Origin of the sequence: Tsuneonella flava (assembly GCF_002870965.1) — a bacterium.
Lineage (GTDB): Bacteria > Pseudomonadota > Alphaproteobacteria > Sphingomonadales > Sphingomonadaceae > Tsuneonella > Tsuneonella flava.
Genome location: NZ_PHSO01000007.1, coordinates 113,037 through 227,371, shown reverse-complemented (window position 1 = coordinate 227,371; position 114,335 = coordinate 113,037). Strand labels below are relative to the sequence as shown.

General features: G+C 61.2%; 102 protein-coding genes and 2 tRNA genes (1 of these 104 only partly in view). 60 read left to right on the top strand and 44 right to left on the bottom strand.

The window, feature by feature from the left end:
- The first annotated feature begins 282 nt into the window (after positions 1-282).
- Positions 283-1,695 carry a cardiolipin synthase gene (cls, locus tag CV013_RS13265; protein ID WP_223805315.1) on the top strand — a complete coding sequence of 471 codons (1,413 nt, stop codon included), beginning with the start codon at positions 283-285 and terminating at the stop codon, positions 1,693-1,695.
- A gap of 147 nt (positions 1,696-1,842) precedes the next feature.
- A complete protein-coding gene (locus tag CV013_RS13260; RefSeq protein ID WP_223805314.1) occupies positions 1,843-2,793 on the top strand; it encodes a mechanosensitive ion channel family protein in 951 nt (316 codons plus the stop codon).
- A gap of 29 nt (positions 2,794-2,822) precedes the next feature.
- Here the strand turns inward: CV013_RS13260 and CV013_RS13255 are convergent, their stop codons facing one another.
- The 4 genes from CV013_RS13255 to CV013_RS13240 form a co-directional block, all read right to left on the bottom strand.
- Entirely contained in the window at positions 2,823-3,593 is a 771-nt protein-coding gene (locus tag CV013_RS13255; protein WP_102156168.1) for a cyclase family protein, read from the bottom strand.
- Positions 3,590-4,996 (bottom strand): peptide MFS transporter, encoded by a 1,407-nt coding sequence (locus CV013_RS13250; protein ID WP_102156167.1) that lies wholly within the window; start codon positions 4,994-4,996, stop codon positions 3,590-3,592. Before CV013_RS13250 ends, CV013_RS13255 begins: the two co-directional genes overlap by 4 nt.
- Positions 4,997-5,094: 98 nt before the next feature.
- Positions 5,095-6,204: a 3-dehydroquinate synthase gene (gene aroB, locus CV013_RS13245; protein ID WP_102156166.1), complete on the bottom strand. Its 1,110-nt coding sequence runs from the start codon at positions 6,202-6,204 to the stop codon at positions 5,095-5,097.
- A complete protein-coding gene (locus CV013_RS13240; RefSeq protein ID WP_102156165.1) occupies positions 6,195-6,764 on the bottom strand; it encodes a shikimate kinase in 570 nt (189 codons plus the stop codon). Before CV013_RS13240 ends, aroB begins: the two co-directional genes overlap by 10 nt.
- Before the next feature lie 205 nt (positions 6,765-6,969).
- On the opposite strand from CV013_RS13240, the gene CV013_RS13235 reads away from it, so the two are divergent.
- The 4 genes from CV013_RS13235 to CV013_RS13220 all read left to right on the top strand — a co-directional run bounded on the left by CV013_RS13235 (position 6,970) and on the right by CV013_RS13220 (position 12,281).
- A complete protein-coding gene (locus tag CV013_RS13235; RefSeq protein ID WP_102156164.1) occupies positions 6,970-8,862 on the top strand; it encodes a hypothetical protein in 1,893 nt (630 codons plus the stop codon).
- Positions 8,862-9,740, top strand: a complete 879-nt coding sequence (locus tag CV013_RS13230; RefSeq protein WP_102156163.1) for a tyrosine recombinase — start codon at positions 8,862-8,864, stop codon at positions 9,738-9,740. Before CV013_RS13235 ends, CV013_RS13230 begins: the two co-directional genes overlap by 1 nt.
- A 10-nt stretch (positions 9,741-9,750) precedes the next feature.
- Positions 9,751-10,698 (top strand): acetyl-CoA carboxylase carboxyltransferase subunit alpha, encoded by a 948-nt coding sequence (locus CV013_RS13225; RefSeq protein WP_102156246.1) that lies wholly within the window; start codon positions 9,751-9,753, stop codon positions 10,696-10,698.
- Between the two features lie 110 nt (positions 10,699-10,808).
- Entirely contained in the window at positions 10,809-12,281 is a 1,473-nt protein-coding gene (locus CV013_RS13220) for a M48 family metalloprotease (RefSeq protein WP_102156162.1), read from the top strand.
- 81 nt (positions 12,282-12,362) lie between these two features.
- On the opposite strand, the gene CV013_RS13215 is transcribed toward CV013_RS13220, so the two are convergent.
- Both CV013_RS13215 and CV013_RS13210 read right to left on the bottom strand, forming a co-directional pair.
- On the bottom strand, positions 12,363-12,536 hold the full coding sequence (locus CV013_RS13215) for a Flp family type IVb pilin (RefSeq protein WP_102156161.1): 174 nt from the start codon (positions 12,534-12,536) through the stop codon (positions 12,363-12,365).
- Between the two features lie 114 nt (positions 12,537-12,650).
- Complete coding sequence (locus tag CV013_RS13210; protein WP_102156160.1) at positions 12,651-12,830, bottom strand: Flp family type IVb pilin; 180 nt, start codon at positions 12,828-12,830, stop codon at positions 12,651-12,653.
- Between the two features lie 117 nt (positions 12,831-12,947).
- Between CV013_RS13210 and CV013_RS13205 the strand changes: the two genes are divergently transcribed.
- The 4 genes from CV013_RS13205 to folE all read left to right on the top strand — a co-directional run bounded on the left by CV013_RS13205 (position 12,948) and on the right by folE (position 15,786).
- A complete protein-coding gene (locus CV013_RS13205; RefSeq protein ID WP_321196984.1) occupies positions 12,948-13,328 on the top strand; it encodes a (deoxy)nucleoside triphosphate pyrophosphohydrolase in 381 nt (126 codons plus the stop codon).
- Between the two features lie 47 nt (positions 13,329-13,375).
- Positions 13,376-13,452, top strand: a tRNA-Arg gene (locus CV013_RS13200).
- A 175-nt stretch (positions 13,453-13,627) separates the two neighbouring features.
- On the top strand, positions 13,628-15,172 hold the full coding sequence (locus tag CV013_RS13195) for a phospholipase D-like domain-containing protein (RefSeq protein WP_102156158.1): 1,545 nt from the start codon (positions 13,628-13,630) through the stop codon (positions 15,170-15,172).
- A 5-nt stretch (positions 15,173-15,177) separates the two neighbouring features.
- Positions 15,178-15,786: a GTP cyclohydrolase I FolE gene (folE, locus tag CV013_RS13190; RefSeq protein ID WP_102156157.1), complete on the top strand. Its 609-nt coding sequence runs from the start codon at positions 15,178-15,180 to the stop codon at positions 15,784-15,786.
- A 128-nt stretch (positions 15,787-15,914) separates the two neighbouring features.
- On the opposite strand, the gene CV013_RS13185 is transcribed toward folE, so the two are convergent.
- The gene (locus CV013_RS13185; protein ID WP_102156156.1) at positions 15,915-16,394 is read right to left on the bottom strand and encodes a peroxiredoxin; all 480 of its coding nucleotides are present in this window, start codon (positions 16,392-16,394) and stop codon (positions 15,915-15,917) included.
- Positions 16,395-16,620: 226 nt separating this feature from the next.
- On the opposite strand from CV013_RS13185, the gene ahcY reads away from it, so the two are divergent.
- The 8 genes from ahcY (at position 16,621) to trxA (ending at position 29,332) form a co-directional block, all read left to right on the top strand.
- Positions 16,621-18,015, top strand: a complete 1,395-nt coding sequence (gene ahcY, locus CV013_RS13180; RefSeq protein ID WP_102156155.1) for an adenosylhomocysteinase — start codon at positions 16,621-16,623, stop codon at positions 18,013-18,015.
- An 88-nt stretch (positions 18,016-18,103) separates the two neighbouring features.
- Positions 18,104-20,440: a sensor histidine kinase gene (locus tag CV013_RS13175; RefSeq protein ID WP_102156154.1), complete on the top strand. Its 2,337-nt coding sequence runs from the start codon at positions 18,104-18,106 to the stop codon at positions 20,438-20,440.
- Positions 20,437-20,874, top strand: a complete 438-nt coding sequence (tsaE, locus tag CV013_RS13170; RefSeq protein WP_102156153.1) for a tRNA (adenosine(37)-N6)-threonylcarbamoyltransferase complex ATPase subunit type 1 TsaE — start codon at positions 20,437-20,439, stop codon at positions 20,872-20,874. The genes CV013_RS13175 and tsaE overlap by 4 nt, the downstream gene beginning before the upstream one ends.
- Complete coding sequence (locus CV013_RS13165) at positions 20,871-21,854, top strand: aminoglycoside phosphotransferase family protein (protein ID WP_102156152.1); 984 nt, start codon at positions 20,871-20,873, stop codon at positions 21,852-21,854. The genes tsaE and CV013_RS13165 overlap by 4 nt, the downstream gene beginning before the upstream one ends.
- Positions 21,851-22,573 carry a nucleotidyltransferase family protein gene (locus CV013_RS13160; RefSeq protein WP_223805313.1) on the top strand — a complete coding sequence of 241 codons (723 nt, stop codon included), beginning with the start codon at positions 21,851-21,853 and terminating at the stop codon, positions 22,571-22,573. Before CV013_RS13165 ends, CV013_RS13160 begins: the two co-directional genes overlap by 4 nt.
- Complete coding sequence (addB, locus tag CV013_RS13155; RefSeq protein WP_102156151.1) at positions 22,566-25,508, top strand: double-strand break repair protein AddB; 2,943 nt, start codon at positions 22,566-22,568, stop codon at positions 25,506-25,508. The genes CV013_RS13160 and addB overlap by 8 nt, the downstream gene beginning before the upstream one ends.
- Positions 25,505-28,960: a double-strand break repair helicase AddA gene (gene addA / locus CV013_RS13150; RefSeq protein ID WP_102156150.1), complete on the top strand. Its 3,456-nt coding sequence runs from the start codon at positions 25,505-25,507 to the stop codon at positions 28,958-28,960. The genes addB and addA overlap by 4 nt, the downstream gene beginning before the upstream one ends.
- A 51-nt stretch (positions 28,961-29,011) precedes the next feature.
- Complete coding sequence (gene trxA / locus CV013_RS13145) at positions 29,012-29,332, top strand: thioredoxin (protein WP_102156149.1); 321 nt, start codon at positions 29,012-29,014, stop codon at positions 29,330-29,332.
- Here trxA and CV013_RS13140 read toward each other — a convergent pair.
- Together CV013_RS13140 and argJ are read right to left on the bottom strand one after the other, a co-directional pair.
- Entirely contained in the window at positions 29,329-30,147 is an 819-nt protein-coding gene (locus CV013_RS13140) for an inositol monophosphatase family protein (protein WP_102156148.1), read from the bottom strand. The two genes, trxA and CV013_RS13140, sit on opposite strands and share 4 nt — an antisense overlap.
- Before the next feature lie 12 nt (positions 30,148-30,159).
- Positions 30,160-31,386, bottom strand: a complete 1,227-nt coding sequence (gene argJ / locus CV013_RS13135) for a bifunctional glutamate N-acetyltransferase/amino-acid acetyltransferase ArgJ (RefSeq protein WP_102156147.1) — start codon at positions 31,384-31,386, stop codon at positions 30,160-30,162.
- Positions 31,387-31,495: 109 nt separating this feature from the next.
- On the opposite strand from argJ, the gene CV013_RS13130 reads away from it, so the two are divergent.
- The 3 genes from CV013_RS13130 (at position 31,496) to CV013_RS13120 (ending at position 35,446) form a co-directional block, all read left to right on the top strand.
- Complete coding sequence (locus CV013_RS13130) at positions 31,496-31,768, top strand: hypothetical protein (protein WP_102156146.1); 273 nt, start codon at positions 31,496-31,498, stop codon at positions 31,766-31,768.
- Positions 31,769-31,877: 109 nt separating this feature from the next.
- Complete coding sequence (gene secA, locus CV013_RS13125; RefSeq protein WP_102156145.1) at positions 31,878-34,643, top strand: preprotein translocase subunit SecA; 2,766 nt, start codon at positions 31,878-31,880, stop codon at positions 34,641-34,643.
- Positions 34,644-34,705: 62 nt separating this feature from the next.
- On the top strand, positions 34,706-35,446 hold the full coding sequence (locus CV013_RS13120; RefSeq protein WP_102156144.1) for a sulfite exporter TauE/SafE family protein: 741 nt from the start codon (positions 34,706-34,708) through the stop codon (positions 35,444-35,446).
- Between the two features lie 48 nt (positions 35,447-35,494).
- Here the strand turns inward: CV013_RS13120 and CV013_RS13115 are convergent, their stop codons facing one another.
- The 3 genes from CV013_RS13115 to CV013_RS13105 all read right to left on the bottom strand — a co-directional run bounded on the left by CV013_RS13115 (position 35,495) and on the right by CV013_RS13105 (position 37,025).
- The gene (locus CV013_RS13115) at positions 35,495-35,830 is read right to left on the bottom strand and encodes a phosphoheptose isomerase family protein (RefSeq protein ID WP_123639975.1); all 336 of its coding nucleotides are present in this window, start codon (positions 35,828-35,830) and stop codon (positions 35,495-35,497) included.
- A gap of 260 nt (positions 35,831-36,090) precedes the next feature.
- Positions 36,091-36,165, bottom strand: a tRNA-Asn gene (locus CV013_RS13110).
- A gap of 71 nt (positions 36,166-36,236) precedes the next feature.
- Positions 36,237-37,025: an NAD kinase gene (locus CV013_RS13105; RefSeq protein WP_102156142.1), complete on the bottom strand. Its 789-nt coding sequence runs from the start codon at positions 37,023-37,025 to the stop codon at positions 36,237-36,239.
- Positions 37,026-37,161: 136 nt separating this feature from the next.
- Here CV013_RS13105 and CV013_RS13100 point away from each other — a divergent pair, with 136 nt between their 5' ends.
- The 5 genes from CV013_RS13100 to CV013_RS15585 all read left to right on the top strand — a co-directional run bounded on the left by CV013_RS13100 (position 37,162) and on the right by CV013_RS15585 (position 43,626).
- Positions 37,162-38,496, top strand: a complete 1,335-nt coding sequence (locus CV013_RS13100) for a GGDEF domain-containing phosphodiesterase (protein ID WP_102156244.1) — start codon at positions 37,162-37,164, stop codon at positions 38,494-38,496.
- Between the two features lie 36 nt (positions 38,497-38,532).
- Positions 38,533-40,197 (top strand): DNA repair protein RecN, encoded by a 1,665-nt coding sequence (gene recN, locus CV013_RS13095; protein WP_102156141.1) that lies wholly within the window; start codon positions 38,533-38,535, stop codon positions 40,195-40,197.
- Positions 40,198-40,256: 59 nt separating this feature from the next.
- Complete coding sequence (locus CV013_RS13090; RefSeq protein ID WP_123639974.1) at positions 40,257-41,102, top strand: alpha/beta hydrolase family protein; 846 nt, start codon at positions 40,257-40,259, stop codon at positions 41,100-41,102.
- Positions 41,103-41,114: 12 nt separating this feature from the next.
- Entirely contained in the window at positions 41,115-43,289 is a 2,175-nt protein-coding gene (gene ligA / locus CV013_RS13085; RefSeq protein ID WP_102156139.1) for an NAD-dependent DNA ligase LigA, read from the top strand.
- A gap of 91 nt (positions 43,290-43,380) precedes the next feature.
- Positions 43,381-43,626, top strand: a complete 246-nt coding sequence (locus CV013_RS15585) for a hypothetical protein (protein WP_123639973.1) — start codon at positions 43,381-43,383, stop codon at positions 43,624-43,626.
- Here the strand turns inward: CV013_RS15585 and CV013_RS13080 are convergent.
- The 4 genes from CV013_RS13080 to CV013_RS13065 are packed head-to-tail and all read right to left on the bottom strand — an operon-like array spanning position 43,565 to position 46,824.
- Positions 43,565-44,314 (bottom strand): DUF2459 domain-containing protein, encoded by a 750-nt coding sequence (locus tag CV013_RS13080; protein WP_232806602.1) that lies wholly within the window; start codon positions 44,312-44,314, stop codon positions 43,565-43,567. The genes CV013_RS15585 and CV013_RS13080 overlap by 62 nt on opposite strands.
- A complete protein-coding gene (locus CV013_RS13075; RefSeq protein WP_102156138.1) occupies positions 44,287-45,192 on the bottom strand; it encodes a 50S ribosomal protein L11 methyltransferase in 906 nt (301 codons plus the stop codon). Before CV013_RS13075 ends, CV013_RS13080 begins: the two co-directional genes overlap by 28 nt.
- Positions 45,189-46,124: a subclass B3 metallo-beta-lactamase gene (gene bla, locus CV013_RS13070; protein WP_102156137.1), complete on the bottom strand. Its 936-nt coding sequence runs from the start codon at positions 46,122-46,124 to the stop codon at positions 45,189-45,191. The genes CV013_RS13075 and bla overlap by 4 nt, the downstream gene beginning before the upstream one ends.
- Positions 46,114-46,824 (bottom strand): SDR family NAD(P)-dependent oxidoreductase, encoded by a 711-nt coding sequence (locus CV013_RS13065; protein WP_102156136.1) that lies wholly within the window; start codon positions 46,822-46,824, stop codon positions 46,114-46,116. Before CV013_RS13065 ends, bla begins: the two co-directional genes overlap by 11 nt.
- Positions 46,825-46,934: 110 nt before the next feature.
- On the opposite strand from CV013_RS13065, the gene sdhC reads away from it, so the two are divergent.
- Genes sdhC through CV013_RS13045 form a run of 4 tightly spaced genes read left to right on the top strand, consistent with a single transcriptional unit; the run spans position 46,935 to position 50,439 of the window.
- Complete coding sequence (gene sdhC / locus CV013_RS13060; RefSeq protein ID WP_102156135.1) at positions 46,935-47,315, top strand: succinate dehydrogenase, cytochrome b556 subunit; 381 nt, start codon at positions 46,935-46,937, stop codon at positions 47,313-47,315.
- Between the two features lie 10 nt (positions 47,316-47,325).
- Positions 47,326-47,712, top strand: a complete 387-nt coding sequence (gene sdhD, locus CV013_RS13055; RefSeq protein WP_102156134.1) for a succinate dehydrogenase, hydrophobic membrane anchor protein — start codon at positions 47,326-47,328, stop codon at positions 47,710-47,712.
- Positions 47,712-49,532: a succinate dehydrogenase flavoprotein subunit gene (gene sdhA / locus CV013_RS13050; RefSeq protein WP_102156133.1), complete on the top strand. Its 1,821-nt coding sequence runs from the start codon at positions 47,712-47,714 to the stop codon at positions 49,530-49,532. Before sdhD ends, sdhA begins: the two co-directional genes overlap by 1 nt.
- A gap of 16 nt (positions 49,533-49,548) precedes the next feature.
- Positions 49,549-50,439 (top strand): glycoside hydrolase, encoded by an 891-nt coding sequence (locus tag CV013_RS13045; protein WP_223805311.1) that lies wholly within the window; start codon positions 49,549-49,551, stop codon positions 50,437-50,439.
- A gap of 261 nt (positions 50,440-50,700) precedes the next feature.
- Here the strand turns inward: CV013_RS13045 and CV013_RS13040 are convergent, their stop codons facing one another.
- Entirely contained in the window at positions 50,701-51,369 is a 669-nt protein-coding gene (locus CV013_RS13040) for a peptidylprolyl isomerase (protein ID WP_102156132.1), read from the bottom strand.
- A 131-nt stretch (positions 51,370-51,500) separates the two neighbouring features.
- The gene (locus tag CV013_RS13035) at positions 51,501-52,682 is read right to left on the bottom strand and encodes an alpha-hydroxy acid oxidase (RefSeq protein ID WP_102156131.1); all 1,182 of its coding nucleotides are present in this window, start codon (positions 52,680-52,682) and stop codon (positions 51,501-51,503) included.
- Between the two features lie 121 nt (positions 52,683-52,803).
- Between CV013_RS13035 and CV013_RS13030 the strand changes: the two genes are divergently transcribed.
- Together CV013_RS13030 and CV013_RS13025 are read left to right on the top strand one after the other, a co-directional pair.
- A complete protein-coding gene (locus CV013_RS13030) occupies positions 52,804-53,193 on the top strand; it encodes a BlaI/MecI/CopY family transcriptional regulator (protein WP_102156130.1) in 390 nt (129 codons plus the stop codon).
- Positions 53,190-54,872 (top strand): M56 family metallopeptidase, encoded by a 1,683-nt coding sequence (locus CV013_RS13025; RefSeq protein WP_102156129.1) that lies wholly within the window; start codon positions 53,190-53,192, stop codon positions 54,870-54,872. The genes CV013_RS13030 and CV013_RS13025 overlap by 4 nt, the downstream gene beginning before the upstream one ends.
- Positions 54,873-55,722: 850 nt before the next feature.
- On the opposite strand, the gene ypfJ is transcribed toward CV013_RS13025, so the two are convergent.
- Entirely contained in the window at positions 55,723-56,601 is an 879-nt protein-coding gene (gene ypfJ, locus CV013_RS13020; protein WP_102156128.1) for a KPN_02809 family neutral zinc metallopeptidase, read from the bottom strand.
- 134 nt (positions 56,602-56,735) lie between these two features.
- Here ypfJ and CV013_RS13015 point away from each other — a divergent pair, with 134 nt between their 5' ends.
- Positions 56,736-57,491 carry a 3-hydroxybutyrate dehydrogenase gene (locus CV013_RS13015; RefSeq protein WP_102156127.1) on the top strand — a complete coding sequence of 252 codons (756 nt, stop codon included), beginning with the start codon at positions 56,736-56,738 and terminating at the stop codon, positions 57,489-57,491.
- Here CV013_RS13015 and CV013_RS13010 read toward each other — a convergent pair.
- On the bottom strand, positions 57,458-58,306 hold the full coding sequence (locus CV013_RS13010; RefSeq protein WP_102156126.1) for an FkbM family methyltransferase: 849 nt from the start codon (positions 58,304-58,306) through the stop codon (positions 57,458-57,460). The two genes, CV013_RS13015 and CV013_RS13010, sit on opposite strands and share 34 nt — an antisense overlap.
- A 127-nt stretch (positions 58,307-58,433) precedes the next feature.
- On the opposite strand from CV013_RS13010, the gene CV013_RS13005 reads away from it, so the two are divergent.
- From CV013_RS13005 to CV013_RS12985, 4 genes are all read left to right on the top strand, one after another.
- Complete coding sequence (locus CV013_RS13005; RefSeq protein ID WP_102156125.1) at positions 58,434-59,978, top strand: M28 family peptidase; 1,545 nt, start codon at positions 58,434-58,436, stop codon at positions 59,976-59,978.
- 538 nt (positions 59,979-60,516) lie between these two features.
- The gene (gene guaB / locus CV013_RS12995) at positions 60,517-62,016 is read left to right on the top strand and encodes an IMP dehydrogenase (RefSeq protein WP_102156123.1); all 1,500 of its coding nucleotides are present in this window, start codon (positions 60,517-60,519) and stop codon (positions 62,014-62,016) included.
- Positions 62,017-62,294: 278 nt separating this feature from the next.
- Positions 62,295-63,476 carry an RsmB/NOP family class I SAM-dependent RNA methyltransferase gene (locus tag CV013_RS12990; protein WP_102156122.1) on the top strand — a complete coding sequence of 394 codons (1,182 nt, stop codon included), beginning with the start codon at positions 62,295-62,297 and terminating at the stop codon, positions 63,474-63,476.
- An 11-nt stretch (positions 63,477-63,487) separates the two neighbouring features.
- Positions 63,488-64,042 carry a tetratricopeptide repeat protein gene (locus CV013_RS12985; RefSeq protein ID WP_223805308.1) on the top strand — a complete coding sequence of 185 codons (555 nt, stop codon included), beginning with the start codon at positions 63,488-63,490 and terminating at the stop codon, positions 64,040-64,042.
- A gap of 472 nt (positions 64,043-64,514) precedes the next feature.
- On the opposite strand, the gene CV013_RS12980 is transcribed toward CV013_RS12985, so the two are convergent.
- Positions 64,515-64,988 (bottom strand): RNA pyrophosphohydrolase, encoded by a 474-nt coding sequence (locus tag CV013_RS12980; RefSeq protein ID WP_102156121.1) that lies wholly within the window; start codon positions 64,986-64,988, stop codon positions 64,515-64,517.
- A gap of 10 nt (positions 64,989-64,998) precedes the next feature.
- The gene (locus CV013_RS12975) at positions 64,999-65,946 is read right to left on the bottom strand and encodes an alpha/beta hydrolase (RefSeq protein WP_102156120.1); all 948 of its coding nucleotides are present in this window, start codon (positions 65,944-65,946) and stop codon (positions 64,999-65,001) included.
- A gap of 173 nt (positions 65,947-66,119) precedes the next feature.
- On the opposite strand from CV013_RS12975, the gene CV013_RS12970 reads away from it, so the two are divergent.
- Complete coding sequence (locus tag CV013_RS12970; protein WP_102156240.1) at positions 66,120-68,003, top strand: 2-oxoacid:acceptor oxidoreductase subunit alpha; 1,884 nt, start codon at positions 66,120-66,122, stop codon at positions 68,001-68,003.
- On the top strand, positions 68,000-69,034 hold the full coding sequence (locus tag CV013_RS12965) for a 2-oxoacid:ferredoxin oxidoreductase subunit beta (RefSeq protein WP_102156119.1): 1,035 nt from the start codon (positions 68,000-68,002) through the stop codon (positions 69,032-69,034). The genes CV013_RS12970 and CV013_RS12965 overlap by 4 nt, the downstream gene beginning before the upstream one ends.
- A 169-nt stretch (positions 69,035-69,203) precedes the next feature.
- Here the strand turns inward: CV013_RS12965 and CV013_RS12960 are convergent, their stop codons facing one another.
- Positions 69,204-69,956, bottom strand: coding sequence for a phosphatase PAP2 family protein (locus CV013_RS12960; protein ID WP_102156118.1), 753 nt, complete (start codon positions 69,954-69,956; stop codon positions 69,204-69,206).
- Positions 69,957-69,997: 41 nt separating this feature from the next.
- On the opposite strand from CV013_RS12960, the gene CV013_RS12955 reads away from it, so the two are divergent.
- From CV013_RS12955 to CV013_RS12945, 3 genes are read left to right on the top strand one after another with little or no spacing between them, the layout of a single operon-like run.
- On the top strand, positions 69,998-71,383 hold the full coding sequence (locus CV013_RS12955; RefSeq protein WP_102156117.1) for a cryptochrome/photolyase family protein: 1,386 nt from the start codon (positions 69,998-70,000) through the stop codon (positions 71,381-71,383).
- Between the two features lie 32 nt (positions 71,384-71,415).
- A complete protein-coding gene (locus CV013_RS12950) occupies positions 71,416-72,675 on the top strand; it encodes an SAM-dependent methyltransferase (RefSeq protein ID WP_102156116.1) in 1,260 nt (419 codons plus the stop codon).
- Positions 72,675-73,853 carry a serine hydrolase domain-containing protein gene (locus CV013_RS12945; protein WP_102156115.1) on the top strand — a complete coding sequence of 393 codons (1,179 nt, stop codon included), beginning with the start codon at positions 72,675-72,677 and terminating at the stop codon, positions 73,851-73,853. Before CV013_RS12950 ends, CV013_RS12945 begins: the two co-directional genes overlap by 1 nt.
- A gap of 6 nt (positions 73,854-73,859) precedes the next feature.
- Here the strand turns inward: CV013_RS12945 and CV013_RS12940 are convergent, their stop codons facing one another.
- From CV013_RS12940 to purF, 3 genes are all read right to left on the bottom strand, one after another.
- Complete coding sequence (locus tag CV013_RS12940) at positions 73,860-74,207, bottom strand: PilZ domain-containing protein (RefSeq protein ID WP_102156114.1); 348 nt, start codon at positions 74,205-74,207, stop codon at positions 73,860-73,862.
- Positions 74,208-74,326: 119 nt separating this feature from the next.
- A complete protein-coding gene (locus tag CV013_RS12935; RefSeq protein ID WP_102156113.1) occupies positions 74,327-75,037 on the bottom strand; it encodes an SDR family NAD(P)-dependent oxidoreductase in 711 nt (236 codons plus the stop codon).
- Positions 75,037-76,509, bottom strand: a complete 1,473-nt coding sequence (gene purF, locus CV013_RS12930) for an amidophosphoribosyltransferase (RefSeq protein WP_102156112.1) — start codon at positions 76,507-76,509, stop codon at positions 75,037-75,039. The genes CV013_RS12935 and purF overlap by 1 nt, the downstream gene beginning before the upstream one ends.
- 170 nt (positions 76,510-76,679) lie before the next feature.
- On the opposite strand from purF, the gene CV013_RS12925 reads away from it, so the two are divergent.
- The 6 genes from CV013_RS12925 (at position 76,680) to CV013_RS12900 (ending at position 84,913) form a co-directional block, all read left to right on the top strand.
- Positions 76,680-77,921: a lipoprotein-releasing ABC transporter permease subunit gene (locus tag CV013_RS12925; protein ID WP_102156239.1), complete on the top strand. Its 1,242-nt coding sequence runs from the start codon at positions 76,680-76,682 to the stop codon at positions 77,919-77,921.
- Positions 77,914-78,594: an ABC transporter ATP-binding protein gene (locus tag CV013_RS12920; RefSeq protein ID WP_102156111.1), complete on the top strand. Its 681-nt coding sequence runs from the start codon at positions 77,914-77,916 to the stop codon at positions 78,592-78,594. Before CV013_RS12925 ends, CV013_RS12920 begins: the two co-directional genes overlap by 8 nt.
- A gap of 54 nt (positions 78,595-78,648) precedes the next feature.
- The gene (locus CV013_RS12915; protein WP_102156110.1) at positions 78,649-79,128 is read left to right on the top strand and encodes a glutathione peroxidase; all 480 of its coding nucleotides are present in this window, start codon (positions 78,649-78,651) and stop codon (positions 79,126-79,128) included.
- 71 nt (positions 79,129-79,199) lie between these two features.
- Positions 79,200-82,766, top strand: a complete 3,567-nt coding sequence (gene dnaE / locus CV013_RS12910; protein ID WP_102156109.1) for a DNA polymerase III subunit alpha — start codon at positions 79,200-79,202, stop codon at positions 82,764-82,766.
- Between the two features lie 105 nt (positions 82,767-82,871).
- Positions 82,872-84,482: a long-chain fatty acid--CoA ligase gene (locus CV013_RS12905; RefSeq protein ID WP_102156108.1), complete on the top strand. Its 1,611-nt coding sequence runs from the start codon at positions 82,872-82,874 to the stop codon at positions 84,480-84,482.
- A complete protein-coding gene (locus tag CV013_RS12900) occupies positions 84,482-84,913 on the top strand; it encodes a DUF1330 domain-containing protein (RefSeq protein ID WP_102156107.1) in 432 nt (143 codons plus the stop codon). Before CV013_RS12905 ends, CV013_RS12900 begins: the two co-directional genes overlap by 1 nt.
- Here the strand turns inward: CV013_RS12900 and CV013_RS12895 are convergent.
- The 5 genes from CV013_RS12895 to tyrS form a co-directional block, all read right to left on the bottom strand.
- Positions 84,910-85,602: a dienelactone hydrolase family protein gene (locus tag CV013_RS12895; RefSeq protein ID WP_102156106.1), complete on the bottom strand. Its 693-nt coding sequence runs from the start codon at positions 85,600-85,602 to the stop codon at positions 84,910-84,912. The two genes, CV013_RS12900 and CV013_RS12895, sit on opposite strands and share 4 nt — an antisense overlap.
- Positions 85,602-86,522, bottom strand: a complete 921-nt coding sequence (cysK, locus tag CV013_RS12890; RefSeq protein WP_102156105.1) for a cysteine synthase A — start codon at positions 86,520-86,522, stop codon at positions 85,602-85,604. The genes CV013_RS12895 and cysK overlap by 1 nt, the downstream gene beginning before the upstream one ends.
- A complete protein-coding gene (locus tag CV013_RS12885; protein ID WP_102156104.1) occupies positions 86,519-87,802 on the bottom strand; it encodes an MFS transporter in 1,284 nt (427 codons plus the stop codon). Before CV013_RS12885 ends, cysK begins: the two co-directional genes overlap by 4 nt.
- Before the next feature lie 120 nt (positions 87,803-87,922).
- Positions 87,923-88,261, bottom strand: coding sequence for a PilZ domain-containing protein (locus CV013_RS12880; protein WP_190276539.1), 339 nt, complete (start codon positions 88,259-88,261; stop codon positions 87,923-87,925).
- A gap of 110 nt (positions 88,262-88,371) precedes the next feature.
- Entirely contained in the window at positions 88,372-89,580 is a 1,209-nt protein-coding gene (tyrS, locus tag CV013_RS12875; RefSeq protein ID WP_102156102.1) for a tyrosine--tRNA ligase, read from the bottom strand.
- A 32-nt stretch (positions 89,581-89,612) separates the two neighbouring features.
- Between tyrS and CV013_RS12870 the strand changes: the two genes are divergently transcribed.
- Together CV013_RS12870 and CV013_RS12865 are read left to right on the top strand one after the other, a co-directional pair.
- Positions 89,613-90,155, top strand: a complete 543-nt coding sequence (locus CV013_RS12870; protein ID WP_102156101.1) for a DOMON-like domain-containing protein — start codon at positions 89,613-89,615, stop codon at positions 90,153-90,155.
- Positions 90,152-91,351 carry an exo-beta-N-acetylmuramidase NamZ family protein gene (locus tag CV013_RS12865; RefSeq protein WP_102156100.1) on the top strand — a complete coding sequence of 400 codons (1,200 nt, stop codon included), beginning with the start codon at positions 90,152-90,154 and terminating at the stop codon, positions 91,349-91,351. The genes CV013_RS12870 and CV013_RS12865 overlap by 4 nt, the downstream gene beginning before the upstream one ends.
- 16 nt (positions 91,352-91,367) lie before the next feature.
- Here CV013_RS12865 and CV013_RS12860 read toward each other — a convergent pair whose 3' ends face one another.
- The 4 genes from CV013_RS12860 to CV013_RS12845 all read right to left on the bottom strand — a co-directional run bounded on the left by CV013_RS12860 (position 91,368) and on the right by CV013_RS12845 (position 95,655).
- Positions 91,368-92,549, bottom strand: a complete 1,182-nt coding sequence (locus CV013_RS12860; protein ID WP_102156099.1) for a vWA domain-containing protein — start codon at positions 92,547-92,549, stop codon at positions 91,368-91,370.
- Between the two features lie 7 nt (positions 92,550-92,556).
- On the bottom strand, positions 92,557-93,432 hold the full coding sequence (locus tag CV013_RS12855) for a DUF817 domain-containing protein (RefSeq protein ID WP_102156098.1): 876 nt from the start codon (positions 93,430-93,432) through the stop codon (positions 92,557-92,559).
- A 1-nt stretch (position 93,433) separates the two neighbouring features.
- On the bottom strand, positions 93,434-94,291 hold the full coding sequence (locus tag CV013_RS12850) for an AAA family ATPase (RefSeq protein WP_102156097.1): 858 nt from the start codon (positions 94,289-94,291) through the stop codon (positions 93,434-93,436).
- A gap of 68 nt (positions 94,292-94,359) precedes the next feature.
- Entirely contained in the window at positions 94,360-95,655 is a 1,296-nt protein-coding gene (locus CV013_RS12845; protein ID WP_102156096.1) for a serine hydrolase, read from the bottom strand.
- 153 nt (positions 95,656-95,808) lie between these two features.
- On the opposite strand from CV013_RS12845, the gene CV013_RS12840 reads away from it, so the two are divergent.
- A complete protein-coding gene (locus CV013_RS12840) occupies positions 95,809-97,005 on the top strand; it encodes a glycosyltransferase family 87 protein (protein ID WP_102156095.1) in 1,197 nt (398 codons plus the stop codon).
- Positions 97,006-97,011: 6 nt separating this feature from the next.
- On the opposite strand, the gene parE is transcribed toward CV013_RS12840, so the two are convergent.
- Positions 97,012-98,988 carry a DNA topoisomerase IV subunit B gene (gene parE, locus CV013_RS12835; RefSeq protein ID WP_102156094.1) on the bottom strand — a complete coding sequence of 659 codons (1,977 nt, stop codon included), beginning with the start codon at positions 98,986-98,988 and terminating at the stop codon, positions 97,012-97,014.
- Positions 98,989-99,055: 67 nt separating this feature from the next.
- Positions 99,056-100,222, bottom strand: a complete 1,167-nt coding sequence (locus CV013_RS12830) for a penicillin-binding protein activator (RefSeq protein WP_102156093.1) — start codon at positions 100,220-100,222, stop codon at positions 99,056-99,058.
- A gap of 40 nt (positions 100,223-100,262) precedes the next feature.
- On the opposite strand from CV013_RS12830, the gene rsmI reads away from it, so the two are divergent.
- The 4 genes from rsmI (at position 100,263) to CV013_RS12810 (ending at position 103,111) form a co-directional block, all read left to right on the top strand.
- Positions 100,263-101,108, top strand: a complete 846-nt coding sequence (rsmI, locus tag CV013_RS12825) for a 16S rRNA (cytidine(1402)-2'-O)-methyltransferase (protein ID WP_102156092.1) — start codon at positions 100,263-100,265, stop codon at positions 101,106-101,108.
- Positions 101,105-101,455: a YraN family protein gene (locus CV013_RS12820; RefSeq protein WP_102156091.1), complete on the top strand. Its 351-nt coding sequence runs from the start codon at positions 101,105-101,107 to the stop codon at positions 101,453-101,455. The genes rsmI and CV013_RS12820 overlap by 4 nt, the downstream gene beginning before the upstream one ends.
- Positions 101,456-101,478: 23 nt before the next feature.
- Complete coding sequence (gene gshB / locus CV013_RS12815; protein ID WP_102156090.1) at positions 101,479-102,429, top strand: glutathione synthase; 951 nt, start codon at positions 101,479-101,481, stop codon at positions 102,427-102,429.
- 76 nt (positions 102,430-102,505) lie between these two features.
- Complete coding sequence (locus CV013_RS12810; protein ID WP_102156089.1) at positions 102,506-103,111, top strand: DedA family protein; 606 nt, start codon at positions 102,506-102,508, stop codon at positions 103,109-103,111.
- Positions 103,112-103,350: 239 nt separating this feature from the next.
- Here the strand turns inward: CV013_RS12810 and CV013_RS12805 are convergent, their stop codons facing one another.
- Both CV013_RS12805 and hemW read right to left on the bottom strand, forming a co-directional pair.
- On the bottom strand, positions 103,351-104,244 hold the full coding sequence (locus CV013_RS12805) for a tyrosine recombinase XerC (protein WP_102156088.1): 894 nt from the start codon (positions 104,242-104,244) through the stop codon (positions 103,351-103,353).
- Complete coding sequence (gene hemW, locus CV013_RS12800) at positions 104,241-105,392, bottom strand: radical SAM family heme chaperone HemW (RefSeq protein ID WP_102156087.1); 1,152 nt, start codon at positions 105,390-105,392, stop codon at positions 104,241-104,243. Before hemW ends, CV013_RS12805 begins: the two co-directional genes overlap by 4 nt.
- Before the next feature lie 60 nt (positions 105,393-105,452).
- Between hemW and CV013_RS12795 the strand changes: the two genes are divergently transcribed.
- Positions 105,453-105,995, top strand: coding sequence for a CAP domain-containing protein (locus CV013_RS12795; protein WP_102156086.1), 543 nt, complete (start codon positions 105,453-105,455; stop codon positions 105,993-105,995).
- A 470-nt stretch (positions 105,996-106,465) separates the two neighbouring features.
- On the opposite strand, the gene rdgB is transcribed toward CV013_RS12795, so the two are convergent.
- The gene (rdgB, locus tag CV013_RS12790) at positions 106,466-107,095 is read right to left on the bottom strand and encodes an RdgB/HAM1 family non-canonical purine NTP pyrophosphatase (RefSeq protein ID WP_102156085.1); all 630 of its coding nucleotides are present in this window, start codon (positions 107,093-107,095) and stop codon (positions 106,466-106,468) included.
- Positions 107,092-107,805, bottom strand: a complete 714-nt coding sequence (rph, locus tag CV013_RS12785) for a ribonuclease PH (RefSeq protein ID WP_102156084.1) — start codon at positions 107,803-107,805, stop codon at positions 107,092-107,094. The genes rdgB and rph overlap by 4 nt, the downstream gene beginning before the upstream one ends.
- A gap of 82 nt (positions 107,806-107,887) precedes the next feature.
- On the opposite strand from rph, the gene hrcA reads away from it, so the two are divergent.
- The 3 genes from hrcA to CV013_RS12770 are packed head-to-tail and all read left to right on the top strand — an operon-like array spanning position 107,888 to position 110,260.
- The gene (gene hrcA / locus CV013_RS12780; RefSeq protein ID WP_102156083.1) at positions 107,888-108,931 is read left to right on the top strand and encodes a heat-inducible transcriptional repressor HrcA; all 1,044 of its coding nucleotides are present in this window, start codon (positions 107,888-107,890) and stop codon (positions 108,929-108,931) included.
- Between the two features lie 19 nt (positions 108,932-108,950).
- Complete coding sequence (locus CV013_RS12775; RefSeq protein WP_102156082.1) at positions 108,951-109,544, top strand: nucleotide exchange factor GrpE; 594 nt, start codon at positions 108,951-108,953, stop codon at positions 109,542-109,544.
- Positions 109,481-110,260, top strand: a complete 780-nt coding sequence (locus CV013_RS12770) for a hypothetical protein (RefSeq protein ID WP_190276538.1) — start codon at positions 109,481-109,483, stop codon at positions 110,258-110,260. Before CV013_RS12775 ends, CV013_RS12770 begins: the two co-directional genes overlap by 64 nt.
- Before the next feature lie 8 nt (positions 110,261-110,268).
- On the opposite strand, the gene CV013_RS12765 is transcribed toward CV013_RS12770, so the two are convergent.
- The 3 genes from CV013_RS12765 to CV013_RS12755 form a co-directional block, all read right to left on the bottom strand.
- Positions 110,269-111,432, bottom strand: a complete 1,164-nt coding sequence (locus CV013_RS12765) for a PrnB family protein (protein WP_102156080.1) — start codon at positions 111,430-111,432, stop codon at positions 110,269-110,271.
- Between the two features lie 144 nt (positions 111,433-111,576).
- Positions 111,577-112,074 carry a vgr related protein gene (locus CV013_RS12760; RefSeq protein ID WP_102156079.1) on the bottom strand — a complete coding sequence of 166 codons (498 nt, stop codon included), beginning with the start codon at positions 112,072-112,074 and terminating at the stop codon, positions 111,577-111,579.
- Between the two features lies 1 nt (position 112,075).
- Positions 112,076-112,564 carry a copper chaperone PCu(A)C gene (locus CV013_RS12755; protein WP_102156078.1) on the bottom strand — a complete coding sequence of 163 codons (489 nt, stop codon included), beginning with the start codon at positions 112,562-112,564 and terminating at the stop codon, positions 112,076-112,078.
- A 169-nt stretch (positions 112,565-112,733) separates the two neighbouring features.
- Here CV013_RS12755 and dnaK point away from each other — a divergent pair, with 169 nt between their 5' ends.
- Positions 112,734-114,335: the 5' portion of a molecular chaperone DnaK gene (gene dnaK / locus CV013_RS12750; RefSeq protein WP_102156077.1), read on the top strand. It continues 324 nt past the right edge of the window; the window shows 1,602 of its 1,926 coding nt (coding positions 1-1,602); the start codon lies at positions 112,734-112,736; its stop codon lies off the right edge, out of view.

Sequence of the window (114,335 nt, the reverse complement as noted above, 5' to 3'; positions counted from 1 at the left end):
TCAGGACTCATTACTGGACGTCCTGCAGGGATTTGACCAAAATGGCCCATTGCTGCGTCAAAAAGTCTTGAAATATTGACATATTCCTGCGCCCTTTCTCCTTGCGCTGAGCCATTTTGCTTCAAACCTCAACGGTGCCAGTAATGAGTCCTGAGCCTGGGGAGATGATCCTTTCTTGTCGGCAGGCGACAAATGTCGGACCATGATCCACGCCAGGTGCGCTAGATAGCAAGAGAGTGAATCGGGCAGGGTGGCACGCAATTGATAGAGTTTAGGACAGCGATGTGGTTGATCGTGGCGGCGCTCCACCTCGCTGTGATTGTCCGTGCCATTTTGCGCGAAGGGCGCGAATCCTATGCGCGAGCGGCGTGGTTGTTGCTGCTGATTGCCGTGCCGGTCGTCGGCGTGATCTTGTATCTTCTGTTCGGTGAACCGTGGATTTCGAAAGGCTTTCGGGAGCGTTGGCGCCGCGCCTATGAAGAGCTGCTGCCATTCGCTCCTCGCTCGCCACAGGGTGCCGACACGACCGGCTTTAGCGCTAATCCGTTCCGCACGTTCGAGGCGGCATCCTGCTGGCCGATTTCGTTCGGTAATACGGCGCGTCTTCCGCGCGACTCCGATACTGCGATCGCCATGCTGGTAGAGGATATCGATGCCGCGAGGCAGTCGGTTCACCTGTCTTTCTACATCTGGCTTGGCGACAATAATGGCACGAAGGTCGCGGAGGCCGTGTGTCGCGCCGCCCGCCGAGGGGTGACTTGCCGTATTGCCGCCGACGCAATCGGATCACGTGCCTTGATCCATTCCGAGCGGTGGGCAGCTATGCGCGATGCCGACGCGCAACTTTGCAGTTCGCTTCAGGCGCCGTTGGGGCTGGGCTTTCTCGTGGGGCATCGCACCGATCTGCGTAACCACCGCAAGATCGCTGTCATTGACGGGCGCGTCACTTATTGCGGTAGCCAGAATTGCGCCGATCCGGCGTTTCTCGTCAAGCGACACTTCGCGCCCTGGGTCGACATTCTCGTCCGTTACGAAGGCCCGGTGGCACGTCAGGCGGACATCATCTTCGCCTCGGCATGGGCGGCGGAAACAGGCGAAGATCTGCGGCCAGTCATGGCTGCGGATCCCCCTCAACCCTCAGCCGATGGCTTCCCGGCAATCGCCACCGGAACCGGGCCGCTCTCCCCCGGCGGAACGATGACCGACATGTTCGTTGCCGTACTCGCGGCAGCGCGAGTCAGTGCGACGATCACGACGCCATATTTCGCGCCCGATCCGCCGCTGATCAGCGCGATCATTGCAACAGCGCGACGTGGCGTCGCGGTTCGCATCGTCTTTCCACGTCGGAACGATAACCGGATCGTCGGCGCGATCAGCCGAGCCTATTATCCGGTCCTGGCGAAAGCAGGGGTTCGTATCTTCGAGTATTGCGACGGACTGCTTCATGCAAAGACGATCCTGGTAGACGATGCGCTGGCCTTGATCGGATCTTCGAATATGGATCGCCGCAGTCTGGATCTGAATTTCGAGAACAACATATTGTTCGAGTCGGCCGAGCTTGCCGGTCAGGTGCGCGATCGTCAGAATCGCTGGCTGGGGAACGCCATAGAGATCGACCGGGACGATGCCACCAGCCGGCCGATAGCCCGTCGCTTTGTCGACAATCTGCTGACGATGATCGCTCCGCTATTCTGATCCGCAACCGGCCAGATGCCTGGTTTCGTCCGTAATGCAGGCGATCCTCGCGTGCTTGCTCCAGTTACCGATAACAGTCGACAACTTTAAGATTGAAAGGAAATGACCCTTGTTGCTGCCCCCACTGCCGGCATATCGATTTGTAACATGACTTCTCTATCGATAGCGGCGCAAAAGATCCCGACAGCGAAGGTGGCTTCGGAACCGGCGGGCTGGGTGCTGACCGATCTGACCGATTATTTCAATCCGAGCCATTTTTGGGGCGCGTTTGCGCTCGGGATGATTTTCCTGCTCTTCGGCTTGGCGCTGAGCTGGTCGCTCCGCCGGGCGCTGGTAACATTGATCGATCACGATCCGAAAGAACGGATCGATCGCATGACAGTCGGCTTCATCCAGCATCTGACGACCTTCATCATGTGGGTCATTCTCGCGCTGTTATTCTGCCATGCCGTACCTTCCTTAAACAAGCTGACCACGTCACTCCTTGCCGGGGTCAGTATCGTGTCGGTCGTGATCGGTTTTGCCGCGCAGTCGACGCTCGGCAATCTGGTTTCCGGTATCAGCCTTGTGATCTACAAGCCCTTTCGTCGCGGCGACCGGCTGCAACTGACAACTCCGACCGGGGTCGAGACAGGAATCGTGGAGGATCTGTCACTCGGCTACACCGTGCTGCGGACGTTCGATAACCGGCGCATCGTCCTTTCCAATGGTACGATTGCAAACCAGGTTATGATCAACCTGTCGTCGGTCGATCTCAGAGTCATGCTGTCGATGACAATCTCGATCGGTTATACGTCGGACATCGACAAGGCCCGCGCTATTATCCTCGAACTGGCGCAGGCGCACGGCGATGTGCAGGAAATCGTTGGATGCCCGGTGATCAATCTGGGTGCATCGAGCGTGGATCTCTCGCTTCGCGCCTGGTGCCCGGATGCGGCCACTTCCAAATCGGTCGAATACGATCTGCTCGAACAGATCAAAAATCGCTTCGATCAGGCCGGGATCGAGATACCCTATGCGTACCAGAATGTAGTGCTGAGCGGACAGTTTGCCGATAACGACGGCTGCGCTGACGGTAAGACGCAGTCTCCGCGCTAGGACATAATCCGAAGCGAAATCCGGCTAGCCTAATCCTCCACCAGCGCCACGGCGCGGATCCAGCCGGCGCTGGCGCGTTCGATTTTCACCGGGAAGCAGCTTAGCGTAAATCCGGTCGCGGGCAGGGCGGCGAGGTTGGTCAGCTTTTCGATCTGGTAATAGGGACGGATGCGGCCCGCCTTGTGGCCTTCCCAGATGATCGACGGATCGTGGCTTTCGGCCCAGCGCTTGGCGGTGTGGCTGAACGGTGCGTCCCAGCTCCACGCATCGGTGCCAACCACTTCCACGCCGCGTTCGGTCAGCCACAGGGTCGCTTCAGCACCCAGGCCAACGCCCTGATCGATGAAATTGTCCGTGCCGTACACCGCGCCCGATTGGACTAGTACGATATCGAGCGGTTGCAGGGTGTGGCCGATCCGCGCCAGCTCTGCCTCCACCTCTGCCGCCGAGATGACATGGCCGTGGGGCAGGGCGCTGAAATCCAGCTTCACACCGGGGCGGAAGAACCGGTCGAGCGGGGCCTCGTCGATGCTCGGCGCGGGGCGGGCGCCGCTGTCGGTGGTCGAATGGAAATGCCACGGCGCGTCCATATGGGTGCCGTTGTGGGTGGACAGTGTCAGCTGTTCCACCGCCCAGCCTTCGCCATCGGGCAGGTCGTCTTTCTCCAGACCGGGGAAGAACATGGCGATCTGTTGCCAGGTATCTTCGTGCGTCATGTACGTGACCTGCGGGCGCATCACCTCCGGGTCGGACACGACATCGTTGGTGATCGGGATCGACAGGTCGATAAAGCGGGTCATCGCCCGCTTTCCGCGCCCGCCGGAATATCCTGCATCTGTTTGCCGAGGAACAGCTTGAACAGCACGAAGGCCACCAGCCCAACCGCAGCGCTGGCGACATGGACCAGCCAGAATTGCGGTGTCGGCATCGTCGAATACCACCCGCCGATTGTGCCGACGACATAGTTCGAGGCGAAGAAGGCGAGGTAATAGATCCCGATCACCGTCGCATTCAGCGCGCGCGGCGCCAGCTTGGTGAACAGCGCCAGACTGACCGGCAGGATGTGCGCGAAGCCGATCGAGTTCAGCAAGTGGAACATCAGCGGCCAGAACATCGCCACTTTGCCATCGCCTGCGGTGACTGCGCCCATATAGAGGCAAAGGCCGCCGGAAATGGTGAAGACGCTGCCGATAATCATCTTGCCCAGTTCGTCTGGTTCGCGACCGGTTTTCTTCCCGACGTAGTTCCAGAACCAGGCAACCACGACCAGCATCGAGAACGATACCGCGGCATCGATGGTAATCATCCAGCTGCTGTACATCTGGATGCCCAGCAGGTTCAGCGTGAACTTGGTATCGGCCCACACCAGATAGGCGTTGAAGATTTCCTGATTGGTCAGCAGCGAAACGGCCAGCACCGGCACCAGAATCAGCAATGCGATCAGGCGCGGCCATTCGTGCGGCTGGATTTTCTCGCGCTGGGTTTTTTCCTGCCGCTGCGGCTTGTTATCGGCGGGAAGCCAGGGGCGCGCCTTCAGATAGAGCAGCAGGCCCAGTACCATCACGATGCCTGCGGTGCCGAAACCGTAGTGCCAGCCCACATCCTGCCCCAGAGTGCCCGAAATCAGCGGTGCGGCAATCACGCTTACGTTGATGAAGATATAGAATATCTGGAACGCCATCGCCCGGCGATTGTCGTTCTCGCTGTACAATTCGCCCACCTGGCTGGCGATATTGCCCTTGAACAGCCCGACCCCGACGATCAGCGCCAGCAGAGCGAACAGGAACGCCCCTTCGAACGCCATCAGGAAATGGCCGAGTGACATGATCGCCGCCCCCGCGATCAGCGCGGCGCGGCGACCCAGCCAGCGGTCAGCAATGATCCCGCCGACGATGGGGGTGAGATAGACCAGCGAAGTATAGTCACCGAAAATGCGCGATGCGAGTGGCTGACCGTTGAGGCTGTAGAAATTCTCCACTGCGCCCAGGCCGATCACGTTCACGGCATTTTGCGGCAACAGCAGATACTTGGTCATGTACAGGACCAGCAGCGTCTGCATCGAATAATACGAAAAACGTTCGCACGCCTCGACGAAGCCGAGATATCCCAGCCCCTTGGGGTGGCCGATGAAAGCGCGGTCGTCGCGGACGACTGCCTCCACCGTTTCGGGATCGACTTCGGGTGTGGCTTCGGCTGCGGTCATGGCATCCCCGGCATTACGATTGGTTTCAATCGTATCGAGTTAGCGGGCAATGATCGGTCTGTCAGGCGAAATATCGCTACGCCATGCTATGTGCCAAACTATGCGACGCGCAGTTGTTCATCCAGAAATGCAGCTACATCGTCGAGCGAGACATCGCGTTTGAGCACGGCCTTGCCCACCGCTTCCAGCAAGACGAAGGGCAGGGTGCCAGCGTCCATCTTCTTGTCATGCCGCATATGCGCGGCCAGCTTCTGCCCGTCGCAATCGAGGCCGAGCGTGGACAACGAATGCGGCAGGCCAGCAGTTTTCACCGCCTGTGCCACCAGAGCGGCATCGGCATCCGCGATCATCCCCTGTCGCGCAGAATATCGCGCGGCCAGAACCATGCCCAATGCCACGCCTTCGCCATGCAGCAGGCGATCGGAAAAGCCGGTCTCCGCCTCCAGCGCATGGCCGAAGGTATGGCCGAGATTGAGCAGCGCGCGGCGGCCACTGGTTTCGCGCTCGTCCTCCGCGACAATGCGCGCCTTGGCCGCGACACTCATCGACACGGCGTATTCGAGCGCCTGATCTTCCAGCGAAAGCACGGCAGGCCCGTTGGCGGAGAGCCAGTCGAAAAATGCGCGGTCGCCCAGCACGCCGTATTTCAGCACTTCGGCATAGCCCGCGCGCAATTCGCGCAGCGGCAGGGTGGTGAGTGTGCCGAGATCGGCCAGCACCAGCGAAGGCTGATGAAACGCTCCTACCAGATTCTTGCCTGCACGGGTGTTGATCGCCGTCTTGCCGCCGACAGAGCTGTCGACTTGCGCCAGCAGAGTGGTGGGCAATTGCACGAAGCCGCAGCCGCGTTTGAGTATCGCGCAGGCAAAGCCGGTCAGGTCGCCCACGACCCCGCCGCCAAGCGCGAAGACATGGTCGCCGCGCTCCACCTCTTTATCGAGCAGCCACTCACAGAGCTGAGCCAGCCCGTTCCAGCTTTTGGATCCTTCGCCAGAGGGGACGAGATACCAGGCGACATCGTGCCCCTGTTCCATCAGCGCGGTTTCCAGACGGCGGCCGTGCAGTTCGTGCGCGCGTTCGTCGGCCACCACGCAAACCATCTGTTTGCGGATGAAATTGCGTGCCAGCCGACCTGCGCCTTCCAACAGGTCGCGCCCGACATGGACGTCGTATTCGCGCCCGGAAAGATCGACAGGGATCACAGCCATCGGTCGATTGCCTCGATAATTGCCAGCGCAGTGTCATGGTGCGGCCCGTCGGCGCTGGCGACGCGGATCGGGGCCTGACTATAGAATGGAGCGCGTTCGTCGTGCAGCCGAGAGAGGATTTCTTTCGGGTCGCCATCTTTCAGCAGCGGTCGATTGTCCTTGCGCGCAGTCCGTTGCACCAGCGTGTCGATATCGCAATCGATCCACACCGCGATGCCATTGGCGAGAATCTGTTCACGCGTTTCGTCGTTGACGAACGCGCCGCCGCCGGTGGCGATGACACCGTGATGCTCGTCCATCAGTCGCGCCAGCACTCTGCGCTCGCCATCGCGAAAGTATGCTTCGCCGAACTGTTCGAACATTTCGGGGATGGTCATCGCGGCGGCCTGTTCTATTTCGTGATCGGTATCCACGAAATCGAGCGACAGTATAGTTGCCAGTTTGCGCCCGACAGTCGATTTGCCCACGCCCATCAGTCCGACCAGCACGATCGGGCGCATTATCCGACGAGCGATCGCTTCGATTTCGGACTTGCTCAGGCTAAGGGGTTCGGTGTCCATTGCCGCCTCGCCTATAGATGGGCTAGGGCCGGTGCAACCATCAGCAAATGGGAACAGGTAAGTCGCGCGTGGGAACTGGCGGAAAACGAATGGCACTGATCGCTGGCGCTCTGGCCGGGATTGTCGTGATTTATGCGTGGGTCGATGGCGGTGAAGAACCGTTGCGCCCGATTGTGCAATCTGTCGCTGTGCCGGGGGCCGCATCGTGAAACGTTCGCTGTTGCTTGCAGGCGGTGCCACCGCTCTGGCGCTGATTTCGGCGCTGGCTATGGCGCAGGATGCGCCCGAGTCGCTGCTGCCGCCCGGTTTCGAAGATCCCAGGCCTGCACCAACGCCTGCGCCCAGTGCTCGCCCGGCTTCGCGTCCCACCGCTACGCCGCAACCACCGTCGCGCCCGGCCAATGGTGGCAGCACCCCGTCGGCAACATCCACGCCGATCGTGCAACCCCTGACGCAAGGTTCGACAACAGCCGGGGAGGTGGCCGGGGCATTGCCGACATTCGACGGCAAGCTACCGTCGCTCGAACAACTCGAAGCGATGTCGACCGACGATCTCGATGAAGCGCTGGGTCTGAAGCCCAAGGTCGATATTCCGGCCGCTGCCCGTCGTTCTATGGCAGAAGTGGGCGTTCTTGCGCCCGCTGAAGGAGGACTGCCGACATATTCGCTGGCCAGGCAACCGGTGCAACTCGTTCGCGCGGCATTGGCAGGTACAAAGGGGCCGCTCGTTTCGCGGTGGGGTCATATCCTGCTGCGGCGTGCATTGGCCAGCCGACTGGCAGCGCCGCAAGGGATGGACCCGGCAGAATTCGCGGCGCAGCGGGCGGCGCTGCTCAACCGGATTGGCGAATTCGGTGCCGCACGAGCAGTGGTTCAGGATGTAGATACTGCAAACTGGAACCTCGACCTCACGAATGCCGCAGTCGATGCCTATATCGGCACGGCGGATCTTGTTGGCACATGCCCTGTCGTGCGCCTGAAAAGCGGCCTGCGCGAAGATCCGACCTGGCATATGTTGCAGGCGATCTGCAATTCCTATGCCGGTGAAGCGGCACGGGCGCGTACCGATCTCAATCGTCTGCGTTCCCGCGGGAAGGCGGATCGAATCGATGTTCTGCTGGCGCAGCGGTTTGCTGGCGCCGCGGGACAGCAACGCGCCGCTGTGACTATCGAATGGGACGGGGTGAATGAACTGACCCCGTGGCGTTTCGCGCTGGCAAATGCTGTGGGCGAAGCGATCCCTGAAAAGCTGATGCGGAACCCTGCACCCTATTACTTGCGGGCCACGGCGACGGCACCGATGCTAGGCCTGTCGCAACGGATCGCTGCGGCTGATCTGGCGGGGCGCGAAGGCATTTTGTCGTCGCGGGCGATGATCGATCTCTATTCGCAGCTTCATGCAGAAAGCGGGAACACCGACGATGGTCAGGTCGCTGAGGATGCAGGCACTTTACGCCAGGCCTATGTCGGGATCGACGATGCCGCCCGGATGAACGCCATCCGTACATTGTGGGGTGGCAAAACAGCGAAAGATTATTCGCGCCTCGTGCTCACTGCTTATGCAGCAGCACGTATAGAGCCCAGCACCGATCATACGGGCGATGCCGGAGAACTGATCGCATCGATGCTGTCCGCCGGGCTGGACCGCAATGCGCTGCGCTGGGCCAATGTTGTGGAAGAAGGGAGCGAGGGCTGGGCATTGCTGGCCCTTGCCGCGCCGGAGTATCGCGCCAAAGTCGGGGCCGGTGCTATCGGATCTTTCGCCAGTGATGACGGCAGCAGCGGCCAGCGCCGCGCCAAATTCCTGCTGGCCGGGCTAGCGGGGCTTGGTCGGATGGATCAGGGCGATATCGGTTCGGCAGCCAGCGATCTGGGAGTGAGCCTCACCGCTTCGACCAAATGGACCACGCTGATAGATCGCGCCGCGCAAGTCGATAACAAAGCGCTGGTCGCGCTGCTTGCCGGGGTCGGGATGCAGGGTACGGGGTGGGAACGGATGACGCCGCGCCATCTCTACCACATCGTTTCCGCATTGAACCGCGTTGGGCTGTCGGCAGAAGCACGTATGATCGCGGCGGAGGCTGTCGCGCGGGCCTGATGCAGCCGGAGATAGACGCCTTCCTCGCGATGCTCGCTGCAGAGCGGGGGGCAGCGGCCAATACCATTGCTGCGTATCGTCGCGATCTGGATCAGGCGGCGGAATCGGTGGGCGATCTTGCCACTGCGTCCGGGGAACAACTGGCAACGCTGGCGACAGTATGGAGCGGGCTGGCCCCGGCAACGGTGGCGCGCAAGGCGTCGGCATTGCGCCAGTTCTATGGCTTTCTGGTGGACGAAGGGCTGCGGGCGGACGATCCGAGCAACGCTTTGCCGCGCCCGGCAACCCGCCGTCCATTGCCCAAAATCCTCAGCCACGATCAGGTGGAAGCCCTGCTTTCGCGAGCGGAGATCGAAGCTGAGGGCGATAGCCCGGCAGGCGTGAGGATGCTTGCTTTGCTGGAGTTGCTATACGGTTCCGGCCTCCGCGCGACCGAACTGGTGTCGCTGCCGCTATCTGCTGTGCCGCGCGATGCGCCGTTCCTGACGGTGACGGGGAAGGGCGGGCAGGCGCGGATGGTGCCGGTCAGTCGCCGGGCGCAAGCGGCGCTATCGCGCTGGTTGGCGATGCGGCCGGAGGGGCGTTATCTGTTTGCGTCGCGGGGCGGCAAACATCTCACGCGTGTGCGGCTGTTCCAGTTGCTGAAAGAACTGGCCATCCGGGCAGGGGTGCCGCCGGAGAAAGTCAGTCCGCACGTGTTGCGCCATGCATTTGCGACGCATCTGCTGGAAGGCGGGGCGGACTTGCGGGTGCTGCAAACCTTGCTCGGTCATGCCGATATTGCGACCACGCAGATATACACCCACGTCGATGCAGCACGGCTGGTTGCGCTGGTCAACCAGCGGCACCCGCTTGCGCGCGCGGGCGAAGCCGGTTAGCGCGCTGGCGATGAACGCTTATCTCGATTTCGAAAAGCCTGTCGCTCAACTCGATGCGCGGATCGCCGAATTGCGCGACGCTGCCGGTAGCGACGATGTCGATATTTCCGGCGAACTCGCCCGATTGCAGCGCAAGAGCGAGGAATTGCTCGCCAGCACGTATGCCGCACTCACGCCGTGGCAGAAAACGCAGGTCGCCCGCCATCCCAAACGCCCGCATTTTCGCGATTATGTCGAATATGCATTCGACGAATTCGTGCCTTTGGGTGGCGATCGTCTTTATGGTGACGATCAGGCGATCATGGGCGGACTGGCCAGGCTGGACGGTCGGCGCGTGGTCCTGATCGGTCATGAAAAGGGGCACGATACCGAAAGTCGCATCCGCCATAATTTCGGGATGGGTAAGCCGGAGGGGTATCGCAAGGCGATTCGCCTGATGGAACTGGCGGGGCGGTTCGGGCTGCCGGTGGTCACACTGGTCGATACGTCCGGCGCCTTTCCGGGGATCGAAGCGGAAGAGCGTGGGCAGGCCGAAGCCATCGCCCGTTCGACCGAAGCGTGCCTGACGCTGCCAGTGCCGATGGTAGCGACAATCGTGGGCGAAGGCGGTTCTGGCGGCGCAGTCGCGCTGGCCAGTGCGGAACGTGTGCTGATGCTGGAACACGCGGTTTATTCGGTGATTTCGCCCGAAGGGTGTGCTTCGATCCTGTGGCGCACAGCTGAAAAGGCGCCCGACGCTGCCGAGGCAATGAAAGTGACCGCCCAGAACCTGCAAAAGTTGGGTGTGATCGATCGTATTATCAACGAACCGATTGGCGGTGCACACCGCGCCCCGGAAGAAATGGCCAAAGCACTGGGCAAGGCGATCGGGGAAGAGATCGATGCGCTGTCCGCTATTCCGACCGACGTACTTCGTCGCCAGCGGGAAGAGCGGTTTCTCGCCATCGGCGCTAACTAGGCTCCTTCGGTTTTGTCGGCGCGGGGAACATTACCGCGGTATGAGTGGTTAAGTCGCTCATAGACAATTTCACGCCGGTGGTGGGGCCTGTGCACATGAAGGGGAGCTCTATGTCATTTCGTTCTATCCGCTCGCGGACCGCAGTTGCGGCTGCGTCGCTTTCCGCATTGGCTCTGTCGGGGTGCGCCACGATGGGCGGCCCGATTCCCAGCGCTTCCACTCCGATCACCCAAACGGAAGCGCAGCAGGGGGCTGAAGCCAACAAGGAAATCATTCAGCAGTTTGGCGCGGCGATGAGCGGGCCGCAGGCGCAATATGTCGAGGGCGTAGGGCAGCGGATCGCGGTGCAATCCGGGCTGGCCACCTCGCCCAGTGCGTTCAAAGTTGCGATGCTGAACAGTTCGGTCAACAACGCTTTCGCGATCCCCGGTGGCTATGTTTATACCACCCGCCAACTCGTGACCCTGATGAACAACGAAGCCGAACTGGCGGCCGTTCTGGGGCACGAAGTCGGCCATGTCGCGGCGCGCCATTCGCAGCGACGGCAACAGGCGGCGCAGCAGAACGCGTTGCTAGGCCTGTTGGGGCAGGTTGTCGGCTCGGTCGTTGGCGGCAGCTTCGGCAACCTGATTTCGGAAGGTTCGCAATATACTCAGTTGCTCACGCTCAAGTTCTCGCGTTCGCAAGAGCTGGAGGCCGATTCGCTGGGTCAGAAATATCTGGTGAGCGCGGGTTACGATCCGCACGCGATGGCGACCTTGCTGACTTCTCTCGCGGCGCAGAATGCGCTGGATTCGCAGCTTCAGGGTCGCGGTAACGCAACGGTTCCCGAATGGGCATCGACTCACCCCGATCCGGCCAGTCGCGTTTCGGCGGCGATGCAGCGTGCCGGCACGGCAACCGGCCGTACCGAACGCGACCTGTTTCTGACGCGAGTCGACGGGCTGATGTATGGCGACGATCCGCAGCAAGGCGTGATCGAAGGCAGTAGCTTCATCCAGCCGACGATGCGCCTCAAATTCACTGCCCCAAGCGGCTTCTATATGGTGAATGGCACGCAGGCCGTTTCCATCAACGGGCAGAGCGGGCAGGCGCAGTTTACGCTGGCGCCGTATAGCGGCAATCTCGATACCTATGTGCGTCAGGCCTTTGCGGGTCTGAGCAAGCAACAGCAAATCGCTCCGCCGCAGATCCAGCGCACGACAGTAAATGGCATCCCGGCGGCCTATGGCACCGCGCGGGTGCAATCGAGCAGCGGCGCAGTCGATGTGACGGTGTTCGCTTATCAATTCGCCAACAACCGCGCCTATCACTTCGTGGCGATAACAAAAGCGGGTGGTGCGGGCGTGTTCAACTCGATGTACCAATCGGTCCGCCGTCTCAGCGCCAGCGAAGCGGGCAGCGTGATCCCGCGTCGGATCGACGTGGTTACAGCCGGATCGCGCGATACGGTACAGTCTTTGGCTGCGCGCATGGCCTACACCAATGCTCAGGAACAGCGGTTTCGGGTGCTGAACGGCCTTTCGTCATCTGACCGGATCACGCCGGGGCAGAAAGTGAAAATCGTCGTTCGCGGCAGTTGATCGTTTTTTCGATGGTTTTGAATGCGAAAAGGGCGGCGGGATTTCTCCCGCCGCCCCTTCTCTTTAGCCGGAAAAGCTAGCTTACTTGTTTGCTTCGGTCAGCTTGGTGTTCACCTTGCCGAAGGTCGTGTTCAGGTTCGAACCGATGCTGCCCATGGCAGCCATAGCGGCAACAGCGATCAGAGCGGCGATCAGGCCGTATTCGATTGCGGTGGCGCCTTCTTCGTTGCGAACGATGTTCTTGATGAACTGCATGTGTTGTCTCCTGATTTAGTCTTCGTTACCCAAACCCGCCAAATACCCAAATGAGGCGGGATATTTTCTGGCTACGATCAGAGTGTTTATAATTCTCTAATCTTAGCTAGATATTTAATCGGCATTTGATTCAGCCATCTTGTTGCCGACGTCATTCCACATCGATGTCGTGTTACTTCCAGTGGAACTAAGTGTTCCGACAATGGCAAGAAACATTAGCGATAAAATCAATCCATATTCGACAGCGGTTGCTCCCGCTTCATCCTGGGCAATCCAACGAAGGAATGTGCTCATCGCGTGGCCTCCTTGATCAAATTGCCCCGATACGATTGGCCTTGTGGACCATAGGGCGTTAAAAAAGAGTTTCCGGAGGAGGCGAGACTGGAAAAAAATCCGACATGGATCACGGTCGTGGCTGCGGCCTTGCAGGCAAACGACGGGCGCTGGCTGATGCAGCAGCGTCCTCTTGTAAAGCAGCACGGGGGACTGTGGGAGTTTCCCGGCGGTAAGGTGGAGCACGGCGAAAATCCGCGCGATGCGCTTGTCCGCGAGCTGCACGAAGAGATCGCGCTGGTTCTGCACCCGGGCGATCTGAAGCCCGTGGGATTTGCTGAAAGCGGGGGAAGCGATAACCATCCGGGGATTGTCATCCTGCTTTACAGTGCCACCCGTTGGCAAGGGGAAGCTATCGCACAGGAAGCTGCGGAGCTTGGCTGGTTCGACCGAAGTGAGATGGCAGAGTTGCCCAAACCACCACTGGATGACGCGCTTCTGCAATTTTTGGCCGGTTAAGGGCTTGCCAAGCTCGGATAGCCCCCGTATGTGGCGCCCTCCAAAGCGCGCCAGTAGCTCAGCTGGATAGAGTACCTGACTACGAATCAGGCGGCCGGAGGTTCGAATCCTTCCTGGCGCGCCAACTAAACCCCGCTCCCTCATCAGAGGGACGGGGTTTTGTTTTTTTGGCAGTTTGCTTTTCTGACGGGATCCATCAGCCTGGAGCTAATCTTCAACAAGGCTTAGCGCAGGAACCCTGTCTGAATTTGTCGGTTGATTGCAGGCGACGACGGGTCGCCGGGGCAGCTATCGGATAAATGTCAGATATGGGCGAGGCAGCGACTCATCCGGACACGATCGAGTTCAACGACGATTCGGTCGAGCCGGGCGTCTGGCGCTATGCCCAGGTCGAGCGGGCCAGTCTGATTATCGATGCGGAAGATTATTTTGCATTGATGCAACGGGCGATGCTGAATGCGAAGCATCGCATCTTTCTGGTCGGATGGGATTTCGACACTCGCATCCATCTCACACTGGGCCGCCGCTGGTTTCAAAGGCCGTTTCGTCGTCAGTATCCGCGTCGACTGGGCAGTTTCCTGATGTGGCTGGCGCGCCATCGGGAGGGGCTGGAGATCCGGGTGCTCAAATGGAGCCTCGGTATATTCCGCTTCCTCACCCGGGGATACATGCTGGTCGATATTCTGCGGATGGCCAGTTATCGTGCGATCACGTTCAAATTCGACACGCATCACCCGGTGGCCTGCTCGCATCACCAAAAGATCGCCGTGCTTGATGACAAGCTGGCGGTGTGTGGCGGGATCGACATGACGCAGGAACGCTGGGACACCCGCGAACATCGCGAACACGACCGGCGGCGAATGAAGCCCGGATGGCGCCGCTACGACCCGTGGCACGATGTCACGATGATGTTCGAAGGGGAAGCGGCCGCGGCATTGGCCGCTCTGGCGCGTGCGCGATGGGTGCGGGCGGGTGGCGAGTCCTTTTCTCCTGTCGAGATCCCGAAAGAAAGCTTGTGGCCCAAAGGTTTACCGGTGCAATTCGAGAATGTCGAAATAGGCATCGCCAGAACTCGCGCGGAGTACGATGGCTTACCTGAGGTAACCGAGATCGAAGCGCTGATGTTGTCTCAGATCGCGCGCGCCGAGCGATTTATTTACATGGAGAACCAGTATCTGACATCGCGCAAGATTGCCGATGCACTGGCCGCGCGTCTGAAAGAGGATGACCCACCCGAAATTGTGATCGTTCACCCTGAAACAGCCGAAGGATGGCTGGAACAGCAAGCGATGGATCACGCACGCAACACGATTGCCAGAGCATTGGCCGAGGTGGATCATGCCAGCAGGTTCGGCCTGTTCGTTGCTTATTCTGGCGAGACGCCGATCTATATCCACGCCAAGCTGGCGATATTCGACGATACGATCCTGCGGGTCGGCTCAGCTAACCTCAATAACCGCTCGATGGGTCTGGATTCGGAATGCGATGTATTCATCGACTGTGCCCGGCCCGGCAATGCTCATGCGTGCGATGGCATTGCCGCTTTGCGATATTCGCTGTTGGCCGAACACTGCGGGATGGAAGAAGGTGATGTGCGGCGGGTGCTCGACGAAGACCCTTCGATGCTGAGACTGATTGGCTCTCACGGAAAACGCAATGTGCGCCAGCTGCGGCGTTTTGTTCCGCCCGAAGGCGATATTGTAGCGAAAACCCTGGCTGATTCCGAACTTCTCGACCCCGAAAGGCCGGAGGAAATGTTCGAGCCGTTTGCCAAAGGTGGCCTTTTCCGCAAGGGAAGTCTGGTCGAACGCGCACTGGCGCGGGTGGAAAACAAGAGGAAGTAATAGGGATGAGTAGCATTGTCGGCCCCGACGAAGACGATCCACGGGGCAAGCCGCCCGTTCCGGCCGATGTGCAGGAGGCGATCCGCACATTGATCCGCTGGGCAGGCGACGATCCATCGCGCGAAGGACTGGTCGACACCCCTAAACGCGTGGCGCGCGCGTGGAAGGAATACTGTCAGGGATATGAAGAAAATCCGGCGGTTCACCTGTCGCGGATTTTCGAAGAAGTCGGCGGTTACGATGAAATCGTTCTGCTCAAAGACATCCCGTTCCAAAGCCATTGCGAACATCACATGGCACCGATCATCGGCAAGGCGCATATCGCCTATCTGCCGACCGATCATGTTGTCGGCATTTCGAAACTGGCCCGCGTACTTCATGGCTTTGCCCGGCGCCTGCAGGTGCAGGAACGTCTCACAGCGGAAGTGGCGCAATGTATCTGGGACAACCTCAAGCCACAGGGCGTTGCCGTGGTGATCGAGGCAACCCATGCCTGTATGACAGCGCGCGGTGTGCGGACCCCCGGCGTGACGATGGTGACATCGGAAATGCGCGGGATTTTCCGCGACGATCATCGCAGTCGCGAGGAAGTGCTGAAACTGATGGGGAATTGATAGCAAGCGCACACGATGCGACGCTATCGGCCCGGTTACCAGTAACTCCAAAACAAAAAGAGGCCGGATACCATGACAGTATCCGGCCCCGGATCGACGGTTCCGGCCGTGAAGGCCGGTCAGGCCTTTTAGAGCTGGCCGAGCATGTGTTCCGCGCTGGAAACCGAGAAATCGCCCGGCTCTTCCACATTCAGTTCGGTCACGACACCGTCTTCCACGATCATCGAGAAACGCTGGCCGCGCTTGCCGAGGCCGAAGCCCGAACCATCCATCGTCAGGCCCAGCGCATCGACGAATTCAGCATTGCCGTCTGCCAGCATGGTGATGTCGTCCGAACCGGTGGCCTTGTTCCATGCGCCCATAACGAACGCATCGTTGACAGCGGTGCCGACGATTTCGTCCACGCCCTTGGCCTTCAGCTCTTCCGCCTTTTCGACGAAGCCCGGCAAGTGTTTGGCCGAACAGGTCGGAGTGAACGCGCCCGGTACGGAGAACAGGGCTACTTTCTTGCCGGCGAAATAGTCGCTGCTCTGCACGGCTTCGGGGCCGTTTTCAGTCGCCTTGACCAGTTTCACGTCGGGCAGCTTGTCACCTTTTGCAATCGTCATATTCCGAATCCTTTCGAACCATCTGTGGGTAATCGAATGCCCGATATAGGAGGCGTAAATGGAGGGACAACGACTAGTTCGCTCTGGCGTGTCGTGTCGACGATATAAAGCTATCTTTATATTTGCCTCTGCGGTGGTGAGCGTCTAAGGCGCGCTGCATTGCGGCCTGTGGCGATCGCTGCGCCTGCCGCCCGAAATCTAACGATCACTCCCGAAGGAATCTTTTGTGAGCAACTTCAACGATTACGTCATCAAAGACATTGGCCTTGCCGATTACGGCCGCGCAGAGATCGCGATTGCCGAAACCGAAATGCCGGGCCTGATGGCGCTTCGCGCGGAATATGGCAGTCAGCAGCCGCTGAAAGGGGCGCGGATCACCGGTTCGCTGCATATGACGATCCAGACTGCCGTGCTGATCGAGACTCTGGTGGCGTTGGGGGCAGAGGTCCGCTGGGCCACTTGCAACATCTTCTCGACTCAGGATCATGCCGCAGCCGCTATTGCCGCGCAGGATATCCCCGTGTTTGCGATCAAGGGCGAAAGCCTGGCCGAATACTGGGACTATGTCGGCAAGATTTTCGACTGGGGCGATACCACGGCCAACCTGATCCTCGACGATGGTGGCGATGCGACCATGTTTGCGCTGTGGGGCGCGCGGATCGAAGCGGGCGAGGAACTGCCCGAACCGGCCAATGCCGAAGAAATCGAATTCCAGCGCGCGCTGAAGGCATTTGTTGCGGCAAAGCCGGGCTACCTCACTGAAAGCGTGAAGGCGATCAAGGGCGTATCGGAAGAAACCACTACCGGTGTTCACCGCCTCTACCACCTTGCCAAGCAGGGCAAGCTGCCGTTCCCGGCGATCAATGTGAACGACAGTGTGACCAAGTCGAAGTTCGACAACCTCTATGGCTGCCGTGAATCGCTGGTCGATGCTATCCGCCGTGCGACCGACGTGATGCTGAGCGGCAAGGTCGCCTGCGTCGCGGGTTATGGCGATGTCGGCAAGGGCAGCGCTCAGTCGCTCCGCAACGGTGGTGCGCGCGTGCTGGTGACGGAGATCGATCCGATTTGTGCGCTGCAGGCGGCGATGGAAGGGTATGAAGTCGTCACGATGGAAGATGCCGTGACCCGCGCCGATATCTTCGTCACGACCACTGGCAACGAAGATGTGATCACCGCCGAACACATGAAAGCGATGAAGCCGATGAGCATTGTCGCCAACATCGGCCACTTCGACAGCGAAATTCAGATCAGCGCACTCGACAACTACGAATGGTCCGAACTGAAGCCCGGCACCGATCTGGTGAAGTTCCCCGATGGCAAGGAAATCATCGTTCTGGCGAAGGGCCGTCTGGTGAACCTCTCCTGTGCCACCGGTCACCCCAGTTTTGTCATGAGCTGCTCGTTCACCAATCAGGTGTTGGCGCAGATGGAGCTGTGGTCGAACGCCAATGGCTACAACAACGATGTCTATGTTCTGCCCAAGCATCTGGACGAGAAGGTTGCGGCGCTGCACCTCGACAAACTGGGTGTTAAGCTGACGAAGCTGAGCAAGCAGCAGGCCGATTATATCGGTGTGCCGGTGGAAGGTCCGTTCAAGCCGGAACACTATCGTTACTGATTGCACTTTGCCCCCGGCAGTCTTCGGACTGTCGGGGTCGTATCATCAACGAGTTGCATCGCGCCCGCGTCGCGCATAGCTGGCTGTTATGGAACTCTCGCCTATCGTACTGGTGCTGATCGGTCTGTTGCTGGCCACTTGGACGGCTGCTGCGGCGTGGATGATGCTGGCTGCCAGCGCGCGCGCCCGCGGGGCGGAAACGGCGCGCAAGGCGTCGCGTCGCATGGCCCGCATGATCGACGAAGCACCGGCGATCCCGCTGGTGGTTCGCACCGATGGCCGGATCGAGGGCAGCGAAAGGCTCGCGGGCTGGTTCGGACTGGATAAATTGCCCCGGTTCCTCAGCGAACTGGTGGGCGGGCAGGGCAAGGGCCTGTCGCAGGATCAGGTTATCGCGCTGACCGAGCATGTCCGCCGCGCGCAGAAAACCGCTGCGCCGTTCCGTATGGCGTTGACCGTGCCAGGATCGCAGCGCAGCCTGGCGGTTCGCGGGGCGCTTGCTGACCCGCAAGTGTTTCCCGGAGGCGCCGCGCTGCTGTGGATCTTCGACTTTTCCGAAAGCGAAAACGAACTGGCCCGGTTGCGCGCCGATGCGGCCCGCGCGCGGGGGGACTTTGCTGCACTGGTCGGCCTGATCGAAGCGGCGCCGCTGCCGATGTGGTTCCGTGGACCGGATACCCGGCTCAAGCTGGTCAATGGCGCCTATGTGCGCGCGGTTGGCGGCGAAAGCGCGGAGGCGGTTGTGGCAGGGCAGGTGGAGCTGATCGAACCGGTCGAGGGCCTGACTGCTGCGGAAGTGGCGGCAGAGGCGGCGGAGCAACACCTGCCGGTCGAGCGCGTGGTGGCGACTACGATCGACGGGCAACGTCGGTCGATGCGGGTCAGCGATCTCCCGCTGGGCGAAGAAGGTGTCGCCGGATACGCAGTGGATATCGAAGAAACCGAAGAGCAGGCGCGTGCTTTGCGGGCGTTCCGCGATGCACAGCGCCAGATGCTCGATCAACTCGGTGTCGGGGTGGCGCAGTTCGACGCGGATCATCGCCTGGGATTCGCCAATCAGCCGTTCCGCCGCACATTTGCGATGCGACCGGGCGCGGGCGAGGGGCTTGAATTCGAACGTTTCATGCGCGAATCGCGCGAGGCGGGGCGTACCCCCGAAGTGCGCGATTTCCCGGCGTGGCGGAAAGAACGCATCGAATGGTTCGCTGCCGACGAGGCGATCGAGGAAAACTGGCCGCTGGGCGATGGCACGCATTTGCGGATTGTCGCGCAGCCAATGCCCGACGGATCGCTGGTGCTGATCGCGGAAGACCGCACCGAGCAACTCGCTCTGGCGGCGACGCGCGATACCTTGTTGCGGACGCGGACGGCGACATTCGACAGTCTGTTCGAAGCGCTTGCCGTGTTCGCGCCCGATGGGCACATGCAGTTGTGGAACCGCCGGTTCCCATCCGTTTGGGGCATCGACCCTGACGAACTGGATGGACATCCCACCGCCGAACAGCTTGTCGCGCTGATTGCGCCCAATCTCGACAATCCGAAGCAGGCACAGGGCATTGGCGAAGTCGTGCGGGGGGCGACGCTCGATCGCAAGCAGACCGGCGGCCGTGTCGCACTGGCCGACGGGCGCACTCTGGAAGTGGCCGGTGTGCCGCTGCCCGATGGCAATGGCTTGCTGACAGTGCTCGACATTACGGATTCGCAGATGGCCGAAGATGCCTTGCGTCAGCGCAACAAGGCACTGGAGGCGGCGGACGAAGTGAAAACCCGCTTCCTCGCTAATATGAGCTACGAATTCCGCACGCCGTTGACTTCTATCGGCGGGTTTGCCGAACTGCTCGAATCCGGGGCGGCGGGCGAACTGACCGATCAAGGGCGCGAATATGTCGCGGCGATTATCGAATCCGTCCAGCGTCTGACCGTACAAGTCGAAAACGTGCTCGACCTGTCGCAGAGCGAGGCGGGTCTGCTGCCGATCAGCAAGCAGCGCATCGACCTGCTGCCGTTCGTCACCAAAGTGGTGCGCGATCGGGAAGCGGCGATTGTCGATGGCGGATTGAGCCTCGATTTGCGCGGCGGTGCCAGCGCGAAGATTTCAGCGGACGAAAGGCAGCTTGGTCGTGCCATTGGCCAGTTGCTCGATAATGCCATTTCCGCGACGCCGAAGGGCGGGAAGATTCTGGTGGATCTGTCGCGCCGCAAGGATGGTGTGCGGATCGTGGTGTCGGACAACGGCCGCGGGATGACTCGTGCAGAGCTTTCACGAGCGCTGGACGGGCTGCAATCGGATGCCGATGGCAATCTTGAGCGGCGCCAGGGCCTCGGCATTCCGCTGACTCGTCAGCTGGTGGAGGCGCATGGCGGCACATTGGATATCGTGTCGCGTAGAGGCGAGGGGACAACCGCCTCGATCTTCATTCCGTGATCGTCGATCTGCCTGACCTTGCGGCAATGGATGCATTCGGGGCGCGGATCGCTGCTGCGCTTCGTCCCGGCGATGTTGTGGCACTGTCAGGCGGGCTGGGTGCGGGGAAAACCACTTTGTCGCGTAGTGTGATCGCGGCGCTGGGTCATCCGGGCGAGGTGCCGTCGCCGACCTTCACGATAATCGAAACCTACGATTCGCTTTCGCCTCCGCTGATACATGCCGATTTCTACCGCCTCGAACATCCTTCGGAAATCGATGAGATCGGGCTGGACGACTATCGCGAAGGGGCGGCACTGCTGGCCGAATGGCCCGAAAACGCTGGCGGATTTGCTCATGAGGCCGCTTGCCTGTCGATAACCCTCGAAATTGCGGGCGGAGGGCGAAGGGCGATTGTCTTGCCCGGCGACTCTTGGCTAGGGCGAGAACCATGAGCGGACTGCCCGATGGGATTCACACCTTTCTGAAACAGGCGGGATGGGGCGATGCCACTATCGCACCAATTCCTGGCGATGCGTCGTTCCGGCGATACTTTCGCATTTGCGATGGCGCGCGGCACGCGATGCTGATGCACGCACCGCCCCCGCACGAAGATCCGCAACCGTTTCTGGACGTGGCCGAATGGCTTACTGCCAATTCGATGCGGGCGCCGGGGATCATCGCATCCGATGCGCCCGCGGGTTGGGTCTTGCTCGAAGATTTCGGGGACGACCGGATGCGGGACTGGCTCGATGTTCATCCCGATGGCGAACAGCGCGCCTATGCGATAGCGGTCGACACGCTCACACAGCTCCACGCTCTCCCGCCGGGACCGTTCTCTCCATACGATATGGATGCATATCTGACGGAAACGGCGCTTTTCACCGAGTGGTATTGTCCGGCTATGGGGCTTGATGTCGATCAGGATGGCTACCTCGCTGCCTGGCGCGAAGTGTTGACCCCGATGCTGGAGCGTCAGACGCCGGGCGTGACCGTTCTGCGGGACTATCACGCAGAAAACATCATGTTACTCGATCCGGAAGGATCGGGGGAACAGGGCCTGATCGATTTTCAGGATGCTCTTGTCGGGCACCCGGCATACGATCTTGTTTCGTTACTGCAGGATGCACGCCGCGATGTCAGTCGTGAGCTTGAGGCGGCGATGCTCGATCATTATCGCCAGACGGTGTCGGCGGGCGCGCATTTCGATGCCGATTATGCGCGGCTCGGCGCACAGCGGAATGCCAAGATCGTGGGCATTTTCGCCCGCCTGTGGAAACGCGACGGCAAGCCGCGCTATCTCGCCTATGTCCCGCGTGTATGGGAAGCGATGGAGCGTGATCTCGAACATCCCGCGCTCGCCCCGGTTGCCGCATGGTTCGACAGCAATATTCCGCGCAATATCCGCGATGATTTCGGTGGGGAACTGATGTGAGCGCGCTTGCCTCCGACACAGCGATGGTCATGGCGGCGGGCCTCGGTAAACGGATGCGCCCCCTCACTGCTACACAACCCAAGCCGATGGTGCGCGTCGCGGGTAAGGCGCTGATCGATCACACGCTGGATCGACTGGCGGAGGCGGGTGTGGCCAAGGCTGTTGTCAACGTCCACTATCTTGCCGATCCGCTGGAAGCGCATATCAAGGAACGCGCTGCGCCCAAGGTGACGATATCGGACGAACGCGATCTGTTGCTGGAAACCGGCGGGGGAATGCTGAAGGCATACAGGGCCGGGCTGCTGCCCGATCCGTTTTTCTGTCTCAACGCGGATAACATCTGGCTCGACGGACCGCGCAACGCGTTTGTCGAAATGACCGAGCTGTGGAAGCCGGACGAAATGGATGCCCTGTTGCTGGTGGTGCCGCATGCGCGGGCTGCCAATTTCACCGGGCTTGGCGATTTTCACATGGATCCGTGCGGTCGGCTCAGCCGCAGGCGGGCAGGACGGATTGCTCCGTTTATCTACACGGGCATCCAGATCGTGAGCCACCGCCTGCTGCGTGACGCGCCGGAAGGGCGGTTCGGCACAATGGTTCTGTGGGAACGCGCAATCGCGGAAGGCCGCCTGTTCGGTGCGACATTTACGGGACAATGGTTTGAGGTGGGAACGCCGCAGGCCATCCGGCCGACAGAGGCGGTGCTGACGGGTGCCTGAGCGCATCCATCCGCAGGTTTATTCGATTGCCGCACACCGCGGTTTTGCCGATGCTCTCGTTGCCGGACTGATCCCGCGATACAGCGATTCGGAGCTGGGCCTTGCCCGGCTGACGTTGCTGCTCCCGTCCACTCGCGCGATCCGCACTGTGCAGGAGGCATTCGTGCGGGCGTCGGGTGGCGGGATGCTGATGCCGCGCATGGCGGTGGTGGGCGATCTCGATCTGGACGAGACGCTGGGCGTTTTGCTCGATCCGCTGGGCGCTGCCGATATTCCGCCAGCGGTGGACCCCACGCGGCGATGGTTGCGACTTGCGGAAATACTCCGCGCCGAAATGGGCGACGATGCCCCGCGCGGTTCGGCGCTGTTGCGACTGGCCAGCGAATTCGCCGCGACGATGGACCGTTTGCTGGTGGAGGACATCGGCCCGCAGGAACTGCTGGAAGAGCGGGTGATGGGCGTGGTGGGCGATCTGGCAGAGCATTGGCAGCGGGCGGTTCATCGCTTTGCGCGGGTACAGGCGATCTGGCTGGCGGAACTGGCCGCCACAGGCACGATCGACGCTGCTGCGCGGCGCAACCGTCTGTTCGATCACGCAGCGACCCAATGGCGGAACAACCCGCCCGCTACACCGATTGTCGCCGCTGGCGTGACCAGCGCGGCGCCTGCGCTGGCGCGATTGCTGCGGGTGGTATCCGAATTGCCGCTGGGGGCGGTGATCCTGCCGGACCTCGACTTGTCGATGCCGCAAGATGTGTGGGGCGAACTGGGCGCGGCGGGTGCCTGCGTCAATCCCGGCGATCCGCCGTTCAGCGAAGGCGACGCGGTGACCCATCCGCAATACCATCTCAAGCTGTTGCTTAACCGGATGGGCATAAACCGGGCGGAGGTCCAGCAGTGGCATCGCAAGGGCGTCGCCGCAGCTCCGCCAGAGCGCACCCATGCGATATCCAGCCTGTTCCTGCCGCCACAGGCGAGTAAGATCTGGGTTGACCTGTCAGCGGAGAAACGCCGCCTCTCGGGTGTGCGGGTAATGGAAACGGCCAACCCTGAGGAAGAGGCGCAGGCCATCGCCTTGCTGATCCGCGAAGCGGTTTCGGTGCCCGAACGTCGAGTGGCGCTGGTCACACCGGACAGGCCGCTGGCACGGCGCGTTGTCCAGCATCTCAGGCGCTGGAACCTCGAAGCGGACGACACCGCGGGACGGCCGCTGACGCTGACCGCCGCAGGCAGAGTGCTCCTTCAACTGGCCGATATCGCAGCTCAGCGGGCCGCTCCGGTTTCGCTGATTGCGGCTCTGGCCAACCCTCTGGTTCGATATGGCGAAGGGCGTGGCGAATGGCTTCGCCATCTGCGTGCTCTGGATGAGCAGTTGCGGGGCCCGCGCCCGACACCTGGTCTGACACCCGTTGCTGATATTGCCGATGAAGCGAAGGTTGCCGATTGGTGGGCAGAAGTCTCCCCGATCCTCGCGCCGCTATGCCAGGATGGCAGCTTGCCGCTTGCCGAATGGCTGAACCGTCTGGCCGCTGCAGGGGAAGCGCTGTGCGGCGATGCATTGTGGAGCCGCGAGGATGGGCGCGCGCTGGCGCAGTTCGTGGAAGATCTGCGGCTCCATGCGCGCGATGTCGGCACTGTGCTGGAGGCGGACGAGCTTCATGCCGCGCTCAGCGATGCGATGGAAGGCAACTCGGTCCGTCCTCCTTATGGCGGGCATCCGCGCGTGGCGATTTACGGTCTGATCGAATCCCGCATGGCGCGCGCCGATCTGGTTATCTGTGCCGGGTTGAACGAAGGCACCTGGCCCGCACGGCCCGCAACCGATCCTTTGCTGGCCCCGGCGGTGTTGCGGGCGCTTGGCGTGCCGGGGGCGGATTTCCGCATTGGGCTGGCGGCGCACGATCTGGCTGCGGCACTGGGTGCGCCCGATGTCGTGCTCAGCCGCGCGCGGCGCGATGAAGGCGGCCCGGCGATTGCCTCACGCTTCCTTCTGCGGGTGCAGGCGCTGCTGGGCGATTTGCTTGATCGCCATGTAGAAACGGAGGCGGTTCAGCTCGCGCGCGCTCTGGACGATGCGCCCTCCGCGCTGCCATATCCGCAGCCGGAGCCAAGGCCCGATGCACAGCAGCGCAAAGTGGCGCTCAGTGTCACCGGGCTCGATCGGCTGCGCGCCGACCCCTATCAATTCTATGCCGGTTCGATCCTCCGGCTGGACGAGATGGACGCGCTCGATGCCGATCCCGGTCCGGCGTGGCAGGGGGAACTCGCGCACAAGATATTGGAAGTGTGGCACAAGACCGGTCGCCCGATTGCTGACATCGCAGAAGAGCAACTGGCGCAAATGCATGCTCACCCGTTGACCCGTGCGCTGTGGCGGCCGCGTTTGCTGAAGGCTCTGGAATGGGTCGAAGGGCAAATCGCCGCCGATCCGGTCCGGATACCCACTCTGTTCGAAGAGTGGGGCAGCATGGAATGGAACGGAGTGACCATTCGGGGCCGGATCGACCGGCTCGATCGTCTGGAAGACGGCAGCTACGCAGTCGTCGATTACAAGACCGGTCGCCCGCCCAGCGGCGCACAGGTGGAGGCAGGTTATGCTCTTCAGCTTGGCACACTGGGGCTGATGGTGGAAAATGGCGGTTTCGCGAAGGCCATCGGCAAGGCCACTCGGTTTGAATACTGGTCGCTGGGGCGCAGTGACAAGAGCGAAACCGGGTTCGGATATGTGACCACGCCGATCAGAGAAGGGGCCAAGCGCAGCGGGATCGCCGCCGACGCGTTTCTGCCGAAGGCGCGCGAATATCTCGACGATGCCCTGAACCGCTGGATATTGGGGGACGAGCCATTCACCGCGCGGCTGAATCCCGATGCCCCCGGCTATGCGACATATGACCAGCTCATGCGGCTCGATGAATGGATGGGGCGCGAACAATGAGCGGGAGAGTTTTTCCGTTACAAGACAATCAGGCGCTGGCGGTGGAGCCGGAGGACAGCGTTTGGCTGTCTGCATCGGCAGGTACTGGCAAGACACAGGTTCTCTCTGCCCGTGTGCTGCGGCTGTTGCTGCGCGAAGGGGTGAAGCCTTCGGAAATTCTTTGCCTTACTTTCACCAAGGCAGGTGCCGCGGAAATGGCAGAGCGGGTCAACGCCGTGCTGGCGCAATGGGTGCGGATGAGGTCCGAAGCGCTGGCGAAAGACCTGCGGGCAATCGGAGCACCGTTCGATCCCGATACGCAGGCACGGGCGCGTACGCTGTTTGCCAGTGTGCTCGATTGTCCGGGCGGTGGCTTGCGGATCGATACGATCCATGCGTTTTCGCAATGGTTGCTGGCGGCCTTTCCCGAAGAGGCCGGGCTGGTCCCCGGCACCCGACCGATGGAAGATCGCGACCGCGATGTTCTGGCGCACGAAGTGCTGGCTGAAATGGTCGCGGATGCCGAAACGAGCGGGGATGATGCCGTCATCGCGCCGCTCGCGATGCTTTCGCTGCGGATGGGGGCGGATGGTGTACGGGAATGGCTGATGCGGTGCGCCGAATCGCGCGAGGTGTGGTTCGGGCCAGGTGGCTGGCAACCGCCGATGCGCGGGCGCGTGGCTCGTTTGCTTGGCCTTGATAGCGATGCGGATGAAAGCAGTGCTGCGGAACTGTGCGCCGACGATGCGTTCGATGTGGCAGCGCTTCGCCAGATGCTGTCCGCCAATCAGGCTTGGGGCACCGCGACTGCGGAAAAATCGATTGCGGCGATTGCCGATTTTCTCGGTTCGCATGGGATGGAGCGGCTTGCCGCGCTGGAGGCGATGCAGGCCGCGCTGTTCACGCAGAAAGGCGATCCGCGCTCGCTCAAAAGTCTGGAGAAGCAGGATGCCGGCTATGCCGATGCGGCCAGCGCGGTTGCCGCATCGATTCAGCGGGTGGTGGACCTGCGGATATTGCTTGCTCTGGCAGAGTGGTTGACCCCGGCGCTGGAAATCGGCCGTCGGTTCGCGCTGGCATGGGAAGATGCCAAGTCGCGGGAAGGGCTGATCGATTTCGACGATCAGATCCGTCGTGCCGCTGCGCTGTTGCGCGACGCGGAAATGGCGGACTGGATTCGCTATAAACTCGACCGCCGTTTCGATCACATCCTCGTCGATGAAGCGCAGGATACCAACGAAGCGCAATGGTCGATCATCCGCGCACTGACCGGCGACTTTTTCGCTGGCGAAGGGCAACACGACGGAGAGCTGCGAACGATATTCGTTGTCGGTGATTACAAGCAGGCCATTTTCCGCTTTCAGGGCACGAGCCCGGAAAATTTTGCCATCGCCCGCGATCATTACGCACAATTGATGGACGATCTGGCGGGGGTATCCCCCTCTGCCCGAAGACTGCGCGATCTCGATCTCGGGCGCAGCTATCGCACGGCGCAGCCTGTGCTGGACGTGGTCGACGCAGCGATTGCAGCCATCGGCGCGGATAAATTTGGCCTCAAATCTCCGCCAGCGCCGCATAAGGGAGACGATCTGCCGGGGCAGGCCACTTTATGGCACCCGATCAGCGCTCATGAGTCAGATGATGAGGAAGAGGACGGGCCGGAAGAATGGCTGTCCGAACCCGAGCGGGCGATGGCCAATCGCATTGCCGATCAGGTCAGACAATGGCTCGACACCGGTTATCCTTTGGCCAAGCACAGCCGCAATGCCGAGCCGGGCGACATCATGATATTGGTGCGACGGCGGCGGGAACTGGCCGGTTTGATTGTCGCTCGCCTTCATGCTGCGGGGGTTCCGGTCGCCGGGGTGGATCGGTTGCGTCTGGGCGCGCCGCTGGCGGTGAAGGACTTGCTCGCCGCATTGCGCTTCGCCGCGCAGCCGCGCGACGATTTGAGCCTTGCGAACTTGCTGGTTTCTCCGCTGATCGGGTGGAGCCAGCAGGACTTGCTCGATTATGGGTGGCGCGAAAAAGACGTGCGGCTGTGGGATCATATCCGCAAGGGTGACGATCCCCGTCAGCAGGAAACGGCCGAACGCCTGCGCGATTTGTTGAGAAGGGCGGATTTCGAACCGCCGCAGGCTCTGTTGCACTGGATGCTGGTGGGTCCGTGGCAGGGGCGGCGGGCGCTGGTTGCGCGGCTGGGGCGCGAGGCGAACGATCCGATCGACGAATTGCTCAATGCGGCGAATGCCTACGCCTCCGCTCACACCCCAAGTATAACCGGGTTCATCGACTGGTTCGATGCAGGCGAGGGCGAGCTGAAGCGAGAGGCCGATGGTGGCGGCGGGCTGGTGCGGGTGATGACCGTGCATGGCAGCAAGGGCTTGCAGGCACCCATCGTCATCCTGGCTGATGCGACCGGCAATCCCGACAGTTCGCGCGTGCGGGGGCTGGAACTGGCAGAGGAGCTGTCTGGCGATGATGGGCCTAGCATCCCTTTGCCAAATTTGCGGAAGGAAGAGAAGGCGGGCCGCATCGCTGCGGCCGAGGCCGAAGTTGCCGATGCGGAGCGCGAGGAGCACTGGCGATTGCTCTATGTCGCGATGACCCGTGCCGAAGAGGCGCTGTTTATCGGTGGGGCGCTAGGCAAGCGGGAACGCGAACCGGCGGCGGATTCGTGGTACGCCCGACTTGCGCCGTTGTTCGATGGAGACGATCTCACCGATCCGATCTGGGGGGCGCGCAGAGAGCTTGGGCACCGGGCGGAACCGATTGCCGAAGTGGCGAAACCGGATCGGGCCGCGCCGGTTGCTTTGCCAGACTGGGCGACCGCACCGATTGGCCCCGAACCACGCCCGCCGCGCCCGTTGGCACCCTCCTCTGCGGGTGGAGAGCTGGGGGCCGATCCGCCGCTGCCCGCCGAAGTGGCCCAAGTGGCTGCGCGGCGCGGGGTGCTGATCCACCGCTTGCTGGAAAGGCTGCCCGATATTGCGATCGATGATCGCAGTACGGCGGCACATAGCTGGCTTGAGAGACAGGCGCGCGACTTGACCGATGTCGAGCGGGCCGAAATCGTCGATGCCGCTCTGGCGGTGCTCCGAACACCTGAATTCGCAGAGATTTTTGGTCCGGATGCGCTGGCTGAAGTTCCTTTGGCAGCAGCGGTCGATGGGCAAGTGATCGCAGGCACGGCCGACAGGTTGTTGGTGGAGCCAGGCAGGATCACCGTCGTCGATTTCAAAACCGCCCGCCGTCCGCCTGCGTCACTGGACGGTGTGCCGGAAGCAACCCTGCGCCAGATGGCTGCCTATGCCGCCGCGCTGGAGACAATATATCCCGGCCGGGAGATTGTATGCGCGGTCCTTTATACGCAGACCCCGCAACTGATCGCCATTCCCGTTGAAATGCTTGCTTCCCGCAAGAGTGCCTTGTCGATCAAGTCGGAAAGCTTTGCCCCAACGGGCATTGAGTAAACCGACATCGCGCCTAAATTGGCAGCAACCGATCATTTCAGGAGACTTCTCATGGCCACCATCGCCGTTACCGACGCCAGCTTCCAGTCCGACGTGCTCGAATCCGACAAGCCCGTACTGGTCGATTTCTGGGCTGACTGGTGCGGCCCGTGCAAGATGATCGCCCCGGCGCTGGAAGAAATTTCCGAAGAACTGGCTGACAAAGTGACCATCGCCAAGATGGACATCATGGAAAACACCGGCATTCCCGGCCAGATTGGCGTTCAGTCGATTCCTCTGATGGTGCTTTTCAAGAACGGCAAGCCAGTGGCTCAGAAGCTTGGCGCGGCTCCCAAGGGGCAGCTCAAGGGCTGGCTGGAAGGCGAACTCTAACTGCTGCTGCCGGGCACATAGCCCGATTGGTCGAGCCGCTCTACGAACGCATCCCATAATGCGGGCGTGGCGGCTGCGATCATTCCCTTGCGCTGAGTATCAACGCGATAGGGCGAACCGTCCTGCCGGGCGCAGCGACCGCCCGCTTCGTTGAGAAACAGGCAACCTGCTGCGTGATCCCAGGGAAGGGTGCGTTCGTAGATTGCGATATCGTGTGCGCCGAGGGTGGTGAGGGGGTACTGCTCCGCCGCGCAGCCTAGAGCGGCAACCAGCGTATAATGCGGTGCGATCTCGCGTTCGAACAAAGCACGTTGTTCTGCGGTCATAAATCCGGTCATCGCCGCAAGTGTCGGCGGGGTCTGGTTGCTAGCACGTGCGGTAATTCGCTCGGCATTTATGTAGGCCCCATCTCCCCTGCGTGCGCGGCAAAGCCGGTCGCGCTGCGGGTCGTAGATCCATCCGGCGATGGCTTCACCGCCATCGGCCAGTGCGATCATAATGCCGAAATGGCCGTCTCCGCGTGCGAAATTGCCTGTGCCGTCGATCGGGTCGATAATCCAGCACGCGCTGGAGAGGTGGTCAGCAATGGTCGGGTCTGCGTGCACTGCTTCTTCCCCGACGACCTCGACGCCCGGAGCAAGGCGCGTGAGCGCCTCGGCCAGAAATTGCTCCACCTCCTTGTCGACGACGGTGACGAAATCTCCTTTCGCCTTCTCCTCAATTTCGCCTTCAGCGAGATTGCGCCAGCGTGGCATGATTGCGTTTTCTGCGGCAAAGCGCAGGAGCGATAGGATTTCGTCGTCGAGGGCGCTCATTGGAAACGAACCTTACGACCGATAGTCGGCGTTGATTGAGATGTACCCGTGGGTGAGGTCGCAGGTCCAGACAGTTGCCTGTCCATCGCCAAGTCCCAGGTCGACCTCGATGGAAATATCCTTTCCTCTCAGATGTTCGGCGACAGGCGTTTCGTCGTAATTCGCCAGTGGCAGCCCTTCTCTGGCGGCCCACACTCCACCAAAACCAATGGAGAGCTTGTCCCGATCGGCCGGCTCGCCGGCTTTGCCGACGGCCATAACAACGCGGCCCCAGTTGGCATCTTCTCCGGCAATCGCTGTCTTGACCAAGGGCGAGTTAGCGATGGCGAGACCCACCCGGCGCGCGCTCTCGTCCGAGACGGCGCCGCTTACCGATACAGCGATGAATTTCTGCGCGCCTTCCCCATCGCGCACAACCAGATGCGATAGCTTGCGGCAGACATCGTTCAGCGCGGCAGCGAACGCATCCGCGCCTGCATCGTCGAACGAACGTAACGGCGCATTGCCTGCCTTGCCGGTGGCGAAGGCAAGCACGGTGTCGCTGGTCGACGTATCGGAATCGACGGTGATGCAATTAAAGCTCGTATCGCTAGAAGCGCTTAGCAAGTCCTGCAGGAAAATGGAATCGACAGCAGCATCGGTGAAAATATAGCCGAGCATCGTCGCCATATCGGGTGCGATCATCCCGCTGCCTTTGATAATTCCGACGAGATTGACCTTCGTATCACCGATCATCGCACTGGCGACTGCACCTTTGGTGAAAGTGTCGGTCGTGCCGATCGCGTTTGCCGCATCTTCCCATGAACATTCGGGAGCGGTGAAGGCGTTGGCCACTCCTTCGCGGGCCTTGTCTTTCGGCAATGGCACACCGATGACTCCGGTGGAGGAGACAAACACGTCTTCCGGCGCACAGCCGAGGTGTTCGGCAACTTGCGTCATAATCTGCTCCACCGCTTCGCGCCCACGGTATCCGGTGAAGGCATTGGAATTGCCTGCGTTTACTACCAGTGCGCGCGCGTTCCCCGTTTTTACATTCTGCCGTCCGAGCTCGACTTCGCTTGAACAGCAGACATTGCGGGTAAACACGCCTGCCACCGATGTGCCTTCGCTCAGTTCGATGTAAGTCAGGTCGCAGCGGCCCCAGTCCTTGTACCCGGCACGGGTCACCCGTGGTGTCACGCCTGCGATTTGCGGTGCATCGGGAAAGGGCCGGGCGAGAGGGGAGCGTTCGATGTCCATGCGTGGGCGCTTAGGCTGCGATAGTGCGTTGGTAAATCCGCTTTTCAGACTAGATGCCGTCTGCGCGAGGTGGACTAATTAACTCCATAGCCCTATCTAGCGCGTCGCAATGTTGAGCCGCCTTCTTGCTGCCCTCGCGCTGGTTACCGGGCTCGCCGCTTTTGGCGCGCCTGTGGAAGCGCGCGCTCTGGCCGCTGCGAGCCAACAGATCGAAGCGAGCGCCAGCGAGGCGCAAGTGGCGCAAGCGGCCGTTTGTGCCGACTATGCGCCGCGCAGCGTCAGCGCCGATTGTGCAGCGAGCGCGCCAACACCGATTGCTGACGCGGCTCTGCGTCCGATGGCGCCGACCGTGCGGATCCGCATCGACCGCGCGCACGAATAGCACCCGGCTTTCAGTCAATTTCTCATTTTCTTCCGCCAGCTATGAACTGGGCGGAATTTCCCGTTACAGGTCCGTGTGTGGGCCAACCAGATTCCAGGATGCAACGCCCATGTTCCAGTCAATTGCCAAGGCCGTGTTTGGCTCTGCCAACGATCGTTACGTTAAATCGCTCGATAAAATTGTCGCCAAGATCAACGCTCTTGAAGAGCAGATCAAAGCGCTATCCGATGATGAGCTGAAAGCGCAAACGCAGAAGTTTCGCGATCAGTTGGCAGCGGGATCGACACTCGACGATATTCTACCCGAAGCATTTGCCACGGTGCGAGAGGCATCGGTGCGCGTTCTGGGAATGCGCCACTTCGATGTGCAGATGATCGGCGGTATCGTGCTGCATCGCGGTGAAATCGCGGAAATGCGTACCGGCGAAGGTAAGACGCTGGTCGCGACGCTGGCCACCTACCTCAATGCGATTGAGGGCAAGGGTGTCCATGTCGTCACCGTCAACGACTACCTCGCTGCACGTGACGCGGAATGGATGGGGCGGCTGCATCAGTGGCTGGGCCTGACTATCGGCGTGATCGTTCCGAACCTTAGCGAGCATGAACGGCGCGATGCCTATGCGGCAGATATCACGTACGGTACGAACAACGAATTCGGCTTCGATTACCTGCGTGACAATATGAAGCACGAGCGCGGCCAGATGGTGCAGCGCCCGTTCAACTTTGCAATTGTCGACGAAGTGGACTCGATCCTGATCGACGAGGCGCGGACCCCGCTGATTATCTCCGGCCCGACCGAGGATAAGACCGATCTGTACATCACGATCGACGGAATCGTGAAGCAGATCGATGAAAGCTTCTATGAAGCGGACGAGAAAACGAAGGGTATCACCTGGACTGAAGAGGGCATCGATAAAATTGAGCAACTGCTCTCCGATGCAGAGCTGCTGGAAACGCCCAACCTCTATGACGTCGAAAATACGCAGGTAGTCCATCATCTCGATCAGGCGCTGCGTGCTAACATTATGTACAAGCGCGATATCGATTACATCGTGAAGGACGACAAGGTCGTTATCATCGACGAATTCACCGGGCGTATGATGGATGGCCGCCGCTGGTCGAACGGGCTGCATCAGGCCGTCGAAGCCAAGGAAGGCGTCAAGATCGAGCCGGAAAACCAGACAATGGCCTCGATCACGTTCCAGAACTATTTCCGTATGTATCCCAAGCTTTCCGGCATGACCGGGACTGCTGCAACCGAAGCGGCGGAATTCTGGGACATCTACAAGATGAACGTGGTCGAGATCCCGACCAACCTGCCGGTCCAGAGGATCGACGAGGAGGACGAGTTCTACAAGAACACGCAAGACAAGTTCAAAGCCATCGCCAAGGCGATCCGTGAAAAGCACGAGATTGGCCAGCCGGTTCTGGTCGGCACAGTCTCCATCGAAAAGAGCGAACTGCTCAGCGACTTCCTCGATAAGGAAGGCGTGAAGCACTCGATCCTCAATGCGCGTTTCCACGAACGGGAAGCGCATATCGTGGCGCAGGCCGGTCGATTGGGCGCAGTAACCATCGCCACCAACATGGCAGGGCGTGGCACTGATATTCAGCTGGGCGGTAACGTCGATTTCCGTATTGAAGACGAACTGTCCGACATGCCCGAGGGGCCCGAACGCGATGCAGCGATCAAGCGGATCGAAGAAGAAGTCGCGGCGGAAAAGGCCAAAGTGAAGGAAGCGGGCGGCCTGTTCGTGCTCGCTACCGAACGTCATGAAAGCCGCCGCATCGATAACCAGTTGCGCGGTCGTTCCGGCCGTCAGGGCGACCCGGGCCTGTCACGGTTCTACCTCTGTCTGGAAGACGACCTTCTTCGTATCTTCGGGCCTGATACCCTGTTTGCCCGGATGATGAATTCGAACCTCGAAGATGGTGAAGCTATCGGCTCCAAGTGGCTCTCCAAGGCAATCGAGACCGCGCAGAAGAAGGTTGAGGCGCGTAACTACGACATTCGCAAGCAGGTCGTCGAATACGATGACGTGATGAACGATCAGCGCAAAGTGATCTACGAACAGCGCGCTGAAATCATGGATAGCGAGACGGTGAGCGATGTAGTCGTCGACATGCGGCACGACACCGTGAACACGATTGTCGGAGAAGCTTGCCCTCCCGGATCTTATCCCGAACAATGGAATGTTACCGGTTTGAAGGAACGGGTCGAAGAAGTGCTCGGCCTGACCCCGCCGATCGACGATTGGTTGCAGGAAGACCATGTCGAGCCCGAAATGCTCGAAGAGCGTCTCGTGCAGATGTCCGATGAAGTGATGGACGGCAAGATTGCCGAAATCGAACCGGATGCCTGGCAGCGACTGGAAAAACAAATCCTGCTCGAACGGCTCGACCACCACTGGAAAGAACACCTCGCGACACTCGACGCATTGCGCCAGGTGATCTTCCTTCGCGCCTATGCTCAGAAGCAGCCGATCAACGAGTACAAGCAAGAGGCATTCGCGCTGTTCGAACGCCTGCTGGATACCTTGCGCGAAGATATTACTTCGATCCTGATGCGGAGCGAATTCCGCTTCACTCCGCCGCCGATGGATACACTGCCCGATCTTCCCGATTTCCTGACCGGCCATATCGAGCCGCTGCTGGGAACGGACAATTCGAACGATGGTGACGGTTCCGCGTCGCGCGCGGCATTGTTCGGCTCGCTCGCCGGGTCGCCAATGGCAGAGGTCAGCCCCGGCGCACCGGGTGAAAACCCCTGGGCCGGGCAGGACATCAGCCGTAATGCGCCATGCCCCTGTGGTTCAGGCAACAAATACAAGCACTGCCATGGAGCAGTGGGCGGGCGTCCGACTGCCGACGCATAAGATAGCGTCGCAACTGCTGGTTGTGGCTGGCATCGGATGTAAGTGAACGATAGGGCGGGGCCATGACTGGCCTCGCCATCGCTTTTTTTGTCACCGCGCTGCTCTACGCGGCGGTCGGGTTTGGTGGCGGATCGACCTACAGCGCTCTGCTGGCGATTGCCGGATTCGACTATCGATTGCTGCCGGTGCTATCGCTTGCATGCAATATAGTGGTGGTAACCGGCAGTTCGATCCGCTTCGCCCGTGCTGGTTTGACGCCGTGGCGCGGCGCGATTGCCATAACCGCGATGGCGGCCCCGGCGGCTCTGCTCGGTGGGATGACTCCGATTGGTAAAGGGGCATTTTTGGCGATTTTGGGGGGCAGTCTGGTGCTCACCGGATTGACTCTCCTGCTCCCTCGGCCTGCGACGGCAGAGGGCGTTCCAATGCGTGGCGCCCGCTATATGCCGTTAGTAGCGGCTCCGATCGGTTATCTGGCGGGACTGGTCGGTATCGGTGGCGGGATATTCCTGGCGCCTTTGTTGCATCTGGTGCGCTGGAACGGCGCACGGGAAGTGGCTGCTACTGCAGCTTTCTTTATCCTCGTCAATTCGCTGTTTGGGCTTGTCGGGCAACTGGCAAAGAATGGTCTGGACAGTATTGGAGAAGCGACAACGGTCGGCCTGCCACTGCTGATTGCCGTTGTGCTCGGGGGGCAGATAGGGAGTTTTCTCGCTGTCCGGTTTCTGCCGCAAACGGCGATTCGCTGGATGACGGCAGCGTTGACCATTTGGGTAGGTGGGCGCCTGTTGACCGGATGGTAGCAGGCAGGCAGCCGCCCGATGCTGTATTATCGAGCGGCTGCCTTTTGATTACGACTTATGCGCACCTGAGGTGCTGCACGAAGCGAAGTGCCCTTTCGCATCGCGGCAATGCGTGCTGGCCGTTTTGGTTGCCTTCTTAGTAGTGGGCTTGGCAGCTTTGCCCTTCTTCGTCACCACCTTGGTGGCGAGCTTTGCTTTGGTCTGGCCGGATGATTCGAAGGATGGTTTGGCTGCACTTGCTGACGCTTTGGTGAGCTTGGCAACGGTCCTGCCCTTTTCCTTGGCTGTCAGAGCAACCGCCACAGGCTTGGCTATACCGGTAGTACTGGCGAAAGCGGGCGCGCCGATGACGAGGGCGAGAGAGGCAAGCGAACCGAAAATCATCGAATGAATGGGACGCATCGTTTGTGCTCCTGAGATGCATGGCATAATCGCCGTGCACGCCAGCATCTGCTCCCTCTTGCATCGCTGAAATATGAACGAATTTTCAGCTTGCGCTACAATGCACGAATTGCGCGACGATAACCAAACGCGACAGATCGTTACACAATGCGACAATCAAGATTTGGTTCGTAATTGACTGAAAAATAAAGCCTCCCTGTCGCGAGGACGGGAGGCGATGCAGCGGCTGCGATGTTAGAAAGTGGCTCCCCGAGTTGGATTCGAACCAACGACCAAGTGATTAACAGTCACCTACTCTACCGCTGAGCTATCGGGGAGCAGCCGCGTGGGCAGGGGCGAGCCTATATGGGTGCTGTTCGGCTTTGGCAACCCGTGTTTTGGGGTAATTTTAAACGACGAACTGTTCGGCCACGATCCGTTCGTCCAGAGCGTGCCCCGGATCGAACAGCAAAGAGAGCTGGTGTTCGCGGTCAATCTCCAGCCTAACCTCGGCTATGTCCCGGAATTCATGCTGGTCTGCCACTGCGGACACGGGCCGCTTATCCGGTTCTTTGATACGAAACGTAACGGTGCTGCGTTCTGGCAGAATGGCTCCGCTCCAGCGGCGCGGGCGGAACGCGCTGATCGGAGTCAGCGCCAACAATTGCGAATCGAGTGGGAGAATCGGTCCGTTCGCGGAAAGGTTGTAGGCCGTCGAGCCGGCAGGGGTGGCCAGCAGAACTCCATCGCAGACGACTTCGGACAGGCGCACTTTGCCATCGACCGAAATTTCGATCTTTGCCGTCTGTCGCGTTTCGCGCAGCAGAGACACTTCGTTGATTGCACGCGCCTGAACAGTCGAACCGTCCTGCAAGACCGCTTCCATTTTCAAAGGCGCGATACCGAACGCTCTGGCCTTGGCGATACGGTCGAGCAGCTTTGCCGGGCTGCGATAGCGATTCATCAAAAAGCCGACTGTGCCACAGTTCATTCCGTAAGCCGGGACGATCCGTCCGCTGTCGAGCATCCGATGCAGAATTTGCAGCATGAACCCATCGCCGCCGAGAACCACGACCGCATCGGCGCGGTGAAGGGGTACCCAATCGTATGCATCGCGCAGAACGACTGCAGCCTCTTGCGCGCGCGGTGTGTCAGACGCAAGCAACGCCAGACGTGAAAATTCTTGCTGGCTGGCCACTCTTGCCCCTCTCGCTTTCGTGCGTCCCAATAGAAAGCACGCGCTACAATCTGAAAATTAGGGTGCGTTGTCCCATTTGGCAACGCACAGCGAAAGCGCACGCGCCAGGCCCGACAAATCACGTTATTGTCGCGCCATGGTCGCAAGCTCCACAACAACTGCCAGTTATTCGTTCGACCGGCTCACCGGCCTGGGTAATGCAGCATTTGCCATCGATGTTCTGGAGCGGTGGCGCGATGAAGGTGCCCAAAACGACCGTGCGGCTCCGATTCATGCAACCCTGATTGGTCTGGGCCGTTTCGATACGGTCAACCTTGCGTATGGTGAAGCGGCTGGCGACGGGGCCCTCGCTGAGGTTGCACGACGCATTCGTCTGCTGGCCGAAGATGAGCTGGCGCACGGAGACTGGATCGCAGCGCGTATTGGTGGTGGTCAATTCCTGCTTGCAGCAAGAGAGGCGTGCAGTCGGGAACGCTGGCAATGGTTGTCCGAAGCGCTGACCGATGCGCTGTCGGCCCCGATTGCCCTCATCGGCGGAGTAGGCGCGGTGCGGCTGTGGCCGCGCGCGGCGATGATTCGTATGCTTTCGGGCGAACGAACAGAACACGTGCTTGATCGTCTTGCAGCTACTCTGGGCAAAGCTAACGACAAAACAGGGGCGCGGGTCTTATGGGCGAGCGAAGTGTACGCGCCGCCCGGATATCGCAGTGCTCAGCTGGAAGCGGATTTGATTGCCGCCCTTGACCGAGACGAAATCGAGGTCGTGATTCAGCCGCAGTACGACCTTGCCGGTTGTTTGCTCGTTGGCGGCGAAGCGCTGGCGCGGTGGCAACATCCAACGCTTGGGTTGATCGGCGCGTCGGCGATGTTTGCTATTGCCGAGCGGGCAGAACACGTGGCGCATCTGTCCCGCCATATCGCGCAACGTGCCCTTGCATTGGCAGCTCGGTGGGGAAGCGACCTTCGCCTCTCGCTGAACGTTACGCCCGATGACCTTTCCAACAGCGGTTTCGTTCGTGAATTTTTGGCGATGGTGGCGGATAGCGGGTTTCCGGCGGAACGTCTTACGCTGGAGATCACTGAACACGTTCTGCTGAATAATCTCGAGGAAGCAGCTCAAAAACTCAGCCAGTTGAGAGATACAGGGATGCGAATCGCGCTGGACGATTTCGGCAGCGGATTCTGCAACTTTGGTTATCTCAAGCTGTTGCCGCTCGATTACCTGAAGCTCGACAAGTCGATGATCGAAGGCGTGACAGACGATCCCCGCGATCTGGCAGTATTGCGTGCTATCGTCGCTCTGGCTGATGCACTCGGCCTGAAAGTAGTCGTTGAAGGGGTTGAAACCGAGGAACAGCGTGCGCTGGCATTGGCCGAAGGGTGCCTGCTGTTCCAGGGCTTCCTCTGTTCGCCTGCGCTCAGTGCCACGGAATTTCTCAGGCTTGTTGGCAAGCACGCTGCAAACCGGTGACGCGAGCCATTGGTTGGGCTAGGGAATCGCCCAGCTATGCTGACCCGGCTATCTATTCGCAATGTCGTGCTGATCGATGCGCTCGACCTCGATTTTCGGGGCGGTCTGGGTGTGCTGACTGGCGAGACGGGGGCTGGTAAGTCGATCTTGCTCGACGCACTGGGGCTGGTGCTGGGCAATCGGGCGGAAACGGCGCTCGTGCGCGCAGGGGAAGAGCGCGCAAGCGTAACGGCCACATTCGAGTTTTCGCAGCTTCCTGCACCGGTGGCGACGATCCTGCAGGATGCGGAGATCGAGCGCGAGGCCGGCGAGCCGCTTATTATCAGGCGCACTGTGCGGGCCGATGGGGGCAGCAAGGCATTCGTCAACGACCAACCTGTCAGCGTGGCGCTGTTGCGTGAACTGTCCTCTTCGCTGGTCGAGCTTCATGGGCAACATGACGACCGCGGACTGGTCAATCCGAAAGGGCACCGTATTTTGCTCGACCGGTTTGCCGGAGCAGATGCTGTGGGGCTGGCCAAAGCATGGGCCGCATGGCGCGCCGCGGAAGATCAACTGGCAGATGCACGTGAAAGCGTGGAGAATGCCAGAGCGGATCAGGATCTCCTTCTCGCGCATCTTGCGGAACTGACCGAGATTGCTCCTCAGGCGGGGGAAGAGGCGCGTTTGGCCGAAGCGCGCGCTGCGATGCAGAAGGGAGAGCGGCTATCCGGCGATCTGGAAGAATTACGGCACCTGTGGGAAGGATCGGACTCTCCGCTGGCGTCGTTGCGGGTGGCGGCCCGGCGGCTTGATCGGATCGCGCCCGAACATCCATTGCTGGCAGATGCACTGGCAGCGCTTGACCGGGCGGTAATCGAAGCGGGAGAAGCCGAGGAAAGGCTCGCTGCTGCTGCGGAAGCGCTGGTTCACGATCCTGCGGAGCTGGAACGGGCGGAAACGCGACTCTTCGAACTGCGCGCCATCGCCCGCAAGCATCGCTGCGAGGTCGATGAACTGCCCGGTAAAATGCGTGAGCTTCGTGCGGCGCTCGATTCGATCGAAGGAGGCGAAGCGGAACTGGACGCGCTGATCGTGGCAGCGAAACAGGCAGGTGAAGTCTATCGCGAACGAACGATTGCGCTGCACCGTTTGCGGGCGGAGGCAGCCGGACGCCTGGATGCTGCGGTTGCCAGCGAGCTTCCCCCGCTAAAACTCGATGCGGCACGGTTTCGCACAGCGGTTGTCGAATTGCCCGAAGAACGCTGGAGCGCATCCGGCATCGATTCAGTTGAATTCCTTATCGCCACTAATCCCGGCGCGGACTTTGCGCCGCTCAACAAGATTGCCAGTGGCGGGGAACTGTCACGGTTTATCCTCGCGTTGAAGGTTGCGCTGGCGGAAAAGGGCGGCGCGGCAACGATGATTTTCGACGAGATCGATCGCGGAGTGGGCGGGGCGGTCGCCAGCGCCATAGGCGATCGTCTGGCGCGTTTGGCGGAAGGTGGACAGGTGCTGGTTGTTACACACAGCCCGCAAGTCGCGGCGCGTGGGCAAACCCACTACGCAATCCACAAATCGAGCGAGGGCACTGTTACCCGTACCTCGGTTACGCTGCTGGATGCCGATCAGCGTCAGGAAGAAATTGCGCGTATGCTATCCGGCGCGGAAATTACGGTCGAAGCGCGTGCACAGGCGGATCGCTTGCTGGAAGGGATGTGAGCAATGTCCGGCGAGGGGGTGCGGCAGGGGTGGTGTTTCTCCTGCTTGCAGGCTGTGCGATGACAGAAGCGGATGGTGCAGGCTTAGTGGGTAGTCTTTCGACTTATGGCACTGACGCACACATCAGTGCCAGCGTGCCCGATGCGATCCTGCGGTATAGCCCCCACGCGCGTGGTTTTGCCGAGTTGCGCTTGCCGGAAGGGCAGGGCGTTTTTCCTCTCGCGATAATTTTCCACGGCGGATGCTGGAAAGCTGGCATTGCCGACACAGCCTATATGTCACCGCTTGCAACGCAGTGGCAGGCGAAGGGAATTGCCACGCTGAACGTCGATTATCGCGAAGTCGGTGACGGCGGGGGCTGGCCAGGCAGCTTTGAGGATTGGGACAGCGCGGCCCACATGATCGACCGGGTCGCCAGCGAATACGCTATCGATCGGGGGCGCGTGACACTGGTTGGCCATTCGGCAGGCGCTTTGCCAGCGCTGTGGCTGGCGACATCGCAGGGGGCGGGCGGGCCGGTGGGGGTACGTGCAGCGACAAGCGCGCGCGCAGCCATCGTGCTGGATGGCCCCGGCGATATTGGCAGGGAGGCGCGCGATTTCGATGCGCTGTGCGAATTTTCGTCTGTCGGTCCGTTTTTGGGCATGTCTGGACAAAAGGCCGATAATCGTCTCGCAGCGATTTCACCGCTCCGTAAGGCGCCGCAACTGAAACAGGTACTGTTTGTGCAGGCCAAGCTCCCTTCTCCACCTGCGGATGCCATCGCGGCCATCGGCGCCGGTGGCGCACAAGTCGGTGTGCTGAGCAATCCCGGCGCGAGCCACTTCGCTATCGCCACGCCCGGCGACTCCGTTTACGAACAACACGAACCGGCCATGCTGGCGGTTCTGCGCGGAACCGAATGACAGACTGATACTATGAGCATCGACCCCACTCAGATGTCCGAAGCCGATGCTGCCAATGAGCTCATGAGGCTCGCTAAGGCCATCGCGCACCATAACCGCCTTTATCACGCAGAAGACGCGCCAGAGATCACCGATCAGGAATATGATGCGCTGGTGCGGCGCAATGCCGCGCTGGAAAGCGCATTTCCCCATCTCGTTCGCGTTGACAGCCCATCGCAAGCGGTGGGCCACGAGATTGTTTCGTCTCCGCTGGGCAAGGTCACGCACGAAGTGCGAATGATGAGCCTCGACAATGCGTTTTCTGACGAGGAAGTGGCTGAATTCGTTGCGCGGGTGCGACGCTTTCTCTCGCTCGACGAGGCTGTCCCGCTGGCCTTTACGGCTGAAGACAAGATCGATGGACTGTCGTGTTCCCTTCGTTACGAGCGAGGGGAGCTCGTCCGCGCGGCTACACGCGGAGATGGGCAGGTGGGTGAGGATGTCACGCCCAATGTCGCCCACATTGCCGATATCCCGCAGAAACTGCGCGGTGATGTACCCGATGTTTTCGAGGTGCGGGGCGAAGTCTATATGGCGACAGCAGACTTCCATGCTCTGAACGCGCGACTGATGGAAGAAGCGCGGACGAAGGGAGAGGCCGCTGGCGAGGAATTCGATCCCGCCAAAGTTCGTCAGTTCGCCAATCCGCGCAACGCAGCTGCCGGTTCGCTACGCCAGAAAGACCCGAGAGTTACCGCCGAACGCCCGCTGCGATTTTGGGCGCATGGCTGGGGGGCGGCGAGCGCAGTTCCGGGCGAAACGCAGCATGCCGTGATGCAACAGATTGCCGAATGGGGGCTGCCCATTTCGCCAGAGATGGTGCGCTGCGAAAATCTCGACGCGATGCTTTCTGCCTATAGCCGAATTGCGGAGGGCAGGGGCGCGCTGCCCTATGAAATCGACGGTGTGGTTTACAAGGTCGATCGACTCGATTGGCAGGGTCGTCTTGGGTTCGTGGCGAAAGCTCCGCGATGGGCTATCGCGCGCAAGTTTCCGGCGGAACAGGCCGAAACAACGCTGGAGGCGATTGATATCCAGGTTGGCCGCACGGGCAAGCTTACTCCGGTCGGGCGTCTGGCGCCGGTGCTTGTCGGCGGTGTGACTGTGACGAATGTCACCCTCCATAATCGCGACGAGATCGCTCGACTTGGCGTGCGGCCGGGTGACCGGGTCAAAGTGCAGCGTGCCGGAGACGTGATTCCGCAAGTTGTTGAAAATTTGACGCGAGATGCGGATCGGCCTGCTTATACTTTCCCCGATCATTGCCCGGAGTGTGGCAGTGAGGCGGTTGCCGAAGATGGTGAAGTCGATGTGCGCTGCACTGGGGGGCTGATTTGCCCGGCGCAACGTACCGAACGGCTGAAGCATTTCGTCAGCCGCGGTGCGCTCGATATCGAAGGCTTGGGCGAAAAGACGATCGACCAGTTCTTCGCGCTGGGTTGGCTGGAAAGCCCGGCGGATGTTTTCCGCCTGCACGAGAGGCGCGACGAAATCCTGTCGCTCGAAGGGTGGCAGGACAAGTCTGTGGACAACCTGTTGGCTGCTGTGGAAAGCAAGCGCCGCCCTGATGCCGCCCGGCTGCTGTTCGGTCTGGGCATTCGCCATGTCGGCGCGGTAACGGCGCGCGATTTAATGAAAGGTCTGCGCGATATCCGCGTATTGCCTGAAAAGGCCGCTGAATTTGCTGCTTATCGAAAAGAGAACCCGCGCGGAGAAGATGAGAAGGAAAGCCCGTTCAATTCCCGAATGGTCGATGCGGTAAAACGAATTTTCGAAGTGCGGACCGACGGGATCGGTATCGCAGTCGGTCATGCGCTGGCAGATTTCTTCCACGAGGAGCACAATCGGCAGGTGTGGAATGATCTGTTCGCTCAGGTCGATCCGCCGCGTTACGAAGTCGAAACCCGCGACAGCGAAGTCGCGGGCAAGACGGTGGTCTTCACCGGCAAGCTTGAAACGATGAGCCGGGATGAAGCGAAGGCGCAGGCCGAACGCCTTGGCGCCAAAGCTGCCGGATCGGTGAGTGCGAAGACCGATCTGGTCGTGGCTGGCCCCGGTGCTGGTTCGAAGCTGAAGAAAGCGGCGGAGCTGGGCATCCCCGTTATCGACGAAGCGGAATGGGCGCAGATCGTGGCGGCGGCAGGGTGATCGTCTGATAAGGGAAGCTAACGCAATTGTGGGAACCCGATCGGTCGCTGCTCTTTAATCCAATGGCATCCATGGAGATAAGGCACCGATCATGAACGTCGCAACCGCCAGTAAGCTCAAAAAGCTGGTTGCTGTTGGCGGACTGTTGCTGGTTCTCAATGAAATTCGCGGGATCGTGATGGCTGCGCCGGTATTCTGGACTTTATTCCAGACAGGCAATTCCGAGGTAGACACCGTCGCCGCGATTGCGATGCTGATGGGAATATTGCTGTCGGTTATTGTCCCAATCGTTCTGGCGAAGCGCGCTCGCGCGCATTTTGAATCAGCGTTGAACTGATACCGGCCGGCGCAGGTGCGATCCATTTCATCACACCCCCTGAAAACGGCGTCCATCGTCCGACTTTGACCCCTGCTGCCGCCAGCATGTCGCTCGTCCACTGATTGCAGGTGCGCCCGATCCAGTAGGTGCCAACAGCGTCATAAAATACATCGTAGCTGTCGTAGCCGGGATAGTGGCCGTGAGGCGAAGTGGGCGCAATCGATTGCTCGATAGCAGTAACCAGACGTCGATATTCAGTCGAAGTCAGTCGCAACGGGCGTATATCGTTTCCCGGAGCAGGGCGCACATAATGCGCGACATGCAGGAGAGAGCTGCTGCCTGTAGTCGCTCGCAGGATCGTCACCGGAGAAATATCCCGCCAGCGAGGTGTGTCGAGAAACACAGCGCGCTCGCCCCAGCTGATGGAAATATGCGTGTATGGCCTCAAGGGCGCGCGCAGATCACCTGCAGGGAAGTCGGTACGCCAGTCTTTCTCCGGCGCGATCAGTGGCAAAACCAGTGCGGTGTGCACGCCATTCGTTTCGACCATGATTTCAACATCGTGCCCGGTTTCCTGCCACTCCGCATTGCGCGGAATAGAACTGCCCACCCAACCGACCACCGCAAAACAGAACACTGCTGCGATCAGGCCGATGAGGCCTGTGAGAGCTGCGCGGATCAACCGATGGCGCGTCGGCGCAGCCACAGTATCGACCAATCGCCGTTCACCAGTCGCGCAGCGAGGCGGAACCCGGCAGCCCGGTAAGCGGCACGAACGGCGGGCTCTTGCGTTTCCAGCAGCCCGGCCAGCAGAAGCGATCCGCCGGGAGAGACTGCCTCGGCAAAGTCACCGGCCAGCGAAACAAGCGGCCCGGCGAGAATGTTGGCAATCAGCAGGTCATATGGCCCACGTGCCTGCAATCGGGGATGATCCATCCCCTCTGCCACCAGCATCGTTAGCTTGCCGATGCCACTCCCCATCGCCACTCTATTGAGCGCGCAGTTGCCTTCGACGACCGGCATGCAAACGGTATCGATGTCGCTCGCGGTTGCATGGGCGTGGGGCCAGAGGGATAGCGCGGCGAAGGCCAGCAGGCCCGTTCCCGTGCCAATGTCGGCCATATTGCGAACCACCGTTCCGCGCCGCTTCATCGTATCGAGCATGGCAAGGCAGCCCGCCGTGGTCGCATGTTGTCCCGTGCCGAATGCCTGACTGGCGGGGATCGTAAAGTCCGTCACGCCGGGTGACTCGTCTGCCGGATAATCCGGGGTATGGACATAGAACCGGCCAGCACGGATCGGTGCGACCTGTTTCTGCGTTTCCGTGACCCAATCGGTATCGGGCAGCTTTTCCGCGGAAATGGTTGGCGCGCCATTGGCGAACAACGATTCGACAGACTCGCGATCCTGTTTGGTCGGACGGCGCGAGAAATAGGCCTCCAGTTGCCAGTCGTCGGGCCGGTCCTCGGCAATTTCGGAGCCGGTCAGCACGATATCGGCATCCCAGTCCCACCGCGCCTCGTGAGCGGCCAGCGCGGATTGCACGATCGGCTTCGGCGCGAAGGCAATCAGTTTCCAGCTCATTTTGCCGCTTCCTTTGCCAGCCGTTTATCCAGTCGCTCGGCTGCGCTCTTTGCATAGGCTTCGCAAGAGGGTGCCCCAAACGGGGTGCCTTTGGCAAAGCGTTCACGCATCTTGCTGGCGGATGGATGAGGGGTAAGCAATATCCCGCAATCGATGCTGGCCACGCGAGACAGGCCATCACGGAATGCCCGAACATACTCAGGATGGTCGCTGAAGCGATAATCGTCGCTGCTGATGGCCGAAAGACTATCCGCAAAAACGAGCGTAGTGCATTTTCCGCCAACGCACGATTGCCATTGCCAGCTCAGCGCGCCGGGCGTGTGGCCCGGTGTGGCAAGAGGAGTGATCGTGAGCGATCCGAGTCGCACCGCTTTGCCGTCTTCGACAATGCCATCGACTTTGGCCGCTTCGAATGGTTCATGCATCCCGGTTTGCGGATCGTCGGGGGATGCTTCGCCGCTCTCCATCACTGGCTTTGCTGCGACCGACGTGAGCAGCCGCGCACCGGTGCGGCGCTGCAATTCGGCCATTCCACCGACATGATCGAAGTGTTCATGACTGGTCAGAAGCAATTTCACATCTTCCAGCCGAAAACCGAGCTTTACGATGTTTGCCGCGACAACATCCGCGCCGGGACGCGTTCCACTATCGATCAGAATATTGCCTTTGTCGCCTGCGATCAGGATCGCGGCGATTCCGCATGTGCCGACGTAGTAGGTGTTGCCGTAGATTCGGAATGGCGGGCCGGGTTTGTCCCAATCATCCCAATCCTTGCAGGTTGCTGCCCAATCGCGCTGCCCGGTTGCGTCCCATAGCGTTTCTGCTTGCGTCCCTTTACCCGACGGTTCTGCACGGGCAGCGATCGGTGCAACGGAAACTGCCGAAGCCAGAGTAAGGGATGCAAGGGCAAGAGATGCGAATCTAGCGAACATAGCTCGCTCCATTGGCATCGATAGTCGCTCCGGTCATGCTGGGCGGAGCATCAAGCGCGCAGAAAGTAATGATGGCGGCGATTTCACCGGGCGTGGCGACCCGGCCTAAAGGTATGTCCGCCAACAATGCCGGCCCTCCGCGACTGGCAAGGTAGTCGTCTGCCATCGAAGTGTCGGTAAAGCCCGGTGCAACGGCAAAAGAGAGAATGCTGTCAGCGGCATATTGGCGGGCGATGGTCTTGTGCATCGCCAGCATGCCGCCTTTCGCTGCCGCATAATGCCAGTGCGCGGGCGAGTCGCCGCGATGCCCTGCGCGACTCGCAACGTGCACTATTCGTCCGGGGATGCCGCGTTCCTGCCAATGCCGCACTGCAAAGCGGGAAAGTTGTGCCGCAGCGGTGAGGTTTATGCGGAGGGTCGCCTCCCATCTGTCGAGCCATTCGATATCAGAACTCTCGACCGGGTTAGAGGCGAACAGCCCGGCATTGTTGATCAGAACGTCAATCTGGCCTCCGGCCGCATCCAGCGCCGCTTCCCAAAGCATTGCCGGGGCGAGCGGATCCGTGAAATCGGCGCCTATCGTGCCGTCTGCGGCAGGGCGGGAGGCCTGCGCGATCACCGATGCGCCGCGGGCGTGCAGTGCAGAGCGTGCAGCAGCACCGATTCCACGACTGGCACCGGTCAGAAGTATCGTTGTCATCCACTAACTATCGGGCATTGGTGGTGCGCTGTCGAGCCGCTGCGCTTGCCTCGGCGGATCATTGCGCTAAGGGGAGGGCCGAATTCACTCGCGCAATCGGAAGACCGCACATGGCAAACCGTCCGCTATCACCGCATCTGCAAATCTGGAAATGGGGGCCGAATATGGCGGTTTCCATTCTGCACCGTGCCACTGGCGATGGGCTGGCGCTGGTCGGTCTGGCCGTGATGGTCTGGTGGCTGGGCGCACTGGCCAGCGGGCCGGAAGCTTACGCCACTTTCCTCGCCATCGCGACTTCGCCTGTCGGATGGGTCTTTATGGTCGGCTTGTCGTGGGCGTTTTTTTCGCACTTGTGTTCGGGGCTGCGCCACTTCGTGCTCGACATCGGGGCGGGTTACGAACTCAAAACCAATAATGCGTGGTCTATTGTGAGCCCGCTTGTCGGCATTGCGCTGACAGTGGGGTTCTGGGCCATCGTGCTGCTTCGCTGAGGGATTGAAGATGGGTAATGGAACCGAACTCGGCCGGGTGCGCGGACTCGGCTCGGCACATGCCGGGACACACCACTGGCTGCTGCAACGCTTTACTGCGATTGGTAATCTGGCGCTCGGACTGTTTCTGGCAGTCAGCTTCGCGCTGATGAGCAGCCACGATTACGGCGCGATGAAAGAGTGGATTGCACGCCCCGTTCCGGCCACTGCAACCGCACTGTTCGTGATCAGTTCGTTCTGGCACGCGCGCCTCGGCCTGCAGGTGCTGATCGAAGATTACGTGCACACGCCGGGCAACAAATTCGCCACTATCGCTGCGCTCAATCTTGCGGCCTTCGGCGGTGCGGCGTTCGCCCTGTTTAGCATTATTCGCCTTGCTCTTGGAGGAGCCGCCTGATGGCTACCGAATCGACCCAGCCGGCCTACAAAATCGTCGACCACACTTATGACGTGGTGGTTGTGGGTGCCGGTGGTTCCGGCCTGCGCGCAACGATGGGGGCCGCGGAAGCTGGCCTGCGAACTGCCAATATTTCCAAAGTTTTCCCGACCCGTAGCCACACGGTGGCCGCGCAGGGCGGGATTGCCGCCAGCCTGGGTAACAATACGCCCGATCACTGGCAGTGGCACATGTACGATACCGTGAAGGGTTCGGACTGGCTCGGCGATCAGGACGCGATCGAGTATCTCGTCCGCGAAGCGCCGGATGCCATTCTGGAGCTGGAACATGCCGGTATGCCGTTCAGCCGTAACGATAACGGCACGATCTATCAGCGCCCGTTCGGTGGGCACATGCAGAACATGGGCGATGGTCCGCCGGTGCAGCGCACCTGTGCTGCGGCCGACCGCACCGGCCACGCGTTGCTCCACACGCTGTATCAGCAGAGCCTGAAGTACGACGCTGATTTCTTTATCGAATATTTCGCCATCGATCTGATCATGGTGAACGGCGAGTGTCGCGGCGTGATCGCGATTTGCCTCGACGATGGTTCGATCCATCGGTTCCGTTCGAAATCGGTCGTTCTGGCGACGGGTGGCTATGGCCGCACTTACTTCACCTGCACCAGCGCACATACCTGCACCGGCGACGGCGGCGGGATGGTGCTGCGCGCCGGATTGCCATTGCAGGACATGGAATTCGTGCAGTTCCACCCGACCGGCATCTACGGCGCGGGCGTGCTGATTACCGAAGGTGCGCGCGGAGAGGGCGGATACCTCACCAATTCCGAGGGTGAGCGGTTCATGGAACGCTATGCCCCCAGCGCGAAGGATCTGGCCAGCCGCGACGTGGTTTCGCGCTCTATGGCGCTGGAAATCCGCGAAGGGCGCGGCGTGGGGCCGGAGAAGGATCATATCTTCCTCCACCTCGATCACATCGATCCGGCGATTCTGGCCGAACGCCTGCCTGGGATTACCGAAAGCGGGAAGATTTTTGCCGGTGTCGATCTGACGCGGCAGCCGCTGCCGGTGGTGCCGACTGTGCACTACAACATGGGCGGTATCCCCACGAATTTCCACGGTGAAGTCGTGACCATTGGCGCTGACGGAAACCCGGAAACCGTGGTGCCTGGCCTGTTTGCCGTGGGTGAAGCGGCCTGCGTATCGGTTCACGGGGCCAACCGTCTCGGTTCGAACTCGCTGACCGACCTTGTGGTGTTCGGTCGTGCGACAGGCCACCGCCTGAAAGAACTGATCAAGCCCGGCACGGCGCATGAAGAACTGCCTAAGGACAGTGCCGACTTCGCGCTCGGTCGCCTCGATCACTTCCGCAATGCCAAGGGCGGCAGCCCGACCGCTGCGATCCGCGACCGGATGCAGCGCGCGATGAGCAAGCACGCTGCGGTTTTCCGTACCGATGAAATGATGGCGGAAGGCGTGCAAGTGCTTGCCGATACGTACAAACAGATGGAAGACATCGGTGTGTCGGATCGCTCGCTGATCTGGAACAGCGATCTGATCGAAACGATGGAACTGGACAACCTGATCGCGCAGGCCAGTGTCACCATGACTTCGGCGCATAACCGCAAGGAAAGCCGCGGCGCTCACGCGCACGAGGATTATCCCGATCGTGACGATGCCAACTGGATGAAGCACACCGCCGTGTGGTTCGAAGGCTGGGGCGGCAACGGCGGCGATATCAAGATCGATTATCGCCCGGTCCACGACTTCACACTGACCGATGATGCCGAGTACATCAAACCGAAAAAGCGCGTATATTAAGGGCTTTACCCGGCGAGTGCGGATTGCCGCATTCGCCGGGAGTGCTTGCCTGCTGGCGCTGGCGGGGTGTGAGAGTGTCGCGCCTGCCGTACCTGGCGCTCCCGCCGCGTCTGCAACCGTAGAAACGCTCGATCCGTTTTATTCCAAGCAGATAGAGGCAGATGGCATACCGATTGTCGGTAGCGAACGCGTTTCGGACGAGGCGCTGGCGGTGGCGCAACGGATCGTCGACCAGATGCTCTCGCACCGACCGGATCTGGCTCGGTGGCTAGTTGCTAACCGCTATCGTGTTGCAATCATGGCGGAAAGCGAGACGACGACCGATCTGCCCGAACAGGCGCACTGGAAGAAGCCATCGCGTGATGATCCGCGCCTAACCCGTTGCGAACGCAAGCTTTATGACGAACGGATCGGGGCGCTGACCGACCGCCAGTACTGGGATCAGCGCGCGCGTGGGATGGCGGGGGTGCTGACCAGCGGTGCGCAGGAGGATCTGCTGGGAAAACGCAACAGCCGATACTGGGGTGAGACGATTTTCGTTCATGAATTCAGTCACAACGTTCTCTCTGCGATCCGTGCAGTCGATCCGAAACTGGCCCGTCAGGTCGATGCGGCTTACGCTCATGCGCTCGCCGCGGGTCTGTGGAAAGACGAATACGCCTCCACCACGGTTGATGAATATTGGGCGGAAGGGAGCCAGTTCTGGTTTGATTCCAACCGCCTGGCCGTGTTCGATGGGCGCCGAATACTCAATCACGCCGATCTGGCGGCTTATGACCCGCAACTCTATGCGGTTTTGGGTCAAGCCTATGGAAACAATCACCAATTGCGCGGCGATCCGTTCTGGATGAGCGCGGCGCGGGTGCCGCCGGGGCCTATTCCTGATAATACCGCGGAGGTGTGTTAGCGGCCCTGTGAGAGGTAGCGGAGCGCTTTTTCTTATATTATTCAGTCTATTGTTTAGTCCTTCGTCATTGCGAACGGCGTGAAGCGATCCATGGCCAGAGGTTGCTGGCTCTCGCTTCGCTTGTGATGGGGGCGATGTTTGGTCCCTGGATTGCCGCGTTGCTGGCGCTCCTCGCAACGACGAGGGGCGGGGGCGGATAGAGGCGGGTTTTTGGCCGCATACCGCGAAATTCGGGGGTGGGGAATTGTGCGGTGAGGCCCGCTATTCCCCGGCCTCCGGCACTGCCGCCACTCGCTTCATGCGGATAATTTTCACTGGTTTTGCAAGCATTTGCCCTTTCATCCAGCCTTCGCCTTTGTTCGGGTCGGTGGGGGCGGCGTGGATGGATTCGACGACATCCATCCCGGCGACCACGTGACCGAAGGCAGCGAAGCCGGCGCGGGTTTCGGGATCGTCCGAATTTGGGTCGGCGTCCATGCTCGGCTGATCCTGCAGCAGGATCGAAAAATCGCCGGTGGCGCTGCCCGGTGCGAAGCGGGCCATCGAAAGAGTGCCGCGTAAGTGTTTGACGCCTGTAACATTTGTCGGCTCATGCGCGATCGGCTTTAGCACCCGTTTGGGGTCGTATTGCGTGCCCGCCTGCACCAGTCCGTTGGGCTGATCGCCCCAATCGAGGCGCATCGCGCGATAGAAAACCGTGCTGTCGAAACGGCGCTCGTCCACATAGCGGAGGAAGTTTTTGGCGGTGATCGGCGCGCGCTCTGTCTCTATCGCGGCGGTGATCGTGCCCATCGTCGTCTCAATCGCGACAAGCTGGGTTTTCGGTTCTGTATCAACCTCTTGAGCGTGGGTGAGCACAGGGGCGAGGGCAGATGCAGCCAGCAGGGATAACACCATTATCACCTGCTTATAGACGCCGTAACCAACCATAATCGCTCACCTTTTTTCAAAAATCCCGCAAGAGTGACGAACAGGTGCGTCAACTCACCGCAAACACCCGCCCATTGTATCGACAGACAGGCCCAAACCCGCGAAACACCCCAAAAATCCGCAAAAACCGCTCAACGCCGCCGCAACATCGCGCGATTCAGCTCAGCGACCGATTTCACGCCCATCAAACGCATTCCGCGTGCGACCTCGTCCCGCAAGATGCAAACCGCGCGTTCGACCCCGGCTTCGCCCGCCGCCGCCAATGCGTAGAGATAGAGGCGGCCGCCCGATGCGGCGGTGGCGCCGGTGGCCAGCGCTTTCAGCACATGCGTGCCGCGCCGCACGCCGCCATCGCAGATCACTTCGATCCGGTCGCCCACGGCATCGACGATTTCTTCCAGCTGGTCGAACGGGGCGCGGCTGCCGTCGAGCTGGCGACCGCCGTGGTTCGATACCATGATCGCATCGCAGCCGATGTCGGCCGCGCGGCGGGCATCGCCAACCGACATGATCCCTTTGAGGCAGAACTTGCCGCCCCAGTCGTTCCGCAATTGCTCCACCGCTGCCCAGTCCATGTTGGGATCGAGCATTTTGTCGAAATAGTCCTGAATCGAAATCGCATCGCTGCTGCCTTCAGCTACATGGGTTTCGAGGTTGGGGAGCGAGAACTTTTCGCGAAGCAGGAAATTCAGGCCCCACGCGGGTTTCATGGCGTAGGACAGAAAACTGGCGGGAGTGAATTCGGGCGGCGTTTTGAACTTCGTGCGTTTGCAGCGTTCGCGATTGCCGGAAACGATGGTGTCCACCGTCAGCGCGATGGCATCGAACTTCGCTGCCCGCGCGCGTTCGACCAGTGCGGCGTTCAGCCCGCGATCGCGGTGATAGTAATATTGCAGCATCTTCGGCCCGGAGTAATTCGCGCCGACCTCTTCTATGCTGACGCTCGACAGGCTGGAGATGCCGAACCACAGGTTGTGCCGTTCGGCCACCCGCGCCACCGCGCGTTCGCCCTGCCAGTGGAACAGCCGCTGCAGCGCCGTGGGGCTGAGCACCAGCGGCAGAGCGGTCTTGCGGCCCATGATCGTGGTGCTTGTGTCGATCGTTTCCACCCCGGCCAGCACATTGGGCACCAGATCGACATCGTTATAGGCGGCGGTATTGCGCGCTTTGGTCAGCTCGTCATCCCCCGCGCCGTCGATATAATGGAACACGGGGAAGGGCAGCTTGCGATGGGCCAGCGTGCGGAAATCTTCGATATTGTGGCAGTCGTCGACCCGGCGGATCGAATGCGGAACGGGAAATGTGCGAGCCATTCTCCCTCTTTATCGCCGTTGGTCGATCCTGAATAGCGGTTCATCGTCGGGCAATGTTTACATTCGTAATCGATGGGCGCATAGAGAGTTCGACAGCGCAAAACCGGGGAGGTCACGGCGCATGAGCAAGAGCGACGACACAAAATCCGACAGGATCAGCGAGGCCGAGCTTGCCGTGATGGAGGCATTGTGGGCCAACAGCCCGGCGAGTGCATCCGACGTATGCGATGCCGTGTGTGCAGAACGTGACTGGTCGATGCCGACGGTCAAGACTTTGCTCAGCCGCCTGGTAACGAAGAAAGCCGTGGCGACACAGCCCGACGGGCGCCGCTTCCTTTACACCCCGCTGCTGGAACGGGCCGATTATGCCGGCACCGAATCGAAACGTCTGGTCGAGCGGCTGTTCGGCGGTCGCGCTGCGCCGTTGCTGGCGCAGCTTGCCGAAGCCGAAGCGCTGACCGACGACGATCTGACTGAAATCGAAGCATTGCTGAAGGAGTTGCGGCAATGAGCTGGCTTGCATCGACGCTGGTATGGACCGGTGTGCTGCTGGCCGCCGTTCTGCTGCTGCGCCGCCCCGTGGCGCGCCATTTCGGGCCGCACGCCGCCTATACGCTGTGGCTGCTGCCGTTTCTGCGCCTGTTGCTGCCGCCGATTGTCCTGCCCGCATGGCTGGCCCCGGCTCAGCAGACGATGCAGCATACGATTACGACTACGGAAACGGTGCTGACAACGACCAGAGTCCCCCTGGATGCCAGTGCCGTTTCCGTTTCGGCCCCCGCTTCTGCCTCGGCTGGCGCGATGGCTGTTACTTATGCCGACTGGTTGCCGCTGATCGCCGGGCTGTGGCTCACGGGTGCCGCAGTGCTGCTGGCATGGCGCTTTTCCGCTTATTTCCGGATGCGGGGCGAACTGTTGCACAATGCGCGGCCAGTGGGCGAAGCGGGGCGTATCCGCCTGCTGGAAAGCCCGCAGGTCGATTCCCCGCTGGCGCTGGGCGTGATCGATAAACTGATCGTGCTGCCGCCGCATTTCATGGCGATGCACGATCGCCGCTCGCGCGATCTCGCGCTGGAGCATGAATTCGCACACCACCGGGCCAACGATCTGCTGGCCAATATGCTGGTGCAGCCGCTGTTCGCGCTGCACTGGTTCAATCCGCTCGGCTATTACGGCTGGCGCGCCATGCGGCGCGATCAGGAGGCCGCCTGCGATGCCCGCGTGATGGCGGCGCGGGGCCGGGCAGAGCGGGCGGTATATGCCCGATTGATCGCTGCACAGGCAGCGGGACCGAGAATCGCACTGGCAGCTCCGATGGCCTGCCCGGTGTTGGGGGACGCCTCTATTGTCCATCGGCTGAGGAACCTGACCATGACAGAGATTTCGCGTCGCCAGCGCATTGCTGGCCGTGCCCTGATCGGCGCCGCCGCACTGGCTCTGCCGCTTACGGCATCGATATCTTACGCGCAGGCCGAATTGCCTGATGTACCCGAAGTACCCGCGGTGCCCCATGTTTCCGACGTTTCGGACGTTTCCGCTGTGCCGCCTGCGCCGCTGGCCCCGAATGCGCCCGCGACCTATACCGTGGATGATGCATTCTCCGCGCCCGGTGTATCTGCTGTATCGGAAGTTGGCGATGTACCGCCAACGCCGCCTACCCCAGCTACGCCCGCTGTCGCGGTTACACCTGCGGTGCCCGCCCCCCCGGCAGTGCCCGCTGCGCCGCGCACAGGCTATACCGTGCGGGTTCACGACACCGCGAGCGACAGAACGGGAGGCACAACGCGCCACGAAGCGCGCGAATGGGCGTGGACGACAAGCAGCTCCGCCATCGATGAAAAGGCGCTTCGCAAACAGATCGAACGCGAAGTCCGCGCCGCCCAGGCCGATGCGGCGAAGGCGCGCAGTGAAGCGGCGAGGGCACACGCCGAAGCGATGGCCGAAATCGATCGTATGCCGGAGATCGACACCAACTGCGTAACCAGCGGGCAGACTGCAACCAGCAAGAATGGCCGCCGTGTGGTGCAAGTCTGCACGAACCAGATCATGGCCTCGGCAGTGGACGGCATTCGCTCTGCGCGCGAGGAAATCGCTCGCGATTCCTCGATGTCCGATAGCGTCCGCAAAGAAGTGCTGCGTTCGCTGGATCGGGAAATCGAGCGGCTGAGCCGCAAGTCGAGCCGGAGCTGATCCGGGGACGAAGTTCGGCAGCGGGGGGGTGTTCCGGCGAGAGCCCTTGTTAGCGAACACCGTCACCCCGGCCCACGAGCCGGGGTCCAGCTTTTAACTGGCACCGCGCCCGAAGAATAGCGGGGCCCCGGATCAGGTCCGGGGCGACGGTGGGGGTTGTTCCTGTCTCTCCGCACTCGTCATTGCGAACGCAGTGAAGCAATCTATGGGGAGAGGGTGCCACCCATCGCACTGGTTGTGATGGAGGCGAAGAATGGTCCATGGATTGCCACGTCGCCTGCGGCTCCTCGCAATGACGAGGGGGGATACCCGCGATAGTATTGGCCGAGCATCGGCAGTGCGGCCTCCTACCCCCGAACCAAACCCACTCCGTGCCTTCGTGCCTTCGTGTGACACACTGTCACCTGACACCCCCTCCCAGTGCAAGAGTTGCGATGGAGGCGAGGCTGCGATCAACGGCTTGTCACACCGACCTTTCCCGCACCGTCACCCCGGCCTCCGAGCCGGGGTCCAGCTTCTGTCAGCACGCATTGGAAGAACAGCGGGGCCCCGGATCAAGTCCGGGGCGACGGTTTGGTGTGATTATGCCTCCGCGCTCGTCATTGCGAACGCAGTGAAGCAATCCATGGGGAGAGGGTGCCGCCCATCGCATCGGTTGCGATGGAGGCGAGGTTCGGGCCATGGATTGCCGCGTCTCTACGCTCCTCGCAATGACGAAGGGGGGCGGCGGTGGGTCGGGGAATGGTTAGGCCCGATGCCGAGGTCGGTCGCTGCCGGGGGTTTCCCCGCCATAACCGTCACCCCGGCCCCCGAGCCGGGGTCCAGCTTCTGTCAGCACCGCGCCCCGACTTCAGCTTAGCCGGACATATCGATCGCATACGCTGTCGTTGCCGCTTTCCATCCCCGCGCGCAGGGCTTCCATGCGTTGCGCGCTGGAGCCGTGGGTGAAGCTTTCGGCATCGACCTGGCGACCGGCGTTCCGCATCAGCGTATCGTCGCCAATCGCGCTGGCGGCGGTCATTCCTTCCTCGAAATCGCCGGGATCGATCAGGTTGCGGTTCTTGCCCGCCCACACCCCGGCATAGCAATCGGCCTGCAATTCCATGCGGACCTGCAACTGGTTGCTGGCGCGCGGGTTCTGTTGTTGCGCGCTGCGGATCGCGTCGGCCACGCCGGTCAGTTTCTGAATATGGTGACCGTATTCGTGGGCGATCACGTAATAGCGGGCGAAATCGCCCTTCGCGCCAAGCTGTTGCGCCATCTGGTCGTAAAAGCTGGTGTCGATGTAGATCCCGTGATCGGCAGGGCAATAGAACGGCCCCATCGCCGATTGCGCCGCACCGCAGCCGGAATCGGTTCCACCGCTATAGAACACCAGTTCAGGCTGTTCGAAGCGGACGCCTGCGCGCTGGAATTCGGGCTGCCATGTCTGGTTGAGCGATTGCAGCGCGTTGCATGCTTCGGTGGCATACTGGTTCTGCGTACACAGTTCTTCGGCCGATTGCGGAGAGGTGCGCTGCTGCGTGGCAGGGGCGGTCGATGCGCCGTTCTGGTCCAGTCCGCTGAGCATCTGGCCCGGATCGACCCCGAACACCAGCGCGCCGATCAGCACCAGCACTAATGTGCCGCACCCGACTCCGCCCGCGCCGCCGCCGGGAAATCCGCCGCCGCCGCCGCTGCCACCGCCGCGCACGCGGATGTTGGCCGGGTTAAATCTGTCGAGCCGCATCGGTCTGCCCCCTTGAATCGCATCGAACAGGCGGCCTGACGCCGCTTTTCACGTGTTTGGTCTGGACAGGCACGGCGCGCAGCGCAAGAGCGTGATTGTTAAGAACCCCGCGAAAAACCCATCAGGAGGTAAAAATGTTCCTATCCGGCAAGCGCGCTCTCGTCACAGGTTCCACTTCGGGCATCGGGCTGGGGGTCGCCCGCGCGCTTCATGCGGAAGGGGCGCAGGTCGTGCTCAACGGCTTTGGCGACGAAGCCGAAATCGCGAAACTGGTGGAAGAGCTGGGCGCGAGCCACATCAACGCCGATCTGACCACCGAGGAAGGGTGCGAGGAATTGATGGCCGGGGCGGGCCCGCTCGACATTCTGGTCAATAACGCCGGGATGCAGCACGTCGCCCCGATCGATGAATTCCCGGTGGCGAAGTGGAACGCGATCATCGCGCTCAACCTGACGGCGGCATTCCATACCACCCGGCTGGCCGTGCCGCATATGAAGCAGCAGGGGTGGGGGCGGATCATCAACACCGCCAGCGCGCACTCGCTCGTCGCTTCGCCGTTCAAGAGCGCTTATGTCGCGGCCAAACACGGCATCGCCGGGCTGACCAAGACCGCCGCGCTGGAACTGGCGCAGACCGGGGTGACAGTGAACTGCATCAGCCCCGGCTATGTCTGGACGCCGCTGGTTGAAAACCAGATCCCCGATACGATGAAGGCGCGTGGAATGACCCGCGAACAGGTCATCAACGATGTGCTGCTGGCGGGCGAGCCGACCAAGAAATTCACCCAGGTCGAAGAAATCGGCGCGTTCGCGGTATTTCTCTGCCGGGAAGAAGCGGCGAACATGACCGGCGGCAATTATACGATGGATGGCGGCTGGACCGCGCAGTGACCAAGTCGCGTGTGTGCCGCTCGCCAGGAATCCTCCGGGCCGGTCACAGTTGTCATACCCGATACCGGGAAATCGCGTTCTTCGGGTATGCAGAGCAGGTTTTTGGAAGAGATGCCGAAAATGTCTCCCTTCACTCCACGGAAGTTGTCGGGCCGGTAGAGGTCCACCAGGCTCCAGTACATGGTGTATCGGTATTCGGAGAGGATCGCATGAAGCTCAGCAAATCGCTCTTCCCGGTCCGCCTCCAGATAGATGATCGGCCGATGGCGCCGGATCGCGTCGGCGGCGCCTCTCAAGGCCTCGCATTCCATCCCTTCGATATCGATTTTCATGAAATCGAGTTGCTGGAATCCCATCTGGTCGATGGTTGCCAGCGATACGATGTCCCCGTGACGGTGCTGCCCCAGTTCCAATCCGCCAAAATTGTGCGGCACTCGCGGGTCTGACTCTGGCACTTCGATCACGCCGCTTTCCGCCCCGATGGCATATTGATAGGCGAAAACATTGGTCAGATTGTTCAGGGCAATGTTGGCGCAGAGCGTCTGAAATACGAGGCGCTGGGGTTCGAACGCATAGACTAACCCCTGATTCGCCAGTTGTGCCAGGCCGACAGTCAGTGACCCTATATTGGCGCCGATCTCCACCACCACCATGTTTGGCGTGACCATTTGTGAAAATAATTCATGTTCTCTGAATGAGTATTCTCCATATATTTTCAATGATTTACCAATATATATATCATTTTTATTGTAAAGAATTAATCCAAATTCGGTCTGCGTTAATTCATTATAGCCATCTTGGTTAATTTTAACCATATATTATCGCCTTTGGTCGCCAAAATGGCAATGCAATTAAGGTAAATTACCTAGATGATTCGTTATGTCGATAATCTCTCTTTTACAACAGAAAGATGTCGCCTAATCGATATCCTGCGGCATTCGGATGGCACAGGCGAAGGGATTTAACGAAGTGGTTGAGCGGTTGGGGTCAGGTTTTCGCGCCCTGCTGGTGCTTGCCCTGCTCATTCTCGTCCCCGCGTGCACTCATGGCGGAGTGCCCGCTGCGCCGCGCCCCGCCGACAATGCTGCAATCGAAACCCGCCTGATGCGCGATATCGCTACGCTCAGCAGCGACGATTTCGGCGGGCGTCAGCCGGGCACCGATGGCGAAGCGAAGACTCTGCGGTTCCTCTCGCGCGAATGGCAGGCGGCGGGGCTGACGTCGGGCACCAACGATCCGGCGCACCCGTGGTTCGCCCCGGTAGAGCTGGCCTATAGCAGCCCTGCGACCAGCACAGTGCGTTTCGTTCGCAAGGGCCGGACTGTGCCTCTGCCTGACAGCGGAGTGGCGATGTTCGCCTCCGGTGCGCGCGGGCTGGTCGAACTGGCACCGGTGGTGTTCGTCGGCAACGCGGGCGTCGATCTGGAGCGGTCCGAACTGGCGGGGCGGGTCGCGCTGATGCTGTGGGATCATCCCGGCGATGCCGATCAGCGGGAGGCTTTGCTGCGGCAGGATGCCGCCGCTGTGATCGCAGTCGTGAAAGACGATGCGGAGCTGGCTCATCTCGCCAATGATCGGCGGCGCGGCCACTATCGCCTGAAAGCGACCGAGGCGGTGACGACGCTCGACGGGTATATCACCCGCGAAGCGGCAGATAAATTGCTGGGCGCCGGGCGGATCGAGGAACTGGAATCCGCCGCCGCGCAGGACGATTTCCGCCCGATCCCGCTGGGCATAAGCGTGTCTGTCGAAGCGACATCGTCGGTCGGCACAGCGAAGACATTCAACCTGATCGGCCACCTGCCGGGCAAGCGTCCGCAAGATGGCGCGGTGTTGCTGATGGCGCACTGGGACCATTTCGGCAGCGCCTGTGCCCCCGCCGATGCAGCAGATCGGATCTGCAACGGCGCAGTGGACAACGCCAGCGGCGTGGCCGTTCTCAACGAACTGGCACGTCAGCTTGGGGCAGGGCCGAAGCTGGACCGCGATGTCTATTTCCTTGCCACTACCGCGGAAGAGCGGGGGTTGCTGGGGGCACAGGCATTTACCGAAAATCCGCCGGTGCCACTCGATTCGATCGTTGCGGCGTTCAACCTCGACAGCGTGGCGATTGCCCCGGCGGGCTCCGCATTCGGGATCGTCGGGCTGGGGATGACCGATCTCGATGCTCCGATAGAGCGGATCATCCGTGAAAGCGGTGGCGAGATGGGCGACCCTGCGCTGGCCGCGCAATTCGTGCGGCGGCAGGACGGCTGGGCGCTGTTGCAGCGCGACGTGCCGACAGTGGCGGTTACCACAGCCTACGGTGCGGAAAAGGCGCTGCAGCGGTTCATGGACGAACGCTATCACAAGCCGTCCGACGAGATTGACGGGATCGAACTGGGCGGAGCGATCGACGACTTGCGGCTGCACCTGAAACTGGTGCGCTTCTTCGCCGATCCGCTGCAATGGCCGACGGAGACAGGGAGTAAGCGCGCGGGGCCGTAGGGGGTGTGGGGATGGTTGGGCCTCTCCCCGTTCGTCATTGCGAGCGTAGCGAAGCAATCCATGGAGTGAGGGTGCCGTCCATCGCAGCGGCTGTGATGGAGGCGAGGTTCGGGCCATGGATTGCCACGTCGCCTTGCGGCTCCTCGCAATGACGAGGGGAGGGGGTGAGATATTGGTTGCCCGCCCGTTGGCTTCTCCATCTTTACCCCGTCACCCCGGCCCCCGAGCCGGGGTCCAGCTTCCACTCGCCCCGCGCTGGAAGAAAAGCGGGGCCCCGGATCAGGTCCGGGGCGACGGGGTGGGGTGGTCAAACGTCTCCCACTCGTCATTGCGAGCTTGGCGAAGCAATCCATGGGATGACGGTGCCGCCTCTCGCAACCGATGCGATGGGCGGCGAGGTTCGGGTCATGGGTTGCCACGTCGCCTGTGGCTCCCCGCAATGACGAGGGGAGGAGCGACGGCAGGCGGCGCATCACATATCCACCGTGCCAGAGCAAAATTGCGATTGGCCCTAGCGGTTGTCACACAGTCTCGTTAGATGGGCCGCCACGACTCTCCCGGTGAAAGCAATCCAGTGGCACACGACGATATCCCCCTCGGTCTAACTTTCGATGACGTTCTTCTGCGTCCGGCCGAAAGCGACATTCTCCCCAGCATGGCCGATACCCGCACGCAGCTTACGCGCGATATCGGGCTGAATATCCCCATCCTTTCTGCTGCAATGGACACTGTGACAGAGGCCGATATGGCGATTGTCATGGCGCAGATGGGCGGGATCGGTGTGCTGCACCGCAATCTGGAGGTGGACGAACAGTGCGCCGCCGTGCGCGCGGTCAAGCGGTTTGAAAGCGGGATGGTGGTCAATCCGATCACGATTTCGCCCGATGCAACGCTGGGCGATGCACAGGCATTGATGATGCAGCACCGCATCAGCGGCATCCCGGTGACAGACCGCGATGGCAAACTGGTGGGCATCCTCACCAACCGCGATGTGCGGTTCGCGGAAAACGCCGGTCAGCCGGTGCGCGAACTGATGACGGCCGAAAATCTCGCGACTGTGCCGCTGGGCACCAGTCAGGACGATGCCCGGCGGATGCTGCATCAGCGGCGGATTGAGAAGCTGCTGGTGGTGGACGATGCATTCAAATGCGTCGGCCTCATCACCGTCAAGGATATCGAGAAGGCGGTAACCTATCCCAACGCCACCAAGGATTCGACCGGCCGCCTGCGGGTGGCTGCGGCGACCACAGTAGGCGACAAGGGCTTTGAACGGACAGCGGCGCTGATCGATGCCGAAGTCGATGTGGTCATTATCGACACCGCGCACGGGCATAACAAGGATGTCGCCCGTGCGGTCGAACGGGCCAAGGCGCTCTCGAACTCGGTGCAGATCATCGCTGGCAACGTTGCCACCGCAGAAGCGACCCGTGCGCTGATCGATGCCGGTGCCGATGGTATCAAGGTCGGTATCGGGCCGGGATCGATCTGTACCACGCGTGTCGTCGCCGGTGTCGGTGTGCCGCAGTTGACAGCGGTGATGGAATGCGCGGCGGAAGCCGCCAAATCGGGCGTGCCGGTGATCGCCGATGGCGGTCTGCGAACGTCGGGCGATGCGGCCAAGGCGCTGGCCGCCGGTGCCTCCGCCGTGATGATCGGTTCGATGCTGGCGGGGACGGAAGAATCGCCGGGCGAAACCTTCCTCTATCAGGGCCGTAGCTATAAATCGTATCGCGGTATGGGCAGTGTCGGCGCGATGGCGCGCGGCAGCGCCGACCGTTATTTCCAGCAGGACGTGTCCACGCTCAAACTCGTACCCGAAGGGATCGAGGGACAGGTGCCGTACAAAGGCCCTGCGAAGGATGTGGTTCACCAACTCGTCGGCGGGATCAAGGCGGCGATGGGCTATACCGGCAGCGCGACGATTGCCGAACTGAAGCAGCGCGGCAAATTCGTGCGGATCACCAACGCCGGGCTGGCGGAAAGCCATGTCCACGATGTCGCGATCACGCGAGAGGCACCGAACTATCCGACACGCTAGGCTCAGGGCCCATTGCTGGCACCATTGAGGTTTGAAGCAAAATGGCTCAGCGCAAGGAGAAAGGGCGCAGTAATATGCTAATATTTCAAGACCTTTTGACGCCGCGATGGGCCATTTTGATCAAATCCCTGCAGGACGTCCAAATGGCTTCCATCTCAGGCCAAACTGCCCTTGGAAAGGCATATAGCCTTCCCGGCGGGCAGTTTGGCCCGATATGTTCGCCATTTGGGCGCCTCAACGGTGCCAGTAATGGGTCCTGAGCCTAAGGCAGCGCGGCGATGACCCCGGCAGCACGGGTTCAGGCAGCGATAGAGCTGCTCGACGCAGTGATCGCCGCGGCGCAGGCGGATGGGGCGCCGGCGGATCGGCTGGTTTCCGACTATTTCCGCCAGCGCCGCTATGCCGGATCGAAGGACCGGCGCGCGGTGCGCGAACTGGTTTATGCGGCAATCCGGGCGTGCGGGCCGATTCCGTCCAGTGGGCGAGCGGCGATGCTGCGTCTGGCGCAAGTCGATCCGGCGATTGCTCCGCTGTTCGATGGCTCCACCCACGGGCCGCAGCCTGTTGGCGAGGGCGAGCCGGCGGCCGCTGGCGGTGTCGCGCCCGATTGGGTGGAAAGCGCGCTGGCTGCATCGGGTGTCGCGGGCGGCGATGCGCGTGCTTTGCTCGACCGGGCGCCGCTCGATGTGCGGGTCAACACGCTGAAGGCGGCGCGCGATATCGTCGAATTGCCCGAAGCGGGTGAACCGCTGGCCGCGCCCAACGCGCTGCGGTTCGCGGCGGGCACGCCGGTCGAACGGTGGGATGCCTATGCCGCCGGGCAGATCGAGGTGCAGGATCACGGCAGCCAGATCGCTTGCATGGCAGTGGCCGCGCAGCCGGGTGAAACGGTGATCGATCTGTGCGCCGGGGCCGGGGGCAAGACGCTGTCGTTGGCAGCGGCGATGGACAATCGCCGCACGCTGCTGGCGTGCGATACCGACCGTGCGCGGCTGTCGAAGCTGGCGCCACGCGCCGAACGCGCCGGGGCCGGAATGATCGAAACCCGCTTGCTCGATCCGGGCAAGGAACTGGCTGCGCTGGCAGATTATGCGGGCAAGGCGGACGCGGTGCTGGTCGATGCCCCGTGTTCGGGCACTGGCACCTGGCGCCGCAAGCCGGAAGCGAAGTGGCGGCTGACGCCCGAACGGCTTAACCGGTTCGCAGCGGTGCAGGGGCGCTTGCTGACTATCGCGGCGGAACTGGTGCGGCCCGGCGGGCGACTGGTATTCGTCACTTGCTCTCTGCTCGATAGCGAAGGGGCGGGGCAGATCGATGCGTTTCTGGCGGCGCATCCCGAATGGTCGGCCGATGCGCTGGCTCTGCCGCTGGGGCACACACACGGGAAAGGCTGGCGGCTTTCGCCGTTTCACGACGGCACGGACGGGTTTTTCGTCGCAAGCCTGTCTCGTGCGTGTTAACGTAACGCAGTATGACCGACGCAATCGAACAGCTCAGGTCCGAACCGATGGAGAAAGTAATGCGTTTTGCTGCCCCTGCCGTTGCAGTTGCACTGGTGCTCGCTGTCAGCGCGAGCATGGGGCAGGGGGCCGACCGCACACTCGATCCGCGCGCTGCCACGCTGCAACAGGAAGGGAACGCCGCACTCGCCGCCGGGCAGACCGAGCAGGCCGTCGATGCATTCGAAGCGGCACTGGCCATCGATCCCGGTGCGCCGCAGCTGTATATCGACCTTGGCGATGCGGCCCGGCGCAACGGTTTGCAGGGCAAGGCGATCCGGTATTACCGCGATGCCATGCGGCTCGACCCGCGCAACCTCGATGCGATTTCGGGTGAAGGCGCGGCGCTGGCGGAAAAGGGCGCGATCGACAAGGCCAACCGCAATCTCGCCAAGCTGCAAACGATGTGCGGCGATAACTGCCCGGAAACCAAGCTGCTGGCCGCGGCTATTGCTAAGGGGCCGCAGCCGCGCGTGCTGACCGCAGAAGCGGTAATGCCCGATGCGAGCGTGACTCAGCAGAATTGAGCCGGGCGTAATATCGCGCGCTATTTTCGCTGAACTGGCGGAGGCGGATGCGTCTTCTCCCTTCATTCGTGGCCCCGGACGTGATCCGGGGCTACCCTGTTCTTCGTGCACGGGGCTGGTGAAGCTGGACCCCGGCTCGGGGGCCGGGGTGACGGGGGTGGGAGGCAATCAAGCTGTTAGCTTTAACCCCACCGCCTCCGCTCGTCATTGCGAGGAGCCGCAGGCGACGTGGCAATCCGTGGGCCGCGTGTTGCCACTCAATTATATCGGGCGCGATGGGCGGAAACGGCAGCCCGTGGATTGCTTCTCTGCGTTCGCAATGACGAGGGCGGGTGGGCGTACATGCCATACTCCCCGGTTAGGCTCGGTATTCCCCGCATACATTCGCCCCACCTTACATCGTCGCCCCGGACCTGATCCGGGGTGACGACAGGCATGGGCGGGAAATGGCGATGCCACCGCCGCCCATCGCTCAGATCAGTTCACGGAATTCTTCCAGAACAGTGCGATAGACGCGCTTCTTAAACGGAACGATCAGATCGGGCAGTTCGTCGGGATCGATCCAGCGGTATTCGCAGAATTCCGCCGGGTCGTGCGCGTTGAGGTCGATTGCGGCATCGTCCCCGTGGAAGCGGGCGAGATACCAGATCTGTTCCTGCCCGCGATACTTGCCGCCCCACAGCTTGCCGATCAGTTCATCGGGCAAGTCGTAGCGCACCGGCTCGCTGATCGCCTTAAGCAACGTGATATTATCGGCAGTTACGCCGGTTTCCTCGGCCAGTTCGCGCAGGGCGGCGGTTTCGCCGTCTTCGCCCTTGTCGATTCCGCCCTGAGGCATTTGCCAATGCCCGCTATCCTTGTTGTCGATACGCATGCCGACGAACACTTTGCCGTCGGCATTCACCAGCATCACGCCCACGCAGGGGCGGTAACCGAGTTCTGTCACTCGTAAGTCCTCAACTATAGCGCGCAAGCATCTGTTTTACTTCGGCAAGGAATGCCTCGGATGCAGCCTGAGCGCTGGGTAATGCCTTTCGCAGGTTCACGAAACCGTGAACGATTCCGGGAATCTCCATATAGGTCACATCGATCCCGTGCGAGATCAGTTTTTTCGCGTAGTTGCGCCCCGAATCGCGCAAAGGGTCCAGCCCGGCGGTCATGATTACGGTCGGCGGGCTCTTGCTCAGTTGATCGCTGAGAGCGGGATACATCCGCGTACTGCTTTCATCGGGGGCATAGCTGCTGGTGAAGTAGTTCATCGCGCGCGCAGTCAGCAGGAAGCCTTCACCGAAATCGCGATAGCTGTCGGTTTCCTCGATCGCGCTGGCGACGGGATAGATCGGCGCCTGCACGATCACCGGCACCGCCGCGGCCTTTGCGGCCAGTGCCTGCGTCACGACGATAGTGAGATTGCCGCCTGCGCTATCGCCGGTGGTGACGAGGCCGGTCGCTTTGCGGCCCAGTTCGGCGGGATTGCCCGCGACCCACCGCGTTGCCGCTTCGCAATCGTCCGCTGCCGCCGGGAAGGTCGCTTCGGGGGCGAGGCGATAGTGGACGGCCACAACCGGCAGATCGAGCTGGTGGGCGATTTCGGTGCAGAACGCATCGTGCGTGTCGAGATCGCCGATCACGAATCCGCCGCCGTGGAAGAACATTACAATCGGCCCCGCCTCGCGGCTGTCGCGCGGGTCGTAAAGGCGCAGCGGGATGTCGCTTGCCGGGCCGGGGCAGGTGAGGTCGCGCTTCACTGCCAGCGGGCGCGGATCTGCCTCTGCCAGTGCCCCCATCGCCGCATATTGCGCGCGGGCATCGGCAACGGGAACCTCGTCGATTTCAGGGCCGCCGATCTGTTCGAGCATCGCCAGCAGGGCACGCACATCGTCTTTCACATACAGGTCCGCCATCGCTCTCTCCGTCATTATCAGTTTCGATTCGGGATGATTATGCACGGCTGTGTAGCTTTTCCACTCGACTTTTTGTTTCGCGAGGAGAAAAACTTGGTTGAGGCAGAGAGGGGTGGGGCCTAGTGCCCCGCTCAGGACAGGGCGCCCCTATGGCGCGCGAGTAAGGAATGCATATGGCTACCCAAGCCGCCGACCAACGCGAAGCTGCGGTCAAATCCGAAAACCCCGAAGCAGTCGTCGTCCGGTTCGCCGGCGATTCCGGTGACGGAATGCAATTGACCGGCGGCCAGTTCACTCTGTCCACCGCGCTGGCGGGCAACGATCTGGCGACGTTCCCCGATTTTCCCGCTGAAATCCGCGCCCCGCAAGGTACGCTGTTCGGTGTATCGGCGTTCCAGATCAACTTCGGTTCGACCGCTATCGAAACTGCGGGCGATGCACCCGATGTACTGGTGGCGATGAACCCGGCGGCGCTGAAAGTGAACCTGGCGGCGCTGAAACCCGGCGGGCTGATTATTGCGGACACCGGTGAGTTTACGAAGCGCAATCTGGACAAGGCGCATTACACCGCCAACCCGCTGGAAGATGGCAGCCTGGCGCAATACCAGTTGCTGGCGTTCGACATCAGCGCGCACACGGTCGAAGCGGTCAAGCCGTTCGGGCTGGGCAACAAAGATGCCCTGCGCTGCAAGAATATGTGGACGCTGGGCCTTGCGCTGTGGATGTTCGACCGCGATCGCAAGCCGTTGCAGGAATGGCTGAAGCAGAAATTCGCTAAGGCGCCTGACATTGCCGACGCCAATATCGCCGCGCTCGATGCCGGCCATGCCTATGGCGAAACGGCGGAACTGTCCGGCCCGCTGAAGCAGGTGCATGTCGATCCCGTTGCGACCGAACCGGGCCTGTACCGCACGATCACCGGTGCGGAAGCGGTCAGCCTCGGCCTCGTCGCCGGGGCGCAGCTTGCGGAATTGCCTATGTTCTTCGGCGGCTATCCGATTACGCCTGCCTCTGCGATCCTGCACCATCTGGCGCGGCTGAAGGAATTCGGCGTCACGACGTTTCAGGCGGAAGACGAAATCGCCGCGATCTGTTCCGCCATCGGCGCAAGCTGGGCGGGGCAACTGGGTGTCACCAGTTCATCCGGCCCCGGCATCGCTTTGAAGACAGAGGCCATCGGGCTGGGCATTATGACCGAGCTGCCGCTGGTGATCGTCAACAGCCAGCGCGGCGGCCCCTCCACCGGCCTGCCGACTAAGACCGAGCAGAGCGATCTCTATCAGGCGGTCTATGGCCGCAACGGCGATGCGCCGATGCCGGTGATCGCTGCGCGCAGCCCCGCCGATGCGTTCGAATGTGCCATCGAGGCTTGCCGTATCGCTGTGGAATACATGACCCCGGTAATGCTGCTGACCGATGGCTATATCGCCAATGCCGCGGAACCGTGGAAGGTGCCCGATCCGGCATCGTTCGCGGCATTCCCGGCACGCTTCCTGACAGAGAAGAACGCCACCGACGTGGAAGGCAACGCGCAGTTGCTGCCTTACAAGCGTGACGAGAAGGGCGCGCGCCCGTGGATCAAGCCGGGCACGCCGGATCTGATGCACCGTATCGGCGGGATCGAGAAGGATTCGCAGACCGGCAACATCAGTTACGATCCGGCGAACCACCAGTTGATGACCGATCTTCGCAAGCAGAAAATCGAAGGTATCGCTGTGCCGCCGCAGGATATCGCGCTGGGCGAAGGGGCGGGCAAGCTGGCTGTCGTCGGCTGGGGCAGCACGTTCGGCCCGATCCATCAGGCGGTTCGCCGTGCGCGGCGCAAGGGGCTGGAAGTCAGCCACATCCATGTGCGCCACATCTGGCCGATGCCCGCCAACCTTGGCGAATTGCTGAAAGGTTTCGATAAAGTGCTGGTGCCGGAAATGAACACCGGCCAGTTCAAGACTGTGCTGCGCGATCAGTTCCTTGTGGATGCACAGCCGCTTACCAAGACCAGCGGGCAACCGTTCAAGATTGCCGAACTGGAAGCCGCGATCGAGGAGGCGCTGGCATGAACGACATGACTCCTGTGCAGACCACGCTGAAAGACTGGGAAACCGATCAGGAGGTACGCTGGTGCCCCGGTTGCGGTGACTATGCGATCCTGAAAGCGGTGCAGCGCACTCTGCCCCAGATCGGTGCGGACCCGTCGAAAACCGTGTTCATATCGGGCATCGGCTGTTCCAGCCGCTTCCCCTATTACATGGAAACATACGGGTTCCACACGATCCACGGCCGCGCACCTGCGTTCGCGACCGGGGCCAAGCTGGCCAATCCCGAACTCGACGTGTGGCTCGTCACCGGTGACGGCGATGGCCTTTCCATCGGCGGCAATCATCTGATGCACGTGCTGCGCCGTAACGTGAACATGCAGATCATGCTGTTCAACAACGAGATTTACGGTCTGACCAAGGGGCAGTTCAGCCCCACCAGCCGCGAAGGCACGCGCAGCCCGTCGACCCCGTACGGCAGCTTCGATCACCCGGCCAAGCCTGCGGCGTTCGCGCTGGGTGCCGGGGCGCGCTTCGTGGGACGTGGGTTCGACGTGTCGAAGAACCTGCCCGATGTGCTGAAGGCAGCCCATGCCCATCAGGGCGCAGCCTTCGTCGAAATCTTCCAGAACTGCATCGTCTATAACAAGGACGTGTTCAACGACTTCGCCGCGCCCAAGGGGGCCGAAGATCGCCAGCTGTGGCTGGCCGATGGCGAACCGATGCTGTTCGCCAAGGGCACCAAGGGTATCGCGCTCGACCGCGATGCGCTGGCGCTGAAAGTGGTCGATGTCGAAGGCGACGACTGGCAGAGCGCGGGCGTTCTGGTCCACGATGTCACCAATCGTTCGGTCGCGCATATGCTGGTGGAATTGCCGTTCGGTCCGTTCCCGATGGCACTGGGCGTTCTGTACGACGATCCCGCACCGACGTTTGAAGCGGGGGTCGCGGCGGAACACGACCGGGCCGTGGAAGGCAAGGAAAACAACCTCGCCAAACTGCTCGCCAAGGGGCAGACCTGGACCGTTAGCGGAACCGCGCAAGACCCGATCTGACGGGGCATCGCGGGGTTTCCTCGCGGGGCTGTCCTACAGCCGGCAGGTCATGGCATCACGGGTGCCATGACCTATGGCTCTGGCGATTTCGGCATTCTGCGTAAGTCATTGAAATCCAGTGGGCGTTTTTGCTCTCTGGACAGTGTAACATGTGGTCCATGTCTCCTGCTCAGTCGCCGGGGTCGAATCGCTCCGCCATGTGGCTGTCAGCGGCTCTGTCGGCTGTCGGGCGCAGCGCGGCTGCGGCCAGAAATGCCCAGCCTGCGCCGCCCAGCCAGCCGGCGATCACATCGCTGGGGAAATGCACCCCCAGCCATACCCGGCTCCACGCGACCAGCAGGCTTGCCGCCATCGCCGCGCCGATCAGCGTGTAGCGCACCGAATGCCGTGCGCTCAGGCTGGCGAAGGCAAGCGCCGTGGCGATGAACACCACCGCGGCATTGAAGCTATGCCCGCTGGGGAAACTGGCGCCGCCTGCTTCCATCAGGTGCGGCACGATTTCGGGGCGCGGGCGGCCGACCAGCAGCTTGATCCCGAAACTGACGATCCAGCCACTCATAACCGTCAGGCCAAGCAATACTGCTTCACGCCGCAGCTTGATGAACAACAGCGCGACGATTGCGCCGATGGCGAACAGGTTGCGGAGCAATACGCCGCCCAGCGCCGTCAGATCGCGCACCATTTCGAGCAGGACCGCAGGGCCGCGCGGCCCCAGCTTGTCGCCTTCGCGCCAGAACAACAGGCCCATCCGGTCCAGTGTGCCGGTGCGGTCGGTCGTCACCAGCCAGACCATCAGCGCAAATCCGATCCAGCACAATGCTGCGACAATCAACGCTTTGGTCCGATCGATCCGCCAGCCCCGTTCGGGCAAAACAATGGTGTCGGTCGGCAAGTGTGCGCCGGTCTTGTCTGTTGGGTTCATGAAGACAGGAACCGCCGGTGTTGCCCCTCGTTCCGAAACACATGACCGCTCCGCAGATAGTATGGCTACGCAGGGATTTGCGCCTTGCCGATCATCCTGCATTTCATACTGCCGCGCAAGCCGGGCCGGTCATCCCGGTCTATGTGCTGGACGACGATGCAGCGGGCGATCATGCCATCGGCGGGGCGTCGCGGTGGTGGCTGCATCACAGCCTGGAAAGCCTCAGTCGCTCGCTGGCGCGGCGCCATTCGCGCATCGTTCTGCGGCGCGGGGATGCTGTCCGCGAACTGGCGAAACTGGTGGAGGAAACCGGGGCAGAGGCGGTCCACGCCCTGCGCCATTACGAACCCTGGTGGCGCAAGGCGCAAGGCAAGCTGGCGCAACGGATCGACTTGCGGCTGTACGATGGCAATTACCTGATGCCGCCCGGCGCAGTGACCACCAATGGCGGCGATCCGTACAAGATCTACACTCCGTTTGCGAAGGCGGTGCTCGACCAGATGCCGCCGCGTGAATGCCTGCCTGAACCCGGCGTGCTCCATTCGCCCGATCGCTGGCCCGACAGCGACGATCTGGGCGAGTGGGAGCTGTTGCCGACCCGTCCCGACTGGGCGGGTGAGATCGCGGCTTTCTGGCAAGTGGGTGAAGCAGCGGCGCACGAGCGGCTGGAAGAATGGTCTGGCGATGTTGCCCGCTATGCCGAAGCACGCAACCTGCCATCGCAGGACGGATCGAGCCGCCTGTCGCCGCATCTCCACTGGGGCGAGATATCGCCTGCACGGGTCTGGCACCGGCTCGACGGGCGGCGTGGGGAAGGGTGGGCGACGTATGCCAGAGAGCTGATCTGGCGCGATTATGCTCAGAACGTGATCTGCCAGTTCCCCGGCTATGCCAGCGAAAGCTATCGCGATGGCTATGCCGGTCTGTGGCGCAACCCCCATCGTGGCCACCTGATCGCGGAGGAGTTGCAGGCCTGGCAGCGGGGGAGGACCGGCTACCCCATCGTCGATGCGGGAATGCGCCAGTTGTGGCAGACAGGATGGATGCACAACCGGGTACGGATGATCGCGGCCAGCTTTCTGACGAAACACCTGCTGATCGACTGGCGGCACGGCGAACGCTGGTTCTGGGATTGCCTGGTCGATGCCGACTTCGCCAACAACCCGGTGAACTGGCAATGGGTGGCCGGAACAGGCGTCGATTCCAACATGTTCGTGCGGATCATGGCGCCGCTGAGCCAGAGCGAGAAGTTCGATGCGGCCGGATATATCCGTGAATACGTGCCCGAACTGGCCGACCTGCCTGACGACCAGATCCACGACCCGCCAGACGATTGCCGGGGCGATTATCCGGTGAAGATCATTGACCACAGGGAAGCGCGGGAACGCGCGCTCTCCGCCTGGCGCGCGGCGAAGGAGGAGGGTTGAATTGCCACCCGTGCCGGGTCCATAGCAGGGGCATGAGGGCAGAGGGGCTGAGAGGAAAAGACCTGCTGGATGCAGGCGCGCGGTTCGAACGGAGCCCCGGCTTGTTTGCGCGCATGCTGGCGCCGGGATTCAACAAAGTGCTCGACCGGATCGATGCGGGGCTGGAACGCGGTGCAATCCACGGGACTTTGCCCGATGGCACCCGGCGCACGCTGGGCGGACGGGCACCGGGTTTTACCGCCGAAGTCCACCTGAAAGACTGGCGCGCTCTGCTGCGCCTGGCGACCAACGGGTCGATCGGCTTGTTTCAGGCGTGGGAAGCGGGCGAATGGGACAGCCCCGATCCTGTGCCGCTGTTCGCGCTGTTCATGGCCAATGGCGATTCGCTGGGGGACACGGGCCGGTCGCGCGGCCCGTTCCGGCTCGCCGCCCGCTTCGCGCACTGGCTGAACCGCAACACCCCCGCCGGATCGGCGCGCAATATCCACGCGCACTACGATCTGGGTAACGACTTCTATGCCCAGTGGCTGGGCGAAACGATGAGCTATTCCAGTGCCTTGTTTGCGAACGAGAGCATGACGCTCGATCAGGCGCAGCGGGCCAAGATCGCCGCGGTGGCGCAGCGGCTCGACCTGCGGGCAGGGGCCGATGTGCTCGAAGTCGGGTGCGGGTGGGGATCGCTGTCGCAGTATATGGCGGCTGAATATGGCGCGAACGTCACTGGTATCAGCCTGTCGGACGAACAGCTTGGCTGGTGCCGTACCGCCCCGCCGCCAGCGCGGGGATCGGTCGAATTCCGCAAGCAGGACTATCGCGATGCGCGCGGGCAATACGACGCCATCGCCAGCGTCGAAATGGTCGAGGCACTGGGCCGCGAATACTGGCCCACGTTCATGGATTGCATCGCCAGCAACCTGAAACCCGGCGGACGTGCGGCGATCCAGTATATCTCGATGAAAGACAGCCTGTTCGATGCCTATGCTCGCAGCGCCGACTTCATTCAGGCCTACATCTTCCCCGGCGGCTTGCTGATCCGCACCAGCGATTTCCGCGCGCTGGCGGCGGAGCGTGGGCTGCGCTGGGTCGATCAGACCGACTTCGGACAAGACTATGCCGCAACGCTGCGCCTGTGGCGCGAACGGTTCGACCGGGTCGCAGAGGCAGGCAAACTGCCCGCCGGGTTCGACGACCGGTTCGTCCGCCTGTGGCGGTATTACCTGCAATATTGCGAAGGCGGGTTCCGCGGGGGCGGAATCGATGTACATCAGGTCACATTGGTGAAGGAGAGGTGATGCGTAAGATAATGGTTTCGCTGGCGGCGTTGTCGCTGGCGGCATGTGCGACAACGGAAACGACGACTGACGCGGCGAAACCCGATGTCTTCGCGACAACACCTACTCAGGCGATCCCGGTGCGCGAACAACAGGTGCTGTTCTGGGATCAGGCGACGCGCGACTATCGCTTCGCCCATATGGAAGATTACTTCGCCGGGTTCGACACCACCCCTGCGCCAAAAGTCCGCGTATTGCCTGCGGGCAAGCCGTTCGATGCGGCGACGGTGGCGAAGCTGGATGCCTATCTCGCCAGCCAGAATGCCGCCGGGATTATGGTGCTGCAGGATGGCAAAGTCCGCTATGAGAAATACGGCCTTGGCTTCGGCCCGGATGGGCGATGGACCAGCTTCTCCGTCGCCAAGAGCTTCACCTCCAGCCTGCTCGGCGCGGCGCTGAAGGATGGCTTTATCGGCAGCCTGTCCGATCCGGTGACGAAGTATCTCCCCGCGCTGAAAGGCACGGCTTACGATGGCGTAACGGTGGAACAGATTGCCACGATGACGTCGGGCGTAAAGTGGAACGAAGACTACGCCGATCCGAAAAGCGACGTGGCGCAAATGCTCACTGTGGCGCCGGTGGACGGCGAATCGCAGGCCGTAACCTATGCGCGCAAGCTGACACGCGAAGCACCTGCAGGCAGTAAGTGGGTGTACAAGACACTGGAAACCAACCTGCTGGGCGATATCGTCACCGCTGCCACGGGGCAGTCTCTGGCAGCCTATGCCAAGAAGAAGATCGTCGATCCGGCGGGCTTCGCAGGCGGTCTGTTCTGGATGACGGACCTTACCGGCAGCAATATCGGCGGGTGCTGCCTTTCCTTGCACCTGTCGGACTATGCGCGGATGGGGCAGTGGGTCATGGAAGGCGGCCAGCCAAGCGAGCCAGAGGGGTGGTTCGCCAAGGCGGGCAGCGCGCAAGTCGCTCTGGGGAAGGGCTTCGGCTACGGATACCAGTGGTGGACTTATCCCGATAACGTGTTCGGCGCGCGGGGCATTTTCGGGCAGTCGATTACGATCGTGCCGGAACAGAATCTGGTTGTCGCAATCGTGTCTGACTGGCCGGTCGCCAGCAGCGACACATACGGGACACCGCGCCTCAAAATGATCGACGCTGTGCGGAAAGCCGCCGCTCAGTAAGAGCGGTCAGGCGGTCGTACGAAACACGCCTCCGCCCGAATGGCTGGCGAGGATGTTATCGTGGACGATGGGGCTGAGCAGGTCGTCGAACGCGCATCCGACAATCGAGTTGTCCCACCAGACGACTTGTGACTGGAGCGCTTCGAGGCCTGGCAGCGTCAGCCAGCAGCGCTGGCCGGGATGCAGGCGGTTGATCGCAGCGGCGGAAAAACCGCCCAGCGACAGATCGTGGACTACGGTCTGAAACGGTCGACCGCCTGAGATCCGCAGTTGCGCGGGAATGGTGATCCGAGTGCGCGGCGCGCAGCGATCTTCCTGCGCGGCGGACGAATAACGGTCTTCGTTGGTAACCATCGTTGCTTTGTCCCGGGGTTGAATCCTGAGGCACACACTTCAGCGCTCCTCACAGCGCGTGAGAAACAATCGTGCTAGCCTATGATTTACGCCGGGTTATCGGACGTAGTTACCGGAACTTAAGCGCGTTCGCGGTGTGCGGTTGGAAAGTCTTCCTGCACCAGCGCGACGATGCGTGCGGCGACATCTTCCGGCGGTTTCACCGTCGCCGGATCTTCGCCCGGATATGCGCGGGCGCGCATCTGGGTGCGGGTCGCCCCCGGATCGAGGATCGCCACGCGAATATCGCCCAGTTTCTCGACTTCCGAAGCGTAAGTTTCCAGCAAGTTGTCGAACGCTGCCTTCGTCGCGCCATAGGCTGACCAATATGCGCGCGGCGTGGCGCCGACCGAACTGGTCAGACCAATCACCCGTGCATGGTCGGCGCGCTTCAGCAGAGGATCGAAGGCGGCGATCAGCGCCTGTGTCGCCAGCACGTTCACTGTGAGTGCCTGACTGAATTGCTTGGGGTCGATCTGCGTCACGGGCGTCAACACTGGCAGGTAAGCTGCATTGATAACCATGATGTCGAGCTTGTCCCACCGCTGCGCCAGCGCCGCGGCGAGGCGCGGGATGCCGTCGGATTCGCTGAGGTCCATCGGAGCGATCGTCGCCGATCCGCCACGTTCGTGAATCGTGTCCTCGACCTGTTCGAGCGACTTCACATCGCGGGCAGTGAGCACCACGTGCGCCCCGGCATCGGCCAGTGCAACGGCGGTTGCAGCACCGATTCCCTTGCTCGCACCGGTTACGAGCGCGATGCGCCCGTCGAGCGGCTTGTTTTCAGACATCAGGCAACCTTGTGAACGGGGAAAGAAAGCTGCGCCTCTTGCGTCGTGCGCTTTTCGAGATCGGTCAGCGAAGTGGGGTAATCGCCGGTGAAGCAGGCATCGCAGAATTGCGGACACTTGCCATCGCGCGTCGCTCCACCGACAGCCCGATAGAGGCCATCGATCGATACGAACGCCAGACTGTCGGCCTTGATGAATTCGCGCATCGGTTCGATTTCCATCCGCGCAGCCAGCAGTTTGGACCGTTCGGGGGTATCGACGCCGTAGAAACAGCTGTGCGCGGTGGGCGGGCTGGCGACGCGGAAGTGCACTTCCTTGGCCCCGGCTTCGCGCATCATTTCGACAATCTTGAGACTGGTAGTGCCGCGAACGATCGAATCGTCGATCAGTACGATGCGCTTGCCTTCGACCAGATGGCGATTGGCATTGTGCTTGCGCTTCACGCCCGAATGGCGCGCGCTGTCGCTGGGCTGGATGAAAGTGCGGCCGACATAGTGGCTGCGGATAATGCCCAGTTCGAACGGCACACCCGATTGCTGGGCATAGCCGATGGCGGCGGGCACGCCGCTGTCGGGCACAGGGACGACCAGATCGGCATCCACGGGGCTTTCAATCGCCAGTTGCTCGCCAATTGCCTTGCGCGCGGCATAGACACTGCGGCCGTCGAATATCGAATCGGGGCGGCTGAAATAGACATGTTCGAAGATGCAGGGGCGTGCCTTGCGATTGCCGAACGGATGCAGTGAATCGATGTTGCCGTCGAAATCGACCCGCACAATCTCGCCCGGCTGCACCTGCCGCACGAATTCCGCGCCGATCACATCAAAAGCGACAGTTTCCGAAGCGAATACTGTTGAATCGCCCAGTTTGCCCATCTGCAACGGCCGAATGCCCAGCGGATCGCGGCAAGCGATCATCCCTTCGGGCGTCAGAACGATCAGAGCGTAGGCCCCTTCGACCAGACGCAATGCATCGATCAGGCGGTCGATCGTTGTTGGGTAGCGACTGGTGGCGACGAGGTGGATGATGACTTCGGTGTCGGAGGTCGAGTGGAAAATCGCCCCCTTCGACACCAATTCGTCACGCAAAGTCTGCGCGTTGGAGAAATTGCCGTTGTGCGCCACGGCGAAGCCGCCTGCCGCCAGCTCGGCATAGAGCGGCTGTACGTTCCGCAATCCCGATCCGCCGGTGGTGGAATAGCGGACATGGCCCGCCGCCATCGTGCCGGGAAGTTCGGCCAGCGCCTCCTGCGTGGAGAAATTTTCGGCCACATGGCCCAACCCGCGGCGCGAATAGAATTCGGCGCCATCGAAAGAACAGATGCCTGCCGCCTCCTGTCCGCGATGCTGCAGGGCATGGAGGCCCAGCGCGGTGACAGTGGAGGCATCGGGTGCGCCAATGGCACCGAACACACCGCATTCTTCATGCAGTGTGTCCCCGTTGGAATCTTCGAAGGGGTGTATGGGCATCATATCCGGCAAGCCTCGGCGGGGCGGCGTGTATGCGGGGCTCAATGGCGATGTTACGCGGCGATTACAAGGGCAGTGCGCGCTCCCTCACATGCTTTTCGCATTGCGCCGCCTTGCCGGGCACCCTACACGCCGCAGCGATCCAGCCAATTATCGGAAAAGATGAGCTGACATTGCTGCTTTCTCCCTTCGAATGGACCATCGCCAAACGTTACATGATGCCGGGCAAGGGCGAGGGCTTCATCGCGCTCGTCGCCGGGATCAGCGTGGGCGTGGTGATGCTGTCGGTCGCCATGCTGGTGATCGTGATGAGCGTGATGAACGGCTTTCGCGCCGAACTGCTCGACAAGATCGTTGGCCTGAATGGCCACGCCATTGTGCAGGCATATGGCGGGCGGCTCGACGACTGGCAGGGTGTGCTCAAGCAAGTGCGCGCCACGCCCGGTGTCGTTCGCGCCAGCCCGCTGATCGAGCAGCCGTTGCTGGTGACGTTCAACGGCCGGGTGGAAGGCGTGCAGGTTCGCGGGAATACTCAAGACGATATCAATCGCCTGCGCCCGGATGTCGTGGCGGGCAATATCGCCGATCTGAAGCCGGATGCATCGAGTGTGGCGATCGGTTCCCGGCTTGCTGAAAACCTCGGTGTGCGGGTTGGCGATACGATCACGATCATCAATCCGGCGGGCCGCTCGACTCCGTTCGGAACGATGCCGCGCCAGATCGGCTATACAGTCTCAGCTATCTTTGAGGTCGGCGTGTACGACTACGACAATTCGTTTGTCGTGATGCCGATAGCAGATGCTCAGACGTTACTGCTCATGGGCGACACCATCGGTATGATCGAGGTCAAGACGACCAATGCCGATAAAGTCGGTGAAATCCTCGCGCCGGTGAAGCAGGCGCTGGCCGGGCGCGCAGTGGTGTCGACCTGGAAACAGATCAACGCATCGCTGTTTCAGGCGCTGGAGGTCGAACGCGTGGCGATGTTCTTCGCTCTGTCGATCATCGTGGTTGTCGCTGCGTTCAATATCCTGTCGAGCCTGGTGATGCTGGTGCGCGCCAAGACGCGCGACATCGCGATCATGCGAACGATGGGGGCGACGCGGCGCAGCCTGCTCAAGATTTTCGTCACTACGGGCTTTACCGTTGGTGCGGTTGGCACCGGGGCAGGGCTGGCGCTCGGGTTTATCGTGTTGTTCTTCCGGCAGGGGATCGTCGATGCGATCCAGTATGTCACCGGGCAGAACTTGTGGGATCCCTCGGTACGCTTCCTGTCGACGCTTCCTTCACGGCCCAATCCGGTGGAAATCGTGGCGATCTGCCTGCTGGCTCTGACGCTCAGTTTCCTTGCTACACTTTATCCGGCCTTCAAGGCTGCAAGTACCGATCCGGTTCAGGTGCTGCGTTATGAATAACGATCAACCCGTTGTCCGTCTTACCGATCTCACCCGCGCTTTCGAACAGGGCGGGGTGAAGATCGACGTTCTGCGCGGCGTAAACCTGACAATCGCACCGGGTGAGATTGTCGCGTTGCTTGGCCCGTCCGGCTCCGGCAAATCGACTATGTTGCAGGCGGTTGGCCTGCTGGAAGGCGGCTTTGGCGGCAAGATCGAAATCGCCGGGGTCGATGCCAGCACGCTGCCGACCGATGGGCGCACCAGGCTGCGCCGCGAACATCTTGGCTTCGTGTATCAGTTCCACCACCTGCTGCCCGATTTCACAGCGCTGGAAAATGTCGTGATCCCGCAACTGGTCGCAGGGCGAGGTCGGGTGGAAGCGGAAGAGCGTGCGGCGGAAATCCTCGGTGGGTTGGGTCTGGAGCACCGGCTTGAGCACCGGCCAAGCCAGCTCTCCGGCGGCGAGCAGCAGCGCGTTGCCGTGGGTCGCGCACTGGCCAATCGCCCCCATCTGGTGCTGGCGGACGAACCGACCGGCAATCTGGACGAAGCGACATCGGACAAAGTTCTGGCCGAGTTTCTGGACCTCGTTCGTGGGGAGGGCAGCTCTGCACTGGTCGCCACGCATAACGAACGGCTTGCAGCGCGCATGGACCGGGTCGTGCGCCTGAAGGATGGCATACTGGCGTGAAGGCGTGATCCGCTGCGCCGGATCACGATACTTCACAAGACTGGAGAGCGAGCGATGACCACGATAGCCGATTTCACTGTCGAATTGCCCGATGGTTCGCCGCTCGATCTGTCGGCCAAGGCAGGCAAAGTCCTGCTGGTCGTCAATGTCGCCAGCAGGTGCGGCTTTACCCCTCAGTACGAAGGGCTGGAGGCATTGCAGCGCAAATTCGCGGATCGTGGGTTCGAAGTCCTTGGCTTCCCCTGCAACCAGTTCGGGCATCAGGAACCGGGCAATGCCGAAGAAATCGCCAGTTTCTGCAAACTGACATATGATGTCAGCTTCCCCTTGATGAAGAAGGTGGACGTCAACGGCGACGATGCCATCCCGCTTTACGACTGGCTCAAAGCAGAGGCGCCCGGCGTGTTGGGGACCAAGGCAGTGAAATGGAACTTCACCAAGTTCCTGATAGGTCGGGACGGCAAGGTCGTGCGACGCTATGCGCCGAACGATAAACCCGAAAGTATCGAGCAGGATATCGAAGCGCTGCTGTGAATGCACAGCCTGTGGAGAATTCTCCGCAGCAGAACCCTAGCGAATCGGGCCGAAATTCCTAATCTGCGAATATGGCATTTGCCCCTTTTGTCCCGCTGCGTGTCCTCTCCAGTTACTCGATGCTCGAAGGGGCCATCGATCCAAAGGCGATTGCCCGTCTGGCGAAGGACCGCGGGTTCCCGGCCATCGCGATCTGCGACCGTAACGGCCTCTACGGATCGGTGGCATTTGCCGATGCCTGTATCGATATGGGCGTTCAGCCGGTGGTCGGTACTCTGCTGGGTGTCGCTCGCGGCGATGGCAGCGAGACAGTAGATTACCTGCCGCTCTACGCTCAGGACGAAGCCGGTTACGACAATCTGTGTGCGCTGATCAGCAAGGCTCACCTTGAACGTCCTCTGGAACTGGCCGCGCATGTACAACTATCCGATCTCGATGGGCGTACCGATGGTCTGATCGCTCTGACCGGAGCGGCAGAAGGCGGGCTGACCCGGCTGTTCGCGGATGGTCGAACCGACGATGGCGAAGCATTGGCCGAACGGCTTATGGGCCTATTTCCGGGGCGGCTCTATGTTGAACTGGCGCGGCATTGCAGCAGCATTTGCGATAAGGCGGAGGATGCTCTCGTCGCGCTTGCATATGCGCGCGATCTACCGCTGGTAGCGACCAACCCGGCCAATTTCGCCGACCCGCATTTCCATGCCGCGCACGATGCGATGCTGTGCATCGCCAATTCGACCCACATCGATGCATCCGAACGGCCGCGCTCCAACCCGGAAGCTTATGTGAAGTCGGCTACGATGATGGAGGATCTGTTCGCCGATCTTCCAGAGGCGCTGGCAAACACATTGGTGGTGGCGCAACGTTGCGCGGCGATCCCGCCCAAGCGCGCACCGATCCTGCCAAGCCTTGCGGGTGACCTCGAAGGCGAGGCGCGGATGTTGAGCGAGGATTCTCGCAAAGGTCTGGTCGAACGGCTGAAGCCCTATTACTCCGACGTGCTGCACGACGAACTGGCTCATGCGCTCTGCCGTCCGAGCAACGATCTGGAAGCAGTTGAAGCAGAGTTCCCTCTGCTGCACGATGCGGGCGTGTGGGAAGAGGTTCGCGAATATAAGCGACGCCTCGAATTCGAAATCGACATCATCGTCGGGATGGGCTTCCCCGGCTACTTCCTGATCGTTGCCGATTTTATCAAGTGGGCGAAGGAACAGGATATCCCGGTGGGGCCGGGGCGTGGTTCGGGTGCGGGCAGCCTCGTCGCGTGGGCGCTCACGATTACCGATCTCGATCCGATCCGTCTGGGCCTGCTGTTCGAACGCTTCCTCAACCCGGAACGCGTGTCGATGCCCGACTTCGATATCGACTTCTGCGAAACCCGGCGCGGTGAAGTGATCCGCTATGTCCAGAAGAAATATGGCCACGATCACGTCGCGCAGATCATCACCTTCGGTAAGATGAAGGCACGCGCCGTGCTGCGCGATACGGGCCGCATCCTGCAGATGAGCTACGGCCATGTCGACCGGTTGTGCAAGATGGTGCCCAACCACCCGTCGGAACCGTGGACCCTGCCGCGCGCGCTGAACGGTGTGAGCGAGTTCAAGCGCGAATACGACAGCGAGGAAGAGGTCAAGCGCCTGATCGACCTTGCCATGCAGATGGAAGGTCTGCCGCGTAACAGCTCCACCCACGCGGCGGGGGTGGTGATTGGCGATCGTCCGCTGAATCAGCTCGTGCCGCTCTATCGCGATCCGCGCTCGGATATGCCGGTGACTCAATTCGACATGAAATATGTCGAAGGGTCAGGGCTGGTGAAATTCGATTTTCTTGGCCTGAAAACACTCTCGGTTCTCAAGAAAGCAGTGCAACTGCTGGAGAAGCGGAAGATACAGATCGATCTGTCGATGCTGCCGATCGACGATCCCGGTGTATTCGAATTGCTCAAGGTCGGTAACACCGTTGGCGTGTTCCAGTTGGAATCCGAAGGGATGCGGCGGACGCTGACTGCGGTCAAACCGACCAAGTTCGAAGACATCATCGCGCTCGTGTCGCTCTATCGGCCGGGGCCGATGGACAACATTCCCCTGTTCGGGAAACGTAAGGCGGGCGAAGTGCCCATCGAATATCCGCACCCGAAACTCGAAAGCATCCTGGCGGAAACCTATGGGATTTTCGTGTATCAGGAGCAGGTGATGCAGGCCGCGCAGATCTTGGCCGGATACTCGCTGGGCGATGCAGACTTGCTGCGCCGTGCGATGGGCAAGAAGAAGCAGGAAGAGATGGACGCCCAGCGGGAGCGTTTCATCAAAGGTTGCGCCGAAGTGTCGAATATCGATGCGAAAAAGGCGAACGAACTATTTGATTTGATCGACAAGTTCGCCGGCTATGGCTTCAATAAATCGCACGCTGCCGCCTATGCTTTGCTGGCGTATCAGACTGCCTGGCTGAAAGCGCATTACCCGGAAGAATTCTTCGCGGCATCGATGTGCTTCGATATGCACCAGTCGGAAAAGCTGGCGATTTTCGTGGACGATGCCCGGCGGCAGGGAATCGCAGTAGAGGCGCCGGATATCAATCGTTCCGAAGCGGAATTCACGGTCGAACGGACGGACGATGGCTATGCCGTGCGCTATGCGCTTGCCGGTATTCGCAACGTCGGTGAGAAAGCGATGGAAACCATCGTCGCAGAACGCGAAGCGCATGGTTGGTACGAAAACCTCCAGCAACTGTTCGAACGCATCCCGCCCGGATCGATGAACCGCCGCCAGCTGGAAGCGCTCGCCAGCGCCGGGGCATTGGACCACCTCGAACCGAACCGCGCCAAAGTACATGATAATGCCGAAATGCTGATGGCGGTGGCCGATGCTGCTGCGCGGGAGCGTAAGAGCGGCCAGCAAGGACTGTTTGGTGGTGACGATCACAATACCGACAGCTTGCGGCTTGCCGAAGTCGAAGAATGGCCGCGTGCCGACAGGATGGCGAAAGAACGAGAGGTATTCGGCTTCTTCTTCTCAGCGCATCCGGTGCAACAGTTCCGCGAAATCGCATCTGCCAACGGCGCGCGCAGTTATGCCTCGTTGATGGAAGGCGGTGCGCCTGCGGGCGGTCGGGCGCAGGCTGTCATGGCGGTCATGGTCGAGAAGGTGAACAAGGGGCGGACACGGAAAGGCAAGGATTTCGTGCGGGCGGATTTCTCCGACGCGACCGGGCAATTTTCCGCTGCCTGTTTCGAGGAAGGGCTGGTGGCCAGCTTCCAGAAATGGGCGGAGGATGGAACTTGCGTGCTCCTCAATGTCGAACTCGATTCCCCCAGTCCGGACGAACCGCCGCGGATCACTGTGCGCGGCGGACGTCCGCTGAAAGACGTGAAGGCAGCGGCACGTATGCGGCTGACGCTCGATCTGTCCGACATGAGTGCGATTGATGCGTTGAAGATGGAACTTGCACCCGGCCCCGAAGGGAGCGGCGAGATCTGTGTTCGCCTGAAAACGGGCGAAGGGCGTGAACCTGTCGTGCGGCTTGGCTGGAGCTATCAGCTCGATGGCGAACTGGCTGAGCGCCTTGCCGCGATCGATGGGCTCAGCAACGTATCGCTGACCACGCAGAGAGGGCCTGCTCGCTTGCGCTTGGTTGCTTGAGCAAGCTTTGTGTCGGGTTTTCCTTGCGCCGACGAACCAAGCGAAGCAATCTGACTGCAAGCCATACCGCCCATTCGAATGGGTCATTTTTTGCAGGAGAGGCATATGCTGGGAGCAATGCAGGACTGGACCATGCGGGTCACGCACGTGATCGATCACGCTGCGCGTGAGGCCGGGGATCGTGAAATCGTAACGCATTGGGCCGATGGTAGCGAAACGCGCACCAACTGGCAGAACGTCCGCCGCGATGCTCTCAAACTCGCTCAGGCGCTGGAAGCCGTTGGAATAAAGCCAGGCGAACGTGTGGCCAGCCTCGCCATGAACCATGCGCGGCACCTGGTGAGCTGGTATGGGGTCGCGGGCATGGGTGGGGTTCTCCACACTGTGAACCCGCGCCTGTTCGACGACCAGCTGGATTATATCGTCAATCATGCCGAAGATCGGGTGTTGATGTACGATGCTGCTTTCCAGCCGATCGTCGACAGAATGCGCGACCGGTGGCCAACAGTCGAGCACTACATCTGCTACGATCCGCCTGCCGGATCGGATGTGGTGGCGTTCGAAGACTGGATAGGGCAACACGACGGGGATTACGAATGGGTGCAGGGCAGCGAACGCGATCCCTGTATGCTCTGTTATACCAGCGGAACGACCGGCAATCCCAAGGGGGTGCAATACGAACACCGTTCTACGGTCATGCACGCAATGGCCGGTCTTCAGACTGCCGCGTTTAACTTCAGCGCAGCCAGCGTGATGTTGCCAGTGGTGCCGATGTTCCATGCTGCCAGTTGGGGGCTTCCTTATGCAGGCGGGATGGCAGGCATCAAGTTCGTGTTTTCTGCGGTCAACGATCCTGCTGTGCTGGACGATCTGATGAAGCGCGAAGGTGTGACCGACAGCGCCGGTGTGCCGACAGTGTGGCTGGCACATTTCCAGTATTGCGATGCGAATGGACTGGAGCTGCCCAAGCTCAAAGCAGCCACTATCGGCGGTTCGGCCGCGCCCCGTTTCATGATCGAGCGCCTGATGAAGAATGGGACGCGTGTGCAACACGCGTGGGGCATGACTGAAACCAGCCCTATCGGCACTGTCGGGGGACCGAGCGCAGACTGGGATCAGCTTACCTTCGAAGAGAAGGTTGATCGCACAGCACGGCAGGGCCGCCCAATCTTTGGTATTCAGCTTCGCACCGTCAATCTCGACGACATGGAAACCGAGCTTCCCCGCGATGGCAAAACCAGCGGTGCCCTGCAAATTCGCGGGCCTTGGATTATCAAGCGGTACTTCAAGGCGGATCGCGATGCGATCAATGCCGATGGCTGGTTCGACACCGGGGACGTTGGAATTCTCCACCCCGATGGCTCACTTCAACTGACTGACCGGACAAAGGATGTTATCAAATCGGGCGGTGAATGGATCAGTTCGGTCGAGCTGGAAAATGCCGCGGTCGGTCACCCGGCAGTTGCGGAAGCGGCGGCAGTGGGGATGCCGCATCCCAAATGGGATGAGCGCCCGGTGCTGTTCGTGGTGGCGAAAGAAGGCCTCTCTGTCAGTGCCGAAGAGTTGCGGGAATTTCTGGCGGATAAAGTCGCGAAATGGTGGCTGCCGGATGCGATCGAGTTCGTGGAGGATATTCCACACACGGCGACTGGCAAGATCAGCAAGAAGGATCTGCGCGAACGGTTCAAGGATTATACTCTGGAAGAGGTGGCATAATGGATTGCTATCTCGATCCGGGTGAAGCGGGCTTCGCTGCGTTCAAGGCGCTGCCGCGAGATCAGCCGATCCACATGCTGAATCTTCTGCGTTTTCGCGATAGGGCGGAATACCCCGCTGACCATCCCAATGCGGAAAAAGGGTGGACAGGTCGCCAAGCTTACGCCGAATATGGGCGTACCAGTGGACCGATTTTTCAGCGTGTCGGTGGCCGCATCGTTTGGCGCGGCGCATTTCAGGTCATGGTGATCGGGCCCGAAGATCGCCAGTGGGATGATGGGTTTGTAGCCGAATATCCCACCAGCGCAGCGTTTCTGGAGATGATTACCGATGCCGAATATCGCAAGGCAGTGGTCAATCGCACCGCCGCCGTGATCGACAGCCGCCTGATCCGTTTCAATCCCGGCAAAGGCAGCGGCAACGGGTTTTAACCGAGCACCTCATCGAGCAGACTGAGCAGGGCCGACCAGCTCTGCCGGTCTGCGCTGGGATCGTATGCCACCATATCGCCATTGGGCGGGGCATTTGGGTTGGTGAACCCGTGTTTGACTCCGCTGTACGAGTGGAAGTGCCAGTTGGCGCCGCTGTGATCCATTTCTTCCCAGAATTGGATCACCTGTTCCCGTGGCACCAGTTCGTCGGCATCGCCATGACACACCAGAATACGGGTCTTCACTGCGCCCGGTTCGGCAGGAAGATCGGTGTTGAGCAAGCCGTGGAAGCTCGCCGCAAGCACAAGATCCGCGCTGTTGCGTGCCAGTTCAAGCACGGCCTGACCACCCATGCAAAACCCGATTGCCGCCTGAGGCAGGTCGGGTGCCAGCTTTCGCACAGTAGCCAGACCTGCGGCCAATCGCTGGCGATAGGCGGGGGCATATTGTCGCAAATCGCTGGCCAGTGTTTGCGCTTCGGCAAAATCGTGCGGATTCCGGCCATAGAAATCGCAAATAAATGCGAGATACCCGGCCTTGGCCAAAGCTTCTGCCTTGGTGACGACGGCAGGCGTCGGATTCATGATGGTTGGGAATATCGCCACCGCCGCGCGTGCTGTGCCGACCGGGCGATAGACATGCCCGGTCAGCTCTGTTTTGTCATCGCGGTAGATGACGACTTCCGCCATTACGCTTCGGGCAGGAAGTCCGGCACCGACAGATAGCGTTCGCCGGTGTCATAGTTAAAGCCCAACACGCGGCTGCCTTTGCCAAGATCGGGCAGTTTGCTGGCAATCGCGGCCAATGTCGCACCGCTCGAAATACCGACCAGCAGGCCTTCTTTCGCGGCGCATTGGCGGGCCATTTCCTTGGCCTGTTCGGCATCGACCTTGATCGCTCCGTCGATAGCCTGTGTGTGCAGGTTCTCCGGGATGAAACCGGCACCGATACCTTGAATTGGGTGGGGCCCCGGCTGCCCCCCGCTGATGACGGGCGATAGAGCAGGCTCCACTGCGAAAGCCTTCATTTCGGGCCAGGTCTTCTTGAGCGTTTCAGCACAGCCGGTCAGGTGGCCACCGGTGCCCACTCCCGTAATCAAGGCATCAATTGGAGTATCTGCGAAATCAGCGAGGATTTCCTGTGCTGTGGTGCGTGCATGGATTGTTGGGTTGGAAGCATTATCGAATTGCTGAGGCATCCATGCATTATCGGTTTGCGCGACCAGTTCGCTTGCGCGTTCGAGTGCACCCTTCATACCCTTTTCCTTGGGCGTCAGGTCGAAGCTGGCACCATAGGCCAGCATCAGGCGGCGGCGTTCGATACTCATGCTTTCCGGCATGACGAGGATCAGCTTGTAACCTTTGACCGCGGCGACCATCGCCAGGCCGATCCCGGTGTTGCCACTGGTTGGTTCGATAATGGTGCCGCCGGGTTTAAGCGCCCCTGATCGCTCTGCATCTTCGACCATGGCCAGTGCGATGCGATCTTTGATCGATCCACCGGGATTGGTACGCTCTGACTTTACCCATACTTCGTGGTCGGGGAATAGCCGCGACAGGCGGATATGCGGGGTGTTTCCGATAGTGGCGAGAACGCTGTCGGCTTTCATGAAACTGCCTCCTTGTTTTTCTCGGGTGAAGAATGATCCTTTGGATCAAAGGTTCGCGCGTGTCTGAGTTCCGGAAAAAGCCAGGCCCACGCAAGCGTAATACCGATTGCCGCGACCCCGCCGAAGATTACTGCGCCCACCGGACCGAGGATCGATGCCATAAAACCCGATTCCGCTTCGCCCAATTCGTTGGAGGCGGAAATGGTCAGTGCAGAAACGGCACCAACACGACCACGCATTTCGTCGGGGGTATGCAATTGGATTAGCGACTGGCGAACGTAAACCGAAACCATGTCGGCCGCGCCTGCTACGACAAGCGCGCCGAAGCTCAGCCAGAACCAGCGCGATATCCCGAATGTGAGGATCGCAAGAGCAAACAGGACGACCGCACCCAGCATCTTGATCCCGACTTCGGTCTTCATCGGGCGGACCGAAAACCAGATCGATGCGATTGCAGCACCGATCCCCATGCCCGCCGCTAATATACCGAACCCGGCCGCGTCGACATGGAGGATATCCCGAGCGAATACGGGCAGCAATGCAGTCGTCCCAGCCAGCAGGACCACAAAGAGGTCGAGGGTAATTGCCGCAAGTACCAGTCGGTTGTTGCGAACATAGGCAAACCCATCGATCACGCGGTGGAGCGGGCGGCGATCCTTCTGCACGGCAGGCTGTGGCACTTTCCCAATCAGGAAAGCCATCGCCAGAGAGAACGCGAGCATTACCGAAATCGACCCATAAGCGATGTCTGGATGGATGGCATAGAGTACGCCGCCCACGCTCGGCCCTGTAATCATGCCGGCCTGCCAGGCAATCGAACTGACCGCGATAGCTGTCGGCAGGCTTTCGCGAGGGACAAGGTTGGGAGCGAGAGCGGAATACGCCGGTCCTGAAAACGCGCGAGCAATCCCGATCAGAACGGCCGCAACGAACAGATAGGGCAGCGTCAACAGGCCCGCCCAAGTCAGCAGACCCAGAGCTGCGGCGTTGATTGTGAGCAATGCCGTGGTTCCGCGCGCGATCCATCGCCGGTCATATGTATCGGCAACCAGGCCCACGATTGGTGTAAGCAGGAACAGCGGCACAAACTGGAGCAGACCGATCATGCCCAACAAAAAGGCCGCCTGCTTAATCTCCATCGTTTGCCGCGCGATGGCATAGACCTGCCATCCAATGATAATTGCCTGAGCGCTGACCGCTACGGTGCTGACAAGTCGGGCGGCGAAGTATGCGCGAAAATTGGCGATAGTCAGGGGATGGGGGATGTCTTTCACATTCACTGCAATGGCAGTGCATATGATCGATGGGAAGCGAGAGCCGCTTTCACCCTATGCAATTATTCTGCTTTTATAGTTCTGGAACGCGAGAGCGGGCGCGGAAACGGCGGCCTTGCAGCAGCTCTAACGGCGACGGCGCAAGCGTGGATTGGGTTGAAGTTCGTCGATCATGCCTATGAAGTCGTCGATGCGGATGATTCGTTCGAACTGAAATCCGGCACGTTCATCGCGAACCCAGATGCAATAGGCTTCGATCCGACCAATTACGGGAAGTCGCACTATCAGGCGATCGCCGCGTGCCAGCCTTTGCCCGTCGTCAATCATGAAACCGTGAGCCGAAATATTGGCAATGTGCACGCTCATGTCGCCATGATCGAAATGCTCAGCGATCACGGTGTAATCGACCGGATGCCGCGCTGCGCGCCGCATATCGGTGACGGAAAGCTGAGCTCCTGCGGACACGTGCCAAATCCTCCCTGTGGCGTGGAGGGGGAAATATGACCGCCAAATGCTGATTTAGAGTTAAGAACGCTTGTCCCATTTTGGGACAAGTAATTGTAATATAAGTAAAATCAGATCAGTATGGCGTGACGCTTCTTGCCGAGGCTGATCTTGCCCGGTCGTGCCGGTGCGGTGGGATCGGTGATTGTCTCACCGTCGATTTTCACTGCCCCTTCTGCCACCTTGCGCTTGGATTCGCCACCAGAAGCGACGAATCCCAGCTCTTTCAAGGCGTTGGCGACAGTCATTTCTGCCGTGATTGTCAGGCGAGGGAGGTCGTCTCCCGCGCCGCCCGCGGCAAATGTTTGCGAAGCGGTAGCTTCTGCCGATGCCGAAGCTTCCTCGCCGCGAACCAGTTTGGTGACTTCGTTCGCCAGTACGATTTTCGCCGCGTTGATCTCTGCCCCTTCGAGCGATTCCAGTCGCGCAATTTCGCTGAGCGGCAGGTCGGTGAACAGGCGCAGGAAACGCGCGACATCGCGATCGTCCACGTTGCGCCAGTATTGCCAGAAGTCGTAGGCAGGCAGTTGCGGTTCGTTTAGCCACACGGCACCTGCTGCGGTCTTGCCCATCTTGGCGCCATCGGCAGTGGTCAGAAGCGGTGTAGTGAGGCCGTACACTTCCCGGCTTTCCATGCGGCGGGACAGTTCGATGCCGTTGACGATATTGCCCCACTGATCGCTGCCGCCCATTTGCAACCGGCAGCCGTGGCGACGCCCAAGCTCCACAAAGTCATAGGCCTGCAGGATCATGTAGTTGAATTCGAGGAAAGTCAGCGATTGTTCGCGCTCAAGCCGCAGCTTGACGGAATCGAACGACAGCATCCGATTGACGGTAAAGTGAGGGCCAACGTCGCGGAGCAGATCGATATAGCCGAGCTGGGAGAGCCAGTCGTCGTTGTTCACCATGATGGCGTCGGTCGGGCCATCACCGAACGTCAGCAAACGTTCGAAGACAGTACGTATTCCGGCGATGTTGTCCGCAATTGTCGCATCGTCCAGCACCTTGCGGCTTTCATCCCGGCCGCTGGGATCGCCAATCCGGGTGGTGCCACCGCCCATCAGGACGATAGGCTTGTGCCCCGTCTGTTGCAGGCGGCGGAGCATCATGATCTGCACCAACGATCCGATGTGCAGTGAAGGGGCGGTCGCATCGAAACCGATATATCCGGGCACGATCTGGCGCGCGGCAAGGGCATCCAGCCCCGTCGCGTCGGTCATCTGGTGGACATAGCCGCGCTCGTCGAGCAGGCGGAGAAGGTCTGATGTGTACTCGCTCATGATGGGCGGGCGGTTAGCACGGGGGCGCGGACATGCAAACGTATCAACTTCACTCTCATCCCGATTTTTCACCCCATGCGATTACGCGGGTCGAAGCGAAGATAATCGGTTTCGACGATCGTCTGATTCGCATCCGGTGGCGTGTCGATGGATCGGGCAGTCTGGTCGTCCCCTCTTATTCTGGGCGTGGACGACAGGATGAGCTGTGGCGGACGACCTGTTTCGAGCTGTTTGTAAGACCCGAAGGGGGGCCGGAATATGTCGAGATCAACCTCTCGCCTTCGGGCCGCTGGGCAGCATATCAATTCACCGATTATCGTGATGGGATGAGCAATCAGCCAGCCTCTCAGGAGCCTGAGGTTGGGCTGCGGCAAGGATCGACTTTTGCCATTTTCGACGCTGCGATCCCCCGCGATGTTCTGCCGCAATTGCCCGCCGCGATGGCGATCACTGCCATTCTCGAAGAAGATGGCGGTGTAAAATCCTATTGGGCGATGGCTCACCCCGAAGCGAAGCCGGACTTTCACGATCCGGCTTGCTTCGCGGCGACGCTTGCGGCACCGCAAGGTTCATGAAATTCGGCATTGACCGGCTGCTGGCCGACCCCGACCTTAGGAAACCGCTTGAAGGCAGGCGCGTGTCGCTCGTGGCGCATCCCGCCTCGGTTACAGCGGACCTGACGCACAGCCTCGATGCCCTGATCAGCGCCGGGGTCAATATTACCAGTGCGTTTGGCCCGCAGCATGGTCTGAAAGGCGACAAGCAGGATAATATGGTCGAGACGGCTGACGAAACCGACCCCATTCTGGGGATTCCGGTGTTCAGCCTTTATGGCGAAGTGCGCCGCCCCACCGGGCAGATGATGAGCACGGCCGATGTCTTCCTGTTCGATCTGCAGGATCTGGGCTGCCGCATCTACACCTTTGTCACTACGTTGCTCTATCTGCTTCAGGCTGCGGCAGAGCATGGCAAGGAAGTGTGGGTGCTGGATCGCCCCAATCCTGCGGGCCGCCCGGTGGAGGGGACTTTGCTCGTTCACGGTCAGGAGAGTTTTGTCGGTGCAGCGCCGATGCCGATGCGCCACGGCCTGACGATGGGTGAAATGGGCGAATGGTTCATTCGCGAATTCAACCTCGACGTGGCCTATCGGGTGATCGAGATGCACCACTGGCTGCCCGAAGCGGGGCCGGGATATGGCTGGCCTGCCGAACGGGTATGGATCAACCCCAGCCCGAATGCCGCCAATATCAATATGGCAAGAGCTTATGCCGGCACAGTCATGCTCGAAGGGACCAATCTGAGCGAGGGAAGGGGCACGACCAGACCGCTGGAGGTGTTGTTCGGCGCGCCCGATATCGATGCGATTGCGGTGCTGGCCGAAATGCGCCGTCTGGCACCGGAATGGCTGGCAGGCTGCGCGATCCGTCCTTGTTACTTCGAGCCTACATTCCACAAGCACGCGCACGAATTGTGCGGCGCGCTGATGATCCATGCCGAACATGGGTTTTACAATCACGGCACATTCCGCCCCTGGCGACTGCAGGCGCTGGCGTTCAAGGCGATCCGGCGGCTTTACCCCGAATATGCGCTGTGGCGCGATTTCCCCTATGAGTACGAGTTCGATCGTCTGGCGATCGATGTGATCAACGGTGGCCCGGCTTTGCGCGAATGGGTCGACGATGCCAGCGCCGAACCGTTCGACCTTGATGCTCACGCCGCCGCTGATGAAGCCGGGTGGCGTGAAAGCGTTGCGCCGCTATTGCTGTATTGAGCGATTTGCGGAGTTATCAGCCGTGTTTGCGGCTCAATTCCCGCATCGCATCATCCAGCCCACCGAGCGTGAGCGGGTACATCCGATCATCGATCAGTTGCCGCATGACTTTGGTCGATTGTGAGTATCCCCACTGGTTTTCAGGCACCGGGTTGAGCCAGACGGTCGCCGGATAGGTATTGGTCACCCGCTGCATCCAAACAGCGCCGGCTTCCTCGTTCATGTGCTCGACGCTGCCGCCGGGGTGGGTGATTTCATATGGACTCATCGCCGCGTCCCCTACGAACACGACTTTGTAATCGTGTCCATATTTGTGGAGGATATCCCACGTCTTCGTTCGTTCGGCCCAACGGCGGCGGTTGTCCTTCCATACCCCTTCGTAAAGGCAGTTGTGGAAGTAGAAGAATTCGAGATTTTTGAATTCGCTGGTCGCGGCGCTGAACAGCTCTTCGGTCACTTTGATGAACGGGTCCATCGAACCGCCAACGTCGAGGAACAGCAACAGCTTGACGGCATTGTGCCGCTCTGGCCGCATATGGATGTCGAGCCAGCCTTGCTTGGCGGTGCCTTCGATGGTGGCATCCAGATCGAGTTCGTCGGCCGCACCTTCCCGGGCGAAACGGCGCAAGCGACGAAGCGCGACCTTGATATTGCGCGTGCCCAGTTCGCGGGTGTTGTCGAGATTGCGGAATTCCCGCTTCTCCCACACTTTCACCGCCCGCTTATGCTTGCTCTCGCCGCCGATCCGCACCCCTTCGGGGTTGTAGCCTGAATTGCCGTAGGGCGAGGTGCCCCCAGTGCCGATCCACTTGTTGCCGCCCTGATGGCGTTTTTCCTGTTCTTCCAGACGCTTCTTGAGTGTGTCCATGAGTTCGTCCCACGAACCCATTTTTTCGATCTCGGCCATTTCCTCTGGCGTAAGGAATTTTTCGGCAACTGCTTTCAGCCAGTCTTCGGGCACATCCACCGGGTTCTGGCCATAATCGGTCATGATCCCTTTGAAGACCTTCTGGAACACCTGATCGAAGCGATCGATCAGCCCTTCGTCTTTCACGAAGGTGGCGCGGGCAAGATAATAGAATGCCTCTGGCGTCTGCTCGATCACGTCTTTGTCCAGTGCTTCGAGCAGAGTGAGATGCTCTTTGAAGCTGGCCTTGATCCCGGCAGCACGCAGTTCGTCGATAAAGTTCAGGAACATGGGGATTTCATACCGTTTGTTGTTTCGGTGAGCCAGCGCTGACAAAGGGCGCGCGTATCGTCGCGACCCAACTGACGAGAACGAAGCTGATATACATCAGCAGATACCATGCGCCGAGCTTGGCCGGAGACACCATCGCCCAGCCGTGCTCCTGATCGGGATAAGTCCATGCCCGTGCAAACGTGCCGAGGTTTTCCGCAAACCAGATAAACAGGGCCACCAGCAGCCATCCGATCAGCAACGGCATCCAGCGCGGTTCGCGCCACACGGTGAAGTAAATCCGGGTGCGGGCGAACAGCACGATCATCGCTACGAAAAGGGCCATGCGAATATCGGGCAGCCAGTGATGGGCGAAGAAATTGACGTAGATCGCCACCGCCAAAACCCATGTCGCCCACCGCTGCGGGTAGGCGGTGAAGCGGAAGTCGAAAATCCGCCATACCCGCGCGATGTAGCTGCCGACGGCGGCATACATGAAGCCCGAAAATAGCGGCACCGCGCCGATCCGCAGAATGCTGGGTTCGGGATATATCCATGATCCATAGGCCGTTTTGAACAGTTCCATCACAGTGCCTACGACGTGGAAGGCGAGGATCACTTTGGCCTCGCCCCATGTTTCCAGACGCAGAGCCAGCATGGCGATCTGTATTCCCAACGCGGCGAGCGTCAGAAAATCGTATCGCGCCAGCGCAGCATCGGCGGGATAAAACAGATGGGTTCCGACCAGCAGTGCCAGCATCAGTCCGCCGAACAGACATGCCCAGCCTTGCTTGAAGCCGAACAGTGCGAATTCGTATAACCACGCATAGATGCCAGCGCGCGGCTCGAACGTTTCGAGCCGCGCACGGATGGCGGCAAAGCGGGTTGTTTCGCGCGGTTTCAGCCTAGCGGCCGCCCGGATTGCGCCGGGCCATAAAGGCCAGACGTTCGAACAGCATAACGTCCTGTTCGTTTTTCAGCAGCGCACCGTGCATCGGTGGGATAGCCTTGGTCGGATCCTGATTCTGCAAGACTTCCAGCGGCATATCTTCATTGAGCAACAGCTTGAGCCAGTCGAGCAATTCGCTGGTGCTCGGCTTCTTCTTCAGGCCTGGCACTTCGCGCAGTTCATAGAACACTTCCATCGCTTTGGTGACCAGAGCTTTCTGGATGCCCGGGAAGTGCACTTCGATGATTTCCCGCATCGTATCGTGATCGGGGAACTTGATATAATGGAAGAAACAGCGGCGCAGGAATGCGTCGGGCAATTCCTTCTCGTTGTTCGAAGTGATCACGACAATCGGGCGCTCTTTCGCTTCGATTGTCTCCTGCGTTTCGTACACGTCGAACTTCATCCGGTCGAGTTCGTGCAGCAGATCGTTGGGAAATTCGATATCGGCTTTATCGATTTCGTCGATCAGAAGGACAGGCAGCTTTTCGCTGGTGAAAGCTTCCCACAATTTGCCGCGCTTGATGTAGTTGCGGATATCGTGGACGCGCTCTTCGCCCAACTGGCCATCGCGCAACCGGGCGACGGCATCGTATTCGTATAGCCCCTGATGCGCCTTGGTGGTCGATTTGACGTTCCATTCGATCAGAGGGGCATTGATTGCCTTGGCGATTTCCTGCGCCAGCACGGTCTTGCCGGTGCCCGGTTCCCCCTTCACCAGCAATGGGCGACGGAGCGTGACAGCGGCATTGACCGCCACTTTCAGATCGTCGGTGGCGATATAATCGTTGGTGCCTTCAAAACGCTGGACCATTGGGTCTCCCTTCGCAACTTTACGTATACGTTAAGCGGCCAGCATTCGTAGGGCAAGGGGGGCTTTGCTTATTCGCTCAGTTTGAGGAGGCGGACAGCCAGCATTTCCAGCTTGCCTTGGTCCACAGGGCTGGATTGATCGTTCCAACTTATTGTCAGTACGCGCCATTCGCCGCTCTTGGTCTGCATGAGCCAGCTCAGGTTGAGTACGCCCGGTTCTGACCCACCTTTGTATCCGACATATGCAAATCGCGCGCGGTCGGAGGCTGACATCGAGGGGGAGATTGCCAAAATCTGGCGCGCCGTGGGGTCTTTCAGCGCAGCGATCCGACGCATAATGCCCGCAATATCATTCGCGCTGGCGAACCATTCGAGTGTGTCGATAGCGTGCGGTTCTGTATATTGGGGTAGCGGTATCGATGCCGGATCAGTTTTGATTTGCATATCCAGCTTTTTCAGAATGGCTTCCTGTTCTGCTTCGTCAGCGGCGGCGTATTGCGCCCCCAGCTCCGGGTTGCCTTTCAAGGCGAACAGTTCGTGCGTGGTCAAAAACGGCAGAGTCTTGTCCGGCGTGGAGTGTCCGCTCTTACGCAATTCATCGCCGATTGCGTTGCGCCCCAGCACTCTAATTAACTGATCTGTCGCGGTATTGTCGCTGATCGAAATCATCATGCTGGCCAGTGTGTGGAGCGTCACCGGTGCGCCGACAGGCCATTCCTGCATCTGTCCGCTGGGCAGAGATTTCTCGCTCAGATTGATGACTTCGTCCCAGCGATGTTCTCCGCGTTCGATGGAATGGGCGAGGGCGGAAAGCACATAGAGTTTAAATGTAGAACCGATGGCAAGCGGCTGATTTGCTGCAATTTTCAGTAGCGGGGAGGCTTTGCCGTCGAGCGATGTGGACAGCGCGCTCACTTCTCCCGGAAGCGCCTCCAGGTCGGCCTGAACTTTGGCCACGCTGTCGCCCAGCGGCTTCACATCGTTGAGCAACAGGCCCGTTACTTTGCCACCGTTATCAATGGTTATCGGGCCGGCAATCGTCGCCTTGGCGTAGCGTAGAGTGACGATTCCCTGATTGGGATTTTTCTCCTCAACCGACGCTACCGCATCGAACGGCCCGAACTGCTCCACCAGTTTCGCTGCCAGAGCCTGAATCTGCGCCTTTGGCACAGCTGCAAGAAAACCCGGAGAAAATACCTCCTCCGCGGTGCGTTTCCCGTGGAGAAATTCCGCGACGGCCTGCGCCCCTTGCTGCGTAAGGCTATCGGATTTCTGATCCGCTGGCGAAGGCGCTGTCTGCGCCATTGCCGGGGTGGCAGCCAGAAATGCAAGGGCGGCGGAAGCGAATAGAGATGTTCTGAACATACCCAAGAGGATAACGTACTGACAGATGGATGCAACGTGGATGACCGACCTGTTTTGTCTTACGAAGATGACAGGATGTTCACCACGATATGCGGGGGGTATATCATTGTTTTTACAGGGCAGTTTTCCACTTCAGGCGGCGGGTATACGGACATGAGCGGGAACTTCATCCGTACAGCCCCCTGGTTGAACTCACAGCGCGTGCGTGGCTACCTGTTCATCGCAGCCGCGGCAAATATCGCGCTGATTGTCTGGTTGCTGGCCACGGCGCGAGCCGGGGTGGATCGCAACGGGTTTCTGATCGGAACTGATTTCATCAGCTTCTGGACATCGGGGCGGATGCTGCTGGCTGGCCAGAATGTCTATGACATGGCGGCGCACATCGCGGCGCAGCAGCAGTATTTCAAAGCTGCCGATGGCTTCACGGCATTTTTCTACCCCCCAACGTTTCTGCCGTTCGTGGCGCCACTGGGGGCGCTGGGGTATTTCCCGGCGCTGGCGGTGTGGATCGCGTTGACCGGCGGACTGTATCTGGCGGCGGTGCGCGGGTGGATCGGGCAAGTGGGGGCGGGGGCGCCGCTGTGGTTGCTGGCGCTGGCATTTCCGCCGGTCGCGATCACGATCACGCATGGGCAGACTTCGTTCCTGCTCGCGGCCTTGCTGGGTGGGGGTGCTTTGCTGGTGAGGGACCGGCCGGTCGCGGCGGGGATATGTTTCGGGCTGGCGACGATCAAGCCGCAGTTCGGTTTGCTGATCCCCATCGTTTTGTTGCTGACGGGGCAATGGCGGGCGATCGTGTCGGCGGGGGCAACGGCGCTGGCGCTGGCGGCGGTTTCCACACTGGCTTTCGGAGCCGATATCTGGGCAGACTGGTTTGCGATTAGCGATCGGGCCAGCACAGCGATGGCGACAGGTGCGGTCGGCTATGGCAAGATGATGAGCGCCTTTGCCGGTGTGAAGCTGTTGGGAGGCAACACCGCAGCGGCCTATGCCGTGCAGGCGGCAGTCAGCCTTGCGGTAGTCGCCACGCTGATCGCGGTCGCATTCCGCAGGAAATACGATCCTGGTATCGGCGCGCTGATGCTGGCAGGCGCACAGCTGGCGACCCCGTTCGTGCTCGATTACGATATGGTGATACTGGCGTTTCCACTGCTGTGGCTGGCGGCGCAGCCCGACCGCGACTGGCAGCGGATCGCGATCCTGTTCGCCTTTGCCGCGCCGATTTTTGCCCGCCCGCTGGCATTGGCGACAAGCGTACCGATCATGCCAATCGCGATGGCCGTGCTGTTCGCGGTTATCGCCCGCGCGATTCTGGCAGAGCGGGGAAGCGCTGACGCAGCGCCGACCTGAGCCGCCTCAGGCGTCGATCATTTCGCGGTCGAATTCGCCAGCGTTGTTCTGGATGAAGTTGAACCGGTGTTCCGGGTTCCGCCCCATCAACTGATCGACCAGTTCCTTCACCGCATGCCGTTGTTCGTGTTCGGCGGGCAGCGTAATGCGGATCAGGCTGCGGCTTTCTGGGTTCATCGTGGTTTCGCGCAATTGCTGGGGGTTCATTTCACCCAAACCCTTGAACCGGCTCACTTCGACTTTCTTGCCTTTGAACACCGAAGCTTCCAGTTCCGCCCGGTGGGCATCGTCGCGGGCATAGACGCTCTCTTTCCCGGCGGTGAGCTTATAGAGCGGCGGCTGCGCGAGATAGAGATAACCGCCGCGCACGACTTCGGCCATTTCCTGAAAGAAGAATGTCATCAACAGCGTAGCGATATGCGCGCCGTCGACATCGGCGTCGGTCATGATGATGATCCGGTCATACCGCATGTTTTCCGGGTCGCAATCCTTGCGGGTGCCGCAACCCATTGCCAGCGCGAGATCCGCGATTTCGCTGTTGGCGCGGATCTTGTCGGCGCTGGCGCTGGCGACGTTGAGGATCTTGCCACGGATCGGCAGAATGGCCTGCGTCTTGCGGTTGCGCGCCTGTTTGGCGCTGCCGCCTGCCGAATCGCCTTCGACGATGAACAGTTCGGTTTCGCCGTCGCCTTCGCCCGAACAATCGGTCAGCTTGCCGGGCAGGCGCAGCTTCTTGGCATTGGTGGCGGTCTTGCGTTTGACTTCGCGTTCCTGCTTGCGGCGCAGGCGTTCGTCCATCCGCTCCATGACACTGCCGAGCAGCGCCTTGCCGCGATCCATATTGTCGGTGAGGAAATGGTCGAAGTGATCGCGCACCGCGTTTTCGACCAGACGGGCGGCTTCGGGCGAGGTCAGGCGATCTTTCGTCTGGCTTTGAAACTGCGGGTCGCGAATGAACACGCTCAACATGATTTCGCCGCCGGTCATCACATCGTCGGCAGTGATTTCCTTGGCCTTCTTCGCGCCGGTCAGTTCACCGAAGGCGCGCAGCCCTTTGGTCAGCGCGGCGCGCAGGCCTTGTTCGTGGGTGCCGCCATCGGGGGTGGGCACGGTGTTGCAATACCAGCTCGTCGCGCCATCGGACCATAGCGGCCATGCGATGGCCCATTCAACGCGGCCCTGTTCGTCGGGGAAATCCTGCGATCCGGCGAACGGCTGGCTGGTGACACATTCGCGCGCGCCGATCTGTTCGGCCAGATGATCGGCCAGACCGCCGGGAAATTTGAACACCGCCTCCGCCGGAACATCGTCGCTGGCCAGACTGGCCGCGCATTTCCAGCGGATTTCGACACCTGCGAACAAGTATGCTTTCGAGCGCGCGAGCTTGAACAGGCGTTTGGCGCTGAACTGCCGATCCCCGAAAATCTCGGTATCGGGCACGAATGTCACGGTCGTGCCGCGGCGGTTGGGGGTGGGGCCAAGCTCCTGCAACGGCCCTTGCGTGACACCGCGCGAAAACTCCTGCGCGTAAAGCTGGCGGTCGCGTGCGACTTCGACGCGGGTATATGAACTGAGCGCGTTGACCACCGACACGCCGACGCCGTGCAGCCCGCCGCTGGTGGCATAGGCCTTGCCCGAAAACTTGCCGCCCGAATGGAGCGTGCCAAGGATCACCTCCAGCGTCGATTTGCCGGGGAACTTGGGATGTTCGCCCACCGGCATCCCGCGCCCGTTGTCGGTGATGGTCAGCCGGTTGCCCGGTTCCAGACTGACTTCGATCCGCGTGGCATGGCCTGCCACCGCTTCGTCCATCGAGTTATCGAGCACTTCGGCGGCGAGGTGGTGCAGCGCGCGGTCGTCCGTCCCCCCGATATACATACCGGGGCGGCGGCGGACAGGCTCCAGCCCTTCGAGCACTTCGATAGAGGAAGCGTCGTAGTCACCGCTGGAGGCCGGTGTGTTATCGAACAGGTCGTCTGACATACCGCCAGCTATAGGCTGCGGTTTCGCGCCGCTTCAAGCGGCACGTGGCGTTCGGGGGGAGTTATCGTCAGCCGCCGAACTTGCCGGGTGCCGGGGAAATGATCACCACTTTGCCATCCTGCACCTGCCGCACTTCCATCGCGCGTTCCGCCACGTTGTTGCGATTGAACCGGAATACCCCGTCCAGACCGAGGAAACCGTCGGGGCTGCGAAGGGTCGAAATCGGGAATTTCCTGCCCGGTTTCCAATCGCGCGCGACCCGCAGCGTCAGCAGCACGGCATCGTAACCGAGGGTGGAGATACGATAAGGCTGCTTGCCGAAGCGGGTGTTGTAGCTATCCGAAAAACGTTTGAACCGGCTGTCCGATACGGCGGAGAACATCGCCCCGCGCAGCGCCACTGCCCGTGTTACGCTGGAATCGCCGCTCCACAATTCGGTGCCCAGCAATTGCGTGGTCCCGGTGCCGCGCGGGCGCAGAACGCCCGCAGCCTGTGCCGCGAGGCGTGGGCCGTCCGCGATCAGAACGGTATCGAACCCGCCGCGTGATTGCAGACGGGTCGCTGCACTGACGATGGAGGTATTGCCGCGCGCATATGTTTCGGAAGCGACCATCGTGCCGCCACTGCCCGCCACTGCGCTGGACAGCGCGGCAGCGGCCCTTTGCCCGTAATCGCCATCGGGGATGATCGCGGCGAAGCGGGTGGCCCCACGGCTGCGGGCGTATTTTACCGAACGTTCGATTGACTGGCCCGGCGCGATGCCCATCACGAACACATCCGGCCCGGCAACGGCGCTGTCGTTGGAGAAGCTGATGAGCGGCACATTGGCGCGCCGCGCCTCGACCAGAACCTGCGGCACGTTGTCGGCCATCAGCGGGCCGAGGATCACGCTGTTGCCATCGGCAATCGCCTTCGCCGCCGCACTGCGCGCATCGGTCCCGGTGTCGTATGTGGTGATTCGCAGGTTCGATGCATTGGTATCGAGCAGCGCCATCGTGGTGGCATTGGCGATGGACAGGCCGACATCGCCGTTGGTCCCGGTGGTGGGCACCAGCAAGGCGACACGGTGGCGGGCATCGTCGGTGGGCAACGTGGTTGCGCTGGGTTCGGGGGTCGGAGTCGGGGTAGGGCCGGTGGTGTTCGGTCCACCGCCGGGAATGACCTTACAGCCCGCCAGCAGCAGGGCAGAGCCTGCCACCATCAGCTTGCGCCGATTCATTTTCCATCCGTTCATGCTTGCCGCTCCCCGCGTATCTGGTCCATGAGGCCGAGTTGTGTCCCACCACTCCACCAAACCTCTCTCTCCCGGCCTCTATATAGTCGCGACCCCGATTGGCAATCTCGGTGACGTGACTTTGCGCGCAGCGGAGGTGTTGAAAGGCTGCGATGCCATAGCGTGCGAGGATACGCGCGTCACCGGCAAGCTGATGAAACATATCGGATCGGCTAAGCCGCTGTGGCGCTATGACGATCATGCCAGCGAGCGGGATCGCGCGCGGATTGTGGAGGCGGCGCGGACGCAGGCGATTGCTCTGGTCAGCGATGCGGGCACGCCGCTGATTTCCGATCCGGGATACCGGCTGGTGCGCGATGCGCGCGAGTCGGGGGTGGCGGTCACGTCGCTGCCCGGTCCGTGTGCGGCGGTGGTCGGGCTGACGCTGTCGGGCTTGCCGAACGACCGCTTTCTGTTTGCCGGTTTCCTGCCATCGAAGGACAAGGCGCGCGGCGATACGCTGGCATCTTTGGCGCAAGTCGATGCCACGCTGCTGTTTTACGAAACCGGGCCGCGCCTGACCAAATCGCTGGCGGCGATTGCCGATGTGCTGCCGGGCCGCAACGTATCTGTGGCGCGAGAGCTGACCAAGCTGCACGAAGAATGCCGCACCGGCGCCGCTGCCGAACTGCTGGCGCATTACGAGGCGCATCCGCCCAAAGGGGAAATCGTCCTGATGATCGCTCCGCCGGAAGAGGTCGCTGTCAGCGAGGACGATGCCGAGAGCATGCTGCGCGAAGCGCTCGAAACGATGAAAACATCGCAGGCCGCCGCCTTCGTCGCGAAGGAAACGGGGATCGACCGCAAAGTGCTCTATGCGCGGGCGATGGAGCTGAAGCGCCAGTGAAACGCCAGCGAGCGGAACGCGACGGCAGGCGGGGCGAACGCCGCGCCGAACTGTACCTGATGGCCAAAGGGTGGACGATCCTCGACCGCCGCCGCAAGACCCCGGTGGGCGAAATCGACCTGATCGCGCGCCGTTTCGGCACTGTCGCGTTTATAGAGGTGAAGTGGCGCAACCGCGCGGAAGAGCTGGCCTATGCCGTCGATGCCCACCGCCTGCGCCGGGTAGCGGCGGCGACTGAAGCCGTCGCGCACGAGTATGTTCGCGAAGGGGAAGATATGCGGATCGACGTGATCCTCCTTGCGCCGGGCCGCTTGCCGGACCACATCGTCAATGCCTGGATGCCGTAAAGGCCCGAAACGAAGGAAATACCATGCCCTTGCGCGTTGCGGTTCAGATGGACCCGCTCGACACACTCAACATCGCCGGCGATTCAAGCTTCGCCCTGATGCTCAGCGCCCAGCAGCGCGGGGCGAGCCTGTATCACTACGATGTCGGATCGCTGACGCTCGATGCCGACGACCGCCTGATTGCCCACGCCAACCCGGTGACGGTGCAGCGGGTGGAGGGCGACCATTTCACGATGGGCGAAACCCAGCGGATCGACCTGGGCCGCGATATCGATGTCGTGCTGATGCGGCAGGATCCGCCGTTCCACATGGGCTATATCACCGCCACGCACCTGCTCGAACGGATCGAGGGGGAAACGCTGGTGGTGAACAACCCCGTCTCCGTCCGCAATGCGCCGGAAAAGGTGATGGTGCTCGATTACCGGCACTTTATGCCGCCAACGCTGGTCACCCGCTCGGTGGACGAAGTGCGCCGGTTCCAGCGCGAACATGGTGCTGTGGTGGTCAAGCCGATCCACGGCAATGGCGGCAAGGCGATCTTCCGCGTTCCGGCCGACGGCGATAATCTGTCGGCGCTGTTCGAGGTGTTCAACCAGACCTGGCCCGAACCGCACATGGTGCAGCCGTTCCTGCCCGAAGTCGCGCAGGGCGATAAGCGCATCGTGCTGGTCGATGGCGAAGTGGCCGGAGCGATCAATCGCAAACCGGGCGAGGGGGAATTCCGTTCCAATCTGGCGGTCGGCGGCAGTGCGGAAGCGACCACGCTGACGCCGCGCGAGGAAGAAATCTGCGCCGAGATGGGGCCGCGCCTGAAAGAGCTGGGCCTAATCTTCGTGGGCATCGATGTGATTGGCGGACAGTGGCTGACCGAAATCAACGTGACCAGCCCGACCGGGATCGTCGCTATCGACCGTTATAACGGCACGGACACCCCCGGCATGATCTGGGATGCGATCGAAGCGCGACTGGCCTGATCGCTTTCAAACGGCGGACAGAGCGCCGCCGGAAGATTTTCGGAGAACTTCACGGTGAACCGCGCGTTGCCCGAGCATGCATGATCTGATCATCGAAGCGATCCGGTTGGGCGGATACTGGGGCATCTTCTTCCTGATGGTGCTCGAAAACGTCATTCCGCCGGTTCCCTCCGAAGTCATCATGGGCATTGGCGGCGTGCTGGTGGCGCGCGGTCAGATGGATTTCTGGCCGCTGCTGTTCTGGGGCACTGTTGGTTCGACACTGGGCAACTATGCGTGGTTCTGGGTGGGGGAGAAGTGGGGCAGGCACCGGCTCGAACCCTTCATCGCCCGCTGGGGTCGCTGGCTGACGGTCGAGTGGGAGGATATCGAGCGGGCCATCGCGTTCTTTCGCAAGCATGGGCAATGGGTGGTGTTCGCCTGTCGGTTCAGTCCTTTCCTGCGCACGATGATTTCGCTCCCTGCCGGGCTGGCGCGGATGAATGTGTGGCGGTTCCTGATCTTCACCTTTGTCGGCGCGGCGATCTGGAACACGCTGCTGATCTGGGGCGGGACATGGCTGGCCGGCGTAATCGGGCAGTATGAAAACGCGGCGCAATGGGTGATCGCCGGTTTGGTCGTGTTGTCGCTGATCTGGTATGGATATCGCGTTGTCACATGGAAACCGCGCCATTTGCGGTAGTGGGTGGCAGCCTGGTTCACACGAAGGCGCGAAGGCACGAAGTGGGTTTGATTTGCGGGGCGGTGTTCGCCGCCACTGTGCGTATCCCTCGTAATTCGTCATTGCGAGGAGCCGCAGGCGACGTGGCGATCCATCGACCGAGGCCTGCCTCTGCCACAACCGTTGCGATGGGCGGAAGCGTGGGGTGCTGGATTGCTTCACTGCGTTCGCCATGACGAACGTGTCGGTGAGGCCTGAGCCTAATCCTTTTCGCGCGGGTGGGCGTTGCGGTAGGTGTCGAGCAGAGTGGCTGCATCGACTTTGGTGTAAATCTGCGTCGAACCCAGACTGGCGTGGCCGAGCAGTTCCTGCAAGCTTCTGAGATCGGCACCGGCACCCAGTAAATGTGTTGCGAAACTGTGCCTTAGCGCGTGCGGGGTGGCGGTTGACGGCAGGCCGAGCACAACACGCGCGCGCGCCATCGCCTTTTGCACCATGCCTTGCGAAAGGGCGCCGCCCTTGGCCCCGCGAAACAATGGCCCATCGTTATCAATGGGATAGGGGCATTTTGCGGCATAGTCGGCGATCGCTGCGCGCACGATGGGCAGCAGCGGGACGATCCGCTGTTTCCCCCCTTTGCCAGTGACTTGCAGCGTTTCGCCGGGTGGCAGGTCGCTGCCTTTCAGCGACAGCGCCTCGGCAATACGCAGGCCCGCGCCATACATCAGGTAGAGCACGGCACGGTCGCGCGATCCGATCCACGCTTCACTGGCATCGCCCGCGATCAGGTCGGCAATATTGCTTATATCGTCGGGGGTTATCGGGCGCGGCAGACCTTTTTTGAGGCGCGGGCCGCGCAATCGGGGCGGAGTGCCGTCGCGCCCGGTCTGGCTGCGGGCGAAGGCGACAAATCCTTTCAGCGCCGACAGTTCACGCGCGGTGGAGGCGTTGGACAATCCGTCCGCTCGCCGCGCGGCGAGCTGGCGGCGCAAGTCCGGCCCTTCCAGCGCGGCGAGGGCATCGAAGTCAACGATTCCAGTCGCTTCTAGCAGGCGATTGGCCGCCGCCAGATAGGCCCGCACGGTATGCGGAGAGCGCCGCCGCCCGTCCGCCAGATGGTTTTGCCACGCTTCGAGAAGGTCGGCCTTGCTCACGTCGTAACCAGTTCTTCGCGCACCAGTTCGCCCAGCAAGGCATCGAGCAGCGGCATCCCTGCTTCGGTCACGCCGATCCGGCTATCCTGCTGCCACACGAGATCGAGCCCACGATAAAAGTCCACCCGATCATGATCGATCAGGTCGGTGGGCGGCAGGGCAAAGCGCGCAGAGATATCCGCCAGATCAATGCCTTCTGTCAGGCGCAGGCCCATCAGCAACGCTTCACTGGCCTGTTCGCGCTGGCCCAGAATGCGCTGTTCGCCAATGCCGTGGCCCGATCTGGCGATCTCCGTCAGCCAGTTTTCCGGCTTCTTATGGCGCACCGTGGCCACGCCATTGCGCCTGCCATGTGCGCCGGGGCCGATGCCTGAGTAGTCGTGATAGCGCCAATACGTCAGGTTATGCCGACTTTCCGACCCGCAGCGCGCGTGATTGGACACCTCGTATGCCGGTAAGCCTGCCTGTTTTGTCAGTTCACGTGTCAAAGCGAACAAATCGGCGGCTGGATCGTCATCCAGCGGCACGAATTCGCCGCGCCGCACATCGGTGGCGAAACGGGTGCCGGGTTCGATGGTGAGCTGGTAGAGCGAGAGGTGATCGGTGCCCAGCGCCAGCGCGGCCTCCAGTTCGTGCCGCCAGCCATCGGCGGTCTGGCCGGGGCGGGCATAGATGAAATCGGCGTTGACCCGTGAGAAGCAGGCTTGCGCGGTGGTCAGCGCGGTCAGCCCTTCGGCGGCATTGTGCAGCCGTCCGAGAAAGCGCAGCGCCGCATCGTCGAGCGATTGCAGGCCGAGCGAGACGCGGTTGACCCCGGCAGCGGCCAGCCCGGCGAACCGATCCGCCTCCACCGAAGAGGGGTTGGCCTCCAGCGTGATTTCGATCCCCTCGGCAAAACCCCACAATCGCTCCGCTTCGGCCAGCAAAGTGGCAACGAGCGCAGGCGGCATCAGGCTGGGCGTGCCACCGCCGAAGAAGATCGACGCCAGCGGTTCGCCCCCGGCCAGCGATGCCTCGTGCCGCATGTCGGCCAGCAGGGCATCTTGCCACAGGGCAATGTCGACTCCTTCGCGCACATGGCTGTTGAAGTCGCAATACGGGCATTTCTTCAGGCAAAATGGCCAGTGGATATAGAGCGCTTGGGCCATGTGAGCTTTCGCAGTCACCCTTCAGAATCGGTTAAACGATTGAATGCATTATACCATACTATGAGGACGAGACGGGTCGCCACAGTCATAGCGGGCACAGCGGCGATTGCCGCCACTGCTGCAATCGCGGTGTTGCCGCAGGTCGCGCATTCGCAAGGTGCGGTCAACGCCTTTGCCGCGCGCCTGCTGGCATCGCACAATGCGGAACGCGAACGGATCGGGCGCGCACCGCTCAACTGGTCGCAGAAGCTGGCCGGCGAGGCGCAGGTGTGGGCGCAGCGACTGGCACGCGATGGTCGGATGTATCACGCATCGGCGCAGCAGCGCGGCGGTGCGGGCGAGAACCTGTGGATGGGCTATGCCGGATACTATACCCCCGAAACGATGATCGGCGCCTTTAATGCCGAGCGCGCTCAGTTCCGGCCCGGCAAATTCCCCGATGTATCGCGCACCGGCAACTGGGCCGATGTGGCGCATTACACGCAAGTCGTGTGGCCCGGCACGCAAGAGGTCGGCTGCGCGGTCGCGCGGGGAGGGCAAAACGACTTTCTGGTGTGCCGATACTGGCCTGCGGGAAATATCTGGGGCGCACAGGTGGAGTAACTCTCGCGCTTCCGCGCCGCTCTTCGTTGCGAGGAACCGTTAGGCGACGTGGCAATCCATGGAGCAAAGCTTGCCTCGATTGCAGCTGTTGCAATGTGCGGGGGCGGGTGGCAGCTTGATTCACACGAAGGCGCGAAGGCACAAAGTGGGTTTGATTTTGGGGGTGCTGTCGATGGTTGGTCGATACAATCGAACGTACTCCCCGGCCTCGTCATTGCGAGGAGCGCAGCGACGCGGCAATCCATGGGCCGCCCTTTGCGCTCAATAGAACGGTTGTGATGAGTGAGTGGGCGGGGGGCGTGAAACCGGAGCCCGCACTTTCTTTATCCACCATCTCTGACGTCACCCCGGCCAACGAGCCGGGGTCCAGCTTCTTCTGGCGCTGCGCGCGAAGGTAAGGCGGGGCCGCGGATCAGGGGCCGGGGCGACGGGGGAGAGAGATATGGCCTCTCCGCTCCCCAACCCTCCCATCAACCGCCGAACTGATCGGCCACCAGTTTGGCGAAAGCATCGGCGCGGTGGCTGATGCGGTGTTTTTCCGCCGGATCGATCTCGGCAAAAGTCTGCTCGCGGCCATTGGGCACGAACACCGGATCATATCCGAAGCCGAGGGTGCCGCGCGGTGGCCATGTTAGCGAACCGTCGATCCGCCCTTCGTACACTGCATATTCGCCATCGGGCCAGGCGAGGGCGAGGGTGCAGGAAAACCATGCGTCGCGCGGGGTATCCGGCCCGTTGGCCTGCAGCAGCCCTTCGACTTTGCCCATGGCCATGTACCAGTCGCGGCCCGGCTCGCCTTCGAACCACTGCCGCTCCGCCCAGTCGGCGGTATAGACACCGGGGCGCCCGCCCAGCGCCGCGACCGACAGTCCGCTGTCGTCCGCCAGCGCCACCAGCCCCGATGCCTCCGCCGCGGCGCGCGCCTTTATCAGCGCGTTTTCGACGAAAGTCGTGCCGGTTTCCGCCGGTTCCGGCAGGCCGAGCGATCCCGCGCTGACGCATTCGACCCCATAGGGATCGAGCAGCGCAGAAATCTCTTTCAGCTTGCCTGCGTTATGCGTGGCGATCACCAGCTTGCCGGAACCGATACGGCGGGTCATTTTACCGCGGCATCCTGTGCCTTGAAGATTTGCGCGCAGCCGATCTGAGCGAGGCGCAGCAGGCGCAGCAGCCCTTCCTCGTCATAAGTCGCGCCTTCTGCGGTGGCCTGCACTTCGGCAATCTGGCCGCCTTCGATCAGCACGAAATTGGCATCGGCATCGGCGCTCGAATCCTCGGCATAGTCGAGGTCGAGCACCGGAGTGCCATCGCAGATGCCGCAACTGATCGCAGCGATCTTGCCGGTGATCGGGTCTTCTTTCAGCGCGCCGCTGGCCAGCAGGCCGTTGACCGCCAGACGCAGCGCGACCCACGCGCCGCTGATCGATGCGGTGCGGGTGCCGCCATCGGCCTGCAACACATCGCAATCGAGCGTGATCTGGTGTTCGCCCAGTTTCTTCAGATCGACCACTGCGCGCAGCGAGCGGCCGATCAGGCGCTGAATTTCCTGCGTCCGTCCGCTCTGCTTGCCCTTGGCCGCTTCGCGCTGGCCGCGGGTGTGGGTGGCGCGGGGCAGCATCGAATATTCGCCGGTGACCCAGCCTTCGCCTTTGCCGCGCAGCCAGGGGGGAAGGCGATCTTCCACACTGGCGGTGCAGAGCACCCGCGTATCGCCGAACGATACGAGCACGGACCCTTCCGCGTGTTTGGTGAAGCCGGTTTCGATGGTAATGGCGCGCATTTCGTCGGGCGCACGGCCGGAAGGTCGCATGAAATATCCTTTTGTTGAGTCGTGGCATCGCGTTAGGCGCTTGCCCCTTGAGGCTGCAAGGGTAGCGTATAGATAAGACATCATGCAGACACCGCCTGTCACCGAACTATCCACCCGTGCCCGCGAGATTTTCCGTCTCGTGGTCGAAGGGTATCTCACCAGCGGCCAGCCCGTTGGCTCCAAAACGCTGGCCAGCGACGGCGCGCTGAACCTGTCGCCCGCGTCGATCCGTTCGGTACTGGCCGAGCTGGAGGGGCTGGGCCTGCTGGCTGCACCACATACCAGCGCGGGGCGGATGCCGACCGAAGGCGGGCTGCGCCTGTTCGTCGACGGGATGATGCAGGTGGCCGAGCCGAGCGATGCCGAACGGCAGGCGATTGAACGCCGCCTGTCCGCGCCCGGCCCGATAGAGGCGGCACTGGAAGCGACCAGCGCGATCCTGTCGGATATTTCGGGCGCAGCGGGCATGGTGATGGTGCCGCGCCGCGAACCCCGGCTGGCGCAATTGAGTCTTGTTCCGCTTTCTCCCGATCGGGCGCTGGCGGTGCTGGTGGGCGAAGATGGCGGGATCGAAAACCGGATTGTTGCGCTTTCTTCACCCGTGGCGGCCAGCGCGCTCGAACAGGCGAGCAACTATATCACCTCGCGCCTGAGCGGGCGCACTCTGGCGCAGGCGGCGGCGGCGATGCGCGCCGAACTGGCCGATGGTCGTAGCCAGCTGGACGAGGCAAGCCGCGATCTGGTCGAACGCGGGCTGGCGGTGTGGAGCGAAGACGCCGCGCGCCGTCCCGTGCTGATCGTGCGCGGGCAGGCCAATTTGCTGGATGAGACCGCGCTGAGCGATATCGACCGGGTGCGTTCGTTGCTCGACGATCTGGAGAGCAAGCAATCGGTGGCCGAACTGCTCGATTCGGCGCGCGATGCGGATTCGACGCGGATTTTCATCGGCAGCGAGAACCGGCTGTTCGCGCTCAGCGGATCGTCGATCATTGCCTCTCCTTATCGCGATCGCGATGGAAAGGTAGTTGGTGTATTGGGGGTGATCGGCCCGACGCGGTTGAATTACGCGCGCGTCGTCCCCATCGTGGATTTCACCGCCCAGTCTCTGGGCAAACTTATCGGTTAGCTGGACGATTTTGAACGACATGGAAAACGATAAAACCAACCCGCAGGATGCGGCGATGGAAAAGGAACTGGATGGCGTGCCGGAAGAATTCCTCGATAAAGGTGACGCCGATGGCGCGGACGACGACAGCACTTCGCCGCTGGAAGAAGCGCTGGGCCGTTTGAAAGACGATCTGGAGGCCGCCAAGCAGGAAGTGCTCTATGCCAAGGCGGAAACCCAGAACGTCCGCCGCCGGATGGAGAAGGATGTGGCCGACGCGCGCGCCTATGCCGCGACCGGCTTCGCCCGCGACATCCTCAGCGTGGCGGACAATCTGACCCGCGCAATCGAAGCAATTCCCGCTGAACTGCGCGAGGAAGAGCGGTTGAAGGGTCTCGTCGCCGGGATCGAAGCCACTCAGCGCGAAGTGGAAAAGGTGTTTGCCCAGCACGGGATCAGCCGCATCGCATCCAAGGGTCTGCCGCTCGACCCCAACCAGCATCAGGCGATGATGGAAATTCCGACGGACGATGCCGAGCCGGGCACCGTGGTGCAGGAAATGCAGAGCGGGTGGATGATCCGCGACCGCCTGCTGCGCCCGGCAATGGTCGGGGTGGCGAAAAAGCCCGACTAAGCGCTCGCCCGGTGGTGCGCCTCGCTCTCTGTTTGCTGACAGCCGCCGCTGCCGTTGCCGCCACTTCGGCGCCGGTGGCGGCGCAATCTGCAGATGGTCCGGCTATCCCAGCGGGATGGGTCGAAGATATGCGCGCCAGTGGCGATCTGACGGGCGACGGTCAGCCGGAAACGGTGCTGATTATCCGCGCCATCGATCCTGCGCGGGTGATTGCCAACGATGGTTTGGGGGCGAATAGCCTCGACACCAATCCGCGCCGGTTGCTGGTGTTTGAAAAGGCCGCTGGCGGTTTTCGCCAGATCGCCGCGGGCGACCATGTGGTGCCGCCGTCCGGCAGCGAAGACACGCCGTGTCTGGTCGATCCGCTGGAGGATGGCGGGCTGTCCGTCTCGCGCCGTGTTCTGTCGCTCAATCTGCGGTTCTGGACTTCGTGCGGAAGCTGGGGGACATCGGGCAATACCTACAAGTTCCGGCTTGAAGGCAATCGGTTCCGTCTGATCGGCTTCGACAGGACCGAATTCATGCGGAACACAGGGCGTGGGCAACAGGTCAGCGTCAATTTCCTGACGCTTCGCAAGAAGACTTCCCCCTATTCCATTGAGAGCGATGCGCCGGGCAAGGCGCGCTGGAGCTCGATCGAGCCCCAGCGCTATTACCTCGACACTCTGGACATTGCCGAATGCCCGCAGATAGATCGAGAGACCTATTTATGCTGACCTGATGGTCAGCCGACGACCTGTTCGCGATTTTCGTCGCGGTGTTTCTTCAGGTATTTCATGAACGGCGTGCCACCGGTGCCGACATCGGGATCGTTGCCCGCTTCGCTGCTCATCTGTTTGTTGATGTAGCTGGCGGCATATTCCAGATGCCGGGTGCGGAACCGCGCGGCCTGCTGGACGCAGGCATTGAATGCGTCTTTCAGCGATTGCTTGCCGCTCGCTTCCACGAAAGTCCGCAGCGTCGATTGCGCGGCGAGGTCTTCGATAAAGCGGCGGTGCTGCACCGGGCGATAGTGGTGCAGTTCGTCGAGGAACGATTTCAGCGGGTCTGCGCTATGGCGCACCTGAAACAGCGCATCCATTGCCGGGACGATGCTCGACTGGCTGCCGGTCTGCCCGCGCAGGGCCTGTGGCTTGCCGCCGAACTTCTCGATCCCGTCGTAGATCAGCCCGCCATCCAGCGCGGGGTTGTTGGCCCAGCCGTGGATATAGGGGCGCACCCGGTGGAAATAGATATACGGGTCGCAGCGTTCGCCCATGCGGGCAAAGTGGCCGTAAATCCGTTCCCACGCCTGATCCATTTCGATCAGCAGCCGCTCCGCCTCGGCCGCGTCGCCTTGTTTCGCGACAGTGACCAGCTTCGCGGCGTTGTCGAGCAGGACGCCCGCCTCGGCCTCGATCGCGACGTGGATCATCACGAACCAGTTCTCGTCGTCCCCGCCGACGAAGTTCTGGTACATGTAGATATTATCGAGCGTGATCGGCCCGGACTTGTCCAGCCGTGCCCAGTTGTCGAGCACATAGCCCGAATAGGGCAGCAGCGGCGCCTGACCCAGCCGGTCGGAGATAGCGACCATCGGACGGGCGAGATTGGCGGGCAGGTGAGCGGGGGCCTGCGCCTCTCCCCAGACATAGGACTGAACCAGAAAGCTGTAATGCACCATCGCGGTGCGGACTTCTTCCTCCGCCGCTTCGCGCGCCCAGTCGGCAATGTCGGGATCGGGCAACTGGTCCAGCCAGTGGCGGACCCGGCCCGACGACAGCAGGCCGGAGAGGTTTCCGGCGGCTTCGACCACAGGGGCGAACTGGCCGGGGAGGGTGATCGTGTCGATTTCGTAATGCGAAAGGTAGCCGCGTTCCCGCGACATTCCGTAGTCTTTAAGCTCCATGTTGAGAACCATTGGCCGGGCGCGGGTTGGGCCGCCCGGACAACCGGATCGTATCAACTGAAACCGGGTTGAGCAAGGAACCTGGTCAAACCGTTCAAATACGGCGCATATGGCCGCGAAGCGCAGACGCGAATCGTTTAGGGGTCAGCGCACAGCGCCTGTGAAGTTCACAAGCACATCGTAAGCCGCCTTGTCGGCCACGCCCGCCAGTTTCGCGCCATTGCGTAGCAGGAAGGCGTGTTCGACAATTCGCGCCTGTTGCTCGATACCGTATTTCTCCAGCCGCCATCCCGGCTTGAGCGCATAATCGTATCGCGCCCACGGCATCCGGTGGAGCATCAGATACCATTCGCCGTGCGTCTGGGTCTGCCACACATGGGTCATCTCATGGATGAAGTGCGCCTGCAGGTGCAGCGGCGCAGTGGCGAAATCGTCGCAATAGGCATTGCCGAGTGGGTGAAAGTGCAAGTGGCCGCGCGGTGCCATCGTGACCCCGCGCGGCTGAAACGGAAAGAACTTGCGCCGCCGGATGGTGACCGGGGCATAATCGATGGCATGGCCGAAAATCGTGCGCGCCAGCGCGACTTCTCCGGCGGTCAAACGGCGCTCGCCGCCTGCGGGGCATGCGAGCGCCTCGCTCATATCAGCTTTCCGAACCGGCGGCCTTCACTTCGGCAGGGAAGGTCTGGCTGGCGCCGCCAGACACGGTGATCGTGACGTTGACCTTGTCCCCCGGCTTGAGATCCTTCGGCGGGTCCATCACCATCAGATGCTTGCCGCCGGGCTTGAATTCGATCTTGTCGCCTTTCTTGATGGGCACCGGCAGCATGTCCATCATCTGCACCTTGAAGTCATATTCGCCATAGTCGTGGAACATGGCTTTCTTGGCGCCTTCGACCGCGCCGCGATCAAGCGCGAACGAGTCGTCGCCATCGTAAGCCAGATCGAAATAGACCGCCGCCGGGTTGCCGGGTACCGCGTTGAGCACCATGCGCGCGTTGCTGATAGTCAGCCCCGGAATGCCCGATTGGGGCGTTTCAGTTGTTTTTTCAGCGGTTTGCGTGTCGTTTCCGCAAGCGGTGAGACCCAATGTGCCTGCCAGCAATGCGGCAGCGAAAAGCGACTTGTTCATGACCATTTCCCTCCAGTCCGAGATTCCTCGTTCCGTAACGCTCGCACTCCCTTGTGCCAAGGAAAAGCAACCCTATATCGCCCGCATCCACTGAGCTGCCGACCGGCCCTGCTTGATAGCAAGGGGGCCAGATGGCGGTGTCCAACACTAGGAAACGAATAGGGAAATCATGGCCAAAGTTATCGGTATCGACCTCGGCACCACCAACTCGTGCGTTGCTGTCATGGATGGCGGCAAACCGAAGGTTATCGAAAATTCGGAAGGCGCGCGTACCACGCCTTCGATCGTCGCTTTCACGAAGGACGGTGAACGCCTTATCGGTCAGCCTGCGAAGCGGCAGGCGGTTACCAACCCCGACAACACCGTGTTCGCGGTGAAGCGCCTTATCGGCCGCCGGTTCGACGATCCGGTGACGAAGAAGGATACCGAGCTGGTTCCTTACACTATCGTGAAGGGCAAGAACGGCGACGCATGGGTGAAGGCCGGATCGGAAGATTACTCGCCCAGCCAGATTTCCGCTTTCATCCTTCAGAAGATGAAGGAAACCGCTGAAAGCTACCTCGGTGAAACGGTTACGCAGGCGGTTATTACCGTTCCCGCATACTTCAACGATGCCCAGCGTCAGGCCACCAAAGATGCCGGCCAGATCGCCGGTCTGGAAGTGCTGCGTATCATCAACGAACCGACCGCGGCCGCGCTCGCTTACGGGCTCGACAAGGACGACGGCAAGACCATTGCCGTGTATGACCTTGGCGGCGGTACGTTCGACGTCTCGATCCTCGAAATTGGTGATGGCGTGTTCGAAGTGAAGTCGACCAACGGCGACACTTTCCTGGGCGGCGAAGATTTCGACACCGTGATCGTCGAATATCTGGCAGACGAGTTCAAGAAGAAGGAGAACATGGATCTCCGCACCGACAAGCTCGCTTTGCAGCGCCTGAAGGAAGCTGCCGAAAAGGCGAAGATCGAACTGTCGAGCAGCCAGCAGACCGAAATCAACCTGCCGTTCATCACCGCGCGCATGGAAGGTGGCAGCACCACTCCGCTGCACCTGGTCGAAACGCTGACCCGTTCGAAGCTCGAACAGCTCGTCGGCAATCTGGTCAAGCGCACGCTGGAACCGTGTAAGAAAGCGCTGGCCGATGCCGGTATCGACAAGGGCGGTGTGGACGAAGTGGTCCTCGTTGGCGGTATGACCCGCATGCCCAAGGTGCGCGAAGTGGTCGAAGAGTTCTTCGGCAAGAAACCGCACACCGGTGTGAACCCCGATGAAGTCGTCGCCATGGGCGCGGCCATTCAGGCGGGCGTGTTGCAGGGCGACGTGAAAGACGTGCTGCTGCTCGATGTGACGCCGCTGTCGCTCGGTATCGAAACGCTGGGCGGTGTGTTCACCCGCATGATCGACCGTAACACCACGATCCCGACCAAGAAGAGCCAGACGTACTCGACCGCTGAAGACAATCAGCAGGCGGTTACGATCCGCGTCTTCCAGGGCGAGCGTGAAATGGCGGCGGATAACAAGCTGCTGGGTCAGTTCGACCTCGTCGGCATCCCTCCGGCGCCGCGCGGCGTGCCGCAGATCGAAGTCGTGTTCGACATCGACGCCAACGGCATCGTCAACGTCAGCGCCAAGGACAAGGGCACTGGCAAGGAACAGCAGATCCGTATTCAGGCCTCTGGCGGTCTCAGCGATTCCGACATCGACCAGATGGTGCAGGACGCGGAAAAGTTCGCGGAAGAAGACAAGAAGCGTCGTGCCAGCGCCGAAGCG

Bases quoted from the DNA above. Each gene is read 5' to 3' on its own strand.
- cls (WP_223805315.1), top strand. From the start codon at position 283: ATGTGGTTGATCGTGGCGGCGCTCCACCTCGCTGTGATTGTCCGTGCC.
- CV013_RS13260 (WP_223805314.1), top strand. From the start codon at position 1,843: ATGACTTCTCTATCGATAGCGGCGCAAAAGATCCCGACAGCGAAGGTG.
- CV013_RS13255 (WP_102156168.1), bottom strand. From the start codon at position 3,593: ATGACCCGCTTTATCGACCTGTCGATCCCGATCACCAACGATGTCGTG.
- CV013_RS13250 (WP_102156167.1), bottom strand. From the start codon at position 4,996: ATGACCGCAGCCGAAGCCACACCCGAAGTCGATCCCGAAACGGTGGAG.
- aroB (WP_102156166.1), bottom strand. From the start codon at position 6,204: ATGGCTGTGATCCCTGTCGATCTTTCCGGGCGCGAATACGACGTCCAT.
- CV013_RS13240 (WP_102156165.1), bottom strand. From the start codon at position 6,764: ATGGACACCGAACCCCTTAGCCTGAGCAAGTCCGAAATCGAAGCGATC.
- CV013_RS13230 (WP_102156163.1), top strand. From the start codon at position 8,862: ATGCAGCCGGAGATAGACGCCTTCCTCGCGATGCTCGCTGCAGAGCGG.
- CV013_RS13225 (WP_102156246.1), top strand. From the start codon at position 9,751: ATGAACGCTTATCTCGATTTCGAAAAGCCTGTCGCTCAACTCGATGCG.
- CV013_RS13220 (WP_102156162.1), top strand. From the start codon at position 10,809: ATGTCATTTCGTTCTATCCGCTCGCGGACCGCAGTTGCGGCTGCGTCG.
- CV013_RS13215 (WP_102156161.1), bottom strand. From the start codon at position 12,536: ATGCAGTTCATCAAGAACATCGTTCGCAACGAAGAAGGCGCCACCGCA.
- CV013_RS13210 (WP_102156160.1), bottom strand. From the start codon at position 12,830: ATGAGCACATTCCTTCGTTGGATTGCCCAGGATGAAGCGGGAGCAACC.
- CV013_RS13195 (WP_102156158.1), top strand. From the start codon at position 13,628: ATGTCAGATATGGGCGAGGCAGCGACTCATCCGGACACGATCGAGTTC.
- folE (WP_102156157.1), top strand. From the start codon at position 15,178: ATGAGTAGCATTGTCGGCCCCGACGAAGACGATCCACGGGGCAAGCCG.
- CV013_RS13185 (WP_102156156.1), bottom strand. From the start codon at position 16,394: ATGACGATTGCAAAAGGTGACAAGCTGCCCGACGTGAAACTGGTCAAG.
- CV013_RS13175 (WP_102156154.1), top strand. From the start codon at position 18,104: ATGGAACTCTCGCCTATCGTACTGGTGCTGATCGGTCTGTTGCTGGCC.
- CV013_RS13165 (WP_102156152.1), top strand. From the start codon at position 20,871: ATGAGCGGACTGCCCGATGGGATTCACACCTTTCTGAAACAGGCGGGA.
- addA (WP_102156150.1), top strand. From the start codon at position 25,505: ATGAGCGGGAGAGTTTTTCCGTTACAAGACAATCAGGCGCTGGCGGTG.
- trxA (WP_102156149.1), top strand. From the start codon at position 29,012: ATGGCCACCATCGCCGTTACCGACGCCAGCTTCCAGTCCGACGTGCTC.
- CV013_RS13140 (WP_102156148.1), bottom strand. From the start codon at position 30,147: ATGAGCGCCCTCGACGACGAAATCCTATCGCTCCTGCGCTTTGCCGCA.
- argJ (WP_102156147.1), bottom strand. From the start codon at position 31,386: ATGGACATCGAACGCTCCCCTCTCGCCCGGCCCTTTCCCGATGCACCG.
- CV013_RS13130 (WP_102156146.1), top strand. From the start codon at position 31,496: ATGTTGAGCCGCCTTCTTGCTGCCCTCGCGCTGGTTACCGGGCTCGCC.
- secA (WP_102156145.1), top strand. From the start codon at position 31,878: ATGTTCCAGTCAATTGCCAAGGCCGTGTTTGGCTCTGCCAACGATCGT.
- CV013_RS13120 (WP_102156144.1), top strand. From the start codon at position 34,706: ATGACTGGCCTCGCCATCGCTTTTTTTGTCACCGCGCTGCTCTACGCG.
- CV013_RS13115 (WP_123639975.1), bottom strand. From the start codon at position 35,830: ATGATTTTCGGTTCGCTTGCCTCTCTCGCCCTCGTCATCGGCGCGCCC.
- CV013_RS13100 (WP_102156244.1), top strand. From the start codon at position 37,162: ATGGTCGCAAGCTCCACAACAACTGCCAGTTATTCGTTCGACCGGCTC.
- recN (WP_102156141.1), top strand. From the start codon at position 38,533: ATGCTGACCCGGCTATCTATTCGCAATGTCGTGCTGATCGATGCGCTC.
- CV013_RS13090 (WP_123639974.1), top strand. From the start codon at position 40,257: ATGACAGAAGCGGATGGTGCAGGCTTAGTGGGTAGTCTTTCGACTTAT.
- ligA (WP_102156139.1), top strand. From the start codon at position 41,115: ATGAGCATCGACCCCACTCAGATGTCCGAAGCCGATGCTGCCAATGAG.
- CV013_RS15585 (WP_123639973.1), top strand. From the start codon at position 43,381: ATGAACGTCGCAACCGCCAGTAAGCTCAAAAAGCTGGTTGCTGTTGGC.
- CV013_RS13075 (WP_102156138.1), bottom strand. From the start codon at position 45,192: ATGAGCTGGAAACTGATTGCCTTCGCGCCGAAGCCGATCGTGCAATCC.
- bla (WP_102156137.1), bottom strand. From the start codon at position 46,124: ATGTTCGCTAGATTCGCATCTCTTGCCCTTGCATCCCTTACTCTGGCT.
- CV013_RS13065 (WP_102156136.1), bottom strand. From the start codon at position 46,824: ATGACAACGATACTTCTGACCGGTGCCAGTCGTGGAATCGGTGCTGCT.
- sdhC (WP_102156135.1), top strand. From the start codon at position 46,935: ATGGCAAACCGTCCGCTATCACCGCATCTGCAAATCTGGAAATGGGGG.
- sdhD (WP_102156134.1), top strand. From the start codon at position 47,326: ATGGGTAATGGAACCGAACTCGGCCGGGTGCGCGGACTCGGCTCGGCA.
- sdhA (WP_102156133.1), top strand. From the start codon at position 47,712: ATGGCTACCGAATCGACCCAGCCGGCCTACAAAATCGTCGACCACACT.
- CV013_RS13040 (WP_102156132.1), bottom strand. From the start codon at position 51,369: ATGGTTGGTTACGGCGTCTATAAGCAGGTGATAATGGTGTTATCCCTG.
- CV013_RS13035 (WP_102156131.1), bottom strand. From the start codon at position 52,682: ATGGCTCGCACATTTCCCGTTCCGCATTCGATCCGCCGGGTCGACGAC.
- CV013_RS13030 (WP_102156130.1), top strand. From the start codon at position 52,804: ATGAGCAAGAGCGACGACACAAAATCCGACAGGATCAGCGAGGCCGAG.
- CV013_RS13025 (WP_102156129.1), top strand. From the start codon at position 53,190: ATGAGCTGGCTTGCATCGACGCTGGTATGGACCGGTGTGCTGCTGGCC.
- ypfJ (WP_102156128.1), bottom strand. From the start codon at position 56,601: ATGCGGCTCGACAGATTTAACCCGGCCAACATCCGCGTGCGCGGCGGT.
- CV013_RS13015 (WP_102156127.1), top strand. From the start codon at position 56,736: ATGTTCCTATCCGGCAAGCGCGCTCTCGTCACAGGTTCCACTTCGGGC.
- CV013_RS13010 (WP_102156126.1), bottom strand. From the start codon at position 58,306: ATGGTTAAAATTAACCAAGATGGCTATAATGAATTAACGCAGACCGAA.
- CV013_RS13005 (WP_102156125.1), top strand. From the start codon at position 58,434: ATGGCACAGGCGAAGGGATTTAACGAAGTGGTTGAGCGGTTGGGGTCA.
- guaB (WP_102156123.1), top strand. From the start codon at position 60,517: ATGGGCCGCCACGACTCTCCCGGTGAAAGCAATCCAGTGGCACACGAC.
- CV013_RS12990 (WP_102156122.1), top strand. From the start codon at position 62,295: ATGACCCCGGCAGCACGGGTTCAGGCAGCGATAGAGCTGCTCGACGCA.
- CV013_RS12985 (WP_223805308.1), top strand. From the start codon at position 63,488: ATGACCGACGCAATCGAACAGCTCAGGTCCGAACCGATGGAGAAAGTA.
- CV013_RS12975 (WP_102156120.1), bottom strand. From the start codon at position 65,946: ATGGCGGACCTGTATGTGAAAGACGATGTGCGTGCCCTGCTGGCGATG.
- CV013_RS12970 (WP_102156240.1), top strand. From the start codon at position 66,120: ATGGCTACCCAAGCCGCCGACCAACGCGAAGCTGCGGTCAAATCCGAA.
- CV013_RS12965 (WP_102156119.1), top strand. From the start codon at position 68,000: ATGAACGACATGACTCCTGTGCAGACCACGCTGAAAGACTGGGAAACC.
- CV013_RS12960 (WP_102156118.1), bottom strand. From the start codon at position 69,956: ATGAACCCAACAGACAAGACCGGCGCACACTTGCCGACCGACACCATT.
- CV013_RS12955 (WP_102156117.1), top strand. From the start codon at position 69,998: ATGACCGCTCCGCAGATAGTATGGCTACGCAGGGATTTGCGCCTTGCC.
- CV013_RS12950 (WP_102156116.1), top strand. From the start codon at position 71,416: ATGAGGGCAGAGGGGCTGAGAGGAAAAGACCTGCTGGATGCAGGCGCG.
- CV013_RS12945 (WP_102156115.1), top strand. From the start codon at position 72,675: ATGCGTAAGATAATGGTTTCGCTGGCGGCGTTGTCGCTGGCGGCATGT.
- CV013_RS12940 (WP_102156114.1), bottom strand. From the start codon at position 74,207: ATGGTTACCAACGAAGACCGTTATTCGTCCGCCGCGCAGGAAGATCGC.
- CV013_RS12935 (WP_102156113.1), bottom strand. From the start codon at position 75,037: ATGTCTGAAAACAAGCCGCTCGACGGGCGCATCGCGCTCGTAACCGGT.
- purF (WP_102156112.1), bottom strand. From the start codon at position 76,509: ATGATGCCCATACACCCCTTCGAAGATTCCAACGGGGACACACTGCAT.
- CV013_RS12920 (WP_102156111.1), top strand. From the start codon at position 77,914: ATGAATAACGATCAACCCGTTGTCCGTCTTACCGATCTCACCCGCGCT.
- CV013_RS12915 (WP_102156110.1), top strand. From the start codon at position 78,649: ATGACCACGATAGCCGATTTCACTGTCGAATTGCCCGATGGTTCGCCG.
- dnaE (WP_102156109.1), top strand. From the start codon at position 79,200: ATGGCATTTGCCCCTTTTGTCCCGCTGCGTGTCCTCTCCAGTTACTCG.
- CV013_RS12905 (WP_102156108.1), top strand. From the start codon at position 82,872: ATGCTGGGAGCAATGCAGGACTGGACCATGCGGGTCACGCACGTGATC.
- CV013_RS12900 (WP_102156107.1), top strand. From the start codon at position 84,482: ATGGATTGCTATCTCGATCCGGGTGAAGCGGGCTTCGCTGCGTTCAAG.
- CV013_RS12895 (WP_102156106.1), bottom strand. From the start codon at position 85,602: ATGGCGGAAGTCGTCATCTACCGCGATGACAAAACAGAGCTGACCGGG.
- cysK (WP_102156105.1), bottom strand. From the start codon at position 86,522: ATGAAAGCCGACAGCGTTCTCGCCACTATCGGAAACACCCCGCATATC.
- tyrS (WP_102156102.1), bottom strand. From the start codon at position 89,580: ATGAGCGAGTACACATCAGACCTTCTCCGCCTGCTCGACGAGCGCGGC.
- CV013_RS12870 (WP_102156101.1), top strand. From the start codon at position 89,613: ATGCAAACGTATCAACTTCACTCTCATCCCGATTTTTCACCCCATGCG.
- CV013_RS12865 (WP_102156100.1), top strand. From the start codon at position 90,152: ATGAAATTCGGCATTGACCGGCTGCTGGCCGACCCCGACCTTAGGAAA.
- CV013_RS12860 (WP_102156099.1), bottom strand. From the start codon at position 92,549: ATGTTCCTGAACTTTATCGACGAACTGCGTGCTGCCGGGATCAAGGCC.
- CV013_RS12850 (WP_102156097.1), bottom strand. From the start codon at position 94,291: ATGGTCCAGCGTTTTGAAGGCACCAACGATTATATCGCCACCGACGAT.
- CV013_RS12845 (WP_102156096.1), bottom strand. From the start codon at position 95,655: ATGTTCAGAACATCTCTATTCGCTTCCGCCGCCCTTGCATTTCTGGCT.
- CV013_RS12840 (WP_102156095.1), top strand. From the start codon at position 95,809: ATGAGCGGGAACTTCATCCGTACAGCCCCCTGGTTGAACTCACAGCGC.
- parE (WP_102156094.1), bottom strand. From the start codon at position 98,988: ATGTCAGACGACCTGTTCGATAACACACCGGCCTCCAGCGGTGACTAC.
- CV013_RS12830 (WP_102156093.1), bottom strand. From the start codon at position 100,222: ATGAACGGATGGAAAATGAATCGGCGCAAGCTGATGGTGGCAGGCTCT.
- gshB (WP_102156090.1), top strand. From the start codon at position 101,479: ATGCCCTTGCGCGTTGCGGTTCAGATGGACCCGCTCGACACACTCAAC.
- CV013_RS12810 (WP_102156089.1), top strand. From the start codon at position 102,506: ATGCATGATCTGATCATCGAAGCGATCCGGTTGGGCGGATACTGGGGC.
- hemW (WP_102156087.1), bottom strand. From the start codon at position 105,392: ATGGCCCAAGCGCTCTATATCCACTGGCCATTTTGCCTGAAGAAATGC.
- CV013_RS12795 (WP_102156086.1), top strand. From the start codon at position 105,453: ATGAGGACGAGACGGGTCGCCACAGTCATAGCGGGCACAGCGGCGATT.
- rdgB (WP_102156085.1), bottom strand. From the start codon at position 107,095: ATGACCCGCCGTATCGGTTCCGGCAAGCTGGTGATCGCCACGCATAAC.
- rph (WP_102156084.1), bottom strand. From the start codon at position 107,805: ATGCGACCTTCCGGCCGTGCGCCCGACGAAATGCGCGCCATTACCATC.
- hrcA (WP_102156083.1), top strand. From the start codon at position 107,888: ATGCAGACACCGCCTGTCACCGAACTATCCACCCGTGCCCGCGAGATT.
- CV013_RS12775 (WP_102156082.1), top strand. From the start codon at position 108,951: ATGGAAAACGATAAAACCAACCCGCAGGATGCGGCGATGGAAAAGGAA.
- CV013_RS12765 (WP_102156080.1), bottom strand. From the start codon at position 111,432: ATGGAGCTTAAAGACTACGGAATGTCGCGGGAACGCGGCTACCTTTCG.
- CV013_RS12760 (WP_102156079.1), bottom strand. From the start codon at position 112,074: ATGAGCGAGGCGCTCGCATGCCCCGCAGGCGGCGAGCGCCGTTTGACC.
- CV013_RS12755 (WP_102156078.1), bottom strand. From the start codon at position 112,564: ATGAACAAGTCGCTTTTCGCTGCCGCATTGCTGGCAGGCACATTGGGT.